Genomic DNA, 115,343 nt, shown 5'->3' with positions numbered 1-115,343 from the left:
TCGCACCGTCCAGGTTGCCCGATTGAATAACCAGTGCGCCTGGTTTGACTTTTCTGAGTTGTGCTACCAACCGCTCGGAGCGGCCGATTATATTTCCCTATGCCGCCGATTTCCGGTCATCATCATGGAACGTGTACCCCAACTGGACGCCAATCATCTCAACGAAGCGCGACGATTTGTGACCCTTATTGACGCGTGTTATGAGTCTCGTACTCGCTTGGTACTGGCGGCACAAGTCCCGCTCGACGAATTGTTTGTCGATTTTGAAGCGCAAGTTGAAAGTAGCGATGGAGATGAAGAATTGATTGTTAATGATAAGGGAGGGAACTCGAGTTCCTTTGCGACCACCATGATTCGCACTAAAGAGGGGAAATATTATGAGTGGTCGGCGACGGGTCGAATTGGCGTGTCACTGGCACAATTTTCGTCTGCCAATGATCTCGCCTTTTCCTTTAGACGAGCAGCGTCTCGGTTAGTAGAAATGGGGGGAAAGGAATGGGGACGGCAATGATGATTTATGGCAACGTTTCTCTCCATAAGGATAGAGTTGCACTTAGCAATTGGACTCAAAGCTCGTAGCTGGCGTTGAACTAATTCAATCCCAGGTTTATTAGAATTTGCGCGTCAGTATGAAAGAAAGAGTCAAGACTGATAGCTTGAACTTTAACCCTCTATCAGGACTAAGATAAGACTACCTATTGCCCTACTGAGCTAATGCGAATTGTTTGCCGTAGTTATTATTTTGCGCGAGCGTAATGTCTGATTCGAATCTCACTTCTGGGAAATTAATTCCAATTCTATTCTCTCAAGCTTTTCCGATGATGCTTGGCATAGCTGCTGTGTTCTCCATTGCCCTAGTAGATACTTACTTTGTCGGTAAGCTTGGCACAACTGAGCTTGCGGCGCTCACTTTTACTTTTCCAGTCACTATGACTATTGCTAGCCTTTCAAGTGGACTTGGTGCAGGAACGGCTTCTTTGGTCAGCCGAACATACGGCTCAGGCGATAAGCAATCAGCGAGGCGTTATTCCGTCGATAGCTTATTATTGTCATGCACGATAGTGGCGCTTTTAAGCACAATCGGATATTTCACTATAGATCCACTGTTTAGCCTGCTTGGCGCACAAGGAAAAACACTAGACCTTATTCGACGCTATATGCAGATTTGGTATATCTCGATGCCCTTTTTAGTTATCCCTATGGTCGCCAATGCTATTTTGCGTTCAGTCGGCAACGCGCGTTGGCCCGGTTTCATTATGGTCTGTTCTGCGGTTGTAAATATTGTTCTTACGCCGGTATTTATTTTTGGCTATGGTCCTATTCCAGCTATGAGTATAGAAGGAGCAGCACTCGGTACCTTTATTGCTCGAGTATTCACCTTTGTCTTAGCGCTATATTTGGTAGGCTTTCAGACTAAAATGCTGACTAAAACCGTTCCTGCGTTTTCAGACTTTATCCAATCGGTGAAAAGCATTCTTAAAATTGCGGTACCTGCTGCCACAGGAAGTATTGTTAATCCAATGTCGATTGGTGTGGTAACCGGAATAATGGCAGCCTATTCTCAAGAAGTTGTTGCGGCATTTGGTGTTGCCACCAGAATTGAGTCTTTTGCAAGTATTCCGATGTTGTCACTTTCCGCGGCTATTGGTCCAATTGTTGGGCAAAATTGGGGGGCGAATAAAAAGCAGCGAGTAATTTCGGCAGTGGCGTATTGCTATGTTTTTTCTGTGCTCTGGGCATTAATAGTCGCTACTATCACCGCGTTTTTTGCAGATACATTTACCCAAGCACTTGCTTCAGATAACGAGGTGGCAAATATCGCCAATGGGTATTTGTATGCGGTAATAATCAGTTTGTGCGGTTATGGCGCGGTAATCGTCTCTTCAGCAACATTTAACGCGTTAGGTAAGCCACTAACTGGACTGATGCATTATTTCGTTAGAGGCGGACTTTTATATATACCTCTAAGCTTTCTCGCGTCATTGTTTTTCGACTATAAATGGGTGTTTTATGCCATTTGTGCATCTAATATTCTCGCCGGAATTGCCATTGTCTCTTATACTTTTTATTGGCTTAACAAGGCCAAGCGAGAAGATTGCGATCTAAAAGAGGGCCGGCACTGTGATGAGGCTGACTACACTTAGGTAATTATCACATCACCAAGGTGCCAACTTAGATTAGTTCATACTCGATGGTAAGATTTCTTCGTCCTCTACACTAAGTGAAGAATAGTACCACCTACTTTACAAAAAATGGAACGTTAGCATGAGCCGCATTTCCATTTCCATCATACACATAGGCATAGAGACGGTAAGCTCCGGGTGTGTTGGGGGCCTTAAACTTAATTTTCTGATCTGAGACATCTTCTATCAAGCCCTCCACCAGTTCAGGGATTTCCTCTTTATCACCCCCTACTTCTGTGGCGGTAGACTCTTTTCGTATTTCCCACTTAAAGCTTAATTTATCATTATCTGGGTCTACCGCGTTCAATGTTGCCTCATACTCGTCACCCATAAAAAGATAAATATTGTCGAAGGCAACTTTACCGTCTAAGCCTATTGGGCTAACGCGAGGGGTTCTGTTGGCCGGCCATTGTCCAGTCCAGATGTAGTGCATAACATCAACGGCTTCAGTGCGCTCCCCAGAATCTAAAAACATACCGTACCAAGTACCTGTTCGCTCTTGCTTTTGACCCCACAAAAAAACGTAGTTACCTATAACTTGTTTTGCTTCTGGCTGAATGGCTTTCAGGTAACTTTTAGCGTAATTGCTCGCTTTCTCAGAGCTTGTTGTTTCAACCGGTGCGTCCCATTTTGTTTTATATACCTCCCAGTGTCCTACCGCGCCCCATTCTGTAATCATGTAGGGTCCTTCATACCCATAAGACTTTACATATTTAGGCAAGTTAACCACGTCTGCATAAAGCTGAAAGCTGATGAAATCTAAAGCGGGTGCACGTTGTGTGATGGCATCCATAGCATCTTCATCGAAACCAGCCAAGGTGGTTGTGGTTGGATGATGGGGATCTAACTGCTTTATCATTTCGGCAACTTGATTAACCGCGTCGTAAACCTTCGGATTAATGGTAAAATCAAAGTTGAGCTCGTTGCCAATAAACCAAGTGAGAAGTGCAGGGTGGTCTTTATGTTTAATTACCTGAGCCTTTACTTGCTCTAGTTGTTCAGCAACAGCGACGGGATCGTTGTAATCAAAACCATGTCGCTCACGGGCGAAGTCGATACCTAATGAGACCGTCATACCAAGCTCATGGGCTTTATCTAACAGGACTGAGGCAGGGTAGACACCACCATCAACAGACCAGGTACGAATAGAATTTGCACCATGAGCAGCCAGTGTTTTTAAATCAGCGCCGTCTACGCCAGCACCTTTAACTGTGTAAGGCTTATCTCCGCGCATAAGCACAAAACCGTCGTCTTGGGTTTTAACTACTTCTACATGAATGGGTTTAGCAAATAGGACTGGTGAGAGGAAAAGTAAGCAGGCTAACAATAAAAACGATTTTTTCTTACGATGTGTTGCCACTACGTCACTCCTTGAAAATTTAAGTTTGTTGCAAAGGCGTCGAGCAGAAAAGTGCGATACCAGTTGCGATACCCTTTTAATAATATCTAAGGGTATCGCGCGGTGATCTTGTTATGGATACCTTTTAATAAGTATAGCGCATACGGACACCAAAGGTTCTTGGGCGCGTAAAGAAGCGAGTGTTATCAAACTGAGTAATGATAGTGGCCGCAGTGCGCACCTCATCAAACAGGTTATTAGCAAATGCTTCAAAACGCAGTGCACCACCGCCATGGGTATATCCAAGCCCGGCGTCGACTGTCCAATAAGCATCTACGCTATCGTCAAGTCGGCGACGAGGGTTATCAGGGTTTTGATAATCTATACTGTTAAAAATGGTTAAGAACTGCTCATCACGCCAGCCAGCGGATATCACGTAATCAATGGTGCCGGAGTTAATATCGAATATTTGACTTAAGCTTGCGTTAAGCTGGTAGCGAGGGGTACGAGGAAGTCTATTTCCATCAATAGATTGAAAAACGGCTTCATCTGGTGCCACGTCAGCTTGGAATCGTGAGTCTTGAATATCTTGGCTGTCTTCAATCTCAGCTTCAAGCCATAGGGCTGTCCAACTAAGATTAATGTCGTAAGGCAGTTCAAATTTGCCATCGAACTGCATGCCGTAAATGGCAGAGTCTGCAGCGTTAAAACTAAATGACACAACCAAAGCTCCAGGCGTAGCGTCGAGTGGGTCAACGGGTGCACCAGAGTTAAATTCAAGCGCTTGCTCTACAGACAGCAAGTTGGTGAATACTTGGTCTCGGTAGTCGTTGTAAAACGCAGAGAAATTAAATGTAGTGGGTACATTTCCCCAATCGAATTCATTTTTAGAGCCAAACTCAAACAGCGTAACGCTTTCTTCCTGATAGGTGGGAGCTAGTGTCAGTCCTGTTGTTGGATCGCTGAACGTATCGTTAAAACCACCCGATTTATGACCGGTAGCAATAAGGCCATATACAAGCTGGTCATTGTTTAAATCGTGCTCTAAGCGCAAGCGCCAGTCGACAAAGCTATTATCTATGCGGCCATCTTGCACAGTAATAGAGTTATTAGGCGAAATGGGAACGGCAAACGAATGGGTACCATCCTGATTACAAATCAAGTTGTCAGTGACATCGCTGTCTGAGCAGGCTGGACGTACATCTGCGCCACCTGGAGTGATGCCATTTGCGAAAATATCGTCTAGCGTATCGCGTTCACCAAACTGAGCAATACCATCAAAGTAAAAGCTTAAGAACTCGTCGTCAGAAACTGAACCATCACCATCTTGGTCGGGATCATAAATAGAACGTCCAAACCCTGCAAATGCGAATCCTTCAGTACCAACTCTGGCACCCATACAGCAGCCAAACGGATTGCCCGTGTTGACGTCAAAACCGCCTAGCGCAAATGCATAACGTGCATTCACGCCCTGACGGGTTTTGGTGTCTTCGGTGTATCGCAAGCCTATTGTGAAGCGAGTATCTGCACTGAACTCGTACGTGGCATCGGCATAAACAGAGAAGGAGTCGGTATCTGTGTTAGGTTGATTAAACTCTGCCCCTTGGAAAAAACCTCCTCTATCGCCAGCAGACGCTAAAAACGTTTGCTGACGTTCGTCGAACAAGAATATACCGGCAGTGTAGGTTAGACGGCTCGCGTCATCGTCAGATAACAAACGCAATTCGTGAATGATAGATTCAGAGTCAGTCAAAAACTGAAAGCGTGAGAAATCGTCTAATGCTTGTTCGAGAGGATCCAATGCCTCAAAAACGCCCGGAAAATCGGGAGAGAGTGGGGTAGCGGCTTGATAATCGTAAATTAAATCGCGATAGCTACCGTTGTATTCCAGTAACGCGTCTCCCAAGTCCCATGTGACTTCAATTTTAAAGCCGTCGTGAATGGTATCTTGCACTGGCGTAAAGCCCCTACCTACCACGTCACGAGGATCTTCAATATCGTCTGGATCTATACCTAACCCCAGAGGCAGAGCGTAATTAGTTCCGGTATAACCAGTGCCTTGTTCGCGAGCAAAGTCATAAGATAAATAAATACTCAAATCGTTAGTCGGTTCGTAGAGTGCTTGGAAGCGTAAGCCAAGATTATCAGCAGCTTCGGCAAGCTCTAAGTCTAACGGACCAACATCATTATAATACGAGTCATGATCGATTTTAGTGCCGGCAATACGAAACGCGAGCTTGTCAGTGGCCGGTATATTCAAAGCGCCAGTAATAGCACGTTGGTTGTAATTACCAAACTCTATCTCGGCGCTACCATTCCACTGACCAATAGCGGGCCGCCATGGAATAATATTCACCGAGCCCGCAGTTGCGTTTCGACCGCGCAATGTACCCTGGGGGCCAACATTAACCTCTACCCTTGAGACATCAAAAAACGCCGAACCTATTCCAGATGGACGGGGAATGTACACCCCGTCTAAATGAGTTGCGGCTGCGGGGTCGCCAAGCTCTGTATTATTTGAACTACCAATGCCTCGGATCCAAACTTCCACGTTGCCTTGATTATTACCTATTTCCAGCCCAGGAATAGATTCGGAAATATCAGTAATATCCTGAATACCCTGAGACTTTAAGTCTTCTCCCGAAAACGCAAAGGCGGTACCTGCTAAGTCTTGTAAATCTTGAGTTCGACGTTCCACAGTTACCATTATACGTTCAACGTCGGCATCTTTTTCTTTCGTCTTATCGTCGGCCTCTTGCGCCGATAACGAAACGCTTACCAAAGATGCGAACACGGGAATATACAGAAACTTGCACAAGGATTTAAAACTGGTCTTGGTTTGCAACATAGCGCCTTGCTCCGCATTGAATAAAGCTTTAGTAAATAATTTCATATTCATGTCCCTCTATTCAGCCCTTGCGAAAACTAGGTTGTCGTAGAAAATGCCGCTGGGGTTATAGTCCGTGGCCGAGTTAGAGAATCCAAACTGAAGTATTTGACCATCTAAGTTTTGCTCAAGCACCGCTTCAACGGTGTATCGAGACCACTCGCTGTTACTGACTTCGCTTAAATCAACGCGAATGTCGACGGTAGAGGCAAAACCATTATTAGGATCGAGTACACGAATATAGGCATACGCCGTTGTAGGTGGTGCTATGCCGCCATCAAAGGGCGCTTTGGCATCAAAAGAGAACGTATAATTACCTGCATCAGCAGCAGAGAATATGCGCTCTTGAAAGCTTGCAGCCTCAATTGTAAGTCCGCCAGCATGGTCGCCGTTGTTATAGTCGCTAAATACATTTAGGTATTGAGAGCCTTGGCTTTCACCAGCCTCACCTGTGGCGTAACTGGTAAACCCACCGGTGTTGTTAGGCGCAGGGAACGGACCGTAGCTGTAGGCAAAGTTTCCATCTGCACCAAACACCGCAGCGAAGCTTAGCCAGTTATCACCGATGGCATCGGCACTTGCGTCGCCACTTTCAAAATCAGTGTTATAGCTAATTCCGCCTTCGGCTAGGTTGAAGTCGATGTTATCTACCACTATGGCAGAGGGGGCAAAACCTGTAGTGCGAGTGGTAAAGCCAAATTCTAGCAATTGTCCAGCCATAGCTTCGCCGTCGATATTGAAGTCAACAGAGTAGGTCTGCCATTCTGTGCTCGAAATCATCGATAAATCGATTTCAACTCTTGCCGTCGTGGCAAAGCCGTTTGAAGGGTCTAGAGTTTGCACATATGCAGTGGCTATTGTGGGTTCAGTAATCGCGCCTTCATCGGGAACTCGGGCATCAAAGCTAAACGTATAGATACCAGAGTCGTCAGCTGTAAGCGTTACTTGCTGGAAGGTTGCAGCCTCTATCAACAGACCGTTTCCATGATCTTGATTATTGTAGTCGTTAAATATAACGAGTTGCTGCGAGCCTTGCTCGTCACCGCCTAACCCCGTGGCTATATTGGCAAAACTATTGCTGTTAAGCGGTGTCGGGAAAGGTTGGCCGTAGTTATAAATGAAGCCGCCATTGGCATCGAATACCGTGCCAAAGCTTTGCCAATTTCCACCAAGTGCAGTGGCTGCCGGGTTAACTCCTTCAAAGTCCGCAAAGAAACCAAGTGGCAGCACTTCCTCTTCCACAATCTCAGTCGTGGGCTCCCAGCGTATGTTATCTACCGTAAGCGAGGTTGTGGCATTAACGTCTGTTACTGCAAGCACAAGGCCGGAGCTAACATTAGCGGTGTTTAAGCCACTACTTATCAGTTGACTTAAAGGAATTTCAATTTCCTGCCATTCACCGTTTGCAGGTCGCCCTAAATCTTGCGGACCACTTGTACAGGGGAATACACAGTCTACTTGCATGGTTACGGTATTTGTATCGCTGCCGAAGTCGGAAACGAAAAGGTCAAAAACCACGGCGCCGTTATTATAACCAGAAAGGTTAACGGGCTCGGTGGCGATAAACCATACACCACTCTCGCCGTCGCCGTTGAAGGTGATATCGATAACTTGGTCGCGAGCTGCGTCGTCAGACGTTACTACTTCCCATTCAATTTTATTAACGCCATCTGGATTACTGCCGTCAGTGTAAGTGGCAAAGCCTGAACCGCTGTCTGCCGCACCAATACCAAAGTCCCAAAGCGGGTCAACGCTATCGATAAACACATTTTGTGGAACGGTGGTAATACTCACTATGCCGCAAGGACGAGAGGCTGGAGCACCGCAAAGAAGGTTTATATTGTCGAACTGCATGCGGGCAGCACCGCCAACAGGTTCAAGTATTATAAGATTGAGCACCTCTTCAATATTCAGAGGACCGCCACCAAAAGCACCAATATTGCTTTGAATAACATCACTGAGAGCAAGTGACACTGATGTCCACTCGTCTTGAGGTAGATCTGTCAGTGGAATTTGTATAAAGCCCACGTTAGGGAACCCGCTATCTACACCAACTTGCAGCATAGTTGCATTGGTGGATGCACTGTCAATAAACACATCAAACGTCAATTCGCCGCCATAGAATTCATTGTTGTCTGCGCGACCAACGCCAAATAGCTCAAACGTGTTCCCCTCGGGGTCGTTAATTTGAATGTTTCCACCACCTGAAGTGTTGATTTCAATAACCGTGCCGCGCTCCGTGTCGCCAGAATCGACTTCAGTTACTGTTAACGCTCCATCATTGTCAAATACGCCAATACCCAGTGGACGTTCGCTATTGCTATCTGCAAATAGAACTCCCGGTCCATTGTTGTATAGGGTAAAGCTGTTTATCTCCACATTTTGCGGTGGTGGTGTACCGTCTCCGCCTTGGGTAATGATAAAGGGGTCGACTTGGTCAATACTGTTTTCGCAGCCCAAACCGTCGTTAACCGGAGCAAGTGGGCATTGATAAACCCGAACATAATCCACCAGCATTTGACCAGGGAATACATCGGTATCGTTAGGGTTTGGCATGCCCGCTGGGTCGCCGCCTACAGCAAGATTGAGGAGCAAATGCTGATTTTCGTTGAACGGTGCGTCTTCTTCCCCAACTACGAAGCCTTCACTTTGGTTTTTGAAATAATAGTTCCAGTAGGTATCACGGCTCACCGTAAAATAATGAACCCCGTCTACAAACCAGCGAATTCGCTGAGAGTCCCACTCGACTGCGTAGTCGTGAAAGCCATCGGTTGGATCTATTTCGTAAGTTTTGGTAGCGCTTTCATTTAGGGGGAAACGTTGACCATAATGCACGGTTCCTGCTATGAACGGAGTTGCCTGCCCGAAAGACTCCATGATGTCTATTTCGCCTTTAGCGGCCCACTCACCAAAAGGAGAAGGATCGCTTCCTAGTGTCCAAAACGCTGGCCATAAGCCCAAACCCTCTGGAACTTGAATACGGGCTTCAATTCGACCATACGTAAAATCTAATATTCCCTGTGTGCGCAAACGGCCTGAGGTGAAAGCAAAATTCGGGTCTGGCGAATCACCCACTCTAGCCTCAATAACCAAGAAACCATCTTCTACGCTTATATTATCTGCGGTGTAGTACTGCTGTTCATTGTTTCCCCAGCCAGGCGGCAGTCCCTCGGACGAGCCATCGCCCACTTGTACTTCCCATTTGGAGGTATCTAGCGTGCTGCCGTCGAATTCATCAGACCAAATTAGTTCATAATTCGCAGATGTTGGTGGAGGAGGATTTTCTAAGGTTCCGCCAATCGCTTCATCGTCGTTTTGGCATCCGCCTATTGCAACAGTTGCGCCCGCAGCGAGTGCTATGCTAAGCCAGTTTCGTTTTATGGTCATGCGGCATTACTCTCAATTAACGTAGTGTGTATTAGTTTTGAGTGTTTGCGCTGGTTTCGAAGTGCAAGTAGTGAATAGGTCGAGCACTTAAAAATACGCAATTCAGCTCTTTCATTTTGGAAGTGAAAGAAGCCATTGAAAAACAACCAACGTGTGTACTTATCTTTATTTTTTTCTTTTAACTGATGCGTTTGTCAGGGCTTTTACAAAGTCGATACCAGATAGCAATGCAGTTTTCACTACACCAGTGTTGCTAAATTAAATACCGTGTTGCCTGACTGAAGGTCCTTTTCGCGACATCCTGAGTGCATTTACTCTCTCAGAAACACCTAGTACTGATTTTTAAATAAAAATACACTAACGAAGTTGTCTGGTTTTGATACTAGTGCAAAGTAGGAATTGTGCAAATTATCCTTTATTACAATTTGTTTACAAATTGAAGCTGCTTAAGGGAATGGCTTGGCACTTGCTAAATCCCCGAGTAAAGGGGATGTATTCGGGAGCTGCTATGAATTACAGAGATAAAATACAGATATCAAATACGGATGAATTTGTGGTTGGATGGTAACAGGTTGTTAACAGTTGGTGGGGTTAGGGCTGCGTGTGACTTACTTGGTCTCTTGTTTTTCCTCTCTTGTTTTCCCTACCTCAGTCACCTATTACTAGGCTGTTATTTAACGCTCCCATCACTGTGCCAGCAAATATGTGGGGAGAAAACTTCGACGTATGTGAGTTTACGTATACAGCTGATTGGCAAGCTGCATCGAAGGTTTTTACTATGAAAGTGTAAATACTAAATTATCTGCTTTTACCTTTTTCTTAAGTCCACCTTCTAAATTAGAGCGTTCAAGCAATGAGATAGCATAGTGCTCTTTATACATGTTCTCAACCATGCTTTGGCTAACGCAAAATGGAGGGCCCTGTAACTCGCTTTGTTGATAGTCGAATGTGATTAAAAGCTGAGGCGCGCAGCGAGTTAACGATACCATATGCTCAGCGTAACGCTCGCGAAGACCATCGGGTAGGGCGACGAGAGCAGCTCTGTCGTACACGCCAGTAACTTCACCAATATCTTCAGGAGTTAACTTAAAAATATCACCAACAAAAATAGTGATGTGATTTGCTGAGTAAACCTTGCCTTTGGGAGATGACTTAATAGTTGGAGTTAAATTAAGGTCTTCGAAGAGTTGCGTAATAGCAATTTCGCTTAATTCAGCACCAACCACTTCGCAGCCTTTAGAGAGCAACCAAGCAATATCTTTTGTTTTTCCACATAAAGGAACAAAAATACGTTTTTGCGTTTTCTCCGAAGAGGCGCTTTCGTTAACTAAAGCTTCACTTTCAATCGTATCGCTTTTTACATTAAGCAGGACATGGCTATATTTGACAAGAAGGGCGTTTCCTTCGGGTTCATGAAATCCGATTTCATTTTTATTCCACTTACTATGCCAGAAGCTATGCTCCATTTTTGTACTCCATTTCGAAAAGCGCGAGTAATCAATAATACTGCTTCGCTAAAAAACGTTGGCTAAACGCTTTTACAAATGCTTTAAAAGCCCAGTCTTCCAATAAGCGCAAACTTAGCGCAGACCATATACCTATGCTCAGACGTTCATTCTTTAACTGTACAACATCATTATTCCCAATGACTAGCGAGATAACCTGCCATTGAAACACACTGAAAAACAGAATTATGACTACAGGAAAGTCGATACCCAGCTTAATTATCTAGACTCTATAAATCTACTCGTCTAGCGGGGTGTTAAAATCTTCTGAAAGCTCAAAGTCACCTTCAACAGATGCGACTTTGTTATCTTCAAATTTTATGATCATTTGACGTTGGAAATCGTCGCCGCGATCCTTCATTCCACGCTTCATATCATATACATAATACCAAGTGTCGTTATCGAAAGAGTCTTGAACAACAGGATTACCAAGAACATAAATTACTTGCTCTTTCGTCATATTAATACGCAACTTTTCTACGTCTCGCTGATCCAGAAAGTTACCTTGGGGAACGTCGATTCTAAAAATCCAGTTTGAGCAGGCCGTAGTCGTAAATGTAATGCCGAGAATAACTATAAGATGGTGCAACTTCATGCGTATATAAGTCCAGTATTGCCTTTGTTAGTGCCTAAAGGCTTCCAAAATTAGGAAGCCTCAGCTGTTTTATTGCAAGCGCGAAGGCATGCTACATTGACAACTATGACCAATCAACTGCATTTTAGTTCGATGTTGCGCTTTTAAGCAGCTCTTTTGCGTTCGCTAACGCAGACTTGGTTACTTTGTCGCCAGCCAGCAATCTTGCTAGTTCGTCAATACGGTCTTGTTTGGTAAGCGGAATCATTTGAGTTTCTGTGCTTTCGCCATCGGTGATCTTAGTCACAAACAGCTGATTATGTGCCTGCGCCGCTACTTGCGGTAAGTGGGTTACACACATAACTTGTGATTGCTTACCCAGTTTGCGAAGCAGCGCACCAACAATAGACGCTGTAGGGCCACTTATTCCCGTATCTACCTCATCGAAGATCATAGTAGGCGTGGCATGACTATCACTTGCGATAACTTGAATTGCCAGGCCAATTCTCGACAATTCACCGCCAGACACTACTTTTTCTAGCACGTCAGCATCTTGCCCCGGATTGGTAGATACTTTGAATTCAATAGTGTCTAACCCTGATGGCGCAGGTTTTTTTAGTTCGTCGTAACGGATGTCAATGCACACCTTTGCATGGGGCATATTCATTTGTTGTATTTGCGATTCTATATCTCCCGCGAAGGCTTTAGCTGCTTTAGCACGGCTTTCTGATAAGCCTTTGGTGGTAGTAAGGTAGTGCTGTCTTGCATCTTCAACGTCTTGCTCTAGAGTTTCAAGCAAGCTTTCCTGCTCACCTAGTGAAGCATACTCTGCGGAAAGTGTTTGGTGATGCTGAGCTAACGCTTCAGGCATTACTGCGTGTTTGCGAGCTAACTCCATTGCTTTTGAATACCGCGCTTCCACTTGCTGCAAACGCAGCGGGTCAATTTCTAGCTGATCGCAATATCCACGCAACTCGCTCGCTGCCTCCTCCACTTGAATAGAGGCTTCATTTAAAAGCGCTATAATTGGTGTCAAGCTGGCATCGTGGGCTTCAAGCTCCGCTAACTTTTCTATACTACCTTGAATAACACTAAGTGCATTGCCTTCATCATTCTCGTACAGGTTGTAAACGCTTGTTTGAGCCTGCTCTAATAGGCTTTGACCGTTGCTAAGTCTTTTATGCTCTACTTCTAGCTCTTCAAACTCACCATTTTCAATTGCAAATTCGTCAAGTTCTTGCACCTGGTAAGTTAAAAGTTGTAGACGGTCTTCACGCTGCTGAGCTTTCGCGCGCAACTCATCTAGTGTTCTTTGCTTGTTTTTCCACATTGTGTAGGCGGTTTTTACATCATCGAGCGACTGATTATGGCTGGCGTAACTATCTATAAGTTGGCGCTGATAATCTTCTTTTAACAATTGCAGGTGGGTATTTTGCCCATGAATTGAGAGTAGCGTTTGCCCTAGACCTTTAAGCTGCTGTAACGATACTGGAGTACCATTGATAAATGCCTTAGAACGACCTTCCTTTGATATAACGCGGCGCACAAAACAACTGCTGTCATCCTCATCTGAGGTGAGCTCGTGTTCATCTAAAAATGCCTTTGCACTGGCATTATCAACCAGTGAAAAATGTGCCACTATTTCAGCTTTAGCGGAACCTTTTCTAACTGCGTTTGCGTCTGCTCGTTCACCTAGGCATAAGCTCAATGCATCGATGGCAATAGACTTACCCGCCCCAGTCTCACCCGTCACAGCAGTAAGACCATTTTCAAAATGAACTGAAAGTTGTTTTACAACAGCAAAATTTGATATCGAAAGATTCGCTAACATAACCACACTCTAATAAAGTTGAACATGATGATATATACAGTACTTGTAAATATATACAGTATTTTTGAGATGTAAAGTACAGTCGAATGTAATCTGTCGATTTGCTGAATCAGGTTTGACTAAAATTCATTGGGAGCGCTTTGTTTAGGGGGCGTTGTTAATGAAAAAAGCTAACGAGAGTAATGGGTTGCTAAAAAAACGCATAAATAAATAAATGGTTATGCGTTTTTTTAGGCGCGTGCCTAGCCATACAGGTAAGGCTATACAGCGGCTTTAGGGTTGGGTCCGTACTTATTATCTTCAGAGCTATCTTGTGCGAAAAAGATTATTAAAACAATTGTCCCAATGATCGGGATAAGGTTAAGTAACTGCCACCAACCACTGCGCCCTGTGTCATGAAGTCGTCTAGCACCAACACTCAGCGAGGGTATAAGTAAAGCTAGTGAGAAAATTGCAGTGAGGGCTTCAGAACCAAGAGCATAGGAAATTGTTGCACAAACTACGTAAAAAATAATGTAGAACAAGAAAAACATCCAGTATTCGGTGCGCCTTGCGCGTCCTGTAAAGTCTGCATAATGTTTAAGCGCTTTAGTGAAATATTCCATAATGTAGAATTCCTTTGAAATGATTTGTAACTTCGATGGTTTTGCTCGAAATGACCAAGACCAATCGATGGTCTGTACTCGAGCACTTTTTTATTTTTGTTTTTGTACATCCTTATACCGGATGTAAACAACAATTACTTGTAGGTATTTTCGTGTCGAGGGAGGATTTTGATAACTAAATCATCGTCATCCATGACCATAACAACTACTTTCATAAGTAGCGTACTAGGTTTTTATGTTTCGGTCACTCTAAAGATTTTAAAATGCTCATAGGCTTCTTAAAGAGCACTAGAAATGGAGTGGAGTGAGAATCGAGAAGAAAATTGAAGTTATCTCTATAATGAGGAAAAAAAGCGAACATAAAAAAGAAGGCCGAGATGGCCTTCTTTCTAAATCGTTTGCAATAAACTTTTATTGCACTAGATCACCGCGCTAAAGATTACTGCGCTAGTTCGCCGCTGCCTGACTCAAGGTGGGCGCGCACAAACCACTGGAACTGCTCTAGTTCAGCGAGTTGGCCGGTAATCATGTCCTCCGACACGGGGTCTAGATCACCGAGGGTTTCAATTGCGCTGCGATGGTCTCCATTTACGCCATCATATACCTTATCAAGTGCTTTAAGGTGATCGGTTACCAAGCCCTTGCCTAAATCGTAATCATTCCATGAGCGACCGTCTACTATGGCTTTTGGTGTACCTTTTGGTACTCCGCCTAGTGTGGCAATACGTTCAGCAATGGTGTCGGTCATTTCGCGAACAGCATCCACCTGCGGATCTAGCATTTCATGCACACCAATAAAGTTTGGACCCACTACATTCCAATGAATATGTTTCAGGGTTAACTGTAAATCTAGAAGCGCTACTAAACGCTGGTCCAACGTTTTAATTGTTGTTGCTGCAGACTCGTTGTCCATACCTGGTGCAGTAAATTTAATATCGTTGTTACTCATAATAATAACTCCTTATTATCGCTTTAGTAATTAGGCCTCGGTCGACTTTAATTAATAACGCTTTACTGATGAAAGTGTTATTACTCAATGCTGTCGACACATCGAGAAATCCTAGCTTGCCTAAGGTGTTGCAACGGGTATGCCGTTATGTGCGAAAATTATAAGTTGCTAATATAATTGAGGATTTTGAGAAAGGTTAATTTTTCTTTATTTTTCAATGTCATACATCTGGGAAAAAGATGCAGAAGTGTGTAAAAAATGCAGTATTCTTTACATTTCATGCATGATTACACACGTCTGGCTAAATGCTTGGAACAGAGATCGATGAGTTTGGAACACAGCAAAATGCTAGTACAGCTTGCTGCCCCATCCTAATTTCTGGCGTAACACATTAAAGTAGCTGTAGCCTTTAGGATGGACTAAATGCAGTTTGTCTGCACTCTTATTTATTCTAATTTCGTCGCCGGGTAATACGGGTAAAACAATGTGGCTATCACAGCTTACTTGCAAAGAATCACTGTTAACTTTTGACACCTTCATTGAAACCTGACTGTCTGCATCAACCACTATAGGACGGCTGCTAAGTGTGTGAGGGAACATAGGTACTAATGTGAGCGCATCCAGTTTTGGCATAATAATGGGGCCGCCGGCAGACAGGGAGTAGGCGGTAGAGCCAGTTGGCGTCGCTACAATAAGTCCGTCGCTTCGTTGGCTAAAAACAAACTGTTCGTCTATGTATATTTCAAATTCCATCATGTGTGCTACTTTGCCATGATGCAGCACCACCTCATTTACGGCCGCGCTGTTACTTTTGAGTTTTTCATGACGGTAAACGCCCACCTCTAAAAGAAAACGTTCTTCAACAAAACATTCACCGTTAAAGATATGGTCAAGCTGCTGAATAATATCGTCGGGATGAATATCGGTTAGAAAGCCTAAGTTGCCTCTATTGACACCCACTACATGAATATCGAATCGAGCCAGTACTCGCGCAGCGCCCAGCATGCTGCCGTCGCCACCAACAACAACTGCAAGGTCTGCCTCTTTGCCAATGACAACAAGATCGCAGCTTTTTAGGTCGTCTGTTTCGAGTTCATTAGCAATACTTTCCTCAACCAATAGTTTGCATCCTTTGGCGAGAAAGTATTCGGCAAGAAGGTTAAGACTATCGTGAGTGGCCTCGTGTTGAGGTTTTCCAATTAAAGCAACGGTTTGGTAGGGCATGGAACGCTAATGTCCTCTCATTTCCAATGGTTCGGACATTAGCACAAGTGTTTTGTAAAAGGGAAGTTTTACCTTGCCGTCCAGCCCCCATCTAAGGTAATTGCTTGACCCGTGATATTTTTCGCACTGCCAGTCATTAAAAACGCAGCAGTATCGGCCAACTCCTGCACTTCTATAAATTGTTTTTTAGGCATGGGTTCAAGCATGATTTTTTTCACAACGTCTTCTTCAGTCATGTTGTTCTCTCTGGCCTGTGCTGAAATTTGTTGTTCTACCAAGGGTGTCTTTACATAGGCAGGGCAGAGAGTGTTAATGGTGATATCAAACTCGCCGGTTTCAAGGGCAACTGTTTTTGCTAAGCCCAATAGGCCGTGTTTTGCCGCTACATAAGCCGATTTAAAAGGCGAAGCAACAAGAGAGTGGATGGAACCAACATTGATAATTCGACCAAAGTTTTGCGCTTTCATTGCTGGCAAAAACGCTTGCGTTGTAAGCGCTGGGCCAACAAGCATAATGTTGATCAGTTGTTGCCATTTTTCTGCGGGAAAGTCTTCTAGCTTTGAGACATGCTGAATACCCGCGTTGTTAATAAGAACATCAACGGTTAACTTGCCTAAAACCTCAGGTAGCGATGCAACTTGGCTTGCATCGCAAACATCTACAGCTACAGCGCTGGCGTTGCCATCGTTCATACTGCCAAATTGACTTGCAAGCATGGCTGCAGTTTCCTGAGCAGCATTTTCGTTAATATCTGCCACAATAACGTGGTGTCCTTGTTTAACCAATGACTCGGCAATCCCTAAACCAATACCGCTTGCTCCACCAGTTATAAATACCGTACGTTTATTCATTGCTGGCGTCCTTTGTTGTTAATTCTGCCTGATTCGAAGTGTGTAAAGACTTCAGCAAGTCACTAACTGCCTTAATTTGATCGCCATCGCGATTGGCATAATCTGGCGAAGCATACCCCCACCAATCCCAACAACCCTGTGGGTTAAGCGGCATAAACAAGGATTTTTTAGTTTGCGGATATAAGACAACCATATTGTTATCGTCGGCCCAGCGGTTCAATCCTGTTTGGGTCGCGTAAGCATCACCCACCGCATCTGCATATTGATTACACCCGTGAAAGCTAATGTGAGCGCGACAGGTTTCGCCACTCGCACAGTTCTCTGGCACGTAAACAAATCCCTCACTGGCCAAAGTTTTGGCATTGCTGCCAGCAATGTCTTTTTGGCTAATTGTGTGTAATTCACCTGATAGTGTGTCGTCGGCCGCTGCTAGGTCATCAACCAAATGATTTAGCATGTCGCCAGCAGCATCATAGTCGCAATTACCAATAAAGGGGCTTTCCGATGTAGTGCAATCGGTACCACTGCTTTTCGTCGGGAATAGGTGTGCAACCGACATATCATTGACATATTTGATATGTTGAATGTCTGTCCACATTTTGTATTGTTCGAATAAGGCATCGCTTACTTCAGAGGCTATTCGAGTATCTAATGTTCCATGGAATAACCACACTTTGGCGTCTTTCATGTTGCTTAATGCGGCAATTTTTCCTTTCTTTGCATAATCTGTGGCTTGTTTAGTCAGCTCTTCTACATTGGGCAGCGTATCTGTTTTATTAACACACTGAGCTAAAGCGGTTGTTATATCGCCTTTTGCGCAGAAATAAGGCCCGGCTGCCAAAATGCCAACACCTTTCACCCAATCGCTATGCGCTAGCTGAAACTGCGTGGCCATGTAGCCACCGGATGAAAGCCCAGATACAGTGACCTCGGTTAAATCTAAATTTAATACCGGCACTGCCTCTGTAGAGCTTTGCCCGTATAAAGAAGCTGAAAAACACAGGCCACCTATAACAGCAGCTTTGATAAACATGTTTTTTTTCATAAGAATCCTTTACTCATTTTCCAAAAATTGGCGAATAGCGACTGCCTGTTTTGATATGTTTGCTACACCTTCTAAATGACCTAACGAGCCCTTGAGTTCTGTGTAATCACTGGACATTTCACGTGCTTCTAGCTTCTTGTGCACATCTTGAGCTAAATAGGGCATAAGTAATAAATCTGAATCTGCCGGAATAAATAACGTTTTTGCTTTTATTGCATCAACACCTGCTTCTAAATTGTGTTGATGCCCCGCGACAAACAGTTGGCATGCTCTTACAAGATAGAGTAAGTGGTTGGCATCCATTTTTGCACTGCGAGCCGCAGCGCGTTCCTGCAGCCAAGTGGTAACAGAATGATGATTGTTAATACTCGCCAATGGTTTAGACTCTAAGTTATTGAAGCCTAGCATGTTTCCCTGTGCGTTAAAAAATTCAGGGGTTAATGCATTTTGCGTTATCAACATCAAAGAAGCGGTTAACCCGTCAGAGGGTGGCTTGTCTGGCGAATAGTTACCGTTCTTCCAGTTACTATCAAGCCTTATCGGATTTGCCCAGTGTTCCAGTGCGGCAGTTGTCCAAGCATCGCTTTCACCTGCGCCGATGACCGACACCATTCTAGGTACCCAGTTAGGATAAGCACTTGCCCAGTCGATAGCCTGCATTGCGCCCATTGACGGGCCTACAACGGCATGAAGTTTCGAAATGCCTAAACTTTCAAGCAGAGCTTTTTGCACGTTAACAAAGTCTCTAATGGTCACTACAGGAAAGTCGAGTCCGTAAGGTTTTCCGGTCGATGGATTTATTGAAGCCGGACCGGTGGTGACCACGTTGTCATCGTAGGCATTCAAATTCACTAAAGTGTCAGCACTAATTACATAATAGTGGTTGGTATCAATCGCTTTTCCTGGCCCGATAATACTATCCCAATAGCCAGGCGCCGCGTCACTCTTACTGTATTTTCCGGCAGCGTGGGATGAGCCTGAGAAATAATGCGTTATAAGAATAACATTATTTTTGTTCTCACTAAGCGTGCCGTAGGCTTCCCAGCCTACTTTTACATCCTCAATGGTTTTTCCACCAAAGGTTGTAAAGCTGTCCATGCGAAAGATCTGTTTTTCAACAAGTAAGGTTTCGCTCTCTTGTTGGTTATGCACCTCAGCGTTTTCTGTTGCCAACGTTGGGCTTGAGAAAAGCAATACTGCGACTGAAACAAACGCGAGCCCAGGCAAAATAGCCGGTTTCACTGTCAACGTTCTTCCCGCTTTGCGATGTAGAAGCACAGTTCTACAACCAGACATAAGCTGTTGGAGTCTACAAGAGACATAATGCATCGTTAATATCCTTTTATCTCATTCAATTCTTTAGGCTGACATTTTTGGCATCTATTTTTGGTTCTTAGGGAGTTTTAACTAAAAAATACTAAATAGACCAATCGCGACAGCCAAACCAATTAGTGGCACTACTACCGTCAATGCCCCCACTGACCAGTAAGCAGCCTGATGGGTTTCGTGACATATTGCCCTAATGGTAGTGACCACGTACCCATTGTGTGGCAATGAATCTAACGCGCCTGAAGAAATAGAGACAATTCGGTGCAGCTGCTCTGGCTCAACACCTTGATCTAAATAGTGAGGTGCAACAAGGGGGAGGGCGATGGCCTGTCCGCCAGATGCACTTCCTGTTAACCCCGCAATAACGCTAACAGCAATGGCCGCTCCAATTAACTCATTACCAGGGATTTGAGTCATTAGCGCCACGGTTTGCTGAAACGCGTCGGTATTTTTCGCAATCGAACCAAAGCCAACCACCGCGGCAGTATTGCCGATGGCAATAAGTGCACCTGTTGTGCCGGCGTTTATAGCCATCGACAAGCTATGGAAGTATTTAAAGTTAATCGCCAGTAAACACAATACGCCACCGCCAAGCGCTAAAATTAGTGCTAGCTGTGCTAGTTCCTCGTGAAATAAGAACGAGATAACTAACACCACGACTAACGGCAGAATTCCGGTAAAGGGGTGGGGTAAATCCCGTTCCCGAATTTCCGGATCGGTATCTCTTGCCACGAAAACCTCACCGTTGTTCACGGCTTTTCGAATCATTTTTGCTAGCCACCAGTAGCCAAAAATAGCCATTAAAATGGCAACAACTAAGCTCACTTCCCAAGCAGCAAAAGGAGACGTACCCAGATATTTAATCGGGATCCAATTTTGAATTTCCGGAGAACCAGCCGATGTCATGGTAAAAGTTACCGAGCCAAAGGCCATCGCTGCGGGAATAAACCGTCTCGGAAGGTTGGCATCTTTAAATAAGCTTACCGCCATGGGATAAACGGAAAACGCTACGACGAACACGCTCACACCGCCATAAGTCAAAATAGCGCATGCTAACACTACGGCGAGTACTGCTTGTTTGTAGCCAATTTTCGAGATTATCCATCGAGATACCGAATCAGCGGCCCCTGTATCTTCCATGAATTTGCCAAAAAGCGCTCCCAGCAAAAACATAAAAAACCAAGACGCAATGAAACCTGAGAAACCACTCATGTAGGTTTCTACAAAGTTTACATCACCGGTAAAAACCGCGATGTTATTGGTTAGCGCAACAACAAGGGCACACAAAGGGGCGGCGATAAACAGGTTCATCCCACGAATTGTTAATACAATAAGTAGCAGAAGCCCGCCTACCAAGCCAATCATACTTAACATAGTTATTTTCCTTTAAAAATCTGTGACCGCAGATATTCCAAAGCAGTTAAGTCGATTGCAGATTCACTAACCGACTTGCTTTTGCGCAAGTTTATTGTCAACAAATCTAACGTGTTCAAATTACACATAAAGTTTGACGTTACTTTGGCAAAAAGCCCATAGTACGATGGTACTACATACTGTTAACAATTAATTAACTAAAGTAATTCGTGACCGTAGGCAATACATCAAGCAGTGAACACCACTTAAAACAATAAAGGACTTACTATGTCACTTACTACACACAACAAGCGTCATGCGCCAAGCGCAGTCACTCGTCACAGTCTTTGCGCGATTGCGGTTGCTGCAGGTTTATGCGCAGCTCCTGCTTGGGCGCAGCAAAACAATACAAACGAGAATGCAGAAAAAGAAAAAGGCAAGTTAGAGCGCATCGAAGTTACTGCGCGTAGAACCGTAGAGTCGCTTCAAGAAACTCCGGTGGCAATCACCTCGATTGGCGCTGTAGAGCTTGGCGAGAAAGGCATCAGCGTTTTAACTGAACTTCAGCAATTTTCACCAAACACAACCTTGCAAACCAGCCGAGGAACCAACAATACGCTTACCGCTTTTATCCGCGGTTTAGGACAACAAGATCCGCTATGGGGCTATGAGCCTGGCGTAGGGATTTATGTAGACGATGTCTATATTGCGCGGCCACAAGGTGCAGTGCTTGACTTACTTAACGTGCAACGTATTGAAGTATTACGTGGGCCGCAAGGCACGCTCTACGGCAAGAACACCATTGGTGGTGCCGTGAAATACGTCACGAAAGAAATGAGTGGCGACACAGAGATGAATGTTGAGGCTACGGTCGGTAGTTACAATCAGCGTGATATTAGGTTAATTGGCCAAGTGCCGCTTGTTGCAGATACCGTATATTTAGGGGTGGGCTACGCTAACTTAAATCGCGACGGATTCGGCGAGTACTTACTCAGCGCTCTGCCTAATCAAGATAAAGAAAACTACAACAAAGATTTATGGGCCGCTAGATTGTCGCTGGAAGTTCACGCCAGCGAAGATTTGTTCTTCCGCTTTGGTTGGGACAAAACCGAAGATACGTCTAATGCCCGCGGTGGTTATCGCTTATTGCCTAGCTTGTTAACCGATGCGCCTGTTCCCGATTCAAAATTTGACTCATACACGAGCTTGCCAACATGGAACAAGGTTGAATTAGAAGGCTATAACTGGTTAGCACGCTACAACGTAAATGAAAATTTAGAGCTTAAATACATTGGCTCGTATCGCGAGAGTTATTCACCCACCAACATCGATTTCGATAATACACCACTGCCCATTTTTGATGTACCTGCGGAGTATGATGACAATAATACGACCCATGAACTGCAAGCCAACTACATGGGCGCTGATTTCGATATAGTCTCAGGCCTTTATTTTTACGATGGCGAAAGCTGCGGTAATTTCGATGCCATTTTAGGCGTGCTGGGGCAGTCTCTGGGCGCACCCGGACTCACCCGTGAGGTAACTGGGTGCAACAATTCAGAGAGCTATGCAGCTTATGCTCAACTTAATTATAACGTGAGCGATAAACTCTCGCTCTCCTTTGGTGCGAGATACACAGACGAAGAAAAAACAGCCTTTGTAAATAATGGATTGGTGTTTGACAACGTATACCCTTACTCAGATTGGATTGACGGCTATGTGCGTCCAGAAGGCCAACTGGTTCCTCAGGTGTTAGGTACCGATACCGATGGCGACGGCGTTTTAGATGCACCTGCAGTGCAAAGCTGGTCGAGATTTACGCCTAGGGTAGGCGTTGAATATCAAATGGACGAAAGCATGATGTTTTTCGCCAGTTACTCTCAGGGCTTTAAATCAGGAACGTTTAATCCTCGTGCACAAATTAACGAGCCAGGTGTAAACCCAGAAGTGGTTGATAGTTTCGAATTGGGGATGAAAAGCGACTTAAGTGATACATTGCGCCTAAATGTGACCTTGTTCTCATATGATCATAAAGACAGACAATATATTGGTGTAGAAGGTGATTTGTCTGACCCCACAGCGCTTGATCAGCGACTTCGCAATGCAGCGGAAACAGCTGCGAAAGGTGCTGAATTAGAGATGACCTGGATTGCGTCAGAAAACCTGCAGTTTGACGCAGCATATGGCTACATCGACTTTGAAATTAAAGAAAATAACGCTATTCCTCCGCTTATTGGTTTGGCAAGTACGCCAGAGAATACCTTTAATTTTAACGCTAGCTACTTCTTAGAGACGAGCTTTGGCGACATTACGTTTAACGCAAATTACTACTTCCGTGATGACTATTTACTTTTCGAAACCAGCGACCTTATTCAACAAGACGCCTACGGCATGGTTAACCTAAGTGCGCGTTGGGAAAGTGTAGAAGGGGATTGGTACGGCGGTATACATGTGAAAAACCTCACCGACGAAGAGTATTTAACTGGGGGATATGACTTTGTTACCCGCGACGATGACGGAAACTTCGGTCCCGGGCTAGGAGGCGACACGACGCTAATTGGTTATTATGGCGACCCGAGAACCGTTCATCTAACTCTTGGGTATCGTTTCTAACAAAAAATAAGTCGACGCCTTTACGATAAAAGCCACCCACTATTCGGGTGGTTTTTTGTGGTTATTAATTAAGTACATGGTGTAGTGTTTATGTCATGTTATTATGATGTTAATGAAGCAGTAGCAAAGGGATGACTTGTGCCTACACGTATTTTGATTGCAGATGATCACCCATTATTTCGAGCAGCAATGTGCCATGCACTCTCCAGCGGCAGCGGCGTAGAGCTTGTTGAAGCGTCGACGTTTCCAGAGACAATGAATATGTTGGCGCAAGATACCACTATTGATGTGGTGTTTTTGGATTTAGGTATGCCTGGAAGTGAGGGCCTCAATGGGCTGTCTGAAGTTCGAGCCGAGTACCCAGACGTGCTGGTGGTGATAGTTACGGCGCAAGACTCGCCCGGTATTGTGCAACGTGCGCTTGCGCTAGGGGCAAGTGGTTTTATACCTAAGTCCGCTTCGGTAGATTGTATTGTAGACGCTGTAAATACGGTGCTTGAGGGTGAGACATGGCTGCCCGCCCATATTGATTTGTCAGCAGACGGTAACGACTCCCTGGATGACTTTGGCGCTCGATTGAGCCAGCTTACGCCCCATCAATTAAAAGTGTTGAGAATGGTGGCAGATGGCTTGTTGAATAAACAAATTGCTTACGAATTAGCTATTTCAGAATCGACCGTAAAACAGCACGTCTCTGCGGTGTTAAAAAAACTGGGTGTTATAAATAGAACCAAAGCGGGTATTGCGTTTAAAAACGCTATGCGAACAGAGTAATAAATCAATAGCGGCTAGCCCATAGCCATTCAGTATCACCTAGCCATGACTCAGGAAATATACCTCAAAAAGTACATCTCGAGAAAACAGTTTAAAAACAGCTTAAAAAACGGTTTCCACGCAGTCTACTGGGCTAGTCTGCTAATGTTTATTCTAGTTGCAAAGTTTTACTTGCCGCTAAACGCTTTTTTCAAATAAGCATTAAATGCAGGGGCTGCTGCTCGTTTGTCTTTTTCGATTTGTTGGACTTCTGGCATTTCTTTAAGCTGCGCTATAAGTGCTTTACTTCCCGGAGCGTGCTCGTACAAATCAACATCAAACAATTTTTTTGCTACGGGCACGGCAAGATCCATTGTATACAACAGCATGATGTCTGCTGCCGTTAAGCTATCGCCTGCTACATAGGGAGAAAACTCTGCGGCTCGAGCCAATGCTTGGGCACCATTAAACAACGCGCGCTTGACTTCTTTTTTCGTGAGGTCATCTACCGGAACGCCCCAAAAAGCTTCGGTATGACAGCGCCTTGCAGGTAATTCAATATACAATTCAATTAACTTCACGAGCTCTTTAACCTGTGCCCGCTCAAAGGGATTGGTTGGATACAGAGGTTTTTCAGGCGCAACTTCATCGAGATACTCTAAAATAACGTTGGTCTCTACTAGCACCCCATGCTCAGTTTGTAACGCAGGCACTTTGCCTGTTGGACTGATAGCTAAATATTCTGGCGTTTGGTTGGGATATGTCATTACCGGTTCGTAATCTATCCCTTTTAATGCCAGTGCCAGTTTAATCATGTTGTAATAGTTACTTACATCAAAGCCGTACAGTTTAAGCATGTTTCACCCTCCCAAAAAAAGTGTCATTACACTCCTAGTTTATCCACTCATGTGCAACATATATTTATTGATAGTTGACTATCAAAAGTAGTGGTGAGGCGGGGCGTATTCACTTCAAAATATCAAAACACTTGGTTTACAGGCTTAAAACATCTCGATCTCAAGTTCGCTAAGTATTGTCGTGCCTTGTTTGTTTTTGGCAAAATAAAGGTCATATTTGAGGTTGTCGACATACACTTCCCAATAGTCACCCAATGCAAAAATGTTCTCTTCGCCAAAGATTTTTTTCACGTCTTCTTCACTCAGGCCGTAGCGTAAAGGCCCAAATTCCCAATCGATATTTAGCGCTGCGTCTTTGAGAAACGATTCGCTAATAAGCACTTTTCTCAGCATTTTATTGGAATACACTATAGCTAAGCTTTTATCGTAAACATGCAGCGTTTTGCCCTCGTAACCTCTTGATGCAAGTATAGGTTTAAAGGGGATTTGCTCCATGGATATTGGGTCTAGCGTTTCAGAGGCCTGTGTTAAATCAGCGTAGGTCCTAGAATATATCTCTGGCGCCGACTGTATAATTTCAGGATCTATTTTGATTGCTTCATAGCCATAGCCATAGCTAAAACTCTTTGCAACGTAGTGAGTGTCATTATTTTCAACGTGCAGTGTTAACCCTATATCAATAAAGACCATATTCTCTGATTTAATTTGATAGACATATTCGTCAATCAACTTGCCATTAAGTTGCTCCTCAATCGCCTTCAAGCCGTGGCCTCGGCTTACACTTCCATTAACTTGCCAAGACGAAAGTGGCCTATCATCAAATTCAAAATAGTTTATCAGCCCAGCAGATAACCATGCGTTTTCGCTACTGATGGAAAAAACGCTATTGTTGCGCATTACCACCCACAGATTTCGTCCAAAAGCGTATAACGTATCCTGTTTATTCAGTATCAGTTCGGCAGTGGGAGTACCTAATTTTTCAAAAAGTACCGATAAATCGTCACCTACTTTTAAGCCAAAAACACCATTTTCAAAAGACACAGTGGTGTTAGCCAGAGCGGGAGCCTGTATCTGCTTTTTTCCACTTTGTGCTATTTCAGCAAAATCAAAAGTCATATCACGACCTTTAATAACCGTTTTGTACTCGTATGACATGCTGAGTTTTGTCGTGCCTAATAAACGATTTCTCTCAACTCCAATTTTTGCTAGCGGCTCTTTCTTACAGCCACTAATCAAAGCTGCGCCTGAAATTTTATCGCTATTCTCAGAAGATTCAGACGGGGAAGTAGGGGATGATAGTTTTGAAAGCAGTACAATCTGACTCGCTCCCCGCTTTTTAGCAACGTCGCTGGCAGTCTTTTTTAAAGCAGACAATTCGTTTCTGCTATCGCTTAACGAAATCTCTTCAATCGTTTCAAAATCGCAGTCTGGAAAATCGTTTGAAATAGGAATGGCATTAGCAACCTCTTCACCATAACTGTACAAAGGAAGTGTTAAACTCATCAAAAGCGTGCTTAATGTTAACTTCTTCAATGCCTTCATCGTTGCTATCCCTATTGCTTAACCTTGTTACTATCGTTTGTTAACCATTACTATTTTGTGCTTTGCTAAAAACGGGCGCATTATTTTGATAGTTCTTTCTCAATATCCAACAAAGTTTGTTTGTATTTTCTCTGATATTCGTCGTCTGAGAGGACTCGTGTTAAATCGCTTTCTACATTAATAATACGCTTTCGCAGCGTGTAAAAGATATCGCCTTTCGCACCTCGCATAAAAATCTCGATATTTTTAAGATGGCTTAAGCAGCAACTTTCAAGTGAGCTATTAAATTGCTTGCCCATGTAATCAATCATAAAGCTACTGCCAAGCGATGCACCGCTGACTGGCGCCAAAGGCATATCGTGTACACTTTTTTGAAAGTCTATTGTTGTTCGAAAGGCGGTACGTAACAGCGAGACAGAAGTTTTTGCTGCTTCCAATTCATATTTTCTCAATTGTGCTTTGAGTTTTTCCGCTTCGGGTGAACTCATTCCAACTATTTTGGCTTTAACAAAAACAGATTCAGCGCCATTGAGCTTTTCCTTTGCATAAATCAGTGCATTAATGTCTGATAGAAAATCACCGGTTAGTTTTTCGTTTAGCAATATTCGCGCTTCTTGAACTTGCTCAGAGTGTTGTGCTGTTGCCCTATTGAATCTTCGTTCAGATTCACTTAGTTCTTTTGGGTCGCTGCATGCAAGTAGGGCACTGGCAAGTAACGCGATGAAGAGCAAGCGCAATGATTTAGTCCTTTGTCATATTTGAAATAATTATTAGGTATTAACCTTTTACTCGGTCCTCGAGAGGCTTCAATTGAGATACTAACCTTAGGTAGCAAAGATAACAATTCTTACTCCGCTATCGATTACGTACACCTTTGTTGACATCAAAGGGGGGAAAGTTAGCTGAAACTCTCTCAAGCGAGATTGGAGTAAAGAGTTAATCCGCTACGCCCAGCTTTGCGTAGATAAAATAATTAATATAAGCCAATACATAATGTGAAGTGTAAGTTGTGTTATCCAATATAATAAAGCGCTTAAAGACTAGATCGAATAAGCCTGCGCTTATAAAGCAGAAAGAAGAGCAGGCTGTGTCTATTTGGCAGGACACCGGCCAAGTATATTATTTAGAAAACACGGTGAAGCTTACCTACACTTCAAATAGCGGTGTAATGACGTTAGAAAAGCTTTCGCTTAACGAACTTCCCGATGTGATTAACGCTCTTGATGCCATGCCAGCAGGCTCACCGCTTGCGAGAGCGACGGTGGCAGAACAAGATGATGCTTATGTGGTAAGCGTTTGCGGCGTGACATGGCAAAAAAGCCAAGATAGTGTTCGAATTAAAGCTCTGCCCGAGGCTGCGCTTCTGCGCAGTAAAACGCATTGTTTTACAAAGTCGCAGGCAGTGTTTAAGCATGCTTTTTTATTGGAACATGATGACCTGCTAACGCCTTCAGTGGGGAGTAAAAAAGAGGGGGTTTATACTTACAATCGCATATCCATAAAAGAGTTTACTCAACAGTTAGAAAGAGCAAACGAGCGTATTGCGCCGCCTATGCGAAAAGCTATTCCGGTTCATAGTGATAACTTTAAAACCGCATTCACTGAGCATGAGCAGAAAGCTATTGACGTGTTGCTTGGCGATAACATTGATAGTAGAAAAAGCGATAATGCTGAAGACAGAAGCAAGCTCGGTAACGACAACACTGGCAGCAGTACATTTAATCAATAACAGCAGGCTCATCTCCGTATCATGCACTCTATTGAAGAGCGCGTTAACATCAAGAGCGTGCTTTCTTCAGTAGTAGGCTTTCTTCGATAGAAGGCTAGTTCCAAGCGTGTGCTGCTGCCAAGCGTTTGATGCCGCCAAACGTGTGCAGACGTCCAAGCGAGTGTTGACGCACTAAGGTGCAAAATATCAGGCGCTCGCAATCTTCGACAGTAAATCTTGTTTCGTTAGGCGTTTATTTAGTGCCTCTACGTGCCTCTCATCCATATTGTTCCAAGCCGTTGGAATTGCATAGTGCTCGTTAAGAAAATGCAAAAATCCCTTGGTTATTTCTGGGTTCCCTTGGCAACGCTCAAGCTGATTGAGCGCTTCAAGTAAGCTGCCTTCAGAATGAATGGGCAGACTGACACCGTCCAATCCATAGCATGCATTGCCCATGGTCATAACCGGCTTATTCAGTAACAATGATTCAATGCCTACCGTTGAATTAATGGTTAATACCGCTTGAGATTTTTCTATCAATTTTTGAGTTTCCCACTGATTCGCAAACACAATTCGTGGGTGTATACCGTGTAAATCATCGTGTCGCTTTTTTTCTGATGGATGCTCTTTGATTACAATATGCAAATGTGGGTTATTAACCTTTTCGATTGCTGTAACAAGATACTCAAACAGCTGCCTCATAGTTTTTATCCACGGCGAGTTGGATATTATCTGGCTGTCTGTCTCTACTTGAAAAGGAACAAAAACATACTGCTCGGGTAGCGAGTGTTCGCGTGCGCCACTGGCTTTTTTAGCGATGGGCTTTCTTGATATCAACTTATTAGGCAGAGGGGCCTCACTGTAGTATTTACGATAAAACTCCCCACTTTTGGGCAGAGAGTTTTTACAATTAACGCCAGACCAATCACATGTTGTTGAATTGGGCAGCAAACCGTTTTCAAAGTAAACAACTTCTTTGCCTAATGCCTTTGCGGCCTCAGCAATGGATGAGCTTGGCAATTTTTGACCATTCCATACGCCTACTACGTCGGCATTTGCGTTACGTATTAGGCTAATACTTTTAACTATGTCTAATTTAAGAATGGTGCGCATCGCGTGTCGATAAAATGCCCACAGAAAAGTGTGCGATATTGCGTTGTACTTTGAAGCCTTCTTCGCTAAATAAGCCTCTAGAAGCTTATCAATATCAATATTTTTTACTTGTTTCAGACCCATCAGATGTGAGGGTAGAAAGGGGTGTTTATTGATCTTTATTACCTGCACATCTAATGAAGTTTGCTGAGCAAAGGCATTGAAGTATTTTATATGAGAGCTTCCCCTTGCAATAAAAACGTATTTTTTATTCTCTCTTTCACAAACTTCTCTGCTATCTGCTGTATCAGTTTGAGCAATTGCGGCTCTTTCGTTCTCAACGTCTATTTTTGCAAAATTGTCTTTTTCAATGGCTGAACTTGGTGTCATAAATACGTCGCAGGTTGCATTTGATATGTATTTTATCGAAGCTCACCGAGAAAACCCCGTGATCAGAACGAAGTGATGTCGCGGGGATGAATCGGTGTCACCCCTGCTCTTGAATATATTTTCGTATTGTCTCTGCACTTGCATTTCCTACAGAATTAAAATGAAAGTCTTCGAGCTATCGAAGTTGGATTGTGGATCTGAGAAAAGAGAAGCAGCTTAGCTCAAAGCTAGACTGTGGAAGCCCAGTGATCAGAGAAGCGATGTCGCTGGGTAGTTCACAAACGCTGAATGTTGCTAAAAATTGACAGATGAATAAAAGATCGCAGCTTAAAACAAAAAAGCAGTAAGCAGTATGGTTGAGGGTGATGTTTAAGAAGGTATTTTACAGCGGTAGCGTAGAGGTTTTTTAGACATTCTTTAGCCTTTTGTTAGCCTAATTAAGCATTCAGGTTTCAATTTATTTACATTATTATCACGAGAGCTATGAAATAAAATGAAATTCAAATGAGTTTGTCTACAAAAAACAAACGAGTCAAAAGTGACTCTCAAGCGCCTTTAAAACCTATCGCCTTTGCGTTTTTCTTTCTATATCTATTGTTATCACTTAGTCACTTTTTTTGTTGAGTGAAGACTTCAAATGGACGCTCATTGCACTTTCATCGTTAACCATGGTTGTAAGTTTCGTCTTGATGCGAAAAGCCGATCATATTTCTGCCGACCGTCAGAGCTTTTGGATTTTAATACTTCTCGCGTTCGGAACTATCAATAGTGTTCTGCATTTGTGGCTGTCTCAACTACCAGAACAAACAACCAATATCTTCTTGGTAATTATCGCCTCTGGAATTGTGTTTTCAAATCGTGCCCACTGGGCCTTTTTGATAGTACTGAATTGGCTGGGGTGGATTGTCGTTAATCTCGCTGTCGATATGCCAATGATGATGCACTTTTTCTTCGCATTATTTATGGGAACAATGCTCAGTTGGTTTGCGCACCTAGCCCGGCGAACACTGGTAAGTAAACAGGCGGAATTACTCCAAGAGAGAGATATCGCTGTAGCCCATGAGCGAGAGGCCATAGCCGCGAACGAAGCGAAGAGTGCATTCCTTGCCAACATGAGCCATGAGATACGCACACCCATGAACGGCATCATTGGTATGATTGAAATTATCAGTCGCACGAATTTAAATGATGATCAGAAGCAGTTTATAGCCACAGCAAAACGCAGCGCAGATTCGTTGTTATTTGTTATTAACGACATCTTGGATTTTTCGAAAATTGAAGCGGGAGAGTTAAGACTAGAAAATGTCGAGTTTGAGATAACGCAGTTCATTTTTGATTTGGTGCAGGAGCAAAAGGTTTTAGCAGATAGCAAAGGATTAAAGCTTGGCTTGGTTACAAATAACACCAAACAGCTGAATGTAGTCGGCGACCCGTATCGTATGAAGCAAGTGTTCAATAACTTACTGTCTAATGCTGTTAAATTTACTGACCGCGGCGGCGTTACAATTAAATACGATGTGGTGAGTATTGATGACACGCTGCGTTTTAGCACTGAAATACATGATACCGGAATTGGAATTTGCGATTCTGCTATTCCCAGCCTTTTCGACTCATTCTCACAAGCCGATACGTCTACCACGCGAAAGTTTGGCGGTACAGGGCTAGGGCTTGCCATTACCAAGCAGCTTTGTGAACTCATGGGCGGGGACATCGCCATAGAGAGTACGTTGGGTAAAGGCTCTATATTTAAGTTTACTATTCCGCTTAAACCGGCGGAACAAACCGAACCGGGAGACTCAGACGAACACCCTGAGGCCTTGCAACCTGTAATGAACCTATCCGTGTTGTTAGTTGAAGACAATGATATAAACCAAGAAGTAATGCTGGCGATTTTGGAAAATATGGGAGTCAATGTCGGCGCTGCGAACGATGGCCTTGAGGCCATAGATATACTGGAGGCGTCTGACTCTACACACTTCGACCTTATTTTCATGGACTGCCAAATGCCAAACCTCGATGGCTATGAAACTACTCGTAGAATACGTGCAGGTCATACTGGTGAAGCTCTTAGGCAAATTCCTATTGTTGCACTAACGGCTAATGCGATGGATAGTGAAAAACAGAAATGTTTCGATGCGGGCATGAATGACTATCTCACGAAACCGATTGATATTGGTTCGTTAAAAAATACGTTGGCGTTATATCATCGCAACTAATTATGGAACAGCAACCACACCCGCCATATCAGTGAGCTAGTTGACTCTTTGCTTTATTAATCGCTTTAACGCGCTCGGTTTTATCGGCTTTGGTAAATAGGCAATATCCATGTCTGCAGCAATATCTCGTACTTCTGGGCTTCTATTTGCGGTAATTAATATGCGTAATGGCGCAACATAAGGTAAAGATTCAATAGCGTGTAATACGTCAGTACCGGTCTCTCCAAAGTTGAGATGATAGTCGGCTATAATAATATCGGGCTTCATTTCACAGGCTGCTAAAGCTTCGATTTTGTTTGTAGCTGTTATTACCTCGCCGCCCCAATCGCCCAACAGGGCCTGCATAGCCACTGTCACTTGTTCGTCGTTCTCTATAAGTAGGAGCCGTTTACCGTGAAGAAACTGTGACGCTTGGTTGCTATTAAAGGCGAGTTCATTTTGTGGCTGTGTTTCTTCTTTAAGAGCTTCTACTGCTTTTGAATGGGTAACGTTGAACTTGGGGACGGTGATAGCAAAACAGCTCCCTTTGTGAATTTCTGACTGTAAAGTAATGCTGTGGCCAAGCAGTTTGCACATTCTATCTACAATAGTAAGACCTAAGCCAATTCCCTGAGAATTACTTGAGTGTTCTAGCTGGTGGAATTCGCTAAAAATTTCTTCTTGTTGGTGCCGCGGAATACCTGGGCCGGTATCGTAAACGCAAACATTGAGTGACTGTCCACAGTTTGTAGCAAGTGACTGTCCAGAATTAGCCTCTGTAATAAGTGGCTGTCCACAATCAGCATTAGAAGTCGATACGCCCGAGAATGAACCTTGAGATAATGGTGATACCGGTAGCGCTTGTTTTCTTCTCACGCCAACTAAAACCGAGCCTGTTTGAGTGTAACGAATGGCATTAGAAAGCAAGTTTTGCACAACACGTCTAAACAGGTGTTTGTCGCTGTATGTCCAGCAACTTGTTTTAACGTACGTGAGGGTTATACCTCTTTCTTTTGCGATAAGGCTAAACTCTTTGCACAGTGAAGCTAAAACATCGTCGATGGCAAAAGTGACCTTATTTGGCTTTAAAACGCCAGAATCAAGCTTCGTCATATCTAACAACATCGACAACAGACTTTGAGCATTATTTAAAGAGTCAACAACCCCTTCAGAAAGCCCAGATAACTCACTGTTTTTGGTTTTTTTCTGCAGCATAGAGGCAAATAGTGTGGCAGCGTTAAAAGGCTGCATAAGGTCGTGTCCCGCAGCAGCAAGAAATTTGGTTTTACTCTCGTTTGCTGCGTCGGCTTGTTGTTTGGCGTCTTGCAACTCCTGTGTACGGCGTTCTACCCGTTGCTCTAACTCAGACTTCGATTTTTCCAAAGCGCTTTGGATCGCAATATATTCGGTAATATCACTGTAAGTGGTAACGTATCCTCCACCGGGTAGTGGCGCGCCGTTTAATTCTATTACCTTGCCGTCATGCTGCTTTCTTATGTACTTATGGCGACTCCCCTCAAGCATATATTGAATGCGTTTTTCAATTTCGCTATCGATGTCATTATTGATGTTAATTTGCTTGTCGCCACTGATTTCATTACCAAAACGACCAGTGCTGCCGTCAGTGTTACCAAACAGCCCACGCTTGGCGTTGTACTTCAAGATATCGTTTATTGGCATTCCTACTTTTAAAAATCCGCGCGGATAACGGAAAAGCTCAACATAGCGCTCGTTCCATGCCAATAACTGAAGCTTTTCATCGAGAACGCTTATTCCTTGCTCTATGTTTTGTACAGACGACTGTAAAACTTCGTGATTAAACTGGAACGACTGCGATGCTTCTTCCACCCAATCTACCAGCTCGGGCAATGAGTCTGTGCCCTTATCAGCAATGGCGCCCAGCAGAATTCTAGCACTTGGTCCTCCAACCTGAGCGGCAAGAAGTTTTTCTACTCGTTGTAAAAGCGAATGGCTTGCTAACCCATTTACCTGAGGATGAGATACGTCAACAGAGAGTTGATTAACCAGAGTGTTATGGGTTTGCGAGTCTAAAACACGCTGGGTTAACGACACTAAGTCGCCTACTCGTATGGTCAGGTATGGGGTAGATGTAGCTAAATCTATGGTGCTGTCGACAACGCTCTTTTTATCACCAAAAAAACTAATAAATGATACCAACATATAAATGGCGGCATTGGTGATAAGAGATATCAGAAAGCCAATGCCAAGCTGGGCATCGGTAGGCGGCGCATTAAAGTAATAGCTCGACATCACGCTTGGGTATAACAGCAGGGCGCACCAACACAGAAAGCCCGAAAAGAGCCCCGCCAACGCAGCGGCTTTTGAACGCTTTTCCCAGTAAAGCCCAAACATGAGCACCGGCAAGCACTGCCCTAAAAGCGCAATAGCAATAACGCCACTTTTTACAAGAGGAGCAGCTTGACTCACATTGAGGTGATACCAAAGCGCTACTGAAAGAACTACCAATACCGTTAATCGGCGTATGGCGAGTACCTTTGTTGTTTCAAGGGTATGGTTGGGTTCTGTTCTTAAACGCGCTTTTATCCACAGCGGTGTCACTAAGTTGTTGGCAATCATAATGCCCAGGGCCAGCGTGGCGACAATAACCATACTGGTGGTTGCCGATAATCCACCTAAAAAAGCAATGATAGAAAGCGCGGTGTTTTCGGCAAAAAGGGGGAGGGCCAGTACATAAGTATCTGAGTTAACCGACGGTGGCAGCAACATCTTTCCTGCCAAGGCCAAAGGAATAAGAAATACTGTCATGCCCAGTAAGTAAACCGGGAAAAACCACCTAGCGGTGCGAAGTTCGCCTTCTCCATTCAGTTCAACAAAGTTCATATGAAACTGTCGTGGCAAAACAAACATAGAGCACACACCAAGTAATACATGAGTAACGTATACAAGAGGGGCGCTATCGGCGTAAATCAGTTCTCGCGCTTGCTCATGTTGAGAGGCTTTAGAAATAAGGTCTAACACCCCATCGAACATAAAAAAGCAGACAAAAATGCCAACAGACCACAGCGCGACAAGTTTAAACACCGACTCAAAGGCAATAGTCATTAACAAGCCCGGGTGCTTGTCAGTGAGGTTGAGTGTTCGGGTACCAAAAATAATCGCGAATATCGCCATTAATAACGCCACATACATGCTTACGCTTTGGCTGGTTTCTGATGTATTTGGGGTAATAAGAGTAATGCTTTTGGTAATTGCGTCGAGTTGCAAGGCGATATAGGGAATAACACCAACAAAGCAAAGCACGGTAACGAATGCTGCCACAAGGTGAGAATGTTTGTACTTCATGCCAATCAGATCGGCAAGCGAGGTAATATTATGTTGCTGGCAAAGACGGCTTATATGTAATACCACCGGAAATGCAAATACCATAGTAAGGATAATGCCCATATAGGTGGGAACGATAGCCCATCCATACTCAGCGGCTTGCGAGGTGGTGCCGAAAAAAGCCCAAGACGTACAGTGCACGCCCAATCCCAAGCTATATAAAATTGGGTGCTGGCGATTATCTTTTAGATATCTTTCTCCCCAAAAGCCAATCGCGAATAAAATGAAGAGATAAACAGCAACAATACTGCCAATCGACCAGATACTCAGCATCAATGATCCTCATGAAATACACGCACTTACGTTAACACGATTTTCACAACATGAAGCAGTGATTTTCACAAGATGGTAAGCGATTGCGTTAGGTCAAAATTATTTTTGAAAAAAAATTTAAATCAAACCACAAATTTTGTGTGGTTACCCTTGATCGCTTAGAAACTAGCCCCATAAATAAGCGCAACACAGTTATTCCCTTTAAGTAGGGTGTTGCCTAATTTAAAAAAGTTTGGAGGTAGGCATGAGCGAAAATCGCGACGTGCAGGCAGATAAAGAAAACGCAGTTGATGAAACAGTGCAAGCAACAGAAGAAGTGGAAGTTGAAGGCCAGGAAGTAGAAGGTTCTGATGCACCTCTAGATGAAGCTAGTCAGCGTATTTATGAGCTAGAGACTGCTTTATCTGAAGCCCAAGCAACGGTTAAAGAGCAACAAGACAGCGTACTTCGCGCCAGAGCTGACGCCGACAATGCACGTCGTCGCGCAGAGGGTGAAGTGGAAAAGGCACGTAAGTTTGCTCTTGAACGCTTTGCCGGTGAGCTTTTACCAGTAATTGATAACTTAGAACGCGCCATTGAATTGTCTGACAGCGACAGTGAGGCTGTAAAGCCTTTGCTTGAAGGCGTAGAAATGACGCATAAAACTTTTATCAGCACTATTGAGAAATTTGGATTAACCCCTATAGATCCGCAGGGCGAAACCTTTAACCCTGATTTGCATCAGGCGATGTCGATGCAAGAAAGTGCAGACCACGAGCCAAATACAGTTATGGCCGTTATGCAAAAAGGTTATCAAATTAACGGCCGTTTGCTTCGCCCTGCCATGGTAATGGTATCGCGCGCACCAAGCGGTGGTGTTGATACGCAAGCGTAAGCCAAGCATTGCGATAAAAGACACAAAAAGTCAGTTTTTTTACTGGCAACTATTGAAAAGAGCGGGAATAACCCCACTATTTTTACAGAATTAAGAAACTTTTCGGAGACACGAAAATGGGTAGAATCATAGGTATCGATTTAGGTACAACTAATTCATGTGTCGCAGTTCTAGACGGCGACAAACCACGCGTACTTGAAAACGCGGAAGGCGATCGTACAACACCTTCAATCATCGCTTACACAAATGATGGTGAAACATTGGTAGGTCAGTCTGCGAAGCGTCAGGCGGTCACTAACCCAGAAAACACATTATTCGCAATTAAGCGTCTAATTGGTCGTCGCTTCAAAGATAAAGAAGTACAGCGCGACATCGACATCATGCCTTTCAAAATTGTAGGTGCTGATAACGGTGACGCATGGGTAGAAGCGAAAGGCGAGAAGATGGCGCCTCCGCAGGTTTCTGCTGAAGTACTTAAGAAAATGAAAAAGACCGCTGAAGATTATCTTGGCGAAGAAGTAACTGGCGCAGTTATCACTGTTCCTGCTTACTTTAACGACTCACAGCGTCAGGCAACGAAAGACGCCGGTCGTATCGCAGGTCTTGAAGTTAAGCGTATCATCAACGAGCCAACTGCTGCTGCTCTTGCTTATGGCATGGACAAAAAGCAAGGCGATAACGTTGTTGCAGTATACGACTTAGGTGGTGGTACATTCGATATCTCTATCATCGAAATCGATGAAGTAGACGGCGAGCACACGTTTGAAGTACTAGCGACTAACGGTGACACACACCTTGGTGGTGAAGATTTCGATAACCGTGTTATCAACTACCTAGTTGAAGAATTCAAGAAAGACCAAGGCATCGACCTTCGTAAAGATCCGCTTGCTATGCAGCGTCTTAAAGAAGCTGGTGAAAAAGCGAAGATTGAGCTTTCTTCTTCACAGCAGACCGAAGTTAACTTGCCGTACATCACAGCAGATGGTTCAGGTCCTAAGCACTTAGCGATTAAACTTACGCGCGCTAAGCTTGAGTCACTGGTAGAAGAACTTGTTAAGAACTCTCTAGAGCCACTTAAGCAAGCACTAGCTGATTCAGACCTATCTGTAGGCGACATCAACGACATCATCCTTGTTGGTGGTCAAACGCGTATGCCGCTAGTACAGAAGTATGTAACTGAGTTCTTCGGCAAAGAGCCACGTAAAGATGTTAACCCAGATGAAGCTGTTGCAGTAGGTGCGGCAATTCAAGGTGGTGTACTTTCTGGTGACGTTAAAGACGTACTACTTCTAGACGTTACGCCTCTGTCTCTAGGTATTGAAACCATGGGTGGCGTAATGACTGCGCTAATCGAGAAGAACACGACTATTCCAACGAAGAAGTCGCAAACATTCTCGACAGCGGAAGATAATCAGTCTGCGGTAACAGTACACGTACTACAAGGTGAACGTAAGCAATCAAGTGGCAACAAGTCTCTTGGTCAGTTTAACCTTGAAGGTATTCGTCCAGCGGCGCGCGGTGTACCGCAAATCGAAGTAACCTTCGACCTTGATGCCGACGGTATCCTACACGTGTCTGCGAAAGATAAAGACACAGGTAAAGAGCAGAAGATCACTATCAAAGCTTCTTCAGGCCTAAGCGATGAAGAAGTAGAAAAAATGGTAGCTGACGCGGAAGCGAACAAAGAAGCTGACAAGAAGTTTGAAGAGCTAATTCAAGCGCGTAACCAAGCTGATGGTATGGTTCACGCCACACGTAAACAGCTTGAAGAAGTTGGCGATGCACTAAGTGCAGAAGACAAAGCGCCAATCGAAGAAGCACTTTCAGCACTTGAAACTGCAGTTAAAGGCGAAGACAAAGCAGAAATCGAAGCGAAAACGCAAGAGCTTATTCAGGCGTCTAGCAAGTTGATGGAAGCGGCGCAAGCTCAGCAAGGTGCTGCAGCTGGCGGTGCAGAAGGTGCTGAGCAGCAAGCTTCTGGTAAAGCTGACGATGATGTAGTCGACGCTGAGTTCGAAGAAGTGAAAGACGAAGACAAAAAGTAAGCTGTAGTAATTAGCCCGGTGCGCCGGGCTGTTTAACAGTTCAGGCGCATCAGGATTTTCTTGCTGCGCCTTTGTTGTGTAAATGACTTGCCGCTTTTTCTCAATCGCGCAGGTGATTTTCACAACAGTCAGATGTAGATTCAATAGGCTGGGCAATCCCCCTGTTGACAATAAGTAGGGTAAGTAAACGATATGTCGAAACGTGACTACTACGAGGTGCTTGGTGTTGATAAAAGCGCTGGCGATCGCGAAATTAAAAAAGCGTATAAAAAGCTAGCGATGAAATATCACCCAGATCGCACAGAAGGTGATAAAGATTTAGAAGTTAAGTTTAAAGAAATTCAAGAAGCTTACGAAATTCTGTCAGATTCACAAAAGCGTGCGGCTTATGATCAGTATGGTCACGCAGGCGTCGATCCAAATCGCGGTGGCGGTGGCTACGGTGGTGGTGCAGATTTCGGCGACATCTTTGGCGATGTATTTGGCGATATTTTTGGTGGTGGCGGTCGTGGCGGTCGTCAATCTCGAGCCCGTCAAGGTTCGGATTTACGCTATAACTTAGAGCTTTCACTTGAAGAAGCTGTGCGTGGTAAGAGTGTTGATATTCGCGTTCCGGCGCTTGCCGAATGTGAAGTGTGTGACGGCTCTGGCGCAAAAAGTGGGTCTTCTCCTAAGACGTGTCCAACGTGTCACGGCAATGGTCAAGTGCAAATGCGTCAAGGTTTCTTCGCGGTTCAGCAAACCTGTCCTACCTGTTCGGGTAAAGGCAAGATCATTGAAGATCCGTGTAACAGCTGTCACGGACATGGCCGTAAAGAGAAAACCAAAACTCTTAACGTTAAAATACCAGCTGGTGTAGATACTGGTGATAGAATTCGCTTATCGGGAGAGGGCGAAGCTGGAGAGAACGGTGCTCCGGCAGGCGACTTGTATGTGCAAGTCCATATTCGCGACCACGAGATATTCCAGCGCGATGGTAATAATCTTTACTGTGAAGTACCGCTTAGCTTTACCACAGCAGCGCTTGGTGGCGAGTTAGAAGTACCGACTCTAGACGGTAAAGTGAAGTTGAAGATAAGCGCAGAAACGCAAACTGGCCGTATGTTCCGGTTACGCGGTAAAGGCGTGAAGTCGGTTCGAACCGGCGCAATTGGCGACCTTATGTGTAAAGTGGTTGTAGAAACGCCAGTGAACTTGTCGTCTAAACAAAAAGAGCTGCTACGTGAACTTGAAGAGTCTATGGGCAAAGCATCGAGTAAGCATAGCCCTAAAGCACAAGGCTTCTTTGACGGCGTTAAAAAGTTTTTCGACGACTTAACTAACTAATTCACTTAAGAATTAATTGGTGAAGGGATAAAGCGCTAAGCAAAGTTTCTTCGTTAAAAACAACGTTTAACGCGTTTGAATCAATGCCAGTTAAAGTATTTAACTGGCATTTTTAACACCCGTTAGCTTTCACTTACCCCCCAAAAAAAATACGTATACACATACATACTTTATTATTGTTCAACATGTTTTTGTTTTTAGTTAGATAGCGTTTAATAAGCGACATGCACTTACGCACTAACTTAAACCACAGGAATTTTAACCATGTTGAAAATAGTTAAAACCTCATTAGTAGTAGCAGCGTCTTCGCTTGCTTTCTCAAACGCTGCACAGGCCGATGGCATCAGCGATGCTCTAGCTAACATTTGTACTATTGTTCAGGCTGACGACAAAGGTGAGTTACGTAAAAAAATGCGTAGCGTGCAATCTGACTATCGCTTAAAACTTCGCGACTATTATTCGGGTATTTCTTGCGACGGACAGAGCCTAATTCGCACGGCTTTATTAAACAACGCTGTTGAAGTAGGTACTCTGCTAGTTAAAAAAATGCCGAGTAAAGATCTACAAGAGCCAGAAGCCGATGGCAAAACGCTGCAAGCATGGGTCGCGGAACAAGGTCTTCAAGACTCTCCAATTTCTGCTGAGTTAAACGGTCGTATATAAAAACCGATTAAATCAGCAACATCACGCCATGTGATAATACGTTTCAACATGGTAGCGGCGCTACGCCGCACTAGAGGCCCCGTTTAGGGGCCTCGCCTTTTTTATCTCTCCTTTAAAAATATCCATTTTTTCTTACCTTTGTCTGGCTCTAACTATTTTTTGTCAATTAATGCTTGCGATTTATTGTTCTCTTCGTCACGATAAAATCAGGCTTACGCAAAAAGCAATCGTATTTATCTAAGACACATTAATGAATAAAAAACACACGGTGTTAAAAAGGGAACAGGCATGAAACTTATCAATAAAGCTATTATTGCGGCAGCAGTTGGCGTGGCACTTTCAAACGTCGCAATCTTGAACCAGGCAGTAGCCGCAGAGGTTAAGCCTGCAATGTCTGAAAAACACGCAAAGGCGGCAACCAAGTATCGCCAATCTGTTTTTCAGTTAGTAAGAAGTAACATGGGGCCACTGGGCGGGATGGCAAAAGGCGCTTTACCCTTCGATGAATCGGTGATGCAAACAAATGCTGTCAGACTAGAACAGCTTGCATCTATGATGGGCGATTACCTTTCAGTAGACACGCGAGAATACAATGTTGAAACTGGCGCAAAAGACGCTATTTGGGAAAATTTTTCAGACGTTGAAACTAAAGTTGCTGCGCTTAAGGCTGCTGCACAGGGACTTCAAGCGGCACTAGACGCTGGGGATAAGAGCGCTTATCGCGGCGCTATAGGAAAAATTGGCGCTAGTTGTAAATCATGTCACGACGATTACAAAAAAGACTAAGTAACCTTGTTTTGTTGCAAAGTGAAAGCACAATTAAGGTTAGCAGTTTTTTCTGCTAACCTTTTTATTTTAAGCTTTGTTATTTTAATAAGTAAAACAAATGCTTACTAGGCATAAGCCTGAAGTCTTATAAGCATCCATAGTCATACTGAAGTAGTGTTGTCTTGAACTCTACAACGGATTTGGTTATGAACTACAAACAAGAATATATTGCCTCTACAACCTCTCCAGAACAATTTTGGCTAGATAAAGCCCATAACATTGAATGGTTTTCAGCACCTGAAACAGCGATATCTAGCGCCGAGAACGGTTATCAATCGTGGTTTAAAGGCGGACAGCTTAATACCAGTTACCTCGCGCTTGACCATCATATTAATGCGGGCCGCGGGGAAAAAGCTGCGCTTATATACGACTCTCCAGTAACGAATACAACGCGAACCTATACCTATAATGAATTGCTCAATGAAGTTGCTACTTTTGCGGGTGGACTTCAAGGCTTAGGTGTATCGAAAGGCGACCGCGTTATTGTTTATATGCCTATGATCCCACAGGCAGCAATTGCCATGCTTGCCTGTGCTCGATTAGGTGCTATCCATTCTGTTGTATTCGGCGGTTTTGCAGCTAATGAATTGGCAGTGCGAATAGATGATGCTACTCCATCGTTTATTATTACCGCATCTTGCGGTATTGAGGGGGCCAAGCAAATTCCTTACAAGCCATTGGTTGACAAGGCTATTGAGAACGCGTCACATAAACCTAATGGCTGTATTGTTTTTCAACGGCCACAGCTGCATGCCGAGCTCGATTCTTCTTTTGATCACGACTGGCATTCTTTAATGGAAAACAGCTCTCCCGTTAGTGCAGTTAAAGTAGACGCTACTGACCCGCTCTATATTCTTTACACCTCAGGCACAACGGGCAAGCCGAAGGGCGTGGTAAGAGACAATGGCGGCCATGCAGTAGCACTTCATTATTCTATGGGGGCACTGTATGGAATTGATAAAAACGATATATTTTGGGCGGCTTCAGATGTTGGCTGGGTAGTAGGGCACTCTTATATTGTGTACGGTCCACTGATAAAAGGCGCAACATCAGTGATGTATGAAGGCAAACCTGTGGGCACACCAGACGCAGGGGCATTTTGGCGAATGATAGAGCGCCATAGCATCAATATCTTATTTGCCGCGCCTACTGCTTTTCGAGCCATACGTAAAGAAGACCCCGAGGGCGAATTTATAAAGCAGTACGACTTGTCCAGCTTGCGAACAATATTTATGGCGGGAGAGCGGTTAGATCCGCCAACGTATTATTGGACTCTAGAGAAGACAAATAAGCCCGTAGTAGACCACTGGTGGCAAACCGAAACAGGTTGGCCAATTTGCTCAAATCCTATGGGTATTGAGCCCATGGCAACTAAGCCAGGCTCGTCTAGTGTCCCCACTCCAGGGTTCAATGTTAAGGTGCTTAAGGGACCAAACACCGAAGCTGAGCCGGGTGAAAAAGGCTCTATTGCTATACAGTTACCTCTACCTCCAGGCTGCTTGTCGACAATTTGGCAAGATCACTCTCGCTTGGTCAACGGTTATCTAAGAGAGTTTGAGGGCTATTACAGCACTGGAGACAACGGCTATATTGATGATGAGGGCTACGTATTTATTATGGGTCGCACCGACGACGTTATTAATGTGGCAGGGCATCGATTGTCCACAGGTGAAATGGAAGAGGTGCTTGCTGCTCATCCCGCTATCGCAGAGTGCAGCGTTATTGGCATTAACGACGCCCTAAAAGGTCAACTTCCAGTTGGTTTAGTGCTTTTGAAAGATGGAGCCAATATTGAAGAGTCGGAACTGGAAAAAGAACTCGTTGCCCAGGTTAGGCAGAGTATTGGCCCAGTAGCCTGTTTTAAGCGCGCTATTGTTGTTAAGCGTTTGCCAAAAACCAGGTCGGGCAAAATTCTTCGTAAACTACTGCGACAGATTGCGGCAGACGAGCCAATTTCAGTGCCCTCTACCATTGATGATCCAAGCAGTGTTGACGAAATAGCCGCATTAATGCGAGACAAAGGGTTGGTAGAAGCAGTTAACGTTTAGCTGCAATTTAGCACCTAGGTGCCAAATTATTAAAGCTCGGACAAAAAATTAACGTAATATGCGGATTGGTATCGGTAACTAGTAATAATACTGGCCTACAGAGGGCTCTGGAGGAATGACCTCTACCACCACGTAAACGATAGCCGCAGAAAGGATTGCAATTACTATGGCTCTGGCTAATTTTGAGTGCTCAATGCCTTGCGGCTCGCCATAGTACTGCTCCTCGTCTTCGGGCATCATTTTATTGCCGTTAATCATAGGCGGGATCAATTTCTGTCTTTTGAAAACCGTGTGAAAAACACTTGCGCCAATATGTAATGCAATAACATAAATGAGCGTATCAAATGCCAGGTGATGCAAACTACTCATTATCTCCAATACATCGCTATTTGCCATCCCTCTGAGAGGACCGTCTAGAAAGATATCGTCGGTCATAAATAGCCCTGAAACGGCCTGAATGAGCACCAGTGTTATCATGAGTAATACAAACCAGCCTCCCAACGGATTGTGCCCCACCGATGGCAGGCTATCTCTATCGAACAGGCTTTTGGCATACTCCAATACTGCCACAGGACCTTTAACGAACCCGCTAAACTTGGCGTACTTAGGCCCCCAAATGCCCCAAAGTACTCTGAACACAATGAGCCCTAACGTGAAGTACCCAATGTAAAAATGCCACTGAACAGCATCATCAAGCAATTCAGCGGTGACATATTGCCCAAGAATACTGGCAACCAGCAGCCAGTGAAAAAGGCGAGTAGGTAAATCCCAAATAAGCTTTTTTTTCATAATGTATGTTTTCTTTGAATCTTTATTCGATGAGGGAGAAGCATGCATCAACACTCTCTTGGTGTCGCCTGTCTATCGTGCTAGATAAACGTCTATGATATGCAAATTTTTAACCAAACGTCATGGTTAAATATGAGAAAAGGATAATTAGTTTGAATAAACGTTTAATTTAACCACTGAACGCAATGGCGAATGCTTGCCGTAAACTTACTCCTTTAATCAACACGCCTTAATAGTCAGCATAATTATTCTCATAATCACATTGCATTAGCGAGTGCATTTGGCAAAATGTGGGCAAGTTGAATATTGATGAATAAGATTGAGCATGAAAGTTGGATTATTTGGCGCTAACGGGCGAATGGGTAGAGTGTTAATAGAGGCTCTCGACTTAAACGAAGATGCTGAGCTTAGCGTTGCAACAGTAAGAGATAATTCTCCATGGGTGGGAATGAACGTGGGAGAGTTGGCAGGCATAGGTAAAAAACCTATTAATTGTTCTGGCTTTTCTACATTAACCGGCAGCGACGCAGATGTCATGATTGACTTCACCCTGCCATCTATCATAGAGACAAATCTGGCTTGGTGTGTAGATAATAAAACGCCTGTTGTCATTGGCACAACGGGATTGAATAAACAGCAGCTCAATGCTCTTGATGAGGCCGCGAAACAAATTCCAATTGTTTTTGCTGCCAACTACAGTGTAGGCGTGAACCTTATGCTTTCACTAGTAAAACAAGCTGCCAGTGTTCTTGGCGAAACCGCCGATATCGAGATTACAGAGGCACATCACAGGTTCAAGCAAGATGCTCCGTCTGGCACCGCTATGGCTATTGGTGAAGCAATTGCTGAAGAGTTAGGAAGAGACTTAAGTACCTGTGCTGTATACGGCCGAGAAGGTAAAGAGCCTGAGCGAGATCAGGGTACCATTGGCTTCGCCACTGTCAGAGCGGGAGATATTGTGGGAGAACACACTGCGCTTTTTGCTGACATAGGCGAGCGACTCGAAATTACGCACAAGGCGTCGAGTAGGCTAACCTTTGCCAAAGGAGCCGTTCATGCGGCCAAATGGTTGTGCGGTCAGAAACCTGGACTATACTCCATGTCAGACGTACTAAATCTGAAACTATAAAAGCTTGAATGAAATCGGCGAGTGGCGTGCGTAACTGTCTGTTTTGCATGGACTATGCGCACGAAAATGCAATAACAGTAAATTTATAGCAATAACACCGCTTGCCCTTATTGTACTACAGTTGCACTATATTTGAGCACTAAGCACTACTTTCGATGGTTTAGTGTAAAAAAGGTGTTATAAGGTTTATTTTATTAAATTATTACAAATAAATTAGACATTTTCGGTGAGTAATGTATACTCGCCGGAATTTGCCAGAATTTCGTATTCTTAGCTAATAAAACGTCTGTAGAGCGCGGTTTTATTAGCTGCAAAGATCGTGAAACGGGAAGTATTGTTATCATTACCTCCCGTTTTTTGTGGGGTTTGTGCAAAAAACTGCACAAACACATAGTTATCCTTAATCTGGAGGTTGACTTGGCTCATTCTGCCCTTTTGGTGTTAGAGGACGGTTCTGTTTTTAAAGGTACTGCTATTGGTGCCGCTGGCTGTTCTGTTGGAGAAGTAGTTTTCAATACTTCCATGACAGGCTACCAAGAAATTCTTACCGACCCATCTTACGCTGAACAAATCATCACCCTTACCTATCCACACATTGGCAACACCGGCACTAACTCAGAAGACGTCGAAGCAGACAAAATCTGGTCTAAAGGCCTTATCATTCGTGATTTACCACTTGTTGCCAGTAACTTTCGTCAACAGCAATCCTTGTCTGAATACCTCAAAGCGAAAGGCGTTGTAGGTATTGCAGATATTGATACTCGCCGTCTCACTCGCATACTTCGAGATAAAGGCGCGCAAAATGGATGTATCATTTGCACTGATGAATTAGACGAGTCTAGTGCTCTAGAGCAAGCGAAAGCATTTCCTGGGCTTAAAGGGATGGATCTGGCCAAAGTAGTCAGTATCACAGAGCCGAAAACTTGGACAGAAGGAAGCTGGGAACTTGGTAAAGGCTACGTAACGCCAAGTGAAAGTAAATATCACGTTGTGGCCTACGACTATGGCGTTAAGCATAATATTCTTCGCATGCTTGCTGACCGCGGTTGCAAAATAACCTTGGTACCTGCCCAAACGCCAGCGGATGATGTACTTGCCATGAATCCAGACGGTGTATTTTTATCAAACGGACCTGGCGATCCAGAGCCGTGCGATTACGCCATCGAAGCTATTAAAACTATTGTTGAAACAGGCACGCCGGTATTCGGTATTTGTCTAGGACATCAGTTGCTTGCGTTAGCGAGTGGCGCGACTACCGCTAAAATGAAGTTTGGTCATCACGGTGCAAACCACCCAGTAAAAGACCTAAAACGTAACGTGGTAATGATAACCAGTCAAAACCACGGTTTTGCGGTTGATGAATCTAGTCTGCCAGATAACCTAGAAGTTACGCACGTTTCATTGTTCGATAAGTCGTTGCAGGGTATTCATCGTACCGATAAGCCCGCGTTTAGTTTTCAGGGGCACCCTGAAGCGAGCCCAGGTCCTCACGAAGCTGCGCCGTTATTCGACCACTTCATTGAACTTATTGAACAACACAAGCAGTAGGAACTAGCCGACATGCCAAAACGTACCGACATAAAAAGTATTCTTATTATAGGTGCTGGCCCTATTGTTATTGGCCAGGCCTGCGAATTTGATTATTCAGGCGCTCAAGCGTGTAAAGCACTGCGGGAAGAGGGATACCGCGTTATTCTGGTTAACTCTAATCCAGCAACCATAATGACCGACCCAGAAATGGCCGATGCTACCTACATTGAGCCAATTCACTGGGAAGTCGTTCGCAAAATTATTGAAAAAGAGCGCCCAGACGCGGTTTTGCCAACCATGGGCGGACAAACTGCACTGAACTGCGCGCTAGAACTAGACAAGCACGGTGTGCTTAAAGAGTTTGGTTGCGAGCTTATTGGCGCAACTGCAGACGCTATCGACAAAGCAGAAAACCGCGAGCGTTTCGACACGGCAATGAAAAACATTGGTCTTGAGTGTCCTCGCGCAGAAATTGCTCACACCATGGATGAAGCACACGATGTGCTAAGCCGTATCGGCTTTCCATGCATCATTCGTCCATCGTTTACAATGGGCGGAACAGGCGGCGGTATTGCCTACAACATTGATGAATTCAACGAAATTTGTACTCGAGGCCTCGACCTTTCGCCAACAAACGAGCTTCTAATCGATGAATCGTTACTTGGTTGGAAAGAGTATGAAATGGAAGTGGTTCGCGATAAAGCAGATAACTGCATTATTGTATGTACCATTGAAAACTTCGACCCTATGGGCGTTCACACCGGCGATTCAATTACTGTAGCGCCGGCACAGACACTCACCGACAAAGAATTTCAAATTATGCGAAATGCAGCCATGGCTGTACTTCGTGAAATTGGTGTTGAGACGGGTGGTTCAAACGTACAGTTTGGTGTAGACCCCAAAACTGGGCGTATGGTAATCATCGAAATGAACCCTCGAGTTTCTCGCTCTTCGGCGTTAGCCTCTAAAGCAACAGGTTTCCCTATCGCTAAAGTAGCGGCGAAACTAGCAGTAGGTTATACCCTAGATGAGCTGGCCAACGACATCACAGGTGGTTTAACGCCTGCGTCATTCGAGCCGTCAATCGATTATGTAGTCACTAAAATTCCTCGCTTTAACTTCGAAAAATTTGCCGGTGCCAACGACCGTTTAACTACGCAAATGAAGTCTGTAGGCGAAGTGATGGCTATCGGGCGTAATCAGCAAGAATCTCTACAAAAAGCCCTTCGTGGTTTGGAAGTAGGCGCCAACGGCCTTAACTCTATGGTGGACCTTGAAGATCCAGAGTCGCGCAATAAGGTGATTTACGAGCTACGCCAACCTGGTGCCGAGCGAATCTGGTACATTGGTGATGCATTCCGCATGGGCATGAGCGTAGATGAAGTGTTTGACCTTACAAACATCGATCGCTGGTACTTGGTGCAATTAGAAGACCTGATTAAAGACGAAGCAAAAGTTGCTGAGCTAGGACTTCCTGGAATCGATGCTGACCTAATGCGCTTACTTAAACGCAAAGGATTCTCTGATTCTCGACTTGCTGAACTTACCAAGGTTGCAGAAAGTGACGTTCGTGAGGCACGCAGAGGCTTTGGTATTTCGCCGGTGTACAAACGTGTAGATACCTGTGCTGCAGAGTTTTCTACCAGCACCGCCTACATGTATTCCACCTACGATGAAGAGTGTGAGGCAGAGCCAACAGACCGTGAAAAAATCATGGTTATTGGTGGCGGTCCTAACCGAATTGGACAGGGTATTGAGTTCGATTACTGCTGTGTTCACGCAGCTTTATCTATGCGTGAAGACGGTTACGAAACCATTATGGTTAACTGTAACCCCGAAACGGTCTCAACCGATTACGACACATCAGATCGACTTTATTTCGAACCGGTAACCCTTGAAGACGTGTTGGAAATTGTTGATAAAGAAAAGCCGAAAGGCGTAATTGTGCAATACGGTGGCCAAACGCCGCTAAAATTAGCGCGTGCCCTTGAAGCTGCTGGTGTACCAATTATGGGGACATCGCCTGACGCAATAGACAGAGCGGAAGACCGTGAGCGTTTTCAGCAAATGGTTAACAAGCTTGACCTAAAGCAACCTGCTAACTCAACCGTTACCAATGTAGAGCAAGCACTAGCGATGGCTGAAGAAATCGGCTTCCCACTAGTAGTGCGTCCTTCTTATGTACTCGGCGGTCGTGCAATGGAAATTGTTTACGATCTTAAAGATCTTAAACGTTACTTAAACGAAGCCGTTAAGGTATCGAACGACGCCCCAGTGCTGCTAGACCGTTTCCTTGACGATGCAATAGAAGTTGATATTGACGCGATATGCGACGGAAAAGACGTTGTGATCGGCGGTATTATGGAGCATATCGAGCAAGCCGGTGTTCACTCAGGTGACTCTGCATGTTCACTTCCGCCACACTCGCTTTCTGCAGATATTCAAAACACAATGCGTGAGCAAGTTAAAGCCATGGCGTTAGAACTTGGTGTTATAGGGTTAATGAATACTCAGTTCGCCATTAAAGATGGTGAAGTGTATCTTATCGAAGTTAACCCACGTGCCGCACGTACAGTGCCTTTCGTATCAAAGGCTACGGGTGTGCCACTAGCGAAAGTTGCGGCTCGCGCTATGGCAGGGGTTAGTTTGGAAGAGCAGGGAGTGACTGAGGAAATTATTCCGCCGTTCTTCTCAGTAAAAGAAGTGGTGCTTCCTTTCGCTAAGTTCCAAGGTGTTGATCCACTATTAGGGCCAGAAATGCGCTCTACGGGTGAGGTAATGGGTGTGGGCGACACGTTTGAAGAAGCGTACGCTAAAGCCAACCTAGGTGCTGGTGCGCCACTGCCTAAAAGCGGTAAAGCACTAATCTCTGTTCGTGATACAGATAAAAACAAAATTATTGAATTTGCAAAAGCATTGGTTGAGGCCGGGTTTAGCATAGAAGCGACACGCGGTACCGCAACCACGCTTTATGATGCCGGTATTATGAGTTCAGTGGTTAATAAACTTTCTGAAGGTCGTCCAAACATTGTTGATGCTATCAAAAATGGCGAATATGCCTATTTGATTAATACAACAGAAGGTCGCCAAGCAATTACTGATTCTGTCTACATTCGTCGCGAAGCGTTACTTAACAAAGTAACTTACACCACGACAATGAATGCAGCGTTTGCAACTATACGTGCGAAGTCGGCTGACGATCGCAATAAAGTGGCATCAGTTCAAGAACTACACGCTCGAATTAATCACTAATGACATGAGCTAGGATACGAGGTATCCTAGTTATATTATACTTTTGTGAAACCATTAAAAGTGCGCCAATACGGCGCACTTTTCTGTTAAAAACACTTAGCTAGGCGAGACTGTATTCATGAGTCAGTATCCAATGACAGCGCACGGTGCTCAAATGCTCCGTGACGAATTAAACGAGCTTAAAACAAAAACACGTCCTCGTATTATCGAGTCTATTGCGGAAGCGCGTGAACATGGTGATTTGAAAGAAAACGCTGAGTATCATGCTGCAAGAGAGCAACAGAGCTTTTGCGAAGGGCGTATTCAAGACATTGAAGGTAAGCTATCTAATGCTCAAATTATCGATGTCACGAAAATGGAAAACACGGGTAAAGTTATCTTTGGTACCACGGTGACTATTTTAAATGTCGACACTGAAGAAGAGACAACTTATCGCATAGTGGGCGACGATGAAGCCGACATTAAGAACAACCTTATCTCGGTAAACTCGCCAATAGCCCGAGGCCTTATTGGTAAAGAGCTTGACGATACGGTTACTATTCAAACCCCGGCTGGTAGCGTTGAAGTTGAAATCATTGAAGTTGAGTACATCTAAAAGAGCGTCAAGTCGGTCTTTTGAAGCAATATGCACTCAAGCAAAGATTTGATGAAATGATGTGACACAGACTGTGACGCAACAAGTTGTGGACATTATATAAAACGCCGAGCACATGCTCGGCGTTTTTGTTAGCTCTTATAAGGATATGTATGAAAGACATTGAAACCCTAGACAGTAAAATTGTTTATCAGAATAAGTGGTTAACCGTAAGAGAAGATAAAATTTTACGAGCAAGCGGTAATGAAGGCATCTATGGTGTTGTCGAAAAACCTGATTTTGCCATTATCATTCCTATCGAAGATGACCATGTTTATCTGGTAGAGCAATATCGTTACACCATTGGCGAGCGGCAAATAGAATTTCCACAAGGGGCTTGGGAAGATAAGCCAGACTCGTCGCCGTTAGAGCTAGCAGCGGGGGAGTTAAGAGAAGAAACAGGTTTACGCGCTGGCAAAATGGAGTATGTAGGTTTTCAATATCTCGCTTATGGCTTCTGCAATCAGGGGTACCATATATTTGTGGCTTCCGACTTGAGCCAGGGAGAGCAAGAGCTCGACCGTGAGGAAGAAGATCTTAAAGTGATAAAAATGTCGCTGACAGACTTTAAAAACAAAATCATTGCTGGAGACATTAAAGATGCTTCTAGCTGCAACGCATTTGGGCTTGCGAGCTTGAAGGGGTTTTTAGGCTAGAAGAAGACACAAAAAACGGCGCCAAAGGGCGCCGTTAAAAACAGGGAAACTCACACAAATATTAGGTTGCTATTGAGAGCGTTCGTTCTCTAGCAGTCGCGACCCTATTTCAATGGTGCGTGGTTTCTTAGCGTCTGGAATGACTCGCTCCATATCGATATGTAGAAGGCCATTTTCCATATCAGCAGCCAATACTTTTACATGGTCGCCTAGCTGGAATTTACGTTCAAAATTTCGCTCCGAAATACCTTTATGCAGGTATTTACGCTCAGCATTTTCTTTACCTTCAACTTTTTTATTGCCGGTAATGGTTAACGTATTTTCTTCAACTTGGATGGTGACATCATCCTTGCTAAAACCCGCTATTGCCATGGTGACGCGATATTTGTCATCGCTGAGTAACTCGATGTTGTATGGCGGATAGGTGCTTTGTTTCTCAGAGCGCGCGGCGGCGTCTACAAGAGAAGCAAGATGGTCTGAACCGATGAATGAACGGTAAAGTGGAGATAGATCGATAGTGCGCATAGTCATATCCTCAAAATAAAGCAATATGTTTAAAAATGTTGCCCCGACGTGCGGCGGCAGTGTTGGCGACCTGACCTTTCAGCGCCGACAATTCATATATGGGATTAGCCAAAACCTTTTCAAGAAAAAAATGACATTTTTTCAAAAATATTTTTCACTTATGATTTAAGTGTATGAATTTTAGTGTTTTTTTATTGATAAGATTTTTTGCGTTTTTCTGTGTGACACTTTTGCTAAAAACATTTAGCAATACATTAACCAACGTGCTTGTTTATAAATGCTACAATCCACGCAGATTAAATGCGTTGAGAAAAATACGAATAAGGTTATGAATAAAGACGTTGTTGTTTTAAATTGTGGAAGTTCATCTGTTAAGTTTGCCATTATTGATGCCGTTACCGGTAAGGCCGGTTTGTCTGGTTTGGCAGAAAGCTTAGGTAATACGGATGCCAGCCTAACGTATAAATTAAATGGTGAAAAAAACTCATTTTCATTAACTGACAATGCTGGACACACCGAAGCACTGAATGCGATTTCAAAGATTATTGAAGATACTGGCGTAAAACCCATCGCAGTAGGTCACCGTGTTGTTCACGGCGGAGAAAAGTTTAAAGAGGCTGCGTTAGTTGATAACGAGGTACTCGCGGCCGTAGAGGACTACGCCAGTATGGCGCCGCTGCATAACTTAGCCAATTTAAAAGGCATAGTGACAGCGCAAAAGGCATACCCAAATCTACCCCATGTATGCGTGTTCGACACATCGTTTTTCCAAAGCATGCCGCAAAAAGCGTATATCTACGCCCTACCCATGCGTTTATACAAAGAACATGGAATTCGTCGCTACGGTTTTCACGGCACAAGCCATAAATTCATTCTCGACAGTGCCGCTAAATTGCTCGATAAGCCGGTAGAAGAAACCAGTATTATTAGTGCTCACCTAGGAAATGGATGTAGCGTAACTGCCATTGAAAAAGGTAAAGCAGTAGACACCAGCTTAGGTTTCACGCCTCTTGAAGGTTTGGTGATGGGCACAAGATGTGGAGATATGGACCCTAGTTTACCCGGCACACTTCAAAAAAAGCTGGGTAAAACAGCCGATGAGATTAACGATTTACTCAACAAACAATCGGGGCTTTTGGGTATTTCAGAACTGAGTAACGACTGCAGAACGCTTGAAGAAGAGGCTGAAAAAGGCCACGAAGGTGCGCTACTTGCTATCGAAATTTTCTGCTACAGGTTGGCAAAATATATTGCTAGCTACCTTATCGCAACGCCTTCACTCGACGCCATTGTTTTCACTGGTGGCATAGGTGAAAACTCATCGCTGATACGTGAAACTACGATGAGTTATTTTGCTCACCTAGGTGTCACATTAGATGAGCAAAAGAACCTCGATGCGCGTTTCGGCAAAGGAGGCGAAATTACGTCTTCTTCATCGTCGAAAACCGTTTTTGTTGTGCCCACTAACGAAGAGTGGGTGATTGCTGCTGAAGCAGCCACATTCGCTTAGAAATTTGCCTTTAAAGCAGGAGAAATTATGTCTCGCAAAATAATGCTAATTCCCGTTGGCTCAAGCGTAGGGTTAACGACGGTTAGCATGGGCCTTGTTCGCGCTATAGAAGAGCAGGGTATAAAGCTTAACTTTTTTAAACCCGTTGCCCAGCCTCGTCGCGGAGACAAAGGCGAAGAACGCTCAACGGCAATTATTGCTCACCATGCCAGTGTTACACCTATATCGCCGTTCAAACTTGAATATGTTGAGCGAATGATAGGTAATGACAATACCGACGAGTTGCTTGAAGAAATTATTGAACGCTTCGAGAACAATAGCGAGCGAGACGCAGTCACCGTTATCGAAGGGCTGGTTACTACCCGGCATCACCCCTACGCAGAGCGATTGAACTTAGAGATAAGTCGCGCGTTAGATGCTGATATCGTTTTTGTGGCGGTTCCCGGTAACGACGACACTGTTGATATCAATCATAGATTAGAAATAGTGGTAGACACTTATGGCGGGCATAAGAGCCAAAAAGTGGTGGGATGTATTTTCAATAAAGTGAATGCGCCCTTTGATGAACACGGTAGATTGCGAGCCGATATTGGCGTAATCGATAAGCCTGAACACGACGAAGCGCGATCACTTGCACTGAAAGAACTGCCTATTTTCAACAAGGGTCTCAGTCTTTTAGGCATGATTGATTGGAGTGCTGAGCTTGTCTCTCCTCGAGCGATTGATGTGGCAAAGCATCTAAATGCCACGTCACTAAACGAAGGCGATATGGACAAACGCCGACTGAGTAGCGTGACCTTTTGTGCTCGAGAAATTCACAATATGGCGCACACGTTAAAGCCTGGTGCATTGCTGGTGCTATCAGGTGACAGAAGCGATGTGTTTGTATCTTGTTGTCTTGCCGCGCTAAACGGCACTAAGTTAGGAGCTTTGCTGCTTACTGGCGGCTACGAGCCGGATGAAAATATTATGGCGCTGTGCAGTCAGGCAATGGAGACAGGATTGCCTGTGATGTTAGTTAACACTAACACCTGGCAGACTGCGCAAAACCTGCACGCATTTAACCAAGAAGTGCCGGTAGACGATAGCCAGCGTATCGAAAAGGTGATGGTGCATACAGCAGAAAGCCTTGATGCCGCCTGGGTAACATCGCTAACGGATAAAGTCTCTCGTCAGCGCAAACTCTCGCCATCAGCATTCCGTTACTATTTGACTAATCGCGCGCGTCAGGTGAATAAGCGCATTGTGCTGCCCGAGGGAAATGAACCTCGTACAGTTGTTGCAGCATCTATTTGTGCAAGTAGAGGGTTAGCAAGACCTGTTTTATTAGGTGATGAAAACGAAATTCGACGTATTGCCGAGCAGCAAGGTGTGGTGTTAAGCGAAGGCGTTGAAATTCTCTCGCCAGATAATGTTCGCGGCGATTACGTTGAGGGGCTTGTTCAGCTAAGAGGACACAAAGGCGTAACTGATGTAGTGGCCAATGAGTTACTGCAAGATAATGTAACCTTGGGCACTATGATGTTGCAGCAAGATCACGTAGACGGGTTGGTATCTGGAGCGGTGAACACCACCGCAAATACTATTCGACCCGCGTTACAGCTGATTAAAACCGCGGAAAATGCGTCGTTAGTCTCTTCTGTGTTTTTCATGCTGCTGCCCGATCAAGTATTGGTTTACGGTGACTGTGCTATCAATCCCGACCCGAATGCCCAGCAGTTGGCCGATATCGCCATTCAGTCTGCAACCTCAGCGCAGATGTTCGGTATTGAACCGAGAGTGGCCATGATCAGCTACAGCACAGGTACGTCAGGCGCAGGTAGCGATGTTGAAAAGGTACGAGAAGCAACTGAAATTGCAAAATCTATGCGCCCAGACTTACTTATTGACGGCCCATTGCAATACGATGCAGCCGCCATTGAAAGTGTAGGTAAAAGCAAAGCCCCCAACAGCCCAGTGGCGGGTAAAGCGAATGTATTTGTGTTCCCAGATTTAAATACGGGAAATACCACTTACAAAGCAGTTCAGCGTAGTTTCGACTTAGTGTGTATTGGCCCCATGCTGCAAGGTATGCGCAAGCCCGTTAACGATTTAAGTCGCGGTGCATTGGTCGACGACATCGTATTTACTATTGCCCTAACGGCTATTCAGGCCGAAGGCGGTAGCTGATTTTAAGGTGAGTAAGAGGCTTGAACTTAATAAGTTCAAGCCTCAAAGTTAACAAGCGCTATGTCCGTTTGGTCTTTCCTGTTCGGTTATGGCGCTTTTGTGTCATTTATTATCCAGAATGAGCTAAATAAGTGATGACAATACCGCTTATCAGGCCGCACAAATAGCCGATGAGATGCGTATTCAATAGCGATAATTTTCTATCCTGAACCGAAGAGGCATCTGTTTCTTCTGAAAACTCGATAATCTCTGCTCTTTCTACCTCAAATACTGAGGAAAGGCTGGCAACGGTTTCATTAGAGGCTTGGCCATAGCGCTCAACACGTTGTATGGTTCTTAAGCTCACGCTACATGCATCGGCTAAGTGTTGCTGAGTCCAACCGTTTTTTGTTCTTTTTTGTTTAATAAATGCTGCATTAACTTCCATGTTTCACCTACAAAATAAAAAGCGTTGCAAGTGCATAGCCAGATACAGCGCCAACAAGTCCGCCCAATAATGATTCTTTTACAACACGGGCTAATCCTTTGTGCTCAACCTCAAACGTTCTAGGATTAAATCTCAGGGTTGCAAAATGCGCGCTGTCCTTAATAAGCGTGCAGCGTATTCGCCCTGATATAAAGCTTTCGACATAAAGTTCTACCTCAAAGTTACTATCTAAATAGCGAAATGTTTCGTTACTCGTTTTTTTAAAGGTTGAGAGACCCGACTGTCGCGCAATCTCATTACCATTGACAAAAAAGATACGCTCGTTGCTTAACGGCTTCACCTTTACCTGCACTGCTAAATTTTCATCACCAAAGTAAAAATTAAGACCGTCTTTTAGTGAGTAGTTAACTTTCTTATATTTTGAGTGTGCTTTTTCCATGTCCTAACCCTAATCCTGGTTTCAAACTGAGTTTTAATTAAACGCTTTCGTACGGAGTTCGCACTGAGGAAACATAGCAATTAAAGCTGCTTAAGCTTGTTCCCTTAATACGTACAGCCATTGTAAGAAATGAGAAGAAAAAAGCATCCAAACGGTATGGCATTCATATGTCATTCGTATGCCACTTATATGACACTTAACTAAAAACAATGAGTTATAAGACTTTTTTAAGCCTTATACAAGGATAGCGTCTTGCCGAAGTCATCTTAGTTACAACGTATTAAAAGTTGAAAATATCAGTGATATTTCATATCACGAGACTGAAACACCCTGTCGTTAAAAAAGAGAAACTGCGCTAGCTAAAGTGCATGCTTCAGATATAATGCCCTCCTTGTTAAAGCCACAATCATCAAACGTGAGTTAGCCATAGTGATCACCGTTATAAAAAACGCGAATGTGTTTGCTCCACAGGCATTGGGTATAAATCACCTGGTGTGTGCGGGCAGCAAAATCATTTACATCGGTAAAACTTTGCCCGCCATGGACCTTCCGCATGAGGAAATAGACGCTGATGGTGGAATGCTAACGCCTGGTTTTATCGATGGTCACACGCACTTAACGGGTGGCGGCGGTGAGGCTGGATTTTCAACACGAGTACCGCCAGTTCCGCTAAGCAAGTTTACTCGGGCAGGGGTAACCACGGCCGTTGGTTTGCTTGGTACCGATGATATTACCCGCAGCACAGAATCGTTGGTTGCTCAGGTTTATGCATTACGTGAAGAAGGTTTCTCAGCGTATTGTTATACGGGGGGGTATCATTTGCCTCCCACAACGCTTACCGGTTCTGTACAAACTGATATTGTGTTCATCGAACCTGTAGTGGGTGTAGGTGAGTTGGCCATTAGCGATCATCGTTCAAGCCAACCTACTCTTAATGAGCTGTTGAAAATAGCTTCTCAAGCCCACGTTGCTCGCTTAATGACCGGGAAAGCGGGCATGCTTCATCTGCATTTAGGTGACGGAGAGCGAGGTTTAGGTCTAATACGCGAAGCGTTATCGCAAGCTGAAATACCTCCACGTACTTACAATCCAACCCATATCAATCGTCAAAAATTTTTATTTGATGAAGCGTGCGATTTGGCTAAGCAGGGATGTTGGGTGGATGTGACGGCATTTGAATCAGGAGATGTGGGGTACGACCCTGCAGACGCCTTGCTGCGCTATATGCAGCAAGATTTACCGCAAGATAAATTGACTATCAGCTCAGACGGCGGTGGGTGCTTACCCGATTTTCATCCCGACGGTAGTTTAGCGAAAATGGATTTTGCTGATTCACAATCTATGACTAATGTTTTTTACGAGCTAATTGATAACGGAGAGGAGGTGTCTCGCTTTTTGCCCTTCTTTGCCCAAAATGTTGCTCAGCTAATGAATTTTCATAATAAGGGGCACATCAGCGTTGGCGCCGATGCCGACATCCTTATTTTTGATAAACAGAATAGAATTGAGCATGTTATCGCCCTTGGGCAATGTCATGTTAAGCATAAACAGCAAATTAAAAAAGGCACATTCGAGTAAATATTATGCCCTCTCCAACTATTGACGGCACCCAACGTGGATATGTTATCCCGATTGGTGGTGCAGAAGAAAAAATTGATAACCCAGAAATTTTATCCAAATTTGTGGAGCTTTGCGGCGGCAAAGATGCAGTAATCACTATAATACCCACGGCGTCACAGCTAGACGACACGGGAACTCGTTATCAGCAGATATTTGAAGAAATAGGCGTTAAAAAAGCCCACTCTTTGCCTATCTCTGAGCGTGTAGATGCGCAAAACGAAGAATACGTAAAAATTCTAGAGCAAAGTACGGGTATTTTTGTAACAGGTGGTAATCAGCTTAGGCTTTCTACCATATTAGGCGGCACGCCTATCGCAAAAACCATTCGTCAGCTCAATGCGCAAGGCGTTCATTATGCCGGCACTTCAGCGGGCGCCGCTATTGTGTCCCAGCATATGATCACTGGCGGCAGCACGGGTATTGTACCAACTGAAGATGGAGTCAATCTTGCGCCAGGCATGGGCCTTATCAATACCATAGTGCTAGATCAGCACTTTAATCAGCGTAATCGTTTGTCTCGATTGTTGTCGGCGGTATCTTACAACCCGTTTCTTATTGGTGTTGGTTTAGATGAAGACACTGCAGCATTCATTAACCCAGATAACGAGTTTACCGTTGTAGGTAGTGGTGCGGTAACGGTAGTAGATCCAAGCAACATTGAATATTCTTCAATGGCAGAAGCGAGAACCGGCGACGCGCTAACCCTGCTCAACTTAAAAGTACACATCCTAGCGTCAGGCGCACGCTACAACATCACCGACAGAAAAGCCTTCACAGCATAAAGGGGGTCAGAACCTGAGGTATCCCCACAAATAATGACTAAAATTCAGTAAGATAAAAAATAAAGGGAACATTCATGACGTTTGGTGATCAGATCTTTCGCCAAAAACAAACAGATCTTTCGCCAAAAACAAATGAAGGTTAAACGCCATGAATGCCCTATCTATTGTGAACAAAGTCATCTCGCTTGTCAGCTTTAAAATGCATAAGTCTCGACAAAAAGCACTTACCGCATGTGTCAAAAGTTTGCTAAGCGGAAGTGCCGCAACTGTCACGAGCATAGGTCGAGACAACAATAATAAAACCTTTGAAAAGCACCGGATTAAGCGAGCCGACCGATTACTTTCCAATACAAACTTATTACATGAAACGCCCTGTACGGGGCCATCCGGGCCGATGCTTCGGTGCAGGTTGTTGTGGGGGCTGGAGGTTAAAGACCTCTGGCTACCCGATTATAGCTCTGCGATGTGCGACAGAGTTTCTGGGTGGCGCTGTACCAGCTTTAGAAGAGTAACAGCTTGCCCATTTGGTGCGCTCCGCCCCTGCTCCCAGTTTTCCAATGTACGTGATGATGTATGCAGTAAACGAGCAAATACACCACGAGACATATTAAACTGCTCACGAATACTAACAATTTCATCAGGTGAGATATCTAGCTCACTGATGTCATTAACTTGATGAGTTTTCAGAGTCACTTTGCCCTCTGAATGCTCCTTAGCTTCAACAAGTGCAGAATTTAACTCTGCAAATAGATCACGATTGCTCATTGCGCCACGCCTCCATAAAAGCTTTTAACTGTTTCTTTTGATCTGCGGTTAAATCTGCCATTTCATTTTTGCCGTAAATAGTCAGCAAATAGAAGCGACGCTTTTCATCGAGGAAGTAATAGATAACACGTGAACCACCACGCTTTCCCTTACCTTTACTTGCTACTCGAATCTTCCGCAAACCACCAGTACCTTGAATTACGTCACCTTGCTTCGGGTTTGACATAAGTTCAGCTTGGAACAATCGAAACTCCTCGTCACTGAGGTAATCATTTCGGTACTTTTCAAATGTGGTTGATTCAACAAATACACTTTTCATAAGCAAAGTGTACGCAAGTAACGTATGGATGGCAAGCTATACGTGAATAGCGTAGTAATTAAATTTTGAAGTGTGGATCTGACCCTGAGGTATCCCCACAAATAATGACTAAAATTCAGTAAAATAAAAAATAAAAAATAAAGGGAACATTCATGACGTTTGGTGATCAGATCTTTCGCTAAAAACAAATGAAGGTTAAACGCCATGAATGCCCTGTCTATTGTGAACAAAGTCATCTCGCTTGTCAGCTTTAAAATGCATATGTCGCGACAAAAAAGCACTTACCGCATTTGTTAAAAGTTTGCTTAACGGAAGTGCCGCAACTGTCACGAGCATAGGTCGAGGCATCAATAATAAAGCCTTTGAAAAGCATCGGATTAAGCGAGCCGACCGATTACTTTCCAATACAAACTTATTACATGAAACGCCAAGTTCGGGCTTGGGTATGAACAAAACAAAAGTATTAAAAAGCAACGTCTTACAATATTGATATTGCTGACAACATTAGCGTCACTGGTGGCTATGTTACTGGGTATGGTGCTTGTTTCTTCGAACAAACATCGCCAATTCCAAGCGAATACCGAAACCAGAAGCGTGCTATCATTCCACTACCTTGGCCTTAGAGCTATTGCTTGCCGAATAAGGTTTACCATGCGACAGTGTAAAGCTGCACTCAAATGGTACAGCTCCATAGTAGACAGTGCATGGGCCGGAAGCACATGGAATTAAATTCGTGGGGATCCCTCAGGATCTGACCTCATTTATTCTGTAGTGTTGTTACATAGTATGGGAATTAAAAAGGGAAGGTTGGTGTAATGAAAATTTTAAGTCAAAATGTGTATGTTGGTCCTAATGTTTACGCTAATTTCCCGGTTATTTGTTATCAAATAGATATTGGTGAGTTGGAAAAATGGCCGTCGGTAAAACTTGGTCGAGAGTTTATTGATGGGCTAGTGGCGGCAATACCTAGTTTGCAAGAGCACGGCTGCTCTTACGGCGAAAAAGGAGGCTTCCTGCGTCGTCTCAATGAAGACGAAGGAACCTGGATTGGCCATATTTGGGAACATGTTGCTATAGAGCTTCAAAATTTAGCCGGTTCCGCAGTGTCTTTTGGTCGTACCCGCAGCTTAGAAAATGAAGGCTGTTACTATGTTGTCTATCAATACCATCAGCGCGATGTGGGGATAGAAGCCGGAGCACTAGGGTTAAAACTGTTAAAGCACCTAATGCCAAGCGAAGTTCAAAAGGCAATAAATGCAGAAATAGAAGACGATTTCGACTTTAACGATGAATTAACGGCCTTCATCAAAATGGCGCAGCGCAAGGAGTTTGGTCCAAGTACCGCTTCTTTGGTCGCAGCCGCTGAAAGCCGGGATATCCCATGGCTTCGCCTGAATAACTACAGTCTAGTTCAGTTTGGCCACGGCAAGCATCAGCAGCGTATTCAGGCCACTATCACCAGTGAAACTAAGCATATCGCCGTTGAGATTTCCTGCGATAAGGAAGACACCCACAACCTTCTTAATGATTTAGGCTTACCTGTACCTCAACAGTTAATGGTTTATAGCGAGCGACAGGCAGTAAAAGCCGCAAGGCGCATTGGTTTTCCCGTCGTTTTAAAACCATTAAACGCCAATCACGGTCGTGGAGTGAGTATTAACCTAACCTCCGACGAGGAAGTGCAGGTGGCGTTTAGTGAAGCGCAGCAACACGGCACAAGTCGCGCTGTGTTAGTAGAGAGTTATTTAACGGGTTACGATCACCGCATGCTGGTGGTGAACAACGAATTAGTCGCTGTTGCCAAGCGCGTGCCCGGACACGTAGTAGGCGATGGCAAGCATACTATTTCAGAGTTGGTCGACATCGTAAACCTCGACCCTCGCCGTGGAGTAGGGCACGAAAAAGTACTTACTCGACTTGAGCTAGATAACCAAGCGATGCGGTTACTGGAGGAAGCGGAATATACCGAAGACACCGTACTTCCAGAGGGAGAAACCTTCTTTTTGCGCTCGACAGCTAACCTGTCAACGGGCGGAACCGCCATTGACGTTACCGATATTGTGCATCCAGATAACCGAGATATGGCAATACGCGCCATAAGAGCCATTGGTCTTGATATTGGCGGCGTAGACTTCTTAACCGAAGATATTAGCCGTTCCTATAAAGAAATTGGCGGCGGTATTTGTGAATGTAATGCTGCACCTGGTTTTCGCATGCATGTGGCACCCAGTGAAGGTCAGCCTCGTGATGTGGCGGGCAAAGTGATGGACATGCTGTTCCCAACCGGCAAAGACTCTCGTATTCCGGTAGCGGCAATTACCGGTACAAATGGTAAAACCACCACTTCCCGTATGCTGGCCAGTATTATGAAAGCCGCGGGTCATACAACCGGTATGACGTCGACCGATGGTGTTTATATCGACGGACACCTTACTGTTAAAGGTGATATGACCGGACCCACGTCAGCACAAATTGTATTGCGCGACCCGAGCGTCGACTTTGCCATTATGGAGACCGCGCGTGGCGGCATAGTTAAGCGTGGCCTTGGTTATCAAACCTGTAACGTAGGTGCATGTTTAAATATCACTGCAGACCATTTAGGGCAGCGTGGAATTAATACGCTAGAGCAACTCGCCCAAATAAAGCGGGTTGTGGTAGAAGTAGCGCAAGACTGTGTTGTGCTAAACGCCGACGACATCCACTGTCTGCAAATGGCTGAGTTTTGTAGTGCCAAACAAATTTGCTACGTTACTATGGACCCAGGACACGGCTTAGTGCGTGAACATATTCGACGTGGTGGCATGGCTGTAGTGCTTGAGAAAGGCATTAACGGCGACATGATCACCATTTACGACAAAGGGGCGCATATCCCCTTACTTTGGACACACTTAGTACCGGCTACCATTGAGGGCAAAGCTCTACACAACGTTCAAAACGCCATGTTTGCTACCGCAATAGCGTACAGTTTCGATACTAGCTTAGAGAATATCAGACAGGGCCTACGCATATTTAATACGTCCTTCTACCAAGCGCCAGGCAGATTGAACATATTCGACGAGCACCCGTTCAAAGTTATTCTTGATTATGCACACAACCCAGCAGCTATTAAGACTATTTCAGACTTGGCGGCTCGATTAGACGTTAAGGGCAAACGCCGTTTGGTTATTGCTATGCCTGGCGATCGCCGCGATGAGGATATTATCGAATCGGCTAAATCTGTAGCTTCTACCTTCGACACTTTTGTTTGCAAAGCCGATGACGATAGACGCGGGCGCGGTTACGATGAAGTGCCACAGTTACTGAAGAAGACCCTTATGGAAGAAGGCGTGGATGAAAAAGACATTCTCGTTATTCCTAGCGAGGAAGAAAGTATTGATGCGGCTTTATCGTCTTGTCACGCTGGTGACTTACTTATGATTCTAGGCGACAATATCACCCGTTGCTGGAAGCAGATAGTGCACTTTAATGACGACGGTGTGGCAGATACGCCGGAATCGCAAAGCAATTTAACTCCATCACAGGATTACCCTGAAAAGCTATTCGAAGTTATTGAAAACAAGTTTGAGTTGCAGGAAGGCCAGCGCATAGTAAACGACGAACGTGGTGTTCACATTGTTGTAGACCGCGATGAAGAGTCAGATTAAATGGACCAGCAGCACAATGCAATTCGACTAGATTTAGATGAGGTACGGCGCCTGACGGGGCCGAATCTTTTATCTAATCATACTGGCGCTATCATCGATGTGTTGATAGAGGGGATTAGCGGCCAAGAGGTAATAGACTGTTTACAAGGTCACCTACAGGCCATTCAACATCAGCTTGAATGGCATGAAAAAACCTTTGTTCGTTATTACGACGGGGGAGCGAGTTTATCGATGAGCGCTCCCATCGACCTCTTATACAGTGCTTGTGACATACTTGAACTCGCATGGGAATGCTGTGTTCTCGATTTTAGTAAGCTTTATGCTGTTCAGTCAGATACTTTACCTTCTGCCAATTTTGCTAGCAGGGTAGATGAACTGCGAACCGCTATTGTGGAAGAAAGGAACCCCGCTCTCATTGCTTTTGTTCAAGCGGCTGAAAATAACAAAGTACGCTGCTTGGTAGATGACGATGAGGTTAGCCTAGGCGCTGGCGTAAGTGCGCAAACTTGGCCCATAGATGCTATTCCGGCTCCCTCAACAATAGATTGGCAACAGTTCAGTGATATTCCCTTGGCGCTCATCACCGGCACCAATGGCAAATCGACAAGCGTTAGATTAGCTGCTCAAATTGCCAAGGCCGCAAACCTCAATTCGGGCGTTACCTCTACCGATTTTATAAAGGTAGGCGATGATATTATAGACGAGGGCGACTATTCGGGGCCCGGTGGAGCGAGAATGCTATTGAGAGACAACCGCACTGAAATAGCGTTCTTAGAAGTAGCTCGAGGTGGTCTATTGCGCAGGGGGCTACCGGTTTATCATGCCAATGCTGCGCTAGTAACCAACGTTGCCAGCGACCATTTAGGTCAGTACGGTATTAATACGGTAGATGACATTGCGCACGTAAAGCTCATGGTGAGTAAAGCCATTCATCAAGGCGACACCCTAGTGTTAAATGCGGACGACTCGCGCTTGGTAAAGTTTGTACATAGCAACGCAAACCCTGATTCTGTTTGTTGGTTCAGCAAGTATGCAGACAATCAGCAAATAGTAGAGGCATTAGCTGCGAGTTGCCCATGTGTTTATGCGAAAGACAATCAGATCATTTATTTCGACGGAAAAATATCACACGCTATTGCTCAAATTGATCGTATACCCATGACCGTAAACGGCACGGCCTTGCACAACCTCGAAAACGCCCTTGGCGTGGTGGGGCAGTGTAAATCGATGGGAATAAGCAGTAAGGCAGTAACTCAGGGCTTATTTGATTTCGAAAGTAATGCGTCGGATAACCCCGGTAGAACCAATATATACAAGCGCAAAGGCGCTACTATTATTGTGGATTTTGCCCATAATCCTCATAGCATGCAGGCTGTGATAAAAATGTCCTCAGGTTTAAAGCAAAAAAATGATTATGGCGAAATAAAAGTGTTGTTTGGCCATGCTGGTGACAGGTCTAACGAGGATATCAAACGTGTCGCCGATGCCATTGTTACCTTGCAACCTAATACTTACATTCTCACCGAACTAGAGAAGTATTTAAGAGGCCGCGAGCCGGGCGAAATATCGGACATTGTTGAGCATCATTTACTCGCAAGCGGTGTACAAGCTTCTCAGATACAACGGGCAAGTAGTCCCTTAGCTGGCACGCAGACGGCGTTGAAAGAGGTAAATGAAGGCGACTTGGTTTTGCTATTCGCCTTAACTGAGCGAGAGGAAATCCGCGCTTTTATTGAGTCAATAAAGTAGCCACCAAACCGAACAGGTTTATTAGTCAGCCGCTTTTTTCAAACGCCAAGCACAGATAAAGAGCACTAATACAAATAGCCACACGCCGTAATCTTGCAGGTGGTAGTAGGGCGTAAAGCCTTTGGTCGCTATAACAGGGGCGCTGATATTTGCAGATTCAAATTGTGGAAGCCTGGCATCAATACGCCCTTTGTGATCAATAAACGCAGTAATACCATTATTAGTCGCCCGCAGTACCGGGCGGCCTAATTCTAAGGCTCGCATTTGTGCTATTTGAAGATGCTGAGCAGGGCCGTGAGATTTGCCAAACCAGGCGTCGTTACTCACGGTAATTATCATATCGGTGTCACCATTAACGTTTGCTGTAACTTGTCTTGGAAATGCAATTTCAAAGCAAATAGCCGGTGCAAGCTTAATTCCATTCGCCTCTAAGTTCTGTTGCTGAAAATCTCCCCTAGAGAACGAAGACATTGGCAAATCGAAAATAGGAGCGAGGGGGCGCAATAGTGATTCAAACGGCACAAATTCACCAACGGGCAATAAGTGATGTTTTGAAAAACGGTTATTATGAAAATATTGGTAGTTGGGGTAAGTCGCGTCTGGCGTTTTCTTGCCAACAACAATAAGGTTGTTCCATGCCTCATCGGTTTCCCAATTGAAGTTTACAATACCCGTGATGAGCGCCGTATTTTCTTTAAACGCTCTCTCGTTTAATTGCGACAAGTAAGGTTGTGCTAATGGCTCGAGCTTTGGCACCGCAGCTTCTGGCCAAATAATTAAATTGCTACCCCATACTGTTTCTGTAAGTTCTAGGTAGGTTTGCATGGTCGCGGCGTCTTGTTCCGGTACCCAACGAAGACTTTGTGGAATGTTTCCCTGAACCATAGATACAGAGTAGGTTTTTGAGGGGCTTACCCAAGTATGCTGATATAGCAACGCGCCACAAATGAGAAGACTTGCTGTAATTGCCGAAGCAGATAAAAATGTGCGTTTGCTATTAATTATAGCTAGTGAGGCCGCACTGATAACAATGAGCGCGGTTAACCCTGTTTCACCGATAATAGGTGCGAAGCCTGCTAACGGACCATTAATTTGGCTATAACCTAAAGAAAGCCACGGAAAGCCAGATAACATCCAACTGCGCAGCCATTCGGCAAGCACCCAGAATAGTGGTAGCGCTAAAGGCCAAAGCTGAGGCTTAAAATATTTAGCCGTAAGTTTAAAAGCGAGGGCTGGATATAACGCCAAATAGCCGCAAAGCAGTGCCATTAAGCCAATTGATGCAATTAATGGAAGACCGCCAAAATCGGCAATACTCACATGCACCCAGCTAACGCCTGCGCCAAACCAGCCCATACCAAACAACCAGCCCGCCAAAAACGGCTTGTGTTTAAGTTTAATTAGCTGGCGTATAGCAATAGCTAGCGCTGGAATGGTAAGCGCCCACATTGAAAAAGGCGCAAAGGCTAGCGTTAAGCTGAGGCCGCTTGCAATAAGCAGCAAATAGGGAGTAAAGCGTTTTAGCATGGTGTTTTTAGCCAATGTGCCTAGGGCACGTTGGCTCCATATTTAAATTATTCGATAGCGAGCTGGTGGTTAACTACGGCTACTCGAGAGAAGGCACCGATATTTTTAGCTGTATCAAGCGACGTTTATCAGAGTTAGTCACTTTGAAGTGAATATCGCTAATTGTAACTTCTTCACCAGTTTCAGGCATATGCCCAAAGGCTTTAAGCACAATGCCGCCAATGGTATCGGCTTCTTCTTCACTAAAGCTGGTTTCAAAAAATTCGTTAAAATCGTCAACCGGTGTTAGTGCTTTTACCGAGTAAGTCGACTTGTTAAGCGGGCGAATATCGTCGGTGCCGTCTTCTTCAATATCGAATTCGTCTTCAATTTCACCAACGATAATTTCTAGGATATCTTCAATAGTAACAAGACCAGACACGCCACCGTATTCGTCTACCACAATAGCCATGTGGTAACGCTGCTGCCTAAATTCTTTAAGCAGTACATCTACACGCTTGCTTTCAGGAACAATAACGGCAGGGCGCAGTATGTCGCGAAGGTTGAAGTGTTTTTCGGTATTGAAAGCAAAAGAAAGAAGATCTTTAGCGAGTAAAATCCCTTCAATATGGTCTTTATCTTCGCTGATCACTGGAAAACGAGAGTGAGCGGACTCGAGCATAATGGGAAGAAACTCTTCCACTTTTTGTTCGACATCGATGGTGGACATTTGAGCGCGAGGGATCATGATATCTCTTACACGCATTTCGTTAACCCCAATAACCCCTTCAATCATTTCACGGGTTTGCGGGTCAATTATCTCATTTTGCTCAGCATCGGTAATAACTGCTACCAATTCTTGTCTATTTTTCGGCTCGCCAGAAATCGAATTTTTTAGTTTATCTAACCAACTCTTGCCTGATGAGCCGTTGGTAGAGTGGGGGTTGTCGTCGCTCATAATATCCATTTTATTGTTTATTCAACACCAACGTTAAAATGCTTCTTACACGTCGTCAATGCTTTATTGTTTTAAATTATAAATCGCAGAATTTTCATACTCTTGGGTAAACTAACGTTTTAAAACCAAGAACATTGAAAATCAAGCTTCGTAAGGATTCGCAATATTTAAGGAGGAGAGAATTTCAATCTCCTTTCCTTCCATCTCGTCCGCTTCTTTATCGGATATATGGTCATAACCAAGTAAATGCAATATGCCGTGTATCGTCATATGAGCATAATGATGCGTCGTGAGCTTTTTCTGCTCCTCGGCTTCTCGGCTAATTACCGGCGCACATATCACCAAATCGCCGAGTAAGTTCATTTCAATTCCCGGTGGTGCCTCGAAAGGAAAAGAGAGTACGTTAGTAGGCTTATTTTTACCGCGGTAATCGTTGTTGAGTTGCTGACTTTCTATTTCGTCGGTTAAACGAATAGTAATTTCTTGGTCGTGAAGATTCTCTGAGGATAAAACTGCATTAGCCCATACACTAAAGCTATCGAGCGGAGGGATAGCGTTAGCTATCTCCTCGTCGCTGTTTTCGCCTTCATACGCGTTCTGGTAGTCGATAATTGCTGTCACGAGTTGCTCGTGTTCGCGTTTACGCTGCTTACGTCATTAGCACCACTTGCGGCAGAAGCGGCTTCTGCTTGTTGAAGGCGAAGTGCTTCTTCTTTCTTTTGCTTGCGAATGCGCTCTTGCTCGGCGTCGTGCTCTTCATAAGCGCGAACAATTCGCGCAACTACGGGGTGACGCACTACATCGTCGGCATTAAAGAAATTAAACGAGATATCGTCTACGTCACTTAACACTTCGATGGCGTGGCGCAGGCCCGACTTTGCGCCGCGTGGTAAATCTACCTGTGTAATATCGCCGGTAATTACCGCTTTCGAATTGAAGCCAATACGGGTCAAGAACATTTTCATTTGTTCTACCGTGGTGTTTTGGCTTTCATCTAAGATAATAAATGCATCGTTAAGCGTTCTACCACGCATATAGGCTAGGGGAGCTACCTCAATAACCGCGCGCTCCATAAGCTTCTCAACTTTTTCAAAGCCCAGCATTTCAAACAGTGCATCGTAAAGCGGGCGCAGGTAGGGGTCTACCTTTTGCGATAAATCACCTGGTAAAAAACCGAGCTTTTCACCAGCCTCAACAGCTGGGCGAGTGAGAAGAATACGTCTTATTTCTTGTCGTTCTAAAGCGTCTACCGCAGCGGCTACAGCAAGGTACGTTTTCCCTGTTCCGGCTGGGCCAATACCAAAGGTAATATCGTGGTTTATAATGTTAGCCACATATTGCGCTTGGTTTGGGTTTCGCGGCTTAATAACACCACGTTTCGTTTTAATATTAACTTCTTTACCGTAGCCACCGTTTTCATCTTTCTCTATAACGCGGGCTTCTTGAATTGCAAGGTGAACCTGCTCAGCGTCTAGGTCAGGAATACGACCTTTAACAGGTTGGGTTTCAACGTAAAGAAGCTTGAGTAATTCGGTAGCGCTATTGGTTTGCTGTGGCTCTCCAAGCACCTTAAATGCGCTATTTCGGTATGTTATTTCAACACCCAACCTGCGCTCAATTTGCTTGATATTGTCATCAAACGGGCCACATAAACTCGACAAACGCTTACTATCTGCCGGTTCTAACTCAAATTCATTACTTACCAATGTACTCAAACTTCTAATTTCCTCGCTTTACGCTTTTTAAGAATGTTTCAATATTAAAAACGTTTATCTCAATAGTCTTTTCATTAATTGCCTAGGCCTAACGTTCTGTTAGGCCGGCGTGAACTGGCCAACACCTAACTCGTTAGGGGTTTCTGCCTGATGCTTTGCCATAATAGATTGGGGCGATACGGCTACACGCAAGCCCATTTCACTCTCTCTGCGAACAACTTCGCCGCGCAATGAGTTAGTGAAAACGTCAACGATGTTTACATCAACAAATTCGCCAATCATGTCTGGCGTGCCTTCGAAATTAACAACGCGGTTGTTTTCAGTACGACCAGAAAGCTCCATTGGGTTTTTCTTCGATGGGCCTTCTACCAAAATACGTTGCTCAGTGCCTACCATGTGGCGTGCAATACGCAATGCCTGCTGTGTAATGCGTTGCTGTAAAAGGCGAAGACGTTGTTTTTTGGTCTCTTCGCTAACGTCATCAACGGCGTCAGCCGCTGGCGTACCAGGTCGCGCGCTGTAAATAAAGCTGAAGCTTAGGTCGTAGTCGACGGCCTGGATCAAATCCATGGTAGCTTCGAAATCAGCATCCGTCTCGCCTGGGAAACCAATGATAAAGTCGCTCGACAAACTGATGTTAGGGCGAATCTTTTTCAGCTTACGCATCTTCGATTTGTATTCTAGCGCTGTATGGCCTCGTTTCATGAGGTTGAGTATACGATCTGAACCACTTTGCACCGGAAGGTGAAGGTGGTCGACAAGCTCTGGAATACTCTCGTAGGCATCAATAATATCGTCAGTAAACTCAACAGGGTGAGAAGTGGTGTAACGAATTCTGTCTATACCATCAATGGCTGCAACCAGCTCTAATAACTCTGAGAAACGACAAACGGTACCGTCGTAGTGATCGCCACGATATGCATTCACGTTCTGTCCAAGCAGATTTACTTCACGCACGCCTTGACCAGCAAGCTGTGCAATTTCAAGTAGTACATCATCTACCGGGCGGCTTACTTCTTCACCGCGGGTGTAAGGTACTACGCAGAAGGTACAGTACTTCGAGCAGCCTTCCATAATAGATACAAACGCGGTAGGACCTTCAGCGCGAGGCTCGGGCAAGCGGTCGAACTTCTCAATTTCAGGGAAACTGATATCCATAACCGACTTGGCGCCACCTTGCAGTTCGTTAATCATTTCAGGCAAGCGGTGCAAAGTTTGAGGGCCAAATACTAAATCGACAAATGGCGCACGCTGACGAATGGTGTCACCCTCTTGAGATGCTACACAGCCACCTACGCCGATAATGAGTTCTGGCTTGTCTTGCTTCAGGTTTTTCCATCGGCCGAGCTGATGAAATACTTTTTCCTGAGCCTTTTCGCGAATAGAACACGTGTTCAGCAAAATAATATCAGCGTCTTCAGCAGTTTCAGCCGCGGTGAAGCCGTGTGTTGAGTCTAGTAAGTCTGCCATTTTCTCCGAGTCGTACTCGTTCATTTGGCAGCCCCAGGTTTTGATATACAGCTTTTTAGTCATAACAACTATTCGTTAACCTGTTAAGTTCTGGTAAGTGGTTGGTGGAGTAAATGAATGTCGCGAGCATAAAAACGCGATGCCACCCACACAACACAGTTACGTTGAAGATGTTCAAAATAGCCGCACATTTTACCTGTTATGCACCTATATTCCCAGCGTAATAAGACGATTACCGGTTAATTTAAGGAATTAAAGAAATTTAAGTAATGACTCGATGTTGAAGCCGCAAGTGCTGGGCTAATCCATGATTTCTACTTAATTTGTGTTAATCACCGGTATTTTATATTCTGGTCACAGAAAAATATGCATTTAATCATGGAGTAACAATGTACCACTTTTGCATTAATGGCGGCGGTATGGTGGGCGCAGCGTTGGCGTTAGGACTAGCGCAGCAACACTATAGCGTAGTAGTAATAGAGCCATTTGCTCCAAAAGATTTTTTTAAAAACGATGGGCCAGACCTTCGTGTTTCTGCCATTAGTGAAGCGTCGGTAACACTATTAAAAGCTCTCGGTGCTTGGCACTTTATAGAAAAGATGCGCGTAAAGCCCTACGCGGGCCTTAGCGTGTGGGATGACCCCAAACACAGAACCGACTTTACCGCTAAAAGTATTGATGTTCCTCAACTGGGATATTTTGTTGAAAATCGCTTGTTACAACTGGGCTGTCATCAGGCTTTGGCACTGCATGAAAATGTTACGGTTATAAGCAACGACGAGGTAAAAGAAATCACGTTGGCGAATAATACCGCCGAGGAGGCTTTTACAAACACTGCTGAGGGTTCTTTTAGCACTACCGCTGAGGGCTCTTGTAGCAATTCCGCTGAGGGCTCTTGCAAAGCTATCGCTGAGGGCTCTGTAACACTGACCTTGTCGTCAAACAAAAAAATTGAGGCGAAATGGCTTGTGGGGGCAGACGGCGCGCAATCCCAGGTGAGAAAAACCGCAGGTATTGGCACAACTGGTTGGCAATATGCTCAGCAGGCCATGGGCATTACGGTAAAAATGACTAAGCAAACGGAAGCGATTACTTGGCAGCAGTTTACGCCAACAGGGCCAAAAGCTTTTCTACCTATGTTTGATGAGTATGCATCATTGGTGTGGTACAACTCGCCTGAAGAGCTCAAACGACTAAAAGGGCTAAGTAACACACAGCTGAAAAATGAAATTCTGGCTGCCTTTCCTGAAGAGCTGACAAAAAATGACAATGACTTTTCCGTAATCGATAAAGCAGTGTTCCCGCTAACGCGCATGCATGCAAGCGAGTATGTGAGAGGGCAGTGCATACTAGTAGGTGATGCGGCTCACACTATTAACCCTCTGGCGGGGCAGGGTGTAAATATTGGTTTTCGCGACGTACAGGCATTATTAGAGGTAACAGCTAGCAAGCCGGATTTAACGTCTATGGCTTTTCGCCGGCAGCTGAAAAATGACTTTGAAAAACCCCGTAGAAAAGACAATTTATTAATGATGTCGGCAATGGACGGGTTTTACAGCTTGTTTAGTAACGATATAGCCCCCATTAAATGGATAAGAAATCAGCTTCTTTCTGTAGCCGAGCATGCTGGGCCTATTAAGAAAGAAGTACTCAAATATGCTATAGGGATGCGTTGATGGAAGTGCTTATTTTACTCGCAGTGCTGTTTGGTGCACTGGTAATCGTTGTGCCGCTGCTAGAGCGCTCGAAAATGCGTATTAGTAACGAAGACGCGGCAAAATGGGCCAAGTGGATTTGGCCGCTAATGGGCTTACTACTTGTTGCACAGTTGATCAGGCTGGCGTTTTCTTAACAAGCTTTTGCACTAGTCTCTCTTCACATACAAGGCTGCGCGATACGAAGCTGCGCGATACAAGGCTGCATCGCGCATACCACGCTCATATTACACGCTCGTATCACACGCTCATATTAATGATACAGTGCGACAATTTAGAAGCTAAACGTTCTGGCAATACCAAATACAATACGCTCTTCTGCGGTGTCAAAATCTAAATTTGTATTTTCAGCTGCAATTTCAAAATCAAATCCTTCATAGCTGGTTTGATACGCTACACGATAATGATAAAACGAAGTGTCATTGCCTTGCCACAACCACTTATCACTGTCTAATGAGTTTGAGACGTCGAAGCTTGCACGTATATTGTGATTTGGCGCAAGTTCAAAGGTATGCGCTACCATTGCAATAGCGTGTTTTGCACCGGTACCAAAGTAATCCCACGTGTACCAAAAATTAAGCTCTGAGTTTCCATAGTCGCTGGCATAACCAAATTTGGTGTAAAGTTCTGGGTAGTTACCCGCACTAGAATCATCACCACCGTGATAAGAATAATAGGCAATACCGTAGTCTATGCTTACCTTTTCGGTAATAGTTTGATATCTGCCCACATAAAAGTCCCACTCAAGGTTAGTGTCGCCACCAAAATCGACATTTGATGCCCAGGTCCCAGCATAAAAACCATCGCTGAAGGCTTTATCCACACCGCCTTGAAGTGCAGGGTCGTTTTGAGTTTGGCTAACACCGTTAAAGGTATAGTCTGACACGGCAGATATGTTCGCGCTCCAATCTGCATGTGCTGTTGCCGAGCATATCAATGCAGAAATAATAGCGGTTATCAAGGTTGTTGAAGTGCAAAAAATGTGTGATTTACTCATGATTACTACCTATTTTTCTCTCTGTTTTTCTTTCTATGATTTGTGTATGGCTCGCTCTTCTTTGTGCACTTTCCCCTAGTGTGTTCTTTTGAATATATTCACGTATATTCATAAGTTTAGGGCGCAACCTGCCCACATCGGCTCAAAGCTGAGCCAATGCAAAACAGGTGCATTTAGGTGCGAATGAAAAGCGAGTTAAACGCTATAGATTTAGTTGCTGTAGATTTAGTTACTATGGATTTTTTTAATTAACACTTCCTATTTTTGTGAAGTCGATTTTGTTTTCTTTGGGTGAGGTTTTAATGGCCGTCACTGACTTGAATTTTTGACTTAAAATGAACGCAAAGCAGCTAAAGAAAACGGCTATCACCAAGGCGCCTACCCACTGAATTTGAAGGAAGTCGAGTTTAAACAGCAGAGTTAGCGCCGACAGCGCAACAATGTTGAGGGCGATATAGTTTCTCTTACCAATGCGTGCCACCGATATATTGAGGTTGTCGGTATACAGCCTTATCAGTGAATCAAGAGAATTGATGACAAAAACAACACCAACAAATACCATCGCTAAATTTGTGAGCCCTTCGGTTGGAATGCCCGCGCTGTGATAATGATAAAGCACTGAGAACCAAGCCGCGATTGGAGTAGAAGGGATCACCATCATTGCTAGCAGCACCTGATATGTTTTGAGGCCGCCTACAAAGCGCGAGGTAAATTGACCTATCATAATACTCCAGCTGAACCACCAAAATAGATAGAACTCGTGGTATTCGTTCATGGGAAGTACGAAATGATCAATATTAGCGAAGTAACCGCCAATCAACCCAAGGTTTGTGAGGTAAGCAGCAATTTGGCTTTCACCAAATATAAACGCACTAGCCCACATGCCTACAATTAACGCTATAAACACCCAAGTGGTTGTTAGACTTAAAATACGCACATACTTAATGTTGGTACTTGAATAAACAGCAAATGCAATAGCCGCAAAAACAATGAGATAAAACGCGGGTACCACAGATTCCCCATCGCCTATGCTGGGTAAATACCAAGGCAGATTCGACAGCAATAAAAATGCAGTAAAGGCACAAGTTCCAATGATCACAACGTTGTTTATTAGCTTAACAACCGGGATCTCGAAGAATTTAACCTTTGGCTCGATTACGCAGAAATAAAAGCAAGTAAGAAAGTAAAACGCCCAAATGAAGAAGCCCCAAAACCCAAACTCAATAGCAAGAGGGTTGGTGAATGCATATTCAGGACTTGCGCTTATGTCAGCATAACCTGCAAATTCGGTAAGCGGGAACATGATAAGCCCCACATCTAAACCCGAGGTAAAGAGAATAGCAATAAAGGTAAAGGTTCTAACTGGCGTTACACCAACCACTTTCATATTGCCCCATTTGAACAAAATGTAAGCCACAGAAAGTAGGGTAAACATAATGCCTGCACTAAGCCATACTGTCATTATCACCCTCCCAATATTGATAGAAATGTAACATGCTTTTTCCTTTTTTAGTTGTTAGTTATTCCACCCAACTATATGTAGCGACCTTACAAAAGCTGCATATAGGCACTGTGGAAGACGCGCTTGAATATATTTCAAGCGCATTAGTGCTTAAATGAGTTAACAAACTTAACGCTGTTGGCGTTGCCAATTTTCGTTAATTGCAACGGGCACATTCTGTGGAGGTAGCGCAGGTTTACCTAAAATGATATCTGCTGCTTTTTCTGCAACCATAATGGTTGGCGCATTTAAGTTGCCGTTAGGAATGGTCGGGAATATTGACGAGTCGACCACGCGCAAGCCCTCTAGTCCGTGTACCTTGGTTTGAGAGTCAACAACAGCCATCTCATCTTCGCCCATTTTGCATGAGCACGATGGATGATAGGCGCTCTCTACGGCGTTTCGAACGAATGCGTCAATTTGTTCATCTGTTTGAACATGCTCACCAGGCTGAATTTCGCCGTCCCTAAAGTCGTCGAACGCGGGTTGCGCGATAATTTCTCGTGTCAGTCTTACACATGCTCTGAACCCTTTAATATCATCTTGGTGTTGCAGATAGTTGAATAAGATCTTCGGTGGAACCGTGGGATCTGAAGACTGTATGGTTACACTACCTCGGCTTTTAGGCTTATTGTGGCCTACGTGTACCTGAAATCCATCACCATCAAACGCAGACTTACCGTCGTAACGAATAGCTGCAGGTAAAAAGTGATATTGAATATCAGGCCATTCCACGTCGGCCTTCGAGCGTATAAACGCGCACGATTCGAAATGGTTAGTGGCACCTAAACCAGAGCGATTAAACAACCAGCGCGCACCAATTAGCCCTTTCGAGATAAGATCTAACTTGCGGTTGAGCGTTATGGGCTGCTTGCACTTATATTGAAAATAAAATTCAAGGTGGTCTTGTAAGTTTTGACCCACGCCGGGTAAGTGATGTTTAACCTCAATACCGGCACTCTCAAGCACGTTGCTATCGCCAATTCCTGACAATTGAAGAATATGTGGAGAGCCTATTGAACCGGCACTTAAAATTACTTCATTATTAGCAAGGGCAGTATTGGTTTTACCATTCACCACATACTCGACACCTTTTGCCACCTTATTATCAAGCACTACCTTAGTTACAAGGGCACCAGTGACAATGGTCAAATTTTTACGAGACTTTACCGGGTCTAAATATTCTCGGCTGGTAGAGCTGCGAACGCCGCCTTTAACGGTCATGTGCATAGGCCCAAAGCCTTCCTGCTGCGCACCGTTGTAATCGCTAGTAATGTCGTAGCCCGCTTGTTCACCAGCTTTGGTGAAAGCTGTGTACAACGGGTTCTCCATTTCATTACCGTTGTTCACACCAATTTCGCCACTATCACCACGATAGGCGTCGTTACCCTTGTACCAGGTTTCGGCTTTTTGGAAATAGGGTAAACAGGCTTGGTAGTTCCAGCCTTCTGCACCATGGGCTTCCCACTCGTCAAAGTCTTTCGCGTGACCGCGAACGTACACCATGCCGTTTATTGATGAAGAGCCACCTAGCACTTTGCCTCTGGGGCAGTGCATTTCACGGTTATTTAAATAGGGTTCTTTTTCAGTATTAAATTGCCAGGCATATTTGTTGGTATTCATAGGAATAGACAACGCCGTAGGCATTTTGATGAAAATACTTTTATCTGAGCCACCGGTTTCAAGCAGGAGTACTTTGTGTTCAGGGTTTTCTGACAGGCGGTTTGCCAGCACACAGCCCGCAGAGCCTGCACCTACAATAATGTAATCAAATGTCTGCATAATGAATCCTCAAAGGTTTGCGTTTAAACGTGTGTCTTAAAACGGGCTCTCGATGCTGCTCATACCCACATAAATCGATTTTGTTTGGGTATAGCTATTGAGAGATTCGACGCCGTTTTCACGCCCTATGCCAGACTGTTTGTAACCACCTACAGGCATTTCAGCAGGAGAGTTACCGTATGAATTAATCCAGCAGATACCTGCCTGAATTTGATGTATAACGCGGTGAGCACGTTGAATATCTTTACTGAACACACCTGCAGCTAAACCAAGTTCGGTGTTATTAGCGCGAGCGATAACTTCGTCTTCGTCATCAAAAACTAGCACGCTCATCACAGGGCCAAAGATTTCCTCTTTTACTATAGTCATATCATCGGTGCAGTCGGTGAATATAGTAGGCTCTACAAAGTAGCCATTAGGAGCAGACTGTGGCGATGCCGCGTTACCGCCGGTGATTAATGTAGCGCCTTCTTCTTTGCCTTTGGCTATGTAGTTAAGCACCAGCTCTTGATGCTTTTTAGAAATAAGTGCACCTAAATTCACATTAGGATCGAGTGGGTCACCCATAACAATGTTGTTTTCAGTTCGGGTTTTCAGCTCGTCAATAAATGCTTGGTATACCGAGCGCTGAACAAAAACGCGAGTACAGTTAGTGCAAACTTCGCCTTGAGTGTAGAAGTTGCCCAACATGGCGGCACTTACTGCCTGGCTAATATCGGCATCATCAAATACAAGTAATGGAGATTTTCCACCCAGTTCCATTGTGACGTCTTTAAGGTTTGACGCTGCGGCACTTTGCATTACTTTTTTGCCTGTGCCTACTTCGCCAGTAAACGATACTTTTTCAATATCAGGGCAAGACGTAAGCCATTGACCAACTTCCGCGGCACCTTGAACAACGTTAAAGACGCCAGCCGGCACGCCTGCTTCAATAAATATCTCTGCAAGTTTGAGTGCACCCATAGGCGTTTCTTCAGAGGGTTTAAAAATAAAGGCATTTCCAGCAGCAAGAGCAGGGCCCGACTTCCAGCACGCTATTTGTAGGGGGTAGTTCCAGGCGCCAATGCCGGCACAAATACCTAAGGCTTCTTTACGTGTGTAGAAAAAGTCTTCACCAACGGGTTGTTGAGTGCCTAATTGAGTAGGAGCAAGCCCAGCATAATATTCAATAACGTCAGCGCCTGTTTCCACATCAACACAATCGGCTTCTTGAATTGGCTTACCGGTGTCGAGCACTTCAACTTTTGCCAGTTCATCATTACGTTCTCGAAGCAGTGCAACCGCCTTGTTCAGAACTCGCGTTCTTTCAATTGGCATCATTGATGACCATAACACGAAGCCTTCTTTTGCACTTTTAATTGCTTCTTGTTGGATAAAATCATCAGCAACTTCGACGTGATAAATCACTTCATCGGTAGCGGGGTTCGTAACGGCAAAGGTTTCTTTGCTTTTGTTTGCCAACGGCTTGCCATGAATGAAATTCTGATAAGTTGGTAATGACATGCATAAACTCCTACTTTTAAAACGGGCTAAATAACGAGCCAACTAAATTATGGGTATGTGGTTCAAAACCTATGAGTAAAATCATTAGTGTTAAACACATTGCCCCTTCAAAAAATATTCACATATTGCCGCTCTATTGCTGGGTGCTCGTGGCTACGAACCCCATATTTATTGCTTTCAATACTGTGTTATTTATTTTAATTGACTGTTCAATAAAAATAAATTTTATAGTGTTCTAACTATTGTTTCAACTTGAAGATAGGTGGTTACTGGTTTTAAGGCCCCATCTCGATGGATTTGGTGGTGCTAACCTAATGTTTTGTTTATATAAACCCAGAAATATTAAAAAGTGCTCTAATGGTTTAGAAAGTGTTTAATTGAAGTGATTTATTGAGGGACTTTAATTAAGACGACGGCTATGTTCGGATTAACTGTTGTTGAATCGAAAAGAGCCTGTTTTCGTTAAGGTTTTCTGGATTATCCATAAACCTGAACCAACCCAGGTAGTGTTCCCTAACGGCGGGTTTTTTGCTTTCTAGCATCCCAAAAATCATAAACGGGGTCAGATCCACATTAAGCACTCCTTCACAGCCTAGCGATACTTTCCTTAGAGATTTAAAGTGATGCTAGCCCAAGCTAGAGCCTACCTCCTAACAGGTAAGTGTGCTAATGCGGATCTGACCCTCTTTATCGATTCTAAAAATGGTATGCATAAGAGAGGTTAAAAAATTAACGGGGTCAGAACCACATTAAGCACTCCTTCACAGCCTAGAGATACTTTCCTTAGACATTTAAAGTGATGCTAGCCCACACTAGAGTCTACTTCCTAACAGGCAAGTGTGTTAATTCGGACCTGACCCCGTTTGTTTCGGGGCAGTTTGTCGTAAAGTTTTTGATACCTGTTGGTACATTAATAAATTAGTTGGGATGTGTCTTTTATTAAATAAATGTTATATACACTACTACTAATAACTAGTTTTAGTGTGTGGCTTTTTAATGCGAACTATGAGCAGTTCTCTTATCTACTTTGTAATATTTTTTATTGTGTTGTTTTCACCCATAGTTAAGGGTGAGGGTGATGTGAATAAAAACGTAAAGTCAGTGACTCTTGGGATCGTAGTTTTTCCTCCGCTTGTCATAAAGGACAACGAGACCGGGAAATGTTCTGGTGAAGTTGTAGAGATGTCTGATGTGCTTCTAAAGCAGTTAGGCTATGACATGAAGATCGAATGTATACCCCCTGCTAGATTATATGAAAGAGTTCGTAAGGGAGAGATCGATCTTACCGTTAACGTCAAAGGCACAGCGGCACTTGATGACAACGCTATGTTTATTGAAAAGCCGGTTACTTTCTTAACATTAATCAGACTTGCTAACACCACACGATTAGATGAGAAGTCCATAGCTGGTATTAGAGGATACGATTACATTGGTGAACGTAACCGCCTAGAAGAGCAGGGATATGTATTTTTCGATATGCCGTCGAGTATAGACTCTATAAGATTATTTTTATTTGATAGAACTGCTAACTTGATTACTTATGAAAGACCGTTTTATCATTTCTTGGGCGACCGAAAAACCGACAGTGATACTGCGTTAATAACGCTAAAAAGAAATATCCCAACTTTTTTCGCCGTGTCTCTAAATAGCCCTCACAAGAAAGACCTCTATAATAAGCTGACAGAATTTAGTCGGTCTTTTAACGAGAGCACAATACTTGAGTATACAAAAAACTAAAGACGCAATGTTTCATGTGAGGTATCAAGCTCAGTTGAGTTGAACTATCTATCTGCGTCCTGAAGAGCACTTGTTAATATATTTTAGTAGCATGCGAGAGTAAGCTGACAGTAGAATGCTTAAAAGTTAATAGTAAGTGAAATAATATTTTACTTTTTCAGGTCTAATACTTTGAACGTGTGCAGTGTGTCTACAACGCGATGTGGAACTTTGAGGAAATAACAATGAAACAAATTAAAAAGTCATCAGTAGCAACAGCCTTAGGAGCGGTAGTTATCGGCTCTTTAACATCAAGTGTAGCTATGGCGGAGTCTAATCCTTTCGCAATTCAGTCTTTAGAGTCTGGATACAGCCAATTTGCCGCCGAAGGTAAGTGTGGTGAAGGCAAGTGCGGCGGTGATAAGGCTGCAAAGGAAGGTAAATGCGGCGGCGATAAAGCAGCCAAAGAAGGCAAATGCGGCGGCGATAAAGCAGCCAAAGAAGGCAAATGCGGCGGCGATAAAGCAGCCAAAGAAGGAAAATGCGGCGGCGATAAAGCAGCCAAAGAAGGCAAGTGCGGCGGCCATAAGGCTGCAAAAGAAGGCAAATGCGGCGGTAATAAAGCTGCTAAAGAAGGTAAATGTGGCGGCGATAAGGCTGCCAAAGAAGGTAAGTGTGGTGAGGGTAAGTGCGGAAGCATGTAACTAACTTAATAACTATTTGTCTACGCAAGATGGCCGTCTATTGATGGCCATTTTTGTCTTAACCCCCGGAGATAATAGTGAATAAAATTACAGGTGCTGGACTAGGTTTCAGGCGAGAAATGCTAAGTGAAATATTACCAGAAATGCCCAGTGAGGTGGATTTTTGGGAAGTGGCCCCTGAAAATTGGATACCGCTTGGTGGCCTTTATCAAGAACAGTTCAAGCAAGCTTCAACACAGGCTGCATTTAGTAGCCATGGTCTTTCGCTCTCCATTGGAAGTAGTGACAAACTCGACGTTGAGTTCATTAAAACGATCAGACAGTTTTTAGATTCACATAATATTGCCCTTTATAGCGAACATTTGAGTTACTGTTCAGGTCAAGGTCATATGTACGATCTTATGCCTATTCCTTTTACTGAAGAAGCAGTTTGCCATGTAGTCTCACGTATCAAACAAGTGCAGGATATTCTTGAAAGGCCTCTGGTGTTAGAGAATGTTTCTTATTACATAGCGCCTGGGCAAGAAATGTCAGAGCTTGAATTCACCAATGCCATACTTTTAGAATCTGGCTGCTCAATGCTTCTCGATGTGAATAATGTGTATGTTAATAGTATTAATCACGGCTATTGCGCTAGAGAGTTTATTGCAGGTCTTCCATCTCACAAAATTGTTTATGGCCACATTGCTGGGCACTTTGATGAAGCAGTTGATTTAAAAGTTGATACACACGGTGCTGATGTAATAGAACCAGTCTGGGATCTACTGCGCTTTGCCTATAGTACACATGGCGTTTATCCTACTTTACTGGAACGAGACTTTAATATTCCAGCAATGGCGACACTGTTAAATGAAGTTCGCAAGATAAAAGATATTCAGGCGCAAAGCATCTCTGTGAGAGATGCTACAACTTCTGGTATTGCTTTGTGAAAAAATCTTTTGAGCAAACTCAGTACGAGTTCGTGCACGCTATCAAAAATCCGAAAACCTTCACGCCAAAAAATGATGAAGAGGCGAGAAGAGTGGGGGTTTATCAAGCCCTATTTTTCAGCAACATTGATAGTTTTGTTAGCAGTGCGTTTCCAGTTCTTAAATCAATAATTGTCGACCTTCATGGAATAGAAGGATGGCAGCTCGTCGTTAGGCAGTTTTTTAGTGAGCATGAATGTCGTTCTCCTTATTTCAATGAAATCAGTAAAGAGTTCGTCGAGTATTTGTCCATTAATCCAGCCCTGGCCTTAGACTTGCCCGAATTTTCGGCAGAGTTAGCGCATTATGAATGGCTGGAACTAGATGTACAAACGCGAAAAAATAGCGAAGAGGTGCACTTTTATAAACAGGACGATAGCGTAGAAAAGGTAAGAGTATCTCCACTTGCAACGCTAGTCTCTTATTCGTTTCCAGTTCACTTAATTGGCACTGACTTTTTGCCAACGGCTCCCTCACCAGAGCCAGAATATTATGTTGTCTATAGAGATGCTCAACACCATGTTCACTTCGCCCATCTCAATGCAGTAACTGCGTTGTTAGTCCACACACTAGAATTTGAAGAGCAAGGGCTTAGGCTTGACTCATTAGCTCAAAAAGTAAGTGAGAACGTGCCTCACATACCACAACATGCTCTAATTCAGGGAGCGCAGCAAACTGTTATCGATATGCTTAAAAAAGGAATACTAATAGCTGTATAAGTATTTACAGATACGTTTGTTAAACGCCCCTCCATAAACCCCGTGAGGGTAATTGAATGTCAAAATTTTATATTATTTAAAACTTTACTATTCAACTGTTGTTAAAGTGACCGTTTAACCACATTAGCGCTGTCAATCATGCGAGCTTTCGATTAACATTTACCACCATTTTTTTGTTCACAAATATTGTTTAGGTAGTGCAATGGCTAACAATGAAGATTTCAAAGAAGTCTACAACAAGTGGTATTTTTTAGGTTCTTTAGTAACTTTACTCGCTTTACCGTTGATGCATATCATCGCCGGTTGGTTCACGTTCTGGTTATAAAGCAGACATACAAGGCATAATCGTGACTGCAGAATATATAAAATCAGTAGTGAAAACCGTTCCTGACTATCCAAAGCCAGGTATTTTATTTAGAGATGTAACTAGCGTTTTGGAAGATCACAAAGCGTTCAGCAATTGCATTTCGTTGCTAGTTGAGAAATATCAGGGCATGGGGTTTACTAAAATCGCCGGCACTGAAGCACGGGGCTTTTTGTTCGGTGCGCCATTGGCAATTGAGATGGGAATTGGTTTTATACCTGTTCGAAAACCCAACAAGTTACCTCGAGAAGTGGTGAGTGAAAGCTACGAGCTTGAGTACGGCACAGACACTCTTGAGATCCACCGAGATGCGATTGTCCCTGGTGATAAAGTGCTTCTTGTTGACGATCTCTTAGCCACTGGCGGCACAATTGCTGCGTCTGCAAAACTTATTCGCTCTCTGGGCGGAGAAATAAATCACGCAGGGTTTGTTATCAATCTGCCAGATTTAGGTGGTTGCGAGAAACTGGCTGACTTAAACATTGAAAGTTATTCAATTTGCGAATTTGAAGGCGAGTAACAGTCATTCAGAAGAGCACAATGAGGCGTGATGAGGCGTGATGAGGCAAAGAGTACAGCGATGAGTTATCAGGTATTAGCAAGAAAATGGCGTCCCGGTAAGTTCGGTGAACTTGTGGGTCAGGAACATGTTGTTTCAGCCATTTCAAATGCCCTAGATAATGACCGTTTGCATCACGCTTACCTCTTTACGGGCACTCGAGGTGTGGGTAAAACTACCATAGCGCGTATTTTCTCTAAAAGCCTGAATTGCGAGGAAGGACAGGGGGCTAACCCATGTGGTCAATGTGATACTTGCAAAGAGATAGAACACGGTAACTATGTTGACTTACTCGAGATTGATGCGGCATCAAGAACCAAAGTAGAAGACACCCGTGAGCTTTTAGACAACGTTCAGTACAAGCCCACGCGCGGCAGATACAAAGTGTACCTCATAGATGAAGTACACATGCTTTCTAAGCACAGTTTTAATGCGCTTTTGAAAACGCTCGAAGAGCCTCCGCCACATGTGAAATTCTTGCTGGCAACTACTGATCCGCAAAAATTACCCATTACTATTTTGTCCCGTTGTCTTCAATTTAATCTTAAGGCAATGTCTAGAGAGCAAATTGTCGGTCAGCTTTCCCATATTCTGGAACAAGAGAGTTTAAGCTTTGAACCTCAAGCTTTATCGCTTCTGGCGCGCGCGGCACAGGGCAGTATGCGAGATGCATTAAGCTTAACCGACCAAGCAATTGCGCAAGGTGGTAATCAGGTTATTGCCTCGGTGGTAACAGACATGCTTGGGCTGATGGATAAAAATCAGCTGTTAAAGGTTGTTCATGCAGTAGTGAATAAGTCACCCAGTGACGTCATGAACCTGGTTAACGACATTGCAGAGCAAGCGCCAGACTATGACAATGTACATAGTGAACTTGCCAGCATATTGCACCAGGTAGCTCTTACTCAGTGGGTTCCAGAGGCGTGTAAGCTAGAAACTACCTCGGCAAAAGCAATTTTCCAATTAGCGAAAACGATTCCTGCAGAGCAAGTGCAGTTGCTCTATCAAATTGCACTTCAGGGACGAAAGGATTTACCTTTCGCAGCCGACGGTAGAAGCGCATTTGAAATGACATTAATGAGAATGATGTCATTTGCTCCCGCTCCTCCTCCTACTGGTGGTGAAGAGTTAATAGAAAGCGGCGCTAGTGAAAATGAATTACCTGTAAGTTCTCACCGAGAGGTTGAGGGACACCATCAAAGAGAGACTGGTGATCCGGGAAACGTAGGTAAGCAAGAGCAAGCGCCAGAAAGCGACGCTCTTGCAACTTCAACAAATATTCATCAGTCTGAAACCGTCAATACTTCAGAGCGTGAGCTTGAGCAATCAACTAACACCCATTTACACGCTAATGCTCGGGAAGAACAAACGTCACAAATACAACAAAATGTTGATGATGACGCGTCTTCGTTAGAAGAAGGCCATGCAGAAGATCACGCAGAAGGCCATGCACAAGGTCATGCAGAAGATCACGCAGAAGGTCATGCCGAAAGTCATACAGAAGGCCAAGCCGAAAATCATGCTGAAGTATATTCAGAGCAACTGCCAGAAGCACTGCCCGAGGCTAAGCAACAGCTTCACGAAACGTCAGAACCTGCTTCACCTACCCAGCCTTTGCAACAGTACTCAACCACGCAAGAGTCTGAATTACAAAATGCACAGGAGACGAACGATACAAGCACGCCAGATTCTTCATTGCCTTTAGCATCTTATAGCAATGATGAACCGCCTCTTGATGCTTACATGGATGACGTTCCGCCCTCAGAAAGCGACGATTTTTATCCAGTTTCAGATAATGACTTTCAGAATGGAAGCGAACACTATCCTGGAGCTGTAGAAGGTGAGTTTGCACCTCAGAGCGAGAACAAGGCTCCATCCCCTGAAGAACAGTTAAGTGCAACAGCAGATATGCTTGCGCTTAGGCAGAAACTTAAACAGCGAAAAGCCCAAGATAAAGAGAACGAAAAAGCGCAATCTGCAGCAGGCAGTGAGGCCACAATGGCCGAGCAGCGTATGTCAAATACACTGCGCTCGAGGTTTGAAAAGAGCGACTCTGTTGCAGCAAGTTCCGCAAAGCCTATCTCAGAGCCAATCTCAGCGCTGTCCAATTCTGCCCAAGCCTTGCAAGAGCAGCCTATTTCAGAACATTTCACCCAAAAGCGGTCAAATCTTGAGCAGGGGCTAACACAGGAAGCTGGGCTTCCAAATAGTCATGTCGTAGCTGCTCCTCAGCAGCAAGATGACGACTTCCTTGACGCTGAATTTGACAACGATATGCCATTTGCTAATGAAGAGCCTGCTTCAACTTCTCGCGCACAGAAGCAAATCGCATCGCAAGATTTGCCTCCTTGGGAAACATTAGAGCCGGACAGCGGGGCTTTTCAAGAGCCAAGCCGCGAAGTTGGAGGCTTTGCCGAGCCAGAGCAGAGCGAACGTAACAAAGCACAGCAGAGCGAGATTAACCAGGTTCAGCAGAGCGAGATCAATGGCGCACAGCAAAATGAGCCTAATGAAGCACAGGAAGTTACACAGAATAGCAGTAGGCCAGTATTGACTGCTTCTGAATATAACGGTTTAAGTGCGTATTTGGAGGATGGAAGTAAACTTGTCCATGCTAGCCAGATTGATCAATGGAGCAACTTAGTAGAGCAAATGCCTATTGCGGGGCTATTGAAGCAGTTATTCCTTCACGCCTCTTTTTCTCGAAACGGGAGCCAGGTATCACTTGAAATTGACAACAGTCAGTCGCATTTACTGAATGACAGCGCAAAACAGCAGTTACTGGATGCCTTGCACCATGGATTAGGCGAAAACGTAACAATTGATATTTCGCTAGGCGAGCCAGAAATTACGCCATTTTCATTGCAGCAAAATATTCAGGCCATGCGTCAAGCGCATGCACATTCGGTTGTACAAACCGACGAAAAAATTCAAGCGCTGCTGTCGACGTTCGACGCCTCAGTAGTAACCGATTCGGTTAAAGCTCGATAGCAGATAAACTTAATACCAAGATAAAGTGAGAAAACGATATGTTTAAAGGTGGTATGGGCAACATGATGAAACAGGCGCAGCAAATGCAAGATCGCATGCAAAAAGTGCAAGATGATCTGGCTAAGCTGGAAGTTACCGGTGAAGCCGGTGCCGGTATGGTGAAAGTTACTATGACATGTAACCATAACGTTCGTCGTGTGGATATTGATGAGTCGCTAATGGACGACGACAAAGACATGATTGAAGATCTTGTTGCTGCTGCATTCAACGATGCCGTGCGCAGAGTACAAGAAACAAGCAAGGAAAAAATGGCAGAAGTTACGGGTGGCATGTCGCTTCCACCAGGTATGAAATTACCATTCTAAATTGTAGACACTCCGTTTCTATAATTCGATAGTTCATTCAAAAGCCTTGGAACACTCCGAGGCTTTTGTGTTTATAGCTGTCACGGATACTCATTGATGTTGTATTAATGAGTTGTTTAGTAGGGAACTCATTCATAGATATTGAAAAAGATAAAACGTTGGGAATTATCGAACTAATGACGCCCACACTTTACATGAATGACCATGGCAGCTATTGGTTTTACAGAACGCTTATTTACGTGGTGAATTAAACCTGCAAGTTTATTATTGCCAATTTTGCATTCTCCCATTAAAAGCCGTTATAAAGCTGACTTTCTCAGCTTTTACGCTGTCAATTTACTAAAATAGCGCCTATTTCGAAGCCATGTATAATCACTATTTAACTTGCAGTACTGTCTCTAGATAAAAAGGAACCCGTATTGATCAGAAAAGGTTTGGTCACCTCCACTCTCATTCTTATTGCTATTGCTTTCGTTTTGACGGTTTTTAGTATCTATTCCTTATTCAGCATGAAAACAGTCACCTTCGACCCGAAGCTAAGGGAGATATCGGGTATCGAGTTTGATAAAAAAACAGCGCCTTTGGGCAATTAACGACAGCGGCGATGGGCCTATTCTTTATATGTTGAATAAAGATGGTTCAATTGCCCGTGAAGTTACGGTATCCAATGCGAAAAATGTCGACTGGGAAGACATGACGCAAAATCAGTTTGGCCATTTTTTCCTTGGGGATTTTGGGAACAACAATAATGACAGACGCTGGTTAACAATTTACAAGATTGAAAATCCCATTGATATAAAAACAGACACCACAGAAGCTGAAATTATCAAGTTTACTTACCCTCAAATGGGGGATGGGGAAATAAAGCCTGAAGATAAAAATTACGATTTAGAAGCATTCGTAGAATATAAACGTAATCTTTATCTTTTCACCAAGAACAGAACGAAGCCATTTGATGGGATCACCAAACTTTATAAAGTGGGTGACCATGCCGCTAATTTTAACGCCGAATTCATTGGTGAGTTTAAAACATGTACAACGCTAGAAAAACTGTGTTGGATAACCTCAGCCGCCATTAGTCCCAATAGGAAAAAATTGGTGTTACTAGACTCTACAAGTCTGTGGCTGTTTGAAAATTTTGAGGGCGATAAGTTTTTTAGCGGTGATGTGTCTCGTATTGACCTAGGTATCGTTACGCAAAAAGAAGCCGTAACATTTTACGACGACAATACCTTGGTATTCACCGACGAGGAATTTAAAGGGCTGGTAGGTGGAAACGTTTACGAAGTTAAACTCGACCAAGTGAAGCGTAACGTGATTAAATACGCTCAACAAAAAGATAGAAAAACAACAGCGAAGTAGTCTCATTATGAAGTTTAGTCCGTTACTTGCAGAGTTAATTCAGGCCCTAACGTGCTTACCTGGCGTTGGTAATAAAAGCGCGCAGCGAATGGCATTTCATTTGTTGGAGCGAAATCGCAAAGGCGCAGTAGAGTTAAGTGATGTTTTGCATAACGCTATGGAGCACATTCATCATTGTAAGCGCTGTAGAACGTTCACAGAAGACGAACTATGTGACATATGCCGTCATCCTGAGCGTGAAGCGAGTGGCCTGCTATGCGTGGTAGAGAGCCCCCAAGATGTGTTAGCTATCGAGCAGACACTGAGCTTCAAAGGCCAGTACTTCGTTTTAATGGGGCATCTCTCACCCATTGACGGCGTAGGTCCGGAAGAAATTGGTCTCAACGAGTTAGAAGAGCGCTTTTCCAAGGGCGGAATTTCGGAAGTGATTTTAGCTACCAACCCTACCGTAGAAGGGGAGGCCACGGCACATTATATTGCCCAACTTTGCAGCGCTAATGATATAGAAGCGTCTCGTATCGCTCATGGAGTACCTGTTGGCGGCGAGCTGGAATATATCGATAATAATACGCTTACCCATGCTTTTTCCGGGCGCCGTAAACTTTAGTGAGATAAATTCACAATAAATTTTTGCTCTTGTAGTTGAAAAACACGCCCCGCGTCCTTACCTGTCTATCAGTAACGTGATCCATTCAACGAGGAGATACTGGATTATGGCTGAAGCAGCCCATAAAGAAACCCACGGTTTTCAGACGGAAGTAAAACAGCTTCTACATCTGATGATTCATTCTTTGTATTCAAACAAAGAGATCTTCTTACGCGAGCTAGTGTCGAATGCCGCTGACGCCGCTGATAAGCTGCGTTTTCGCGCATTGGAAAATGATAGTCTCTATGAAAACGATGGCGACTTAAACGTAAAGCTTAGCGTAGACAGCGAAGCAAATACGATAACCATTACCGATAACGGTATTGGTATGACCCGAGATGAAGTGATTGCTAATCTAGGTACAATCGCTAAGTCGGGCACAAAAGACTTCTTTAGCAAGCTGTCTGGTGATAACGCGAAAGATTCTCAATTAATCGGCCAGTTCGGTGTTGGTTTTTACTCTGCGTTCATCGTAGCTGATAAAGTAACCGTACGCTCGCGTGCTGCTGGTGCAGATGCCTCAACAGGTGTTGAGTGGATTTCTGATGGTGAAGGTGAATTCACTATTGCAGAAATTAATAAGCCATCTCGCGGTACAGAAATTACTCTGCATTTACGTGAAGATGAGAAAGAGTTCGCGGATACTTGGCGTTTGCGTTCAATTGTTAGTAAGTACTCTGACCATATCAGCATTCCTGTTCAAATGTGGAAAGACGAAGTACCTGAAAGCGAAGGTCCTGACGGCGAAAAAATTGAAGCTCAGCCAGGTGAGTGGGAAGTTGTCAACAAGGCGACAGCCCTATGGACTCGCGAAAAGTCAGAGATTACTGAAGACGAATATAAAGAGTTTTATAAGCACATTTCACACGACTTTGCCGACCCACTATCTTGGGTACACAACAAAGTTGAAGGTAAAACTGAGTACACCAGTTTGCTATATATACCTTCAAAAGCACCGTTTGATATGTGGAATCGCGAGCAGAATCACGGCTTGAAGCTTTATGTGCAGCGCGTATTCATTATGGATGACGCCGAGCAGTTCATGCCAACCTATCTTCGCTTCGTAAAAGGTCTGTTAGATAGTAATGACCTACCGCTTAACGTTTCTCGTGAGATCCTGCAAGACAACAAAGTCACTCAGGCGTTGCGTCAGGGTTGTACTAAGCGCGTACTTCAGATGCTTGAAAAGATGGCGAAGAACGATGCTGAGAAATACCAAGCATTCTGGAATGAATTTGGTAACGCACTTAAAGAGGGGCCTGCGGAAGATTTCAGTAATCGCGAGAAAATTGCCGGTTTACTTCGCTTCTCATCGACTCATGGCGACTCAGACGCGCAAACAGTATCGCTTGCCGATTACATTGAGCGTATGAAAGAAGGTCAAGACAAGATTTACTACGTGACTGCAGACAGCCTTCAGGCAGCAAAAACTAGCCCGCATCTTGAGATATTCCGCAAGAAAGGCATTGAGGTATTGCTAATGGGCGAGCGCATTGACGAGTGGTTAATGTCTCACCTAACTGAGTTCAACGAAAAGCAGTTTGTTTCAATTGCGAAAGGCGACCTTGACTTAGGCGACTTGGAAGATGAAGAGTCTAAGAAAGCGCAAGAAGAAGCAGAGAACGAAATTAAAGACGTGTTAGAACGTGCAAAAGCGGCATTAGGTGACAAAGTTGTCGATGTTAAGTTTACACATCGTTTAACTGACTCTCCGGCGTGTATTGTTGCCGACGATAACGGCATGACAACGCAGATGATGAAGCTAATGCAAGCTGCTGGTCAAAATGTTCCAGACGTTAAGTATCACTTTGAGCTTAACCCAGAGCATAGCTTAGTGAAGAAGTTAGCAGATACGCAAGACGAAGAACTGTTCAATGAGTGGGTAGGCGTGTTGTTCGACCAAGCCGCGCTATCTGAACAAGGTAGTCTAAAAGACCCGTCTACGTTTGTTCAGAACTTGAACGCGCTGCTGATGAAGCTGGCGAAATAAGTCGATATAAACTTAGGTTTACAGTTAAAAACGGGCTTTACGCCCGTTTTTTTGTGTTTGTCACTACCTCGGTAAAGCTCGTGCGAAATAATGTGCTATATTTCTCAGCCTTTGTGGCTGCGCACGGCTTATGTTCTGGTCATTAATTGACTATAAGCTGAGCGTATATTCGCCATTAGTCGTAAGATTAGCCTCAGGGTACTGCTTATACTTGTCACTATTGTGCTGAATGTGTAAAGTGCCCGAAGTAAAAATTTTAAAAATCATAAGCGGAGAACGCACTCATGCGAATCATTCTTCTCGGCGCTCCTGGCGCGGGTAAGGGCACACAAGCTCAGTTCCTAATGGGCAAATACGGTATTCCACAAATCTCTACAGGCGATATGCTTCGCGCAGCGATAAAAGCTGGTACCGAACTTGGTTTGAAAGCTAAGCAGGTGATGGATGAAGGTAAGCTGGTTTCTGACGATATTATTATCGGCTTGGTGAAAGAGCGCATTGCAATGGACGATTGCAAAGACGGCTTTCTACTAGATGGCTTTCCTCGCACAATTCCGCAAGCAGATGCAATGAAAGAAGCAGGTGTAAAGGTTGACCACTGCATCGAGTTTGACGTTGCTGACGATGTTATTGTTGAGCGAATGGGTGGACGCAGAGTGCATCCAGCATCGGGTAGGGTTTACCACGTTGTATACAATCCACCTAAAGTGGAAGGTAAAGATGACGCAACTGGCGAAGATTTAATTGTTCGTGAAGACGACAAAGAAGAAACAGTTCGTAAGCGTCTTGCTATTTACCACGAACAAACAAAACCGTTGGTTAACTATTACTCAGCAGAGGCGAAAGCAGGTAATTGTGAGTACCACAAGCTAGACGGCAACCGTCCGGTAGATGTGGTAAGTGCAGAACTTGAAGAGCGCTTAAGCTAGTTAGTGATTAAAAATTGAGGAAGGCCGCACAACGCGGCCTTTTTCATACGCGTCTTTTAACAGCCTGCGTATTCAGAGTACGTGCTTGATAGCATTTCGAGTTGAGTAGGGTTTCTCACCCCTAAGAAATGCTTAATAAACAGCTATACGTTGCTAAAATTCCTATGCTACCTTAGCGTCAGTATTCGTAAAAATAATTATAAAGAGTGGAGTTGAGATGGTTTTACCAATCACAGCCTTTTACGCCAGTTTACTCGGTATATGTTATCTGTATTTATCGTTTCTTGTTATCGGAGCTAGACGTCGACACAACGTAAGTTTAGGCGACGGTGGCCATGAAGATTTAGGGCGTTTATCCCGAGCTCATGGTAACTTTAGCGAATATGTTCCTATTACCCTCATCATGATCGCTTGTTTTGAAGCGAATACCGGTCAAGGGTGGGCTGTACATGCATTAGGAAGCGCTATTTTGTTTGGTAGGGTACTGCATGCTTACGGACTGGGAAGACACTCAGGCGTTAGCTGGCAGCGTTTTACAGGTATGATCCTTACCTTCCTAGCAATGCTAGTGACCGCCGTTGGTAATTTAGCGCTCATCCATTTCGGAATGTAGCGTTTAAAAGCCCTAGAAAAGCGCTAAAAAAAAGCCCGCAAGCGGGCTTTTTTACGTTATTCATTTGACGTTGCATGCCTTAAAAGCTATTTATGACGCTCTTGTAATACGCTAAGCGCATCGTTAAGCGACATATCGCTCGCTTGTAACAGCACAGTTAGGTGGTATAACAAGTCAGCGGCTTCGTTTTTAAGCTCTTCTTTGTCGTGCACTGTTGCGGCTAACGCGGTCTCAACGCCTTCTTCACCCACTTTTTGCGCAATGCGCTTAATGCCTTTGTTATAAAGGCTGGCAGTGTAGCTGCTTTTAGGGTCAGCAGATTTACGAGATGCTAATACTCTCTCTAGGTCGGCTAAAAACGTAAACGCTGGGGTACTGCCTTCAAACCAGCAACTTTCCTTCCCTGTGTGGCAGGTAGGGCCGTTAGGATTTGCGAGAACCAGCAGCGAATCGCTATCGCAATCACAGGCTACACTCACTAAGTCGAGCGTATTACCCGATGTTTCACCTTTCATCCACAAACGCTTTTTGGAGCGGCTGAAGAAGGTTACTTTGCCGCTCTCGATGGTTTTGGTTAAGGCGTCTTGGTCCATATAGCCTTGCATTAACACCTTGCCAGATAATGCATCTTGCACGATAGCTGGCAAAAGATTATCCATCTTCTCCCATGCCAAGGTATTGGTATTTTCACTTGTAATGATCATGGATTAATTCCTTCTGCCTGCGCTGTTAAGCCATGACGCTTGCGCATAGGGACGCCGTTGGCAGTTAGCTCTGCTTTCAACTCGTCTATATTGATAATGTTCTTGTGAAAGACCGAAGCCGCGAGCGCACCGTCAACGTCAGCTTGTTGGAATACATCAGTAAAATGTGAAATTTCACCCGCTCCGCCTGACGCTATTAAAGGCACTTTGCAGGCTTCTCTTACGGCTTTTAACTGCTTAACATCGTAACCGTTGCGCACACCATCTTGGTTCATGCAGTTAAGCACTATTTCACCGGCACCGCGAGATTGCACTTCCTTTATCCAGTCAATCGTCTGCCACTGACTTTTTTGAGTACGACTTTCATCGCCGGTAAACTTATACACTTCGTACTGATTGGTATCTTGGTTGTAAAAGCTATCAATGCCAATTACCACGCATTGTTGACCGTATACGTCGTGCAGTGCATTAATTAGCTCAGGGTTGTTTAAAGCGGGGGAGTTGATAGATATTTTGTCTGCGCCCATTTCAAGAATGCGGCCTGCATCTTCAATACTTTTAATACCACCAGCCACACAAAATGGGATATCAATTACTTGCGCAATACGGCTTACCCAGCTTTTATCAACAACGCGAGCATCAGAACTTGCTGTAATATCGTAAAAAACGAGTTCGTCGGCACCGGCTTTAGCGTATTGCTCTGCAAGTGGAACGATATCACCAATAATTTCGTGGTTTCTAAACTGAACGCCTTTAACAACTTTGCCGTCGCGAACGTCTAAGCAGGGGATTATGCGTTTTGCCAGCATGCAATTGCCTCCTTCACGGTAAATTTACCTTCAAGTAGAGCGCGCCCTAAAATAACGCCATCTACCTTGGTAGGCTTCAGCACTTCAATGTCATTTAGACTGCCGATACCGCCAGATGCCTGCCATTTAACATTTGGAAACTGCGCTGCCATTTCTTCATACAACTCTCTGTTTGCGCCTTGTAAGGTGCCGTCACGGCTTATGTCAGTGCATAAAACATGTTTAGCGCCAACAGTAGCGAAGTCGTTTAGCAAGCCCTCTAAGGCGACGCCCGAGTTTTCTTGCCAGCCATGAGTGGCAATAAGTTTTTCACCACTTTCGCTGATATTAATATCTAGTGCTAGCACGATATGTTCAGGGCCATATTTTTCTACCCAAGACTTTACTAGTTCTGGCTGTTTTACCGCAAGCGAGCCTATCACCACTCGACTCACACCAGCTTCAAGAAGTTGTGCTACCTCGTCTTCAGAACGAATGCCGCCACCTGCTTGAAAGTTCATGCGCTTTGTATCAACCATGGCTTTAATAAGTGCCAACTGTCGCTTGCTAGTATCTTTGGCACCCGTTAAATCCACAATATGAAGCCAGGTAGCGCCTTGGTCAGCGTAGTCATGTACCACGTCGATGGGGTCTAATTCATATTGGGTTTTTTGCTCGTAATCGCCTTGGTACAAACGAACTACGTGTCCGTCGATGAGATCAATTGCTGGAATTATCATTATAAGTTCACAAAGTTGGTAAGAAGTTGTGCGCCAGCCTCGCCGGAGCGCTCTGGGTGAAACTGCACGCCATAAAAATTGTTTTTATTGATGGCAGCAGAAAAAGCGTTGCCATACGTACAACTCGCCAGCGTATGCTCATACTCAGGTACAGCAAAACTGTGCACGAAATAGAAATAGGTATCTTGCGGAATGCCTTTGAATAAGCTCTCGTTGCTATGCGTTACCGTATTCCACCCCATGTGAGGAAGGCGCAAACCATTGGCCTCCATTCTAGCAACATGTCCAGGCATCAAGGATAAACAGCCGATGTCTTCTGTGCCTTGGAAACCACCTTCAGCACTGGTTTCAACCATAAGCTGCATGCCCAAGCAAACGCCTAATACGGGTTGAGTTAGCGATTGAAGAGTGCTCACCAAGCCTTTCTGTTTTATGCTTGCCATCGCTGCGCTGGCAGTTCCTACACCGGGCAGAAATACTTTATCTGCGGCGTTAATCACATTGATATCGTCAGATACATCTACTTCGACACCAAGACGTTCAAGGGCAAATCGCACAGACGAAATATTAGCGCAGCCCGTGTTTACAATAACAATTTTTTGCCGCTGGTTTGTGTTTACCACTGACATTAAAGCGCTCCCTTGCTACTTGGCAACGCATCGCCTTTAAGCGCAATAGCTTGTCTAAGGGCGCGACCAAATACTTTAAATAAGCTTTCTACCTGGTGGTGCGCATTGCCTTCTGTGGTAGACAAGTGTAGCGATAATCCCATGCTTTGTGCTAAAGAGTAAAAGAAATGCGGCACCATCTCTGTAGCCATTTCACCTACCTGATCTCGGCTAAACTCTGCTTCAAACTTGAGGTGAGGGCGGTTAGAAATATCCATAATGCATTCGGCGCGACACTCATCCATAGGTAATGCAAACCCAAAGCGACCAATACCACGTTTATCACCCAGTGCTTTTTTAAGCGCTTCACCAATAGCTAGCGCGGTATCTTCAACGCTGTGGTGATCGTCAATATGAAGGTCGCCATCAACAGACACGTTTAACTCAAACCCGCCGTGAACAGCGATTTGGTCAAGCATATGGTCAAAAAAACCAAGGCCTGTGTGAATAGCAGACTTTTCCTGAGAATCTAAATCTACTCGCACTCTGATGTCGGTTTCAGACGTAGTACGTACCACTTCCGCAATACGCGATGAAGCTAAAATTGACTTTTGAACGTCATTCCAGTTAAGCGTTTCGCGATTGTACTGTAAGCTTTTGATGCCCATGTTTTCACCAAGCTGTACGTCGGTAATTCTATCGCCAATGACATACGAGCGAGTGAAGTCAACACGGCCTTGCTGCAGGTAGTCTTTCACCAAGCCAAGCTTTGGCTTACGGCAGGTGCAGTTATCTTCCTCAAAGTGGGGGCAAATAAGCACATCATCGAAAGTCACACCTTGGCTTTCGAATATCCCCATCATGGCGTTGTGGGCAATCTCAAAATCTTGTTGAGGGAAGCTCTCTGTGCCTAATCCATCTTGGTTTGACACCATAACGAGCTTAAAACCAGCTGCTTTAAGCTTTAACAACACAGGGATAACGTTGGGCTCGAAAACGAGTTTCTCTAAACTGTCTAACTGCTTATCTACGGGCGGCTCTTCAACTAGCGTACCGTCGCGGTCTATAAATAGTATGGCTTGCTGACTCATGCCGCGTCCTCATTATTTTTAAAGTCGTTAATTAACTGCATTAAGCGCTGGTTTTGTTCTTCCGTTCCTATGCTAACGCGTAAGCAATTTTGTAAATTTAGCTGTTTAGATTGGTCGCGAATAAGCATACCTTGGCTAACTAAGTACTGCATTAAAGCGGGCGCTTTCTCATCGCGAAACAGAATAAAATTAGCGCGTCTGTCGCCCAGTAGTTCAATGCCATCAACGGCTTGAAGGGCCTCTGCTAACGCTTCTTTTTCTCTATTAATGGTAGCCACTTGCAGTTCTAGTAACGTAAGCGACTCAGGAGACAGCGCTTTTGCTGCAATCTGTGCTACCGGTTCAGGAATTGGATAGGGCGCAATCACCTTTAATAGCGCCTGAATAACAGGTGCCTGAGCAAGGGTGAAACCACAGCGAAGCCCCGCCAACGCAAATGCCTTAGATAAGGTTCGTAGTACTACCAAGTTAGGATAATTGTTTATCTCGTTTGCCCAAGTGCTATCCGCATCAAATTCAATATACGCTTCATCAACAACCACTAACGCTTTGTCGGCAAAGTGATTGAGCACGGCTTTTATATCCTTGCGGGCTACTGACGTGCCCGTTGGGTTATTGGGTGCGCAAATGAAAATAACGTTCACGTCGTCTTCAGCACATACCGCGTCGACATTTAGACTGAAGTCGTCGTTAAGCGGTACTTTTTTAATGCCTACATCACAGGTTTCTGCGCTTATAGCATACATGCCGTAGGTTGGCGGACAGATAAGAACGTTGTCTTTACCTGGAGTACAAAAGGTACGAATAAGCAACTCAATACCTTCATCGGCACCGCGAGTCACAATAAGTTGCGACTTATCGATACAAGCGTAGCTCGCATAGCCGTTGACAACTGCGTCAGGCTGGCACGACGGATATCGGTTAAAGTTGCTGCTGTCTACGCTGTATTCATTGGCATAAGGCGACTCATTAGCATTGAGCCAGTCTTGACCACCAGAAAATAAACGACGTGCCGATTCGTAGGGCTTCAGCGGCACCAAGTTTTCATTTATCAAATTATCAATGAGCGCAGACATTAGGCGTCTCCTTGCTTGAGTGCTTGCATACGTAAGGCAACAGCCTGTTCATGGGCGTCTAAACCCTCCGCGGCGGCTAATGCCATAATAGCTGGACCCAAATTACGCATGCCATCAGCACTGAGCTCTTGAATAGTAAAACGACGCATAAAATCTAATAGGCCAAGGCTTGAGTAATTTTTTGCATATCCATAGGTTGGCAACACATGGTTGGTACCTGATGCGTAGTCACCGGCAGATTCAGGAGACCATGGGCCTAAAAAGATTGACCCGGCGTGTTTGATCTTCGGCAAATAATCTCGTGCATTCTCAATTTGAACAATGAGGTGCTCAGCCGCATAAGCATTGCTCGCTTCAATGGCTTGCTCAATGGTATCTGCTAAAATATAGCGCGCGTTTTCCATTGCAGGTCGAGCAATATCTGCACGAGATAGCGTGGCTAACTGACGTTCAACTGCCGCTTTCGCTTCCTCAATGAGGGTTTCGCTGTTTGATACCAAAATTGCCTGTGAGTCTGGGCCGTGCTCAGCTTGCGATAATAAGTCTGAAGCCACAAATTCAGGGTTGGCAAACTCATCGGCAAGCACTAGCACTTCAGAAGGACCTGCTGGCATATCAATAGCCGCGCCGTCTGCACGTTGACTAACCTGTTGCTTGGCTTCAGTAACAAAACTATTACCGGGACCAAATATTTTATCAACCTGAGGAATAGACTCAGTTCCCAGTGCCATTGCTGCAACCGCTTGTGCTCCGCCACACAAAAATACGTTGTCGATGCCACATTTTCTGGCTGCATACGCAATCTCAGGGGCTATTAACTGCTGCTTGTTTGGTGGTGTACACAGCAGTTTGTTTTTACAGCCCGCCACTAACGCTGGCACTCCTAGCATGAGTACCGTTGAGGGTAGCGGAGCACTGCCACCTGGAATATACAGTCCAACCGCGTCTAAAGCGGTAAAGCGCAATTCACAATGCACCCCTGGAGTCGTAGTTAGTGAGATATCACTGGGTTTTTGAGCTTCGTGAAACGTTTTGATGTTATTAAACGCTGTGTCGATAGCGTTTGCGACCTCAGGTGTTACCTGAGCCGCCAAAGCATCAATGTTTTCTTGAGAAAGCACAAGATCCGTTAAGTCTGGGCAATCAAACTTGCGAGTGTAATCAAGAACAGCCTTATCGCCCTCTGCTTCAACTCGGGCAATAATTTCGGCCACGGTTTGTTTCAACTGCTGGCTATTGGCCATAGCCGGGCGCGCTAGCGCCTGTTTTTTCTCATTATTAGAAAGAGATGACCAAGTAATCATAATTGTCTGCCTTTAGCCCATCATTTTTTCTATGGGCATTACAAGAATAGAGCTACAACCAAGGGCTTTTAGTTTTTCCATGGTTTCCCAGAACAAGGTTTCTGTAGATACCACATGAATAGCCACTTGCTCTTCGTTGCCAGCAAGAGGAAGTACAGTTGGGTTTTCAGCACCTGGCAACAAGCTTTTCACTTGCTCTAGATACGCCTTAGGCGCGTGCAGCATAATATATTTGCTTTCTTTGGCTAGCAACACACCATCTACGCGAGGCATCATACGATTGATCAATGCTTGCTTTTCTTCGCTCATTTCGCCGCCAACGCGTTTAATTAAGACTGCTTTTGAACGAAATATTTCCTCTTTTTCCACTAAGCCATTTGCTTCTAGCGTTGCGCCCGTTGATACAAGGTCGCAAATAGCATCGGCAACACCAGCGCGAGGGGCAACTTCAACTGAGCCTGTAAGCATGACGGCTTTTGCGTTGATGCCTTTCTCTTCAAAATAGCGCTCTAATAAATACGGGTATGTTGTGGCAACTTCTTTGCCATTGAGTGATTCAACACCGCTGTATTCCATCTCGTTAGGCACAGCGATTGAAAGGCGGCAGCCACCGTAGTCTAGGCGACGAAGTGTTTCATATTCAAAAGGTTTGCCAGCGGCTTTGCGTTCCAGCGACTTTTCTTCAAGTTCATTTTCACCGATAAAACCCAAGTCAACTACGCCGTCCATCACTAAGCCTGGAATATCGTCATCTCGCACGCGCAGTAAATCGATGGGTTCGTTAGTAGAATGCGCAATCAGCAGACGATCACGAATATTCAGTTTTATGCCGATAGCCTTAAGTAGTGCAATGCTATCATCGCTTAAGCGGCCTGATTTCTGTACGGCAATTCGAAGTCTTTTGCTGTTACTCATTAAAACGTTCCTTACACGTTGTGTGTTTACTTGTGATTGCACCTAAAACGAAAAACCCCCGGAAGTTTCCTTCCGAGGGCCGAGAATTCTTATCTGCGCCACTGGAAGGAGACATAGACCTTCCAGCACGAACCTGAAAGGTTATGCTATGTGGTGATGGTGATGTTTCGCAGCGCAATTGATCATATAAAAATTTTGATGTCCTGATTTCGAGCGGGTGAAACATTAGCGGTTTGAAGTAAGTTTTGCAAGGCTAAAGTGAACTCTTTGCTTACATAGCGTCTAAATTAATGTACATATAATAAAACGTTTAGTTCTGAATGCGTCTACCGTTAAAAACAGTTAATGTTCTGCGAGCCAGTTATCGCCATTGCGTCAGTTTGCAACAGTTAGCGTAATGGCCCAAAACTAGCCGAATATTTGCAATGGGAGCTACAACTATTATGAGTAACGACCTACTTTTTCCTATTTTGCCGCGCAATACTAAGATTGTTATAGAAGAAGACAAGCGCGTCAAAAAAGTTGAGAAATCAAAAAAGTCACAGCATCTTGCTGAAGATGATGGCGATCAGTTTGATGAAGTTAACCGTGCAGAGGCATTAGAGTATGCCACTAAACATCGTCACGAGAGCAAACAAAAAGGTAACAAAGATGATGAGGGAGGATTGAAGCACATCGACATAGATGTTTAATTTGCGTAGTCTAACAAGCCTTCCAAGCCTTCCAAGCCTTCCAAGCCTTCCATGGCTTTTTAACAAAGCGCTTCCTGCCTTGTTGTTAGTTAATATATTTAGTTAATCTATTTAATTAAGCTCTTTATCTACCCAAAACTTGGTGCCTTTTACAGTTGCTTGTAAAGCCAGGCCGCTTTCAGTCATGGTATAAACAGTTACATTACCTAAATAGCCCTCACCCTCAGCTGATGCGCCTTTGTTACCTGCTTTTGCTGCTGCATCTGCATTACCGCCAACTGTCCAGCCGTTTTCAATAAAGTACGACATCGCCTTTTGTGAATGGAACACCATCACAACTCGATAGTCTTTTGCACCAAGGCCAAATCCTACGCCGCCTTCTGCCATATTCATGTACGTCTTATTCCCTGTAACGTTGTTGTTTACAACGCCATAGCCGGTACCTGCTGCAAAAAAGATAACGTTAACATTTGCATTGGTAAAAACCGCATAACCTGCCGCATCTCTTATTTGAGAGCGGGTGTCTGGCTTTTCACTGTAAAGGCGAGTAAGGGCATTCTGCTGCATATCGAGAATCGCCTGTCTCTTTTCAGCTACAGTGCCATCACCCATCGAGGCGCAGGCGCTCACTAGTAATACCGTACTTGCTAAAACCAGATTTTTTAATAACTTGTTATAGGACATGTCTTTTCTCCAAACCGATAGGCTGCTACCAGCGTCGTGTACGTGGCGCTTTCACGCGTATTTATGAACAAGGTGCTAATATTTACAAATGAGGTAGAAATAAGGCAGCACTTATTCGTACCATCTACCTCTTAACAATACACGGGCAGCAAAAAGCGGGCCGATTTGAAAATTTGGTTCTAAAGCGAGTTGTTAGCTGAGATGATTTCGCTACTCTATAATTCTATCTCTAACTCTAACGCGCCTGGATGATCAGTTTGTCCAACCATTTCCTCGTAAGGTGTATTCTGTCTAAGCCATACGTGTTCGAAGGTTTGGGTGTCGAAATGCTCTTTAATTTCGTTCAAGCAATGAAATGTCTTTGGTTGTTCGCTTCTATCCCGTACCAAAGCACGTGATGCCCCAATGCCGGTGGATACCAGATAGTTACCGCCTTCTAACGATTCGATGTACAAGTTCATAGCAGAATTACTCCTTAACGTTACATAATGTTTAGTCGAAAAATCGGAAAAGTGATCATTAATAATGCTTCATCAATGAGTCGTTACCACCACTTGTTTCTACACATCAGTAATCCTAGGTTTACAAGCTCTTTAGAAAGTTTGTCTCTGTCTGTTTCGTTTAAAAAGCTTCCTACTTCGCATTCTTTATCATCATCTTTTATGATGACCCGTGGTAAGCGCCCAAAATGGGGGTCTTGAATAAAGTAGAGGTAAGACGTTGCTTTTGCCATAACCGTGCGGGTGCCCTGAGAGGTGGTTACCTCAATCGTGTTTCCTCCTATTGTGATATCCTCCCATCGGTAAGTAGCGCGAGACGTTAAATACATGACAAGAGCTAATGCGAATACTTCAGCACCGGCGAATGGAAGAATGACCCAGGCGCCAACCACCGCCCAAGCAGTGGCTATTGAGCTTACAAAAAGTGCAAACACCATCATAAGAAACTTGGTTTGCTTCCAAGTTGCCGAACGGTTGGGCGTTACATGTATAATGGTGTCGTCATTTTGTGTCGATACTACTATCATAGCGAGGCTTCACACGTCACAGGGTTTCATGTAGCAGTGCTACATACTCTGATAAAAAATAAACGTGATGTCTTATACGTCTGAGTTTTAGAGTTTAGATTTAAAACTAGAACAAAATTTGTTCAGTGAGTTTGTGGCGATTAATCTTTGCCGCTGTTTTGTGACCATTTATTGCTCACTGAATTCGAGTTCTTCACCGCAGGAAGTATACATTTGCCAAGGTCTTTTCATCTCTCTCGTTTTACACATCAACACAGCGTTGTAATTTTGGTTTTTTTCGCGTGGATAGCGCTTGTCTTTTCTCAAGATAACGCGTTAACGTTATGGCTAAACTATGGCTTTTTTAGCGCAGTTGGTGTTGTCGGCGCTATTTTTGCGAACGCTACAGGTGCTGGTGGTGGAGTTGTTTTCGTTCCTTTTTTTGCCTATCTGTCTTTTTCGCCAGAAAGTATTGTAGCCACCAGTTTTGCCATCCAATGCTGCGGCATGACTGCTGGTGCTATTACTTGGACGCGTTTTTTCAGAAAAGAACATAGAAACGACAGACAGTGGGCGGCATTACCAAGTGCGCTAGTACTCTCTGTACCTCCCGCTATTTGTGGCGTTGTTTTTTCTCAATATTCTGAACACGGGCCTAAGCTCCTTTCTTATATCCTAGGAGGTCCCGACAACTTGCATTACGTATTTGGTATCTTCTCAATTATTTTGGCGATTGCAATTATCGCATCAATCCCGTTGATGAAGCGCGCTGTTTTTAGTGAAGACATCGAGGGGCGAGATATTGTTTTGCTGCCGGTTATCGGTTTTCTGGGAGGATGCGTAACCGTTTGGCTATCCATTGGCGTTGGTGAACTTGTTGCTGTTTATCTCATTATGCGAGGGTTTAATGTAACCCTGTCAATCGCCGTCGCGGTAATATTGTCGGCGTTAACAGTGTGGTCGGCCGTTCCCTTTCATGTCTTTATTAGTCATGCCATAGTATGGCCTGTGGTTTTATTTGCAGGCATGGGCGCAATCATCGGCGGAGTTGTTGCAAAGTATCTTGTATTGGCCTTTTCTAACCAAGCCTTAAAACTGTTCTTTGGAGTGTGGGTACTTCTGTTAGGCGTTACTAGCTTACCCATTTTTTAAAATCTCTATCTTTTCTACACTTTGCTTTTTTGGGAGTTAGTCTATGGAATTTGACGTAACACCTCGTTCTCTTTACCGCGTTAAGCAACCGAGTTGGTCTTCTCACGCTGTTATCTATCAAGTTAACACCCGCCAATTTAGCGCTACGGGAACCTTTGTAGGAGTAACCGAAAGGCTCGAACATATCAAAGCCCTGGGTGCAGATATTATTTGGCTAATGCCTATTCACCCCATTGGACAGAAAAATAGAAAGGGACAGTTAGGTAGTCCATACGCGGTTAGAGATTTTTTAGCGGTTAATCCTGAATTTGGAAATAAAGAAGACTTAAAGCAACTGGTTGCAAAAGCGCATAGTCTAGACCTAAAAGTCATTTTAGACTGGGTACCTAATCACAGTGCGTGGGATAACCCCCTTGTCGACTCTCATCCTCACTGGTATGCCAAAGACTACAAGGGCGATTTTCGCCCATCGCCATGGTGGGATTGGTCTGACATTATTGAGTTTGATTATGCGCAACCTGACCTCAGGAATTACATGATAAAGGCTATGCGCTATTGGGTAGAGGAATTCGATTTTGATGGGTTTCGTTGCGATGTTGCGGGCTACATACCAAACGACTTTTGGCAGCAAGCCCGCCACGCCCTAGACTCAGTTAAGCCTGTTTTCTTGCTCGCTGAGTGGGAGAACAGAGATTTACACGAGAATGCCTTTAACATGACCTATGCGTGGAGCTGGAACGAAACGCTTCACGAACTTGCTCATGGTAGGTGCAGTCTTGATAGGTTGCGAAAATATTATTCTTGGAATGAAAGAGCATGGCCTCAAAGTGCCTATAGAATGACATTCGTGAGTAACCACGACAAAAATGCCTGGGACGGAACGCAGCGAGAACAATTCGGAGCGGCATTAGAAGCCTGTATTGTACTGTCTGTAATTGGAGAAGGGATGCCGCTCATTCACAATGGACAGGAGGCCGGAGAGTCGAAGCGCTTAGCGTTTTTTGAAAAAGATCCTATTGAATGGAAAGAGCACCCCATTGGCGATTTGTATAAATCTCTTATAAAACTGAAGAAGTCTAAATCATATTTAGGCAACGGTGAGTTTGGTGAACGCATGATCCAAGTTCCTAATTCATGCATGGAACAGGTATTTAGTTTTGTTCGAATGAACCAAGACGACAAAGTATTCGTGGTTATTAATTTCTCTGATAGGCCTGTAACGGTTAACTTTATCGAAAGTCTGCATGTTGGCACTTTGCAGCATTGGGAAAGAAACGAAAGCATGGAATTTTCGAGCGACACATCGTTAACGCTAAAGCCTTGGCAATTTGAGATATGGCATACCTAATTTAATTGCTTGGGTGTAACTGCTTTTGCGCAATAGGCTTTCTATGCCAACTTTGGCATAATGCGCTCCCTATCACTGCAATGCATCTGAAACGTGAAATAATGCCGACAATCAAAAACGTATTTTCATCCGATGGTCTTCTCGCTAAAACCATTAAGGGGTTTGTGCCAAGAGAGGCACAAACCGACATGGCTAATGCGGTAAAGCACGCCATCGATACAACCGGCAGTTTGGTGGTTGAGGCCGGCACGGGAACTGGAAAAACGTTTGCTTACTTGGCGCCAGTATTGTTAAGCGGTGGTAAAGCCATAATCTCTACGGGGACTAAGAATCTTCAAGAACAGCTGTTTCACCGAGACTTGCCGCTTGTAAAAAAAGCACTCAGCAGTAAGAGAAAGACCGCATTATTAAAGGGGCGGTCGAACTATTTATGTTTGCATCGTCTATCCCAGCATGGTGGTAATTCTACGTTAGTCGAGAAAGACGTTTTAGGTCAGCTGTCTGAGGTAAAACGCTGGTCTAGTACCACCAAAAGCGGTGATATGGGAGAGCTTAAATCGCTGCCAGAAGATGCAAGGGTGTTGCCTATGGTGACATCGACTGTTGATAATTGTTTGGGGCGAGAGTGCCCAGACTACGAAGAGTGCTACTTGGTAAAAGCGCGACGAAAAGCGTTGGAAGCAGACGTTATTGTGGTTAATCACCACCTTTTTTTCGCCGATATGGCACTTAAAGATACTGGTTTTGGCGAATTAATTCCCGAAGCGGATGCCATTGTTTTTGATGAGGCCCATCAGATCCCAGACATTGCCAGTGATTACTTTGGTGAGTCGCTATCTACACGTCAAATACAAGACATTGCCAAAGACATTACGCTTCTATTTAGAACCGTGCTAAAAGATGCAGGCCAGCTTGATAAGGCCGCCGACAAATGTCGTATGATCGCATCTGACTTGCGATTACTTTTTCCTCACGATCCTGAAAGAGGTAACTGGGCAGAAGCGCTTAATCGAGATGACGTGCGCCTGCAGGTGGGTAAACTCGCTGAGGCGCTTGGTGTGCTTTACGAAGTGTGTAAATTGCACATTGGGCGAGACAAAGACCTAGATAATATGTACGAGCGGGTCGTATCGACACGCGAGCAGCTCGACGCGCTTATCGACAACAAGCAAGAAAATGTCAGCTTATGGTATGAAACAACGCAGCGCCATATCGTGATGCACCTAACGCCATTATCAATAGCCGCAAAATTCAGACGTTTCGTTGAGTCTGTGCCGCGTGGGTGGGTTTTCACTTCGGCCACGCTTATGGTGAACGGCGGTTTTGAGCATTTTCAGCGCAGAATGGGGTTAGAAAATGCCCAAACGCTAGGGCTAGATAGCCCGTTTAACTACCCCGAGCAAGCCATGCTGTGTGTACCTCGCTACTTGCCCGAGCCCAGCAGTTACTCCATGCGAGAAACCTTACTTAATACGGCTAAGCGATTAATTAAAGCCAGCCGAGGTCGGTGCTTTTTATTATTCACCAGCCACGCTATGTTACGAGAAATCGCCGGTAAGTTGGAAGGTGAAATTGATAACCCACTGCTGGTGCAAGGCACCACCACAAAGCAAGCCTTGTTAGATGCCTATTTAGCAGATGAAAAAGCGGTGTTAATGGGCACTGGCGCTTTTTGGGAAGGGGTGGATGTTCGCGGGAATGATTTGGTTTGTGTAATGATAGACAAGTTGCCATTTGCCTCGCCAGACGATCCTTTGCTGCAGGCTCGCATGGAGGATGTTAAAAAACGTGGCGCTAATCCATTTGGTGTAATTCAAATACCGCAGGCTGTTATTACCTTGAAACAGGGGGCAGGGCGCCTTATTCGGGACCCGACCGATAAAGGTGTCCTTGTTATTTGCGATAACCGTTTAGTGACCAAGCCCTACGCAAAAACGTTTTTAGGCAGCTTACCAGATATGAAACGCACTCGAAGCCTTGATGAAGTAGAGGCATTCTTAAGTGGCATTGATAAAGAATAATTACTGAGAATTACCATGAATATACTTGCTATTGATACAGCAACAGAAGCGTGTTCAGTCGCTCTTATCGTCGACAATACCGTATTTTCCCATTTTGAAGTATGCCCGCAGCAGCATAGCCAACGGCTACTCCCTATGATTGACAGTATTTTAAAAGAGGCGGAAGTAGAGCTATCTTCACTTGATATGTTGGCGTTTGGCAGAGGGCCTGGAGGCTTTACAGGCGTGAGGATCGCAACAGGCATGATTCAGGGGCTCGCGCTTGGCACAGGGCTAAAGGTAGCCGGTGTGAGCACGCTAAAAGCAATGGCGGTTGAAGTAGCGAAGCATGCTGACGAAAAAGTCGAAGAGAGACTTATTGCTGTAGCGTCAGATGCTCGAATGGGAGAAGTCTACTTCTCTGTTTACAAGCAAATGGGCACAACGGTAGAAGAAGTGATATCAGAGCGCGTTTGCCCTCCCAAGCAAGCGATAGAGCAACTGGAAATAGCCATACAAAGCACTAATTCTGACATGCTTATCGCGGGTACGGGATGGTCTGCATATGACGATTTACACGCATGGGCTGAATCAAGTCGTTCTGTTAAAGCCAACGCAGACGTGACGCTGCCGAATGCCAAATATATGCTTGATGATGCAAAAGCCGCGGCTGACAAAAATTTGACTGCCCATGCCTCTGATGTTGAACCTGTCTACCTTCGAGACAAGGTAACGTGGAAGAAGCTTCCCGGCAGAGAGTAAGCAGACAGGAGATACAGACAGAATAAGTAGAATAAAGTAATCGGCATTATGGGAACGAATTTTGCAAGCACCCACTCTGTCATGAACATTAATACAAATTTTGGCATTGCATCTTCAGATGCCACTCAAAGCAGGGTTTCAAAGCTTTCAAAAGACCCTCAACAAGACAGTAAAGGTCAAGGCGAACCGTCTCAAATTAAGGCGGTCGTTGTTGCGCCTGACGAACAAGGCACAAGCAACGCCAAGGCCTATCAAGATTTCATCAAAGAAGATAGAAATGCCTATTCTCAACAGGCCATTGCCTCATATCAGAGTTTCGAAAAGCAGCAACAGCGCGAATCGATTCAAGATATGTTTGGCGTTGATATATATGCGTAACTTTTATTTAATGTTCGATTTTTGATTGAACTATTTCTGTCAATCACCTGTCCATAGCTTTACCACCGCAAAGGAAATTACTTCTTTGCAGACCCAAGTAACAGATGAATGAGTTTCGCGCGTTATATGCTTTCTCTCCCTTTAAATGTTTAGCAATTTGTAACAGAACTCTAGTGGTGGAAGCATCGTAATAATGCTAAGTTGATACCATAAAGTTAGGGTAAGCATTTGGCGTAGCGGTAATTTATGTTTGCCTAGAATATACTTCCTGTGGCTTTCAAGCAGGGGTTGTTGTTATGTGTTGTATGAAGGAGCGCGCTGATGTCTCGATATTTACTTTTACTAACAGTGTTCATGTTTGCAGGATGTGCAATGGTGCCGGACTCATTGGAAGTCCCTGAGGGAACTGAGTTGGTTTCATACTCTACCGCTGTTACCTCAGGCGCTAGCGCGCAGGGACAAAAAGCACGTTGGGGCGGTATTGTTGTAGGTGTTGAAAACAAGCCTAATAAAACGTTTATCGAACTTGCCCACTTCCCATTAAACCACTATGGCAAGCCTCGTAGTTCGGGCGAAACATCGGGCCGTTTCAAAGTGCAAATAGATGGTTTTGTCGATCCAATTGTATTTGAGGAAGGCCGGACTGCTACGTTCCTAGGTACGTTAGTAACGCCCACAACGGGAATGGTTGGTGAGCAGCCGTATATTTACCCTACTATCGCCGCAGACGATTATCACATGTGGCGCGACCGTGAAGTATATGATGTAAATACATTCTTTTTTAATTACCACACAGGTTGGTACTCACCTTTCTATGGCCTTCGAGGCCCATGGATTGGTGGCGGACCTTGGATCGGCGGTGGCGTATGGGGCAGTCCTTTTATGTTCCCACACTTCAATCGTACCCGCGTTATCCGTTACAGCAATGCGCCTAGGCGGGCTAAGGTTGTGAACATGAACCGCTCACGTCCGTCTACAACAAGTGGTTCGCGACGCTCTGCAATAACAGAGTCTAAAACACAGCAACACTAAAGACAGATAGAAAACAAAGGCGGCATTTAATACAACATAGGGCCTTTTTGCCTTTCTAACAAAGGGCTTTGTACTCTTGGTTTTGCACAGTGGCCTATACATTAATAGGCTTTGTATTAATGCAATGCCATAACAGCCTATTTCCAAATGCCGTCTTCAGACTTACCTTGAATTTCACAGTCGCCGGCTTTGTATTCCACCGTTTCACCACTGTCTTTCTTTTTAAAGTAATCTTTGCTGATAGATACAATGGTCGGGGTCATCCAAACGATCGCGACAATGTTAATAACGGTCATAAGCCCTAACGCCATATCGGCCATGGCCCAAACCTGAGGAAGCGCCGCTTGTGCACCCCAGTAAATCATGCCTAAATAGCCAATTGTGTAAGCGGCTCTTCCTGCGCGGTTATCTAGTTTGAACATATGTAGATTACTTTCGCCGTAGGCATAGTTAGCTACTACCGAGGTAAAAGCAAACAAGCTTATTGCCGCAGCAACAAAGTCAGTGCCACCTTCGCCTAAGTGGCTGCTCATTGCATCTTGTGTTAGCCGTATGCCTTCCATTTGTTCTGAGCTAGAGCCGCCAGCAAGTAAAATGATAAACGCGGTAGAGGTACATAAAATCATCGTATCTAAAAATACACCCAGCATTTGTATATAGCCCTGAGACACGGGGTGATTAGGGTTTGGCGCCGCACTTGCCGCTGCGTGAGGTACCGAGCCACTGCCGGCCTCGTTTGAATACAGCCCACGCTGAATACCGTTTTTAATGGCTGCGCCTAAAGCACCGGCACCAGCCTCTTGCAGGCCAAATGCAGACTTAATAATATCTAGCAGTAAAGCCGGTAATTCAGAGATATTGATAAACGTAATGGCGAGGGCCACTAACACATAACCTATACCCATAAACGGCACCACAAATTCGGCAAACCTTGCAATACCGCGTAAACCGCCCACCACAATCAATGCGGCAAGTAAGATAATGGCAATACCCACATATTCACTTGGAAACGAATAAGCATTGTTAAGCGCATCGGTTATTGTGTTGGCTTGAACTGCACTGAATACAAAACCATAACCAAAAAATAAGCACAGAGAAAAAGCAACAGCGAGCCAAGTTTTGTTCAAGCCTTGTTTAATATAGTAAGCTGGACCGCCGCGAAATTCGCCGTTTTCGTCTCGCACTTTGTAAAGCTGGCCTAGCACACTTTCAGCAAAGCCGGTGGCCATGCCTAGCAAAGCTATCATCCACATCCAGAATATGGCACCTGAGCCACCTAGCGAGATTGCTACCGCAACGCCGGCTAGGTTACCGGTTCCCACACGGGCTGATAAACTTGTACACAGTGCCTGAAAGGAACTTATCCCTTCTTCGTTCGACGTTTTACTGTTTTTAAGTAGCGCAAACATGTGGCCAAAGTGACGTAACTGCACGCCGCCTAGCTTCACGGTGAACCAAACACCACACACCAGCAGCATAACGATGAGAACTTGGCCATCGCCCCACAAAATATTATTCACAAATGAAACGAATTCGTTTATCACGCACTTTCCTTCGTTATTATTTTTAAAAACTATTAACTATGGCAACAGACACCACGCTTACAGATAGGGATGTATTTTGCGTTGCCCCGTTGAACAAGCCCTGCTGATAGAGGATGAGCGTGCTTGCATGTACGGTGTGTTATTCAAAGAAGTCGGTAATACTAGCATGACACAAACACAAATGAAGCCATAAAAGTATGAGTTAGCATGAAGTATTATGCATAAGTTAAGAAAAATTATGCAGATTTAAGCAACCCTTTATTTAGGGCAATAAAAAACCGCTCAATGAGCGGTTTCTCGAAATATGGCTGGGATAGCAGGACTCGAACCTACGAATGGCGGGATCAAAACCCGCTGCCTTACCAACTTGGCTATATCCCAATAGGTAGGTAAAAGATGGTGGCTACGGCGAGATTCGAACTTGCGACCCCATCATTATGAGTGATGTGCTCTAACCAACTGAGCTACGTAGCCTTTCTTTTGCAAATCATTAAAAAGCCGCTCGTGTGAGCGGCTTTTCAGAATTTGGCTGGGGTAGCAGGACTCGAACCTACGAATGACGGGATCAAAACCCGTTGCCTTACCAACTTGGCTATACCCCAAATGGTGCGGAAGGAGAGACTTGAACTCTCACGCCGTGAAGCACTGGAACCTAAATCCAGCGTGTCTACCAATTCCACCACTCCCGCATAGACACTAGCTGTTACAAAGTTGGCTGGGGTAGCAGGACTCGAACCTACGAATGACGGGATCAAAACCCGTTGCCTTACCAACTTGGCTATACCCCAACTTTGGTGCGGAAGGAGAGACTTGAACTCTCACGCCGTGAAGCACTGGAACCTAAATCCAGCGTGTCTACCAATTCCACCACTCCCGCGCAGCTAGACATTCCTAAAAGAGATATTGAGAAGTGGTGGCTACGGCGAGATTCGAACTTGCGACCCCATCATTATGAGTGATGTGCTCTAACCAACTGAGCTACGTAGCCTTTCATACTTCTCTTCCCTCTCAGGAAGTGGCGCGTATTATGCGTATATGACTCGCACCCGTCAACCCCTTTTTTGCTAACTTTTTTTAAATGGTTAATATGTGCGCGAAGGCGTTCGAATAACATTCAAAAAGCACTGAATTTATACAATCTCTCTACGAAAATGTACAAACATCTGCAAATTCTAACTAGGGCGTAAGTGTAGTTTTGGTTTGGTAATAACAAACATCTACAGGCCTGGGGGTGTATTTTTTATCATGGAAAAACGGATTGTTTAAGGTTTTTCCAGTTTCTATACGCGATGCATATTCTTCATGTTCTGGCAGTTGAATAAAATAACTCGGGTACTGATCATTGTGAACAATTGAGCGTCTTATTGCGCTGTTTTTAGTAACTTGTTGAATTACCCCACCGTACTTGCTGTCGCCTCGAGGCAGCTTTTGCAGCACATCCATTCCTTGTACTACACGACCTATCACCGACATGTTCCTATCGAGATGACGAGGTGCTTGGCCTATAACGATATAAAACTCTGTGGCGGCGGTATCTTTTTCACTGTTTCTGGCAAAAGCAACGGTGCCAGGGCAGTGAAGTCCCCACATCTCGTTACTTTTCCTATCCATGCCAACGGCAAAACCGTCCAAAAAACCCGTTTCTGGTGCGAACATGTCGCGGCTTTCAACCACGGTAGCGTGTTTGGATATTGGTTGGGTAAACTCAGCGGTTAGCTCACTTAATAGCGCTTGTGAAAAGGCGTCTTTGTCGTGCATGTCGTTGCTGCCTCCTTGCGCAACAAAGCCGTCAACCACTCGATAAAAATGCTGCTGATTATAAAAGCCAGCTTTTACCAGTGCTTGAAAACGCTCAACGTGATTAGGTGCAAGGGCAGGGCTAAGCGCAATAACGACTTCACCGTATTCAGTCACAAAGGTAACAGTATTTTCATGAGGCACCTTGTACCAATGTGGGTGACTGTCACTTAACAACGTGGTTTTTAGTGAAGTTGGAGCGTTGTCTGTAACCGCATTTTTAGAAACGGGGCTATTACTTTGAATATCAGTTTTATATTCATTGGCTGTTGCATAAGCGTTAAAGGTATACAGGCAAGTTGCATAGGCGAGTAAGGCCCAAATAGACCAAGAGCTTTGTTTTACAGTGCGGTTGAGAATGTGTCGTAGGGCGCCAATGAATTGCATGGTTTTACCTTTTATTTTTATAGTCTTTAGTATGTTCTTTATCGCTTTTCTTTTTATATCAGCAGTAGAAAGTAACAACAAATAAAAAAGCCACTCGCAAGAGTGGCCTTTCTGTAAATAGGGTATTAACTGTCAATACTTAACAGTAAAGGAGAAAGCTTAAACGTCTCTAACCCCCCGTTGCGCTTTACACGTTAAATCTGAAGTGAATAACATCACCGTCTTTAACAATGTACTCTTTACCTTCTAAACGCCATTTACCAGCGTCTTTCGCGCCTTGCTCACCGTTAAATTCGATAAAGTGGTCGTAGCTTACTATTTCAGCTCGAATAAACCCTTTTTCGAAATCAGTATGAATTTTGCCTGCCGCTTGCGGTGCTGTAGACCCTTCTGGGAACGTCCATGCGCGCACTTCTTTTACGCCAGCGGTAAAGTAAGTTTGTAAAGTTAGCAATTCATAACCAGAACGAATTACGCGATTAAGACCCGGCTCTTCAAGCCCCATGTCTTGCATGAATTCTTCGCGCTCGTCATCTTCAAGCTCAGCGATATCAGACTCGATAGCAGCACAAACCGCAACAACCGTCGCGTTTTCGCCTTTTGCAATTTCTCGCACTTGATCAAGATACGGATTATTTTCGAAACCGTCTTCATTTACATTGGCAATGTACATGGTTGGCTTAAGAGTAAGCATATTCATGTAGCTGATAGCAGCGTGCTCTTCTTTTGTCAGCTCTAATGAGCGCAACAACAAGCCTTCATCTAAATGAGGCTTAATTTTTTCAAGCACTTTCATTTCAAACTTAGCATCAGCGTCGCCACCTTTCGCGCGTTTTGCAACACGGTGAAGCGCTTTTTCTGTTGTCTCTAAGTCTGAAAGTGCCAGCTCTGTATTAATTACGTCAATGTCGTCTTGCGGGCTTACGCGGCCAGCAACGTGAACAATGTTTTCATCGTCAAAGCAGCGCACTACGTGGCCAATGGCGTCAGTTTCGCGAATGTTCGCCAAAAACTTGTTACCAAGGCCTTCACCTTTTGAGGCGCCTTCAACTAACCCTGCAATGTCAACAAATTCCATAGTTGTCGGAATAACACGCTGAGGATTTACAATTTTTGCCAACTTATCCAAGCGAAGGTCTGGAACAGGTACAACGCCAGTGTTTGGTTCAATGGTACAAAACGGGAAGTTTGCCGCTTCTATGCCTGCTTTTGTTAATGCATTAAAAAGTGTTGATTTACCTACGTTGGGTAGGCCAACAATACCGCATTTAAAACCCATGGTATGGATCCTTGTCTGGAAAAGTTATATCTGGCTTACACTCATGCTTTATGAGCATGGAGTCGATTTTGTGCTTGCTTTAGGTCGTCTTTCAGCAATATTTCGGTGCAGCGTACTGCTTCATCAACGGCGCTTTCTATCGCCGCTTTTTCTTCTGCTGAAGGCTTACCAAGAACATGGCCGGTTACGCGGCTTTTGTGCCCCGGATGACCAATGCCAATTCGCAAGCGAAGAAAATTTTTATTATTACCCATTCTTGCCACAATATCGCGCACACCGTTTTGACTAGAGCTTCCGCCAATTTTGTATTTGGCTACGCCAGGTGGAAGGTCGAGTTCGTCAAAAGCCACTAAAATTTGCTCAGGTTCAATTCGATAAAAGTTTGCTAATGCAGCAACAGCCTGACCGCTTTTGTTCATAAACGTAGTGGGGTAGAGAAGTCTTATGTCTTTACCAGCTATCGTAGTGCGAGCTGTTTTTCCGAAGAACTTAGATTCAGGTTTTAGCGGGGTATTGTAGGTGTCAGCAAGCTGGTTGAGAAACCATTCGCCGGCATTGTGTCGGGTATTTTCATATTCGGGGCCTGGATTACCCAGACCCACGATAAGGCGAATATCAGCCAAGAGGATTATTCCTCAGTAGCTTCTTCTTCACCGTCTTCATCTGCTTCAGCTGCTTTAGGCGCAGGCTTAACAGTTACAACAGCAAGGTCGTGTGCTTCGTCGTCTTTACCAAGCTCAACAGAAGATACACCCGCTGGAAGTGTTAGGTCAGAAAGGTGAACAGTTTGACCCATTTCAACGTTAGCAAGATCTACTTCAATGAACTCAGGAAGAGCTTTAGGCTGACACGTTACTTCAATTTCAGTTACGTGGTGCTCAGCAATACCGCCAGCTTTGATAGCAGCAGACTTGTCTTCGTTAATGAAGTGAATTGGTACGTTAGTGTGAACGTCTTGACCAGCAATTACACGTTGGAAGTCGATGTGTGTAATTTTAGGCTTGTACGGGTGACGCTGCATATCTTTTACTAGTACTTCGGTAGCTTTACCGTCTACGTTTAGTGTAAGAACGTGAGAGTAGAACGCTTCAAAGTCAGCAGAATTGTTCACTTTGTTGTGATCAAGAGTAATAGATACCGGTGCTTCTTCACCACCGTAAATGATACCAGGAAGCTTGTCTTCGCGACGTAGGCGGCGGCTCGCACCTTTCCCTAGGTCTGTACGAACAGTAGCGTCTAGGTTAAAAATTGAATCAGACATTATATGTCTCCAAAATAAGTTAATGGTGTGGGCTTTTGCGACCAAAACCCACTGTTAACGTGTTATTGGCTGAGTAAACACCCTATTAAAGCTCACCATAATAGAGAGCAATGCGAGGTTTAAACACCATTAATTCACGGCCCCAATTTTT

General features: G+C 44.4%; 93 protein-coding genes, 7 tRNA genes, 1 pseudogene and 1 other annotated feature (1 of these 102 cut by a window edge). Of the genes and pseudogenes, 45 read left to right on the top strand and 56 right to left on the bottom strand.

The genetic code is table 11. The features are described 5' to 3' along the window. Positions 1 to 511, top strand: partial view of a cell division protein ZapE gene (gene zapE, locus BM528_RS07675; RefSeq protein ID WP_071979388.1) — the end only. 971 nt of this gene lie to the left of the window's left edge; the window shows 511 of its 1,482 coding nt (coding positions 972–1,482); the start codon falls outside the window, past its left edge; the stop codon is at positions 509 to 511. A 244-nt stretch (positions 512 to 755) separates the two neighbouring features. Continuing rightward, complete coding sequence (locus BM528_RS07670) at positions 756 to 2,144, top strand: MATE family efflux transporter (RefSeq protein ID WP_071979387.1); 1,389 nt, start codon at positions 756 to 758, stop codon at positions 2,142 to 2,144. Between the two features lie 94 nt (positions 2,145 to 2,238). On the opposite strand, the gene BM528_RS07665 is transcribed toward BM528_RS07670, so the two are convergent. The 13 genes from BM528_RS07665 to BM528_RS07605 all read right to left on the bottom strand — a co-directional run bounded on the left by BM528_RS07665 (position 2,239) and on the right by BM528_RS07605 (position 21,083). After that, positions 2,239 to 3,543 carry a glycoside hydrolase family 2 TIM barrel-domain containing protein gene (locus BM528_RS07665; protein ID WP_071979386.1) on the bottom strand — a complete coding sequence of 435 codons (1,305 nt, stop codon included), beginning with the start codon at positions 3,541 to 3,543 and terminating at the stop codon, positions 2,239 to 2,241. A gap of 124 nt (positions 3,544 to 3,667) precedes the next feature. After that, on the bottom strand, positions 3,668 to 6,415 hold the full coding sequence (locus BM528_RS07660) for a TonB-dependent receptor (RefSeq protein ID WP_198033600.1): 2,748 nt from the start codon (positions 6,413 to 6,415) through the stop codon (positions 3,668 to 3,670). A 12-nt stretch (positions 6,416 to 6,427) separates the two neighbouring features. Next, a complete protein-coding gene (locus BM528_RS07655; protein ID WP_071979384.1) occupies positions 6,428 to 9,796 on the bottom strand; it encodes a glycoside hydrolase family 16 protein in 3,369 nt (1,122 codons plus the stop codon). A 776-nt stretch (positions 9,797 to 10,572) separates the two neighbouring features. Next, positions 10,573 to 11,262: a thiopurine S-methyltransferase gene (gene tmpT / locus BM528_RS07650; RefSeq protein ID WP_071979383.1), complete on the bottom strand. Its 690-nt coding sequence runs from the start codon at positions 11,260 to 11,262 to the stop codon at positions 10,573 to 10,575. A 277-nt stretch (positions 11,263 to 11,539) separates the two neighbouring features. Next, positions 11,540 to 11,896, bottom strand: a complete 357-nt coding sequence (locus tag BM528_RS07645) for an outer membrane protein assembly factor BamE (RefSeq protein ID WP_071979382.1) — start codon at positions 11,894 to 11,896, stop codon at positions 11,540 to 11,542. A 124-nt stretch (positions 11,897 to 12,020) separates the two neighbouring features. Continuing rightward, positions 12,021 to 13,706 carry a DNA repair protein RecN gene (gene recN / locus BM528_RS07640; protein ID WP_071979381.1) on the bottom strand — a complete coding sequence of 562 codons (1,686 nt, stop codon included), beginning with the start codon at positions 13,704 to 13,706 and terminating at the stop codon, positions 12,021 to 12,023. A gap of 260 nt (positions 13,707 to 13,966) precedes the next feature. Continuing rightward, positions 13,967 to 14,311: a DUF805 domain-containing protein gene (locus BM528_RS07635; protein WP_071979380.1), complete on the bottom strand. Its 345-nt coding sequence runs from the start codon at positions 14,309 to 14,311 to the stop codon at positions 13,967 to 13,969. Positions 14,312 to 14,750: 439 nt separating this feature from the next. Next, positions 14,751 to 15,260 (bottom strand): DNA starvation/stationary phase protection protein Dps, encoded by a 510-nt coding sequence (dps, locus tag BM528_RS07630; RefSeq protein WP_071979379.1) that lies wholly within the window; start codon positions 15,258 to 15,260, stop codon positions 14,751 to 14,753. Between the two features lie 348 nt (positions 15,261 to 15,608). Further along, positions 15,609 to 16,484: an NAD(+) kinase gene (gene nadK, locus BM528_RS07625; protein ID WP_071979378.1), complete on the bottom strand. Its 876-nt coding sequence runs from the start codon at positions 16,482 to 16,484 to the stop codon at positions 15,609 to 15,611. A 68-nt stretch (positions 16,485 to 16,552) separates the two neighbouring features. Further along, positions 16,553 to 17,335 carry a 3-hydroxybutyrate dehydrogenase gene (locus tag BM528_RS07620; protein ID WP_071979377.1) on the bottom strand — a complete coding sequence of 261 codons (783 nt, stop codon included), beginning with the start codon at positions 17,333 to 17,335 and terminating at the stop codon, positions 16,553 to 16,555. Then, positions 17,328 to 18,380 (bottom strand): extracellular catalytic domain type 2 short-chain-length polyhydroxyalkanoate depolymerase, encoded by a 1,053-nt coding sequence (locus BM528_RS07615; RefSeq protein ID WP_071979376.1) that lies wholly within the window; start codon positions 18,378 to 18,380, stop codon positions 17,328 to 17,330. Before BM528_RS07615 ends, BM528_RS07620 begins: the two co-directional genes overlap by 8 nt. A 9-nt stretch (positions 18,381 to 18,389) precedes the next feature. Then, the gene (locus BM528_RS07610; protein WP_198033599.1) at positions 18,390 to 19,709 is read right to left on the bottom strand and encodes an E22 family MetX-like putative esterase; all 1,320 of its coding nucleotides are present in this window, start codon (positions 19,707 to 19,709) and stop codon (positions 18,390 to 18,392) included. A gap of 78 nt (positions 19,710 to 19,787) precedes the next feature. Further along, entirely contained in the window at positions 19,788 to 21,083 is a 1,296-nt protein-coding gene (locus BM528_RS07605) for a GntP family permease (RefSeq protein ID WP_071979374.1), read from the bottom strand. A gap of 267 nt (positions 21,084 to 21,350) precedes the next feature. On the opposite strand from BM528_RS07605, the gene BM528_RS07600 reads away from it, so the two are divergent. Both BM528_RS07600 and BM528_RS07595 read left to right on the top strand, forming a co-directional pair. Further along, entirely contained in the window at positions 21,351 to 23,675 is a 2,325-nt protein-coding gene (locus tag BM528_RS07600; RefSeq protein ID WP_071979373.1) for a TonB-dependent receptor, read from the top strand. 138 nt (positions 23,676 to 23,813) lie between these two features. Next, positions 23,814 to 24,449 (top strand): response regulator transcription factor, encoded by a 636-nt coding sequence (locus tag BM528_RS07595; protein WP_071979372.1) that lies wholly within the window; start codon positions 23,814 to 23,816, stop codon positions 24,447 to 24,449. A 167-nt stretch (positions 24,450 to 24,616) separates the two neighbouring features. On the opposite strand, the gene BM528_RS07590 is transcribed toward BM528_RS07595, so the two are convergent. From BM528_RS07590 to BM528_RS07580, 3 genes are all read right to left on the bottom strand, one after another. After that, positions 24,617 to 25,285: a glutathione S-transferase family protein gene (locus BM528_RS07590; RefSeq protein ID WP_071979371.1), complete on the bottom strand. Its 669-nt coding sequence runs from the start codon at positions 25,283 to 25,285 to the stop codon at positions 24,617 to 24,619. A gap of 144 nt (positions 25,286 to 25,429) precedes the next feature. Further along, positions 25,430 to 26,827 (bottom strand): hypothetical protein, encoded by a 1,398-nt coding sequence (locus BM528_RS07585; RefSeq protein ID WP_071979370.1) that lies wholly within the window; start codon positions 26,825 to 26,827, stop codon positions 25,430 to 25,432. A gap of 80 nt (positions 26,828 to 26,907) precedes the next feature. Further along, a complete protein-coding gene (locus tag BM528_RS07580; RefSeq protein WP_071979369.1) occupies positions 26,908 to 27,564 on the bottom strand; it encodes a hypothetical protein in 657 nt (218 codons plus the stop codon). Positions 27,565 to 27,836: 272 nt separating this feature from the next. Here BM528_RS07580 and BM528_RS07575 point away from each other — a divergent pair, with 272 nt between their 5' ends. Next, positions 27,837 to 28,556 carry a hypothetical protein gene (locus tag BM528_RS07575; RefSeq protein WP_071979368.1) on the top strand — a complete coding sequence of 240 codons (720 nt, stop codon included), beginning with the start codon at positions 27,837 to 27,839 and terminating at the stop codon, positions 28,554 to 28,556. A 186-nt stretch (positions 28,557 to 28,742) separates the two neighbouring features. Here the strand turns inward: BM528_RS07575 and BM528_RS07570 are convergent, their stop codons facing one another. Beyond that, on the bottom strand, positions 28,743 to 30,017 hold the full coding sequence (locus tag BM528_RS07570; protein WP_071979367.1) for a capsular polysaccharide export protein, LipB/KpsS family: 1,275 nt from the start codon (positions 30,015 to 30,017) through the stop codon (positions 28,743 to 28,745). A gap of 689 nt (positions 30,018 to 30,706) precedes the next feature. Here BM528_RS07570 and BM528_RS07565 point away from each other — a divergent pair. Beyond that, complete coding sequence (locus tag BM528_RS07565) at positions 30,707 to 32,233, top strand: response regulator (RefSeq protein WP_232230597.1); 1,527 nt, start codon at positions 30,707 to 30,709, stop codon at positions 32,231 to 32,233. 36 nt (positions 32,234 to 32,269) lie between these two features. On the opposite strand, the gene BM528_RS07560 is transcribed toward BM528_RS07565, so the two are convergent. Then, complete coding sequence (locus tag BM528_RS07560) at positions 32,270 to 35,848, bottom strand: sodium:solute symporter family transporter (RefSeq protein WP_071979365.1); 3,579 nt, start codon at positions 35,846 to 35,848, stop codon at positions 32,270 to 32,272. A gap of 244 nt (positions 35,849 to 36,092) precedes the next feature. On the opposite strand from BM528_RS07560, the gene grpE reads away from it, so the two are divergent. The 6 genes from grpE (at position 36,093) to BM528_RS07530 (ending at position 43,632) form a co-directional block, all read left to right on the top strand. Further along, positions 36,093 to 36,722, top strand: coding sequence for a nucleotide exchange factor GrpE (gene grpE, locus BM528_RS07555; RefSeq protein WP_071979364.1), 630 nt, complete (start codon positions 36,093 to 36,095; stop codon positions 36,720 to 36,722). Positions 36,723 to 36,838: 116 nt separating this feature from the next. Further along, the gene (gene dnaK / locus BM528_RS07550; protein ID WP_071979363.1) at positions 36,839 to 38,767 is read left to right on the top strand and encodes a molecular chaperone DnaK; all 1,929 of its coding nucleotides are present in this window, start codon (positions 36,839 to 36,841) and stop codon (positions 38,765 to 38,767) included. 192 nt (positions 38,768 to 38,959) lie between these two features. Beyond that, positions 38,960 to 40,093, top strand: a complete 1,134-nt coding sequence (dnaJ, locus tag BM528_RS07545) for a molecular chaperone DnaJ (protein WP_071979362.1) — start codon at positions 38,960 to 38,962, stop codon at positions 40,091 to 40,093. A 264-nt stretch (positions 40,094 to 40,357) separates the two neighbouring features. Beyond that, entirely contained in the window at positions 40,358 to 40,756 is a 399-nt protein-coding gene (locus BM528_RS07540; protein WP_071979361.1) for a DUF3718 domain-containing protein, read from the top strand. A 288-nt stretch (positions 40,757 to 41,044) separates the two neighbouring features. Further along, entirely contained in the window at positions 41,045 to 41,542 is a 498-nt protein-coding gene (locus BM528_RS07535; protein ID WP_071979360.1) for a c-type cytochrome, read from the top strand. Positions 41,543 to 41,730: 188 nt separating this feature from the next. Next, positions 41,731 to 43,632: a propionyl-CoA synthetase gene (locus BM528_RS07530; RefSeq protein ID WP_071979359.1), complete on the top strand. Its 1,902-nt coding sequence runs from the start codon at positions 41,731 to 41,733 to the stop codon at positions 43,630 to 43,632. A 78-nt stretch (positions 43,633 to 43,710) separates the two neighbouring features. Here the strand turns inward: BM528_RS07530 and BM528_RS07525 are convergent, their stop codons facing one another. Continuing rightward, positions 43,711 to 44,421 (bottom strand): cytochrome b/b6 domain-containing protein, encoded by a 711-nt coding sequence (locus BM528_RS07525; protein WP_071981209.1) that lies wholly within the window; start codon positions 44,419 to 44,421, stop codon positions 43,711 to 43,713. Between the two features lie 325 nt (positions 44,422 to 44,746). On the opposite strand from BM528_RS07525, the gene dapB reads away from it, so the two are divergent. The 5 genes from dapB (at position 44,747) to BM528_RS07500 (ending at position 51,622) form a co-directional block, all read left to right on the top strand. After that, the gene (gene dapB, locus BM528_RS07520; RefSeq protein ID WP_071979358.1) at positions 44,747 to 45,550 is read left to right on the top strand and encodes a 4-hydroxy-tetrahydrodipicolinate reductase; all 804 of its coding nucleotides are present in this window, start codon (positions 44,747 to 44,749) and stop codon (positions 45,548 to 45,550) included. Between the two features lie 417 nt (positions 45,551 to 45,967). Beyond that, positions 45,968 to 47,098: a glutamine-hydrolyzing carbamoyl-phosphate synthase small subunit gene (carA, locus tag BM528_RS07515; RefSeq protein WP_071979357.1), complete on the top strand. Its 1,131-nt coding sequence runs from the start codon at positions 45,968 to 45,970 to the stop codon at positions 47,096 to 47,098. A 12-nt stretch (positions 47,099 to 47,110) separates the two neighbouring features. After that, on the top strand, positions 47,111 to 50,332 hold the full coding sequence (gene carB / locus BM528_RS07510) for a carbamoyl-phosphate synthase large subunit (RefSeq protein ID WP_071979356.1): 3,222 nt from the start codon (positions 47,111 to 47,113) through the stop codon (positions 50,330 to 50,332). Positions 50,333 to 50,450: 118 nt separating this feature from the next. Next, the gene (gene greA, locus BM528_RS07505) at positions 50,451 to 50,927 is read left to right on the top strand and encodes a transcription elongation factor GreA (protein WP_071979355.1); all 477 of its coding nucleotides are present in this window, start codon (positions 50,451 to 50,453) and stop codon (positions 50,925 to 50,927) included. 152 nt (positions 50,928 to 51,079) lie between these two features. Next, positions 51,080 to 51,622: an NUDIX domain-containing protein gene (locus BM528_RS07500; protein WP_071979354.1), complete on the top strand. Its 543-nt coding sequence runs from the start codon at positions 51,080 to 51,082 to the stop codon at positions 51,620 to 51,622. 69 nt (positions 51,623 to 51,691) lie between these two features. Here BM528_RS07500 and BM528_RS07495 read toward each other — a convergent pair whose 3' ends face one another. Next, the gene (locus BM528_RS07495; RefSeq protein ID WP_071979353.1) at positions 51,692 to 52,147 is read right to left on the bottom strand and encodes an Hsp20 family protein; all 456 of its coding nucleotides are present in this window, start codon (positions 52,145 to 52,147) and stop codon (positions 51,692 to 51,694) included. Between the two features lie 328 nt (positions 52,148 to 52,475). Here BM528_RS07495 and BM528_RS07490 point away from each other — a divergent pair, with 328 nt between their 5' ends. Beyond that, positions 52,476 to 53,657: an acetate kinase gene (locus BM528_RS07490; RefSeq protein WP_071979352.1), complete on the top strand. Its 1,182-nt coding sequence runs from the start codon at positions 52,476 to 52,478 to the stop codon at positions 53,655 to 53,657. Between the two features lie 27 nt (positions 53,658 to 53,684). After that, positions 53,685 to 55,826: a phosphate acetyltransferase gene (gene pta, locus BM528_RS07485; protein WP_071979351.1), complete on the top strand. Its 2,142-nt coding sequence runs from the start codon at positions 53,685 to 53,687 to the stop codon at positions 55,824 to 55,826. A 109-nt stretch (positions 55,827 to 55,935) separates the two neighbouring features. On the opposite strand, the gene BM528_RS07480 is transcribed toward pta, so the two are convergent. Continuing rightward, entirely contained in the window at positions 55,936 to 56,253 is a 318-nt protein-coding gene (locus BM528_RS07480; RefSeq protein WP_071979350.1) for a helix-turn-helix domain-containing protein, read from the bottom strand. Positions 56,254 to 56,260: 7 nt separating this feature from the next. Then, positions 56,261 to 56,692 (bottom strand): hypothetical protein, encoded by a 432-nt coding sequence (locus BM528_RS07475; RefSeq protein ID WP_071979349.1) that lies wholly within the window; start codon positions 56,690 to 56,692, stop codon positions 56,261 to 56,263. Between the two features lie 429 nt (positions 56,693 to 57,121). Here BM528_RS07475 and iadA point away from each other — a divergent pair, with 429 nt between their 5' ends. Both iadA and BM528_RS07465 read left to right on the top strand, forming a co-directional pair. Beyond that, positions 57,122 to 58,270, top strand: a complete 1,149-nt coding sequence (iadA, locus tag BM528_RS07470) for a beta-aspartyl-peptidase (protein ID WP_071979348.1) — start codon at positions 57,122 to 57,124, stop codon at positions 58,268 to 58,270. Positions 58,271 to 58,275: 5 nt separating this feature from the next. Next, positions 58,276 to 59,094 (top strand): cyanophycinase, encoded by an 819-nt coding sequence (locus BM528_RS07465; protein WP_071979347.1) that lies wholly within the window; start codon positions 58,276 to 58,278, stop codon positions 59,092 to 59,094. Positions 59,095 to 59,544: 450 nt separating this feature from the next. Here BM528_RS07465 and BM528_RS07455 read toward each other — a convergent pair whose 3' ends face one another. Both BM528_RS07455 and BM528_RS07450 read right to left on the bottom strand, forming a co-directional pair. Next, positions 59,545 to 59,859 carry a helix-turn-helix domain-containing protein gene (locus BM528_RS07455; RefSeq protein ID WP_071979346.1) on the bottom strand — a complete coding sequence of 105 codons (315 nt, stop codon included), beginning with the start codon at positions 59,857 to 59,859 and terminating at the stop codon, positions 59,545 to 59,547. Next, positions 59,846 to 60,178 carry a type II toxin-antitoxin system RelE/ParE family toxin gene (locus tag BM528_RS07450; RefSeq protein ID WP_071979345.1) on the bottom strand — a complete coding sequence of 111 codons (333 nt, stop codon included), beginning with the start codon at positions 60,176 to 60,178 and terminating at the stop codon, positions 59,846 to 59,848. Before BM528_RS07450 ends, BM528_RS07455 begins: the two co-directional genes overlap by 14 nt. A gap of 815 nt (positions 60,179 to 60,993) precedes the next feature. Between BM528_RS07450 and cphA the strand changes: the two genes are divergently transcribed. Beyond that, a complete protein-coding gene (gene cphA / locus BM528_RS07440) occupies positions 60,994 to 63,822 on the top strand; it encodes a cyanophycin synthetase (RefSeq protein WP_071979344.1) in 2,829 nt (942 codons plus the stop codon). Further along, positions 63,823 to 65,571, top strand: coding sequence for a Mur ligase family protein (locus BM528_RS07435; protein ID WP_083595229.1), 1,749 nt, complete (start codon positions 63,823 to 63,825; stop codon positions 65,569 to 65,571). A gap of 21 nt (positions 65,572 to 65,592) precedes the next feature. Here BM528_RS07435 and lnt read toward each other — a convergent pair whose 3' ends face one another. The 5 genes from lnt to miaB form a co-directional block, all read right to left on the bottom strand. Beyond that, positions 65,593 to 67,098: an apolipoprotein N-acyltransferase gene (gene lnt / locus BM528_RS07430; RefSeq protein WP_071979343.1), complete on the bottom strand. Its 1,506-nt coding sequence runs from the start codon at positions 67,096 to 67,098 to the stop codon at positions 65,593 to 65,595. Between the two features lie 79 nt (positions 67,099 to 67,177). Then, positions 67,178 to 68,035: a CNNM family magnesium/cobalt transport protein CorC gene (corC, locus tag BM528_RS07425; RefSeq protein WP_071981207.1), complete on the bottom strand. Its 858-nt coding sequence runs from the start codon at positions 68,033 to 68,035 to the stop codon at positions 67,178 to 67,180. Positions 68,036 to 68,176: 141 nt separating this feature from the next. After that, positions 68,177 to 68,656, bottom strand: a complete 480-nt coding sequence (gene ybeY / locus BM528_RS07420; RefSeq protein ID WP_071979342.1) for an rRNA maturation RNase YbeY — start codon at positions 68,654 to 68,656, stop codon at positions 68,177 to 68,179. Next, entirely contained in the window at positions 68,653 to 69,750 is a 1,098-nt protein-coding gene (locus BM528_RS07415; protein WP_071979341.1) for a PhoH family protein, read from the bottom strand. Before BM528_RS07415 ends, ybeY begins: the two co-directional genes overlap by 4 nt. A 99-nt stretch (positions 69,751 to 69,849) precedes the next feature. Then, positions 69,850 to 71,283 carry a tRNA (N6-isopentenyl adenosine(37)-C2)-methylthiotransferase MiaB gene (gene miaB, locus BM528_RS07410; RefSeq protein ID WP_071979340.1) on the bottom strand — a complete coding sequence of 478 codons (1,434 nt, stop codon included), beginning with the start codon at positions 71,281 to 71,283 and terminating at the stop codon, positions 69,850 to 69,852. A 326-nt stretch (positions 71,284 to 71,609) separates the two neighbouring features. Between miaB and BM528_RS07405 the strand changes: the two genes are divergently transcribed. After that, complete coding sequence (locus BM528_RS07405; protein ID WP_071979339.1) at positions 71,610 to 72,896, top strand: FAD-dependent monooxygenase; 1,287 nt, start codon at positions 71,610 to 71,612, stop codon at positions 72,894 to 72,896. Continuing rightward, a complete protein-coding gene (locus tag BM528_RS18635) occupies positions 72,896 to 73,072 on the top strand; it encodes a hypothetical protein (RefSeq protein ID WP_198033598.1) in 177 nt (58 codons plus the stop codon). Before BM528_RS07405 ends, BM528_RS18635 begins: the two co-directional genes overlap by 1 nt. A gap of 137 nt (positions 73,073 to 73,209) precedes the next feature. On the opposite strand, the gene BM528_RS07400 is transcribed toward BM528_RS18635, so the two are convergent. From BM528_RS07400 to betB, 4 genes are all read right to left on the bottom strand, one after another. After that, the gene (locus tag BM528_RS07400; RefSeq protein ID WP_071979338.1) at positions 73,210 to 73,932 is read right to left on the bottom strand and encodes a TorF family putative porin; all 723 of its coding nucleotides are present in this window, start codon (positions 73,930 to 73,932) and stop codon (positions 73,210 to 73,212) included. 244 nt (positions 73,933 to 74,176) lie between these two features. Next, positions 74,177 to 75,394, bottom strand: coding sequence for a choline transporter (locus tag BM528_RS07395; protein WP_071979337.1), 1,218 nt, complete (start codon positions 75,392 to 75,394; stop codon positions 74,177 to 74,179). A 168-nt stretch (positions 75,395 to 75,562) separates the two neighbouring features. Then, positions 75,563 to 77,215 carry a choline dehydrogenase gene (gene betA, locus BM528_RS07390; RefSeq protein ID WP_071979336.1) on the bottom strand — a complete coding sequence of 551 codons (1,653 nt, stop codon included), beginning with the start codon at positions 77,213 to 77,215 and terminating at the stop codon, positions 75,563 to 75,565. Between the two features lie 36 nt (positions 77,216 to 77,251). Further along, positions 77,252 to 78,718 (bottom strand): betaine-aldehyde dehydrogenase, encoded by a 1,467-nt coding sequence (betB, locus tag BM528_RS07385; RefSeq protein WP_071979335.1) that lies wholly within the window; start codon positions 78,716 to 78,718, stop codon positions 77,252 to 77,254. 1,005 nt (positions 78,719 to 79,723) lie between these two features. Between betB and BM528_RS07375 the strand changes: the two genes are divergently transcribed. The 13 genes and pseudogenes from BM528_RS07375 to BM528_RS07320 all read left to right on the top strand — a co-directional run bounded on the left by BM528_RS07375 (position 79,724) and on the right by BM528_RS07320 (position 92,644). Continuing rightward, positions 79,724 to 80,455: a hypothetical protein gene (locus BM528_RS07375; protein ID WP_071979334.1), complete on the top strand. Its 732-nt coding sequence runs from the start codon at positions 79,724 to 79,726 to the stop codon at positions 80,453 to 80,455. A 224-nt stretch (positions 80,456 to 80,679) separates the two neighbouring features. Next, positions 80,680 to 81,138, top strand: coding sequence for an HvfA family oxazolone/thioamide-modified RiPP metallophore (locus BM528_RS07370; protein WP_071979333.1), 459 nt, complete (start codon positions 80,680 to 80,682; stop codon positions 81,136 to 81,138). Between the two features lie 77 nt (positions 81,139 to 81,215). Beyond that, a complete protein-coding gene (locus BM528_RS07365) occupies positions 81,216 to 82,067 on the top strand; it encodes an HvfB family MNIO-type RiPP peptide maturase (protein WP_100972495.1) in 852 nt (283 codons plus the stop codon). Further along, positions 82,064 to 82,825: an HvfC family RiPP maturation protein gene (locus BM528_RS07360; protein WP_071979331.1), complete on the top strand. Its 762-nt coding sequence runs from the start codon at positions 82,064 to 82,066 to the stop codon at positions 82,823 to 82,825. The genes BM528_RS07365 and BM528_RS07360 overlap by 4 nt, the downstream gene beginning before the upstream one ends. Before the next feature lie 347 nt (positions 82,826 to 83,172). After that, on the top strand, positions 83,173 to 83,709 hold the full coding sequence (gene apt / locus BM528_RS07355; RefSeq protein ID WP_071979330.1) for an adenine phosphoribosyltransferase: 537 nt from the start codon (positions 83,173 to 83,175) through the stop codon (positions 83,707 to 83,709). Positions 83,710 to 83,769: 60 nt separating this feature from the next. Continuing rightward, a complete protein-coding gene (gene dnaX, locus BM528_RS07350) occupies positions 83,770 to 86,739 on the top strand; it encodes a DNA polymerase III subunit gamma/tau (RefSeq protein ID WP_071979329.1) in 2,970 nt (989 codons plus the stop codon). A gap of 38 nt (positions 86,740 to 86,777) precedes the next feature. Beyond that, positions 86,778 to 87,104: a YbaB/EbfC family nucleoid-associated protein gene (locus tag BM528_RS07345; protein WP_071979328.1), complete on the top strand. Its 327-nt coding sequence runs from the start codon at positions 86,778 to 86,780 to the stop codon at positions 87,102 to 87,104. A 107-nt stretch (positions 87,105 to 87,211) separates the two neighbouring features. Continuing rightward, positions 87,212 to 87,355, top strand: a complete 144-nt coding sequence (locus tag BM528_RS18475) for a hypothetical protein (protein ID WP_156844038.1) — start codon at positions 87,212 to 87,214, stop codon at positions 87,353 to 87,355. A gap of 183 nt (positions 87,356 to 87,538) precedes the next feature. Further along, a pseudogene (locus BM528_RS07340) lies at positions 87,539 to 88,466 on the top strand (hypothetical protein). A 7-nt stretch (positions 88,467 to 88,473) separates the two neighbouring features. Further along, a complete protein-coding gene (gene recR, locus BM528_RS07335; RefSeq protein ID WP_071979327.1) occupies positions 88,474 to 89,073 on the top strand; it encodes a recombination mediator RecR in 600 nt (199 codons plus the stop codon). A gap of 106 nt (positions 89,074 to 89,179) precedes the next feature. Next, positions 89,180 to 91,102: a molecular chaperone HtpG gene (gene htpG / locus BM528_RS07330; RefSeq protein WP_071979326.1), complete on the top strand. Its 1,923-nt coding sequence runs from the start codon at positions 89,180 to 89,182 to the stop codon at positions 91,100 to 91,102. A 284-nt stretch (positions 91,103 to 91,386) separates the two neighbouring features. Further along, the gene (adk, locus tag BM528_RS07325) at positions 91,387 to 92,031 is read left to right on the top strand and encodes an adenylate kinase (RefSeq protein WP_071979325.1); all 645 of its coding nucleotides are present in this window, start codon (positions 91,387 to 91,389) and stop codon (positions 92,029 to 92,031) included. 217 nt (positions 92,032 to 92,248) lie between these two features. After that, on the top strand, positions 92,249 to 92,644 hold the full coding sequence (locus BM528_RS07320; RefSeq protein WP_071979324.1) for an MAPEG family protein: 396 nt from the start codon (positions 92,249 to 92,251) through the stop codon (positions 92,642 to 92,644). A gap of 86 nt (positions 92,645 to 92,730) precedes the next feature. Here the strand turns inward: BM528_RS07320 and hisIE are convergent, their stop codons facing one another. From hisIE to hisG, 8 genes are read right to left on the bottom strand one after another with little or no spacing between them, the layout of a single operon-like run. Next, on the bottom strand, positions 92,731 to 93,348 hold the full coding sequence (hisIE, locus tag BM528_RS07315; RefSeq protein ID WP_071979323.1) for a bifunctional phosphoribosyl-AMP cyclohydrolase/phosphoribosyl-ATP diphosphatase HisIE: 618 nt from the start codon (positions 93,346 to 93,348) through the stop codon (positions 92,731 to 92,733). After that, a complete protein-coding gene (gene hisF, locus BM528_RS07310) occupies positions 93,345 to 94,157 on the bottom strand; it encodes an imidazole glycerol phosphate synthase subunit HisF (RefSeq protein WP_071979322.1) in 813 nt (270 codons plus the stop codon). The genes hisIE and hisF overlap by 4 nt, the downstream gene beginning before the upstream one ends. After that, positions 94,139 to 94,876, bottom strand: coding sequence for a 1-(5-phosphoribosyl)-5-[(5-phosphoribosylamino)methylideneamino]imidazole-4-carboxamide isomerase (hisA, locus tag BM528_RS07305; protein ID WP_071979321.1), 738 nt, complete (start codon positions 94,874 to 94,876; stop codon positions 94,139 to 94,141). The genes hisF and hisA overlap by 19 nt, the downstream gene beginning before the upstream one ends. Further along, positions 94,876 to 95,505, bottom strand: a complete 630-nt coding sequence (hisH, locus tag BM528_RS07300) for an imidazole glycerol phosphate synthase subunit HisH (protein WP_071979320.1) — start codon at positions 95,503 to 95,505, stop codon at positions 94,876 to 94,878. Before hisH ends, hisA begins: the two co-directional genes overlap by 1 nt. After that, complete coding sequence (hisB, locus tag BM528_RS07295) at positions 95,505 to 96,575, bottom strand: bifunctional histidinol-phosphatase/imidazoleglycerol-phosphate dehydratase HisB (protein ID WP_071979319.1); 1,071 nt, start codon at positions 96,573 to 96,575, stop codon at positions 95,505 to 95,507. The genes hisH and hisB overlap by 1 nt, the downstream gene beginning before the upstream one ends. After that, positions 96,572 to 97,651, bottom strand: coding sequence for a histidinol-phosphate transaminase (gene hisC / locus BM528_RS07290; protein WP_071979318.1), 1,080 nt, complete (start codon positions 97,649 to 97,651; stop codon positions 96,572 to 96,574). Before hisC ends, hisB begins: the two co-directional genes overlap by 4 nt. Continuing rightward, entirely contained in the window at positions 97,651 to 98,955 is a 1,305-nt protein-coding gene (hisD, locus tag BM528_RS07285; protein ID WP_071979317.1) for a histidinol dehydrogenase, read from the bottom strand. Before hisD ends, hisC begins: the two co-directional genes overlap by 1 nt. A gap of 12 nt (positions 98,956 to 98,967) precedes the next feature. Further along, a complete protein-coding gene (gene hisG, locus BM528_RS07280; RefSeq protein WP_071979316.1) occupies positions 98,968 to 99,870 on the bottom strand; it encodes an ATP phosphoribosyltransferase in 903 nt (300 codons plus the stop codon). 50 nt (positions 99,871 to 99,920) lie between these two features. Continuing rightward, positions 99,921 to 100,036 (bottom strand) — a sequence feature (His leader region). A 277-nt stretch (positions 100,037 to 100,313) separates the two neighbouring features. On the opposite strand from hisG, the gene BM528_RS07275 reads away from it, so the two are divergent. Next, positions 100,314 to 100,562, top strand: coding sequence for a hypothetical protein (locus tag BM528_RS07275; RefSeq protein WP_071979315.1), 249 nt, complete (start codon positions 100,314 to 100,316; stop codon positions 100,560 to 100,562). Positions 100,563 to 100,673: 111 nt separating this feature from the next. Here BM528_RS07275 and BM528_RS07270 read toward each other — a convergent pair whose 3' ends face one another. The 3 genes from BM528_RS07270 to BM528_RS07260 all read right to left on the bottom strand — a co-directional run bounded on the left by BM528_RS07270 (position 100,674) and on the right by BM528_RS07260 (position 102,273). After that, on the bottom strand, positions 100,674 to 101,246 hold the full coding sequence (locus tag BM528_RS07270) for a YSC84-related protein (protein ID WP_071979314.1): 573 nt from the start codon (positions 101,244 to 101,246) through the stop codon (positions 100,674 to 100,676). Between the two features lie 215 nt (positions 101,247 to 101,461). Next, the gene (locus BM528_RS07265; RefSeq protein WP_071979313.1) at positions 101,462 to 101,707 is read right to left on the bottom strand and encodes a DUF6482 family protein; all 246 of its coding nucleotides are present in this window, start codon (positions 101,705 to 101,707) and stop codon (positions 101,462 to 101,464) included. 83 nt (positions 101,708 to 101,790) lie between these two features. Then, positions 101,791 to 102,273, bottom strand: coding sequence for a DUF2244 domain-containing protein (locus tag BM528_RS07260; RefSeq protein ID WP_071979312.1), 483 nt, complete (start codon positions 102,271 to 102,273; stop codon positions 101,791 to 101,793). A gap of 213 nt (positions 102,274 to 102,486) precedes the next feature. Between BM528_RS07260 and BM528_RS07255 the strand changes: the two genes are divergently transcribed. The 6 genes from BM528_RS07255 to BM528_RS07230 all read left to right on the top strand — a co-directional run bounded on the left by BM528_RS07255 (position 102,487) and on the right by BM528_RS07230 (position 108,924). Continuing rightward, positions 102,487 to 103,404 carry a sulfite exporter TauE/SafE family protein gene (locus BM528_RS07255; RefSeq protein WP_071979311.1) on the top strand — a complete coding sequence of 306 codons (918 nt, stop codon included), beginning with the start codon at positions 102,487 to 102,489 and terminating at the stop codon, positions 103,402 to 103,404. A 43-nt stretch (positions 103,405 to 103,447) separates the two neighbouring features. Then, a complete protein-coding gene (locus BM528_RS07250) occupies positions 103,448 to 104,752 on the top strand; it encodes an alpha-amylase family glycosyl hydrolase (protein WP_071979310.1) in 1,305 nt (434 codons plus the stop codon). Between the two features lie 101 nt (positions 104,753 to 104,853). Further along, positions 104,854 to 106,773, top strand: coding sequence for an ATP-dependent DNA helicase (locus BM528_RS07245; RefSeq protein ID WP_071979309.1), 1,920 nt, complete (start codon positions 104,854 to 104,856; stop codon positions 106,771 to 106,773). Positions 106,774 to 106,788: 15 nt separating this feature from the next. Beyond that, complete coding sequence (tsaB, locus tag BM528_RS07240) at positions 106,789 to 107,514, top strand: tRNA (adenosine(37)-N6)-threonylcarbamoyltransferase complex dimerization subunit type 1 TsaB (protein WP_071979308.1); 726 nt, start codon at positions 106,789 to 106,791, stop codon at positions 107,512 to 107,514. An 81-nt stretch (positions 107,515 to 107,595) separates the two neighbouring features. Beyond that, positions 107,596 to 107,892 (top strand): hypothetical protein, encoded by a 297-nt coding sequence (locus BM528_RS07235; RefSeq protein ID WP_071981206.1) that lies wholly within the window; start codon positions 107,596 to 107,598, stop codon positions 107,890 to 107,892. 321 nt (positions 107,893 to 108,213) lie between these two features. Further along, positions 108,214 to 108,924 (top strand): Slp family lipoprotein, encoded by a 711-nt coding sequence (locus BM528_RS07230; RefSeq protein ID WP_071979307.1) that lies wholly within the window; start codon positions 108,214 to 108,216, stop codon positions 108,922 to 108,924. 137 nt (positions 108,925 to 109,061) lie between these two features. Here the strand turns inward: BM528_RS07230 and BM528_RS07225 are convergent, their stop codons facing one another. From BM528_RS07225 to BM528_RS07170, 12 genes are all read right to left on the bottom strand, one after another. Next, positions 109,062 to 110,468: an alanine/glycine:cation symporter family protein gene (locus BM528_RS07225; protein ID WP_071979306.1), complete on the bottom strand. Its 1,407-nt coding sequence runs from the start codon at positions 110,466 to 110,468 to the stop codon at positions 109,062 to 109,064. 305 nt (positions 110,469 to 110,773) lie between these two features. After that, positions 110,774 to 110,849: transfer RNA gene (locus BM528_RS07220), tRNA-Gln, on the bottom strand. Between the two features lie 16 nt (positions 110,850 to 110,865). Further along, positions 110,866 to 110,942, bottom strand: a tRNA-Met gene (locus BM528_RS07215). Positions 110,943 to 110,994: 52 nt separating this feature from the next. Continuing rightward, positions 110,995 to 111,070 (bottom strand) — tRNA-Gln (locus BM528_RS07210). A 2-nt stretch (positions 111,071 to 111,072) separates the two neighbouring features. Further along, positions 111,073 to 111,157, bottom strand: a tRNA-Leu gene (locus BM528_RS07205). A gap of 23 nt (positions 111,158 to 111,180) precedes the next feature. After that, positions 111,181 to 111,256: transfer RNA gene (locus BM528_RS07200), tRNA-Gln, on the bottom strand. Between the two features lie 4 nt (positions 111,257 to 111,260). After that, positions 111,261 to 111,345, bottom strand: a tRNA-Leu gene (locus BM528_RS07195). Positions 111,346 to 111,379: 34 nt separating this feature from the next. After that, positions 111,380 to 111,456: transfer RNA gene (locus BM528_RS07190), tRNA-Met, on the bottom strand. Between the two features lie 188 nt (positions 111,457 to 111,644). After that, entirely contained in the window at positions 111,645 to 112,652 is a 1,008-nt protein-coding gene (locus BM528_RS07185) for a peptidylprolyl isomerase (RefSeq protein WP_083595228.1), read from the bottom strand. A gap of 187 nt (positions 112,653 to 112,839) precedes the next feature. After that, complete coding sequence (ychF, locus tag BM528_RS07180) at positions 112,840 to 113,931, bottom strand: redox-regulated ATPase YchF (RefSeq protein ID WP_071979305.1); 1,092 nt, start codon at positions 113,929 to 113,931, stop codon at positions 112,840 to 112,842. 41 nt (positions 113,932 to 113,972) lie between these two features. Next, positions 113,973 to 114,554, bottom strand: a complete 582-nt coding sequence (gene pth / locus BM528_RS07175) for an aminoacyl-tRNA hydrolase (protein WP_071979304.1) — start codon at positions 114,552 to 114,554, stop codon at positions 113,973 to 113,975. Positions 114,555 to 114,559: 5 nt separating this feature from the next. Beyond that, positions 114,560 to 115,192: a 50S ribosomal protein L25/general stress protein Ctc gene (locus BM528_RS07170; protein ID WP_071979303.1), complete on the bottom strand. Its 633-nt coding sequence runs from the start codon at positions 115,190 to 115,192 to the stop codon at positions 114,560 to 114,562. Positions 115,193 to 115,343: the final 151 nt, after the last annotated feature.

Source organism: Alteromonas sp. RW2A1 (genome assembly GCF_001886475.1).
GTDB lineage: Bacteria > Pseudomonadota > Gammaproteobacteria > Enterobacterales > Alteromonadaceae > Alteromonas > Alteromonas hispanica.
Note: the sequence above shows the minus strand (reverse complement) of the source record. Positions and strands in the feature narration are given on the sequence as shown.

Bases quoted from the DNA above. Each gene is read 5' to 3' on its own strand.
- dps (WP_071979379.1), bottom strand. From the start codon at position 15,260: ATGAGTAACAACGATATTAAATTTACTGCACCAGGTATGGACAACGAG.
- lnt (WP_071979343.1), bottom strand. From the start codon at position 67,098: ATGCTAAAACGCTTTACTCCCTATTTGCTGCTTATTGCAAGCGGCCTC.
- BM528_RS07655 (WP_071979384.1), bottom strand. From the start codon at position 9,796: ATGACCATAAAACGAAACTGGCTTAGCATAGCACTCGCTGCGGGCGCA.
- carB (WP_071979356.1), top strand. From the start codon at position 47,111: ATGCCAAAACGTACCGACATAAAAAGTATTCTTATTATAGGTGCTGGC.
- hisIE (WP_071979323.1), bottom strand. From the start codon at position 93,348: ATGATCATTACAAGTGAAAATACCAATACCTTGGCATGGGAGAAGATG.
- BM528_RS07245 (WP_071979309.1), top strand. From the start codon at position 104,854: ATGCCGACAATCAAAAACGTATTTTCATCCGATGGTCTTCTCGCTAAA.
- BM528_RS07370 (WP_071979333.1), top strand. From the start codon at position 80,680: ATGAAACAAATTAAAAAGTCATCAGTAGCAACAGCCTTAGGAGCGGTA.
- BM528_RS07670 (WP_071979387.1), top strand. From the start codon at position 756: ATGTCTGATTCGAATCTCACTTCTGGGAAATTAATTCCAATTCTATTC.
- recN (WP_071979381.1), bottom strand. From the start codon at position 13,706: ATGTTAGCGAATCTTTCGATATCAAATTTTGCTGTTGTAAAACAACTT.
- BM528_RS07230 (WP_071979307.1), top strand. From the start codon at position 108,214: ATGTCTCGATATTTACTTTTACTAACAGTGTTCATGTTTGCAGGATGT.
- betA (WP_071979336.1), bottom strand. From the start codon at position 77,215: ATGCAGACATTTGATTACATTATTGTAGGTGCAGGCTCTGCGGGCTGT.
- BM528_RS07570 (WP_071979367.1), bottom strand. From the start codon at position 30,017: ATGACACCAAGTTCAGCCATTGAAAAAGACAATTTTGCAAAAATAGAC.
- pta (WP_071979351.1), top strand. From the start codon at position 53,685: ATGTCTCGCAAAATAATGCTAATTCCCGTTGGCTCAAGCGTAGGGTTA.
- BM528_RS07320 (WP_071979324.1), top strand. From the start codon at position 92,249: ATGGTTTTACCAATCACAGCCTTTTACGCCAGTTTACTCGGTATATGT.
- hisC (WP_071979318.1), bottom strand. From the start codon at position 97,651: ATGTCTGCGCTCATTGATAATTTGATAAATGAAAACTTGGTGCCGCTG.
- BM528_RS07260 (WP_071979312.1), bottom strand. From the start codon at position 102,273: ATGATAGTAGTATCGACACAAAATGACGACACCATTATACATGTAACG.
- BM528_RS07480 (WP_071979350.1), bottom strand. From the start codon at position 56,253: ATGGAAGTTAATGCAGCATTTATTAAACAAAAAAGAACAAAAAACGGT.
- BM528_RS07375 (WP_071979334.1), top strand. From the start codon at position 79,724: ATGAGCAGTTCTCTTATCTACTTTGTAATATTTTTTATTGTGTTGTTT.
- BM528_RS07450 (WP_071979345.1), bottom strand. From the start codon at position 60,178: ATGAAAAGTGTATTTGTTGAATCAACCACATTTGAAAAGTACCGAAAT.
- BM528_RS07660 (WP_198033600.1), bottom strand. From the start codon at position 6,415: ATGAAATTATTTACTAAAGCTTTATTCAATGCGGAGCAAGGCGCTATG.
- BM528_RS07635 (WP_071979380.1), bottom strand. From the start codon at position 14,311: ATGGAATATTTCACTAAAGCGCTTAAACATTATGCAGACTTTACAGGA.
- BM528_RS07400 (WP_071979338.1), bottom strand. From the start codon at position 73,932: ATGAGTAAATCACACATTTTTTGCACTTCAACAACCTTGATAACCGCT.
- hisG (WP_071979316.1), bottom strand. From the start codon at position 99,870: ATGAGTAACAGCAAAAGACTTCGAATTGCCGTACAGAAATCAGGCCGC.
- BM528_RS07600 (WP_071979373.1), top strand. From the start codon at position 21,351: ATGTCACTTACTACACACAACAAGCGTCATGCGCCAAGCGCAGTCACT.
- miaB (WP_071979340.1), bottom strand. From the start codon at position 71,283: ATGACTAAAAAGCTGTATATCAAAACCTGGGGCTGCCAAATGAACGAG.
- BM528_RS07525 (WP_071981209.1), bottom strand. From the start codon at position 44,421: ATGAAAAAAAAGCTTATTTGGGATTTACCTACTCGCCTTTTTCACTGG.
- BM528_RS07455 (WP_071979346.1), bottom strand. From the start codon at position 59,859: ATGAGCAATCGTGATCTATTTGCAGAGTTAAATTCTGCACTTGTTGAA.
- BM528_RS07265 (WP_071979313.1), bottom strand. From the start codon at position 101,707: ATGAACTTGTACATCGAATCGTTAGAAGGCGGTAACTATCTGGTATCC.
- betB (WP_071979335.1), bottom strand. From the start codon at position 78,718: ATGTCATTACCAACTTATCAGAATTTCATTCATGGCAAGCCGTTGGCA.
- dnaK (WP_071979363.1), top strand. From the start codon at position 36,839: ATGGGTAGAATCATAGGTATCGATTTAGGTACAACTAATTCATGTGTC.
- ychF (WP_071979305.1), bottom strand. From the start codon at position 113,931: ATGGGTTTTAAATGCGGTATTGTTGGCCTACCCAACGTAGGTAAATCA.
- BM528_RS07395 (WP_071979337.1), bottom strand. From the start codon at position 75,394: ATGACAGTATGGCTTAGTGCAGGCATTATGTTTACCCTACTTTCTGTG.
- BM528_RS07620 (WP_071979377.1), bottom strand. From the start codon at position 17,335: ATGAATAAACGTACGGTATTTATAACTGGTGGAGCAAGCGGTATTGGT.
- hisB (WP_071979319.1), bottom strand. From the start codon at position 96,575: ATGAGTCAGCAAGCCATACTATTTATAGACCGCGACGGTACGCTAGTT.
- BM528_RS07475 (WP_071979349.1), bottom strand. From the start codon at position 56,692: ATGGAAAAAGCACACTCAAAATATAAGAAAGTTAACTACTCACTAAAA.
- BM528_RS07615 (WP_071979376.1), bottom strand. From the start codon at position 18,380: ATGAAAAAAAACATGTTTATCAAAGCTGCTGTTATAGGTGGCCTGTGT.
- htpG (WP_071979326.1), top strand. From the start codon at position 89,180: ATGGCTGAAGCAGCCCATAAAGAAACCCACGGTTTTCAGACGGAAGTA.
- adk (WP_071979325.1), top strand. From the start codon at position 91,387: ATGCGAATCATTCTTCTCGGCGCTCCTGGCGCGGGTAAGGGCACACAA.
- tsaB (WP_071979308.1), top strand. From the start codon at position 106,789: ATGAATATACTTGCTATTGATACAGCAACAGAAGCGTGTTCAGTCGCT.
- greA (WP_071979355.1), top strand. From the start codon at position 50,451: ATGAGTCAGTATCCAATGACAGCGCACGGTGCTCAAATGCTCCGTGAC.
- cphA (WP_071979344.1), top strand. From the start codon at position 60,994: ATGAAAATTTTAAGTCAAAATGTGTATGTTGGTCCTAATGTTTACGCT.
- corC (WP_071981207.1), bottom strand. From the start codon at position 68,035: ATGAGCGACGACAACCCCCACTCTACCAACGGCTCATCAGGCAAGAGT.
- BM528_RS07235 (WP_071981206.1), top strand. From the start codon at position 107,596: ATGAACATTAATACAAATTTTGGCATTGCATCTTCAGATGCCACTCAA.
- BM528_RS18635 (WP_198033598.1), top strand. From the start codon at position 72,896: ATGGAAGTGCTTATTTTACTCGCAGTGCTGTTTGGTGCACTGGTAATC.
- BM528_RS07585 (WP_071979370.1), bottom strand. From the start codon at position 26,827: ATGAAGGCATTGAAGAAGTTAACATTAAGCACGCTTTTGATGAGTTTA.
- grpE (WP_071979364.1), top strand. From the start codon at position 36,093: ATGAGCGAAAATCGCGACGTGCAGGCAGATAAAGAAAACGCAGTTGAT.
- BM528_RS07405 (WP_071979339.1), top strand. From the start codon at position 71,610: ATGTACCACTTTTGCATTAATGGCGGCGGTATGGTGGGCGCAGCGTTG.
- BM528_RS07530 (WP_071979359.1), top strand. From the start codon at position 41,731: ATGAACTACAAACAAGAATATATTGCCTCTACAACCTCTCCAGAACAA.
- BM528_RS18475 (WP_156844038.1), top strand. From the start codon at position 87,212: ATGAGTTGTTTAGTAGGGAACTCATTCATAGATATTGAAAAAGATAAA.
- BM528_RS07185 (WP_083595228.1), bottom strand. From the start codon at position 112,652: ATGCAATTCATTGGCGCCCTACGACACATTCTCAACCGCACTGTAAAA.
- BM528_RS07535 (WP_071979360.1), top strand. From the start codon at position 41,045: ATGAAACTTATCAATAAAGCTATTATTGCGGCAGCAGTTGGCGTGGCA.
- BM528_RS07560 (WP_071979365.1), bottom strand. From the start codon at position 35,848: ATGCTGAGTATCTGGTCGATTGGCAGTATTGTTGCTGTTTATCTCTTC.
- BM528_RS07465 (WP_071979347.1), top strand. From the start codon at position 58,276: ATGCCCTCTCCAACTATTGACGGCACCCAACGTGGATATGTTATCCCG.
- BM528_RS07345 (WP_071979328.1), top strand. From the start codon at position 86,778: ATGTTTAAAGGTGGTATGGGCAACATGATGAAACAGGCGCAGCAAATG.
- nadK (WP_071979378.1), bottom strand. From the start codon at position 16,484: ATGCCCTACCAAACCGTTGCTTTAATTGGAAAACCTCAACACGAGGCC.
- BM528_RS07565 (WP_232230597.1), top strand. From the start codon at position 30,707: ATGCGAAAAGCCGATCATATTTCTGCCGACCGTCAGAGCTTTTGGATT.
- recR (WP_071979327.1), top strand. From the start codon at position 88,474: ATGAAGTTTAGTCCGTTACTTGCAGAGTTAATTCAGGCCCTAACGTGC.
- BM528_RS07270 (WP_071979314.1), bottom strand. From the start codon at position 101,246: ATGTCCTATAACAAGTTATTAAAAAATCTGGTTTTAGCAAGTACGGTA.
- BM528_RS07500 (WP_071979354.1), top strand. From the start codon at position 51,080: ATGAAAGACATTGAAACCCTAGACAGTAAAATTGTTTATCAGAATAAG.
- BM528_RS07610 (WP_198033599.1), bottom strand. From the start codon at position 19,709: ATGCATTATGTCTCTTGTAGACTCCAACAGCTTATGTCTGGTTGTAGA.
- hisH (WP_071979320.1), bottom strand. From the start codon at position 95,505: ATGTCAGTGGTAAACACAAACCAGCGGCAAAAAATTGTTATTGTAAAC.
- hisD (WP_071979317.1), bottom strand. From the start codon at position 98,955: ATGATTACTTGGTCATCTCTTTCTAATAATGAGAAAAAACAGGCGCTA.
- dnaJ (WP_071979362.1), top strand. From the start codon at position 38,960: ATGTCGAAACGTGACTACTACGAGGTGCTTGGTGTTGATAAAAGCGCT.
- BM528_RS07590 (WP_071979371.1), bottom strand. From the start codon at position 25,285: ATGCTTAAACTGTACGGCTTTGATGTAAGTAACTATTACAACATGATT.
- dapB (WP_071979358.1), top strand. From the start codon at position 44,747: ATGAAAGTTGGATTATTTGGCGCTAACGGGCGAATGGGTAGAGTGTTA.
- BM528_RS07490 (WP_071979352.1), top strand. From the start codon at position 52,476: ATGAATAAAGACGTTGTTGTTTTAAATTGTGGAAGTTCATCTGTTAAG.
- BM528_RS07605 (WP_071979374.1), bottom strand. From the start codon at position 21,083: ATGTTAAGTATGATTGGCTTGGTAGGCGGGCTTCTGCTACTTATTGTA.
- hisF (WP_071979322.1), bottom strand. From the start codon at position 94,157: ATGCTGGCAAAACGCATAATCCCCTGCTTAGACGTTCGCGACGGCAAA.
- BM528_RS07275 (WP_071979315.1), top strand. From the start codon at position 100,314: ATGAGTAACGACCTACTTTTTCCTATTTTGCCGCGCAATACTAAGATT.
- BM528_RS07495 (WP_071979353.1), bottom strand. From the start codon at position 52,147: ATGCGCACTATCGATCTATCTCCACTTTACCGTTCATTCATCGGTTCA.
- dnaX (WP_071979329.1), top strand. From the start codon at position 83,770: ATGAGTTATCAGGTATTAGCAAGAAAATGGCGTCCCGGTAAGTTCGGT.
- BM528_RS07645 (WP_071979382.1), bottom strand. From the start codon at position 11,896: ATGAAGTTGCACCATCTTATAGTTATTCTCGGCATTACATTTACGACT.
- BM528_RS07170 (WP_071979303.1), bottom strand. From the start codon at position 115,192: ATGTCTGATTCAATTTTTAACCTAGACGCTACTGTTCGTACAGACCTA.
- BM528_RS07250 (WP_071979310.1), top strand. From the start codon at position 103,448: ATGGAATTTGACGTAACACCTCGTTCTCTTTACCGCGTTAAGCAACCG.
- BM528_RS07435 (WP_083595229.1), top strand. From the start codon at position 63,823: ATGGACCAGCAGCACAATGCAATTCGACTAGATTTAGATGAGGTACGG.
- tmpT (WP_071979383.1), bottom strand. From the start codon at position 11,262: ATGGAGCATAGCTTCTGGCATAGTAAGTGGAATAAAAATGAAATCGGA.
- hisA (WP_071979321.1), bottom strand. From the start codon at position 94,876: ATGATAATTCCAGCAATTGATCTCATCGACGGACACGTAGTTCGTTTG.
- BM528_RS07540 (WP_071979361.1), top strand. From the start codon at position 40,358: ATGTTGAAAATAGTTAAAACCTCATTAGTAGTAGCAGCGTCTTCGCTT.